Here is a 90,000-nt window from a genome sequence, read left to right on the forward strand (position 1 = left end):
GCGTAATACGAGCACCTCCGCCAGCTTCGGCTGTGACGAAGGCACTCTCTCGCTCAACAACACGCAGCCGCAGGAGGAAGATAGCAGGCTCGGTCGGCGGAAGGACAGGGGACGCCCTTTTTCGGATCTGGTCTCCAACCTGACGTTTTCTGATCGGCAAGCTGCTCCGGCCAGAGCCTCTAGCTGTCAATCCTTCCGCGTATCGCCGGTCTTGCCCTATCGCCAGCGCCATGGCGCGTCACTCTTCCACCAGGCAACGAAGATCAGCAGTGCCGTCGGGATACCGATCGCCGCTGCATAGGCGGTCGGATCGTCGTTCGCAAAGGGTGCGGCGACGGAAATGGCAGCAGCGAGCACGAGCGCGTAGATCGCAATCGCGACCCAACCCTGCCACCGGCACGGCAGACCCGCCCCGTAGCCATAGGTTTTTACGCGGAACCAGGGTACTTTCGTCCTCATTCGGCCGCATCCTTCATTCGATCTCTTGCCGATCGATCCTGTTTTCCTTTTCAGCATTGTCCGGCAGCTTTCGATCAGAGACAAGGTCACCGGCACGAAAACGAGCGTCAGCACCGTTGAGGACAGGAGACCGCCGCGATCACGCTTGCGCCATCGATGCGCGCTCCTCCGCCTTCCCCAAAGCCGAGCGCCAGCGGCATCAAGCCCATCATCATTGCCGGGTGGTCATGATGATCGGCCGAAGGCGGACAATGCCGGCCTCAATCGCGGCTTTGGCACATGTTGCACCGCCTCGCCGGCCGCTTGTTGGCTTGATGGACAGGCAGAATAACATTCTTGGTCACGAGGCCTATCAGCCTGATGAAGCCGATGACTGAGAAGATATTGATCGTCGACCCCTTCACAAGAAGACCGACCAGCACCCCACTGATCGACAGCGGCGGCTGGTAAAAACCATGCCGATCACGAGAACCCCGGCATTCACGAAAGCGATCAGCGCCGTGCACCCGACGCTGCGGGTAAGATCGTACATGATCCAGGGATAGAGGATGGCCGCAAAGGCATGGCTGAAATTCAGAGCGATATTGCTCAATTGAAGCCAGAAAGGCCATTGTGCGCTGCGTTGAAGTTGAAACACGGTTCTTTCCCGACGATCGTTTGCATCGTCAGGTTCGGCGCTCCGCCTTGCGGTAACATTACGGAAATAAAATTAATGCGGGTGGCGCGGGAGACTGCAATGGTCGCTCGCGCCACCCTCGGCGATCATGTCTCCAGGGTGTGAAGATCTATTCGCAGCGCCGCCCGGTGGCGCGATCGAAGAGATGCAGCGCGCCCGCGTCGAAGCCGAGCTTTAGGCTCTGCCCTTCCGCAATCGCTGTGCGCGGCGGCAGGCAGGCCATCAGCCGCTGAGAGCCCGCCTGGGCCGTGACGATCAGCTCGGGGCCTGTGAGTTCAGCGACTTCGCAGACGGCCTCGAGCTTGCCGTTTTCCTCGAGACGCAGGGTTTCCGGCCTTATGCCGATGACCAGCTCCTGATCCCGTTTGATCTCGGTTTTCGTCGCCGGCATCGGCAACGTAATCGAGGTGCCGTCTATACGAAGCAAATCCTGATCGGCGGTCGCATTCAGGAGGTTCATCGGCGGCGCACCGACGAAGGTCGCGACGTAAAGCGTTGCCGGATGATTGTAGATCTCGTCCGGCGTTCCGAGCTGCTCGATACGGCCGTCACGCATTACGGCAATGCGGGTCGCAAGCGTCATCGCCTCGATCTGGTCGTGCGTCACATAGACGACGGTGGTCTTCAGCATCTGGTGCAGGCGCTTCAGCTCGGTGCGCATTTCCATCCGCAGCTTGGCGTCGAGGTTGGAGAGCGGCTCGTCGAAGAGGAAGACTTCCGGCTTGCGCACCAGCGCCCGGCCGATAGCTACCCGCTGGCGCTGGCCGCCGGAAAGCTGGCTCGGCTTGCGCTCCAGCAGCGCCTCGATCTGCAAGAGCTTCGCCGCCTCGCGCACAGCCTTGTCGCGTTCCGCCGCAGGCACCTTGCGCATTTCCAGGCCGAAGCCGATGTTGCGGTGGACGGAGAGGTTCGGATAGAGCGCATAGGACTGGAACACCATGGCGATGTCGCGATCCTTCGGGTGCACGCCGAGCACCGAGCGATTGCCGATGCGGATATCGCCGCTGGTTGCCTCCGCAAGCCCGGCGATGATGTTCAAAAGCGTGGATTTGCCGCAGCCCGACGAACCGAGCAGCACCAGGAACTCGCCGCTTTCGAGCGAGATATCGATGCCCTTCAGCGTCTCCACTTCTCCATAGCTCTTGCGGATGTTCTGGATTTCGAGCGCGCTCATCTAGCGACCTCCTCGGATGCTTTGGCCGGGCCGTAGCTGCGCGGCAGAGTGGAAATGGCGCGCGAGGCGACCGCGATCCCCGCCGCAAGGCAGGCCGCCGGCGTCTCGCCGCTGGCAAGGGCGGCCAGGAAGCCGGCATTGAAGACATCGCCTGCGCCGATCGTATCGACCACTATAACTTTTGGCGCCGTAGCCGAAACGAACTTGCCGTCGGCATCGACGGCGATCGCACCATCCGGACCGCGCTTGACGACGAAGATGGCGCCTGCAGGCATCAGCGCACGAAGTGCGCGGGCGGCGTCAGCCGGATCGTTCATGCCGGCAAGCGTCGTGGTCTCGACCTCATTCATCAGCGCCACGCCGCAGCGGGAAAGCCAGCGACGCGTGGCGTCGCAATTCGTCTCCGTCCAGCCGTCGAGCGGCCAGCCTGTGTCGAGCGCGACGGTGATCCCGTGCTTGTCGGCCCAGTCGAACAGGGCGTCGTAGTCGCGGGCGAGGTCTTCCGTCAGAAAGGCGCCGCAGAGCAGCGCATAACCACCGGCAAGCTTCTCGCCATCGAGCACCGTCAGCACGTCGTCGAGATTGAAGCGGGGAAGGTGGCCGCGCGTGGTGAAGAAAGTCCGCTCGCCGTCGGGATGTGTGATGCCCACCGAGAGTGTCGTGCCCTCTGGACGTACCGGCCACTTGCTGCTGCGCTTACCGAACGCTTCGCTGAGCCAGCGTCCGAACTGGTCGCTGCCGACATTCGCCGCGATCTCGTAATCGACGCCGAGGCCCTCCCAGGCGAGCGCGCTATTGCCCGCCTGGCCGCCGACGCGCAGCTCGTCGTGATCGACGATGATCTCGGTGCCGGCTTTTGGCCACGGTGCTGCCGGCCCAAGGATCAGGTCGATATTGACATTGCCGATGACTGCAAGCGGCTTCATTCATTCGCTCCGGGTGATCTTCGTCGAGCGCACCGGCGTGCCGGCATTTTCCACCCGCTCGTCGGCAAAGGCGATCATCAGTGACTGAGCGACGGGCAGCATCTGGAAGATGGCGGCAAGTCCGCTTTCCGGCTTGAAGCGCAGCGTGACACAGCCGGGCACCGGCTCTTCCTCGGAGCCGTCGAAGACGATCACGGGCGCACCCGTTTCGGCGGCGGAAACGGCCATGGCCGTCACGAGGTTCGCCGTTGCATCATTGCCGCGGAAGAGGATGACGCCGATCGAGGGGCCGAGCATTTCCATCGGACCATGGCGCAGCTGCCCGCCTTCGAGCGAGAAGCAGGGACGACGGGAAAGTTCGGTGAGACCGAGCGCCAAAGCCTCGGCAACGCCCTGCAGACGCCGACCGGAGGTGACGATCGTCACGACATTGGCGAGAGCCGCAAGCGCCGGCTTGATGTCGAATGCTCCAGGCGCGCGAAGCACGGCAAGCGCAGGCGTCGGGTCCTGTCCAAGAGCGGCGAAAATCGCCAGATGCAATGCGAAGGTGACGGTAAGGCTGCGGGTTGCCGCAAAGGCGAGCTCGGTGCCGCCGGCGCCGACAAGTGAAGGCGCGGTTTTCGCAAGGAAAGAGCTGCCCTCCAGCGTCAGGCCGAAGGTCTCGGCAGTACCGCCCGTTTCCTTAAACCAGCGCACGACCTCGGCGCTTTCGCCGGATTGCGAGGTCATGAAGATCGTGCGGCCTTCCAGCGGCAGCGGCTGGCCGAGCTGTTCGGAGAGCGGCAAGGCGATCGCATCGATGCCGGCTGCGCGGTAGAGCGGTTCGACGGCGCGGTTGACGGCATGGGAGCCACCCATGCCGAGCAGCAAGAGCTTGCCGGTGCGCTTCAGCGAGGCCGCGGCCTTGGCGGCCATGTCGGCGGCAGCCTCGAAGGAGGCGAGTGCATCGGCATGCTGGCGGGCCATTTCGCGGTCGATGGCGGCAAGGCCTTCGGGGCGTGTTCTCTCTTTGGTCATGGTCATCCCTTGACGCCGCCATTGGTGAGGCCCGAGATCAGGGCACGTTGCATGACAAGGCCGATCAGCACCGGGGGCAAGGCGGCCAGCACGCCGGCAGTCGCGATCAGTCCGTAATCCGAGACACGGCCGCCCGCGAGATCCGCGATGGCGACGGTGAGGGTCTTGGCGCGCTGGTCGGAGGTAAAGAGCAGCGCATAGAAGAATTCATCCCAGGCAAGCAGGAAGGCGAAGAGCGCCGAGGTCGCCATGACCGGCATGGCAAGCGGCAGCGTGATGATCTTCAGCGTCTGGAACAGCCCGGCGCCGTCGATCATCGCCGCAGCCTCGATCTCCTTCGGGATGGAATCGAAGCCGGATTTCATCAGCCAGGTCGTGAATGGCGCGAGGATCGTCAGATAGACGAGCGCCAGGCCGAAGACGTTGTTTAGCATGCCGAGATGGGCGAGGCCCATATAGAGCGGCACGGCAAGAGCGACTGGCGGCAGCATATAGGTGGCAATGACCATGGAAAGCGACCACCCGACGGACGGCGTGCGCGACACGGCCCAGCCGGCGGGGATGGCGAGCGCGATTGCGGCAACGGTCGCCATGCCGGCCACTTCGACGCTGTTGCGCAGCGACGAGGTGAAGGCGGCACCCTCGCTGTTTTCCAACGTCGACAGCAGCAGCTTGTAGCGCGAGAAATCCGCCGTCTGCGGCCACCAGCGCAAAGGCTTGGCGGCAAGATCGGCGGCCGGCGAAATGCTCATGATGAAGAGCCAGGCGATCGGCGCCAGGATGATGACAGCGAGCAGGATGGCGCAGACATAGATGAAGCAGGTGAGGAGCGGGCTCTGGCGTTCCATTAGGCGGCACTCCCCGCTGTTTTGCGGACAAGGGCGGCATAGGCGGCGGCAAGCACCGTGACAAGGAGCGTGACGATGAGGGCGAGCGACGCACCCGATCCCGCCCGCTGAAAGGAAAAGGCTTCCTGATAGACGAGGATCGACAGCGTGCGCGTGCTGTTTGCCGGGCCGCCGCGCGTCATCACCCAGATGATGTCGAAAACCTTGAAGGCCTCGATGGTGCGCAGCACCAGCGCCACCATCAGCGGCCCCGCCAGATAGGGCAGGATGACGAAGCGGAAGCGCGTGAAAGGTCCGGCGCCGTCGACCAGCGATGCGGCGGTGATATCGCGCGGCACGGCCTGTAGGGCGGCGAGCGCAATCAGCGCCACCAGCGGGAAATTCTTCCAGCAATCGGCAACGATGAGCGCCGTCAACGCCGTGCCCGGCTCGCCGAGCCAGGAGCGATAGGCGTCAATTAGGCCGAGCTGGGTAAGGGCAGCGTTCAGCGCGCCATATTCGGGATTGTAGATCAGCCGCCAAAGCGTCGCGTTGACGACGGTCGGCAGTGCCCAGGGCAGGATCATCAGCGCGCGCAGCACGCCGCGCCCTTTGAAATTCTGGTTCAGCAGCAGGGCGGCCAGCACGCCGAGCACCATTTCGGCGGCGACGGAGACGATTGCGAACCAGGCTGTCGTGATCAGGGTGCGCTGGAAATTGGAATTTGCCAGCATCTTCGCGTAATTGTCGATGCCGACGAAATTGCCGCCGGTTCCCACAAGCTTCGCATCCGTGAAAGAGAGGCCGACCGTGTCGACGAGAGGCCAGCCGATGACGGCGATCATCACCGCAAGCAGCGGCAGCATCAAAGCCCAAGCGCGAGTTGTCATAGAGGTGCCGGACATGGCAGGCCCCTTCTTTCATTCTTCATGGAGGAGGTAAGAGGCGGGCGGCAACGAGTACCGCCCGGTAAGACTATCAGAGACCGCTATTGTCGGCAGCAGACTTCAGCGCGTCTTCCGGAGAAGACTGGCCGAGCAGCGATTCCTGGATCGCCTGCTGCAGTGCAGTCGACAGTTCCTGATATTTCGGCGTCGTCGGACGCGGATACATGGCGGCGAGGCTGACCTTTGCGGCTGCTATCAGCTCTTCCTGGCCTTTCGTCACGGCTGGATCGTCATAGGACGATGCCCAGATCGGCAGGCTGAGCTTGGCATACTGGTTCTGCGTTGCCTGAGAGGTCATGTAGCTGATGTACTTCCAGGCCTCGTCGGGATGCTTGCTGGCAGACGTGATGCCAAGACCCATCGAGCCGTTGACGGCCGAAGCCTCGCTCTTGCCGGCAACGCCCGGTGCCGGCACGACGCCGACCTTGCCCGCAACCTTGCTGTCCTTCGGGTCGTTGGCCATGTTGTACATGTAGGTCCAGTTCAGCGCGAAGGCGGCGTCACCGTTTTCGAAGACCTTGCGGACGTCCTCTTCGAGGAATTCCTTGGAGTTCGGATTGGTGAGGCCGGACTTGTAGCTGGTGACCATGTACTTCAGGGCATCAAGACCGCCGCCGGTCTGGAAGGCCGGCTTGCCGTCCTTGATGAAATCGCCCTTATAGGCGCTGACGAGTGTGGCGTAATCGCAGATCGCGGCCTCGGCCTGCGACCAGCTCCAGGCGATCGGCGTCGCCAGAAGGCCCTTGTCCTTGATGATCTTCGCCTGCTCGTTCAGTTCGTCCCAGGTCTTCGGCGGCGTCTTGATGCCGGCCTTTTCCAGGATTTCCTTGTTGTAGAACAGGTACTTGGTATCGAGGATCCAGGGCATGCCATAGTATTTGCCGTCATACTGGACCGTCGTCCACGCGCCCGGCAGCACGCTCTTCTTCGTGTCGTCCGAGATGCGCGAGGAAACGTCGACCAGAACCTTGTTGGTCGCGTATTCGGCCGGCCAGATCACATCGAAGAGCACGACGTCATAGCCGCCGCCGGACCCTTGAGCGAGCACGGTCTTGTCGTGCAGGCCTTCATAAGGAACGAATTCGAGATTGACCTTGATATCCGGATTGGCCTTGGAGAAGGCATCTGTCATGGCGCGAACATCGGCTTCGCTATAGGCGGCCTGCGCCATGAAGAGGGCATTGATCGTGGTTTCTGCAAAGGCGTGCGAGGCGAAGGATACGCCGATCAGCGCTGCGCCCAGCAATGTCTTGTTCAATGATTTCAACATTCCGTCCTCCAGTTTTTGACAGTCACGCGATTTTTCCAAAGGCGGCTAACGTCGCCAGCGGTTCTCTAGCAGGCAATTGGCCGGGCTGGCTGCCGAACATTGATCGGAGCGTCGCTCAAGTTCCCTGATGAAACTCTGTGGTTTCTTTTAAGTCAATTGTCTTGACTAATTTGTTCTTCAATATTCTATTGCTGTCAAGAGGCAAAAACAGATGAACGATATTCGCCCGATCAGGGCCACGAGCGGAACGAACCACGAGGGCACCAGCGCCCATAACCGGCGGGTGATCATCGACGCCCTCAGGCTGAACGGCGCGCTCTCCCGCGCCGATCTCGCGCGCGCCACCCGTCTGACGAAGCAGACGGTCTCCAACATCATGGAGGAGCTGGAGCACGACGGGCTGGTGACCTCAAGGGAAACGGTGCGCCGCGGCCGCGGCCAGCCCTCCACTCCCTATGGTCTCGTGCCGGAGGGCGCTTTCGCCATCGGCCTGCAGATCGACCGGCACATCACCCGCGCCATCGCCGTCGATCTCGTCGGCAACGTCCTCATCCGCAAGGAAGCGAACCTGCCGGCCGGTGGCCCGACGACGGGAACGCCCGTGGTCCTGCAGCTGATAGAAGATGTGCGTGCCGAGCTCAGCCAGCGTGTCGCGCAGGCGGAGAAGCGCCTCGTTGGCCTCGGTGCGGCCATGCCGGGTCCCTTCGGCATCGAGCAGGAGGATGCTGACAATCCGTGGATGATGGGCGCATGGCAGCGCTTTCCGCTGTTGGAGACGCTGTCGGCCGGCACGGGCCTCAATGTCACTCTGCAGAACGACGCGGCCGCCTGCGCGACCGCCGAGCGCATGGTTGGCGCGGCGCATGGGCTCGACCACGCCGTCTGCCTCTACGTCGGCTACGGTATCGGTGCGGGGCTTATCCTGGGCGGCGAACTTTATAGCGGGGCCTATGGCAATGCCGGCGAAATCGGCATGGCGCTGCTGACGGCGGGTGGGCGGCTGACCCAGCTCGAGCATCGCGCCTCGCTGGCTTCGCTTTACGATCACCTCGGCGTCGATCCGATGGCCCCTGATATTTATTCGCTGATAAACGACCGTGCCGCCGCCGATGACCCGGATATCCTCGCCTGGATCGAAAGGGCGGCGGTCGATCTGCGCTGGAGCGTACAGCTCATCGAAACTATCTTCGATCCGCAGACGGTAATTCTCTGCGGCGGTGCGCCCGTAGCGCTCGCAACGCGGCTGATCTCGGCGATGCAGCCGCTGCTGCCCTCCAATGCCGATCGCCCGGATCGATTATTGCCGCGCCTGCAGCTCGGCATGACCGACCCTTGGGCTGTGGCGCGCGGTGCGGCGGCGGAGCCGATCGGCCATGCCTTCGATCCGCGTTTTCAGGCAATCCTGAAATCCTAAACCGGAGGATGTCGCGGGCTGGCGCCGAGGCGCGCGAGCACCTTGTTCGGAATGCCATAGCGCTGGATGACGTCGCGGCCGTTGCGCAGGCCGCAGAGCTCGCGGTGGATGAACATGGCCCAGACGGCTTGCGCCGCGATATCCACCAGCCGCTCGTGCTCGATCCCCTCCTTGCCCTTGGCTTCGCCCTCCTGCAATGCGGCAAGCGCCGCTTCCACCTTCATACCGTGATGGCCGAGCGTGCTGGCCTGTTCCCATAGCATCTCATATTCGAGAATGCCGAGACCTGTCTCGTTCGTCTGCGAAGAATTGAAATTGCGCGGCGGGCGAACTGTCATGAAGGGCTCCGCATGCTGGATGATGTGGCTTTCCGCGATTCTACACAATTCCAGCCCATTTCCCAAGCGAGCGCATGGAGGCTGCGTCATCTCGCGGCTGAGCACAGGAATAGGAAATGCCGGGATTTTCCTGCTCGCCGTCCGTTTTCGGGTGGTTGGCGACCGTCATTTGAGGTCCAATAGGGACATAAGCGCTCCATCAGAGGCAATCTCGCCTGATGCCGCGAGCGCAATTCAAAGAAAGGATATCGGCATGACCAAAACTCCGAGAAATGCAGAAAAGCACTATGTCTATCGGACTATCGATTCGCCCGTCGGCGCATTGAAGCTCGTCGGCAGCGATGACGGCCTTGCTGCGATCCTCTGGGACAACGACCGGCCTGGCCGCGTGCCCCTGCTTATCGTAGCCGAAGACGACAGCCATCCCGTGCTGGTGGAAACCGAGCGGCAGCTCTGCGAATATTTCGCCGGCAAACGACACGTTTTCGATCTGCCCCTCGATTTTGCCGGAACGGAATTCCAGCAGAAGGTCTGGCAGGCCCTGCTCGCCATCCCCTTCGGCGAAACGCGCAGCTACCGCCAAATCGCAGCGGAGATCGGCGCGGCCAAGGCGATCCGAGCGGTCGGCGCCGCCAATGGCCGCAACCCGATCTCGATCATCGCACCCTGCCACCGCGTGGTGGGGTCGGCAGGCGATCTCCGCGGATTTGCCGGCGGTCTCGAGCGCAAGGCCTATCTGCTGCGCCTCGAAGGGGCTGATGCGAAGACATTCGATTTCGCCGGCTGATCACTGATAATCATGGACGGCGCGTATGCAAAAGGCCCATCCGGTTTCCGGATGGGCCTTTTGCGTCAATAACGCCTTTGAACGACAGGCCTATCTCAGCCCTCGAGCCACTTCACCTGTTCCGGCGTCAGCTTGATGTCGAGCGCCGAGAGGCTATCCTCCAGTTCGGCGACCGTGCGCGGGCCGATCAGCGGAATGACCGGGAACGGCTGGGCGACGACATAGGCAAGCGCGATGTGGATCGGGTTGCGGCCGAGCTTCTGCGCCAGTTCTATCGCCCTGTCGCGGCGGCCGAAATTGCGGTCGGAATACCAGACACGAACCAATTCCTCGTCGTCTCGCTTGTCGCGGCCGGCGCGGTCGGTAAAGAAGCCGCGGCCCTGGCTCGACCAGGCGAAGTTCGGGATCTGTTTGGCGTTGAGCCACGCCTTCCAGTCGTCGTCGGAAGCCGCAACGCAGCCGGCCCAGATCGGGTCGAGCATTTCCGCCAGCGAGAAGTTGTTGGAAAGGGCAGCCGGCGCCGTCTTGCCGTTCTTCTCGGCATAGGCGATCGCCTCGTCGAAGCGGGCGCGCGTCCAGTTCGAGCCGCCGAAGATGCCGCGAATGCGGCCGGCCTTCACCTCGGCATCCATCGCATCGACGAACTCGCCGACCGGAACGTCGGTATTGTCGCGGTGCATGAAGTAGATGTCGACATAGTCGGTCTTCAGGCGAATGAGGGATTGGTCGAGCTGCTTGGCGATCATGTCCGGGTAGCAAAGCGGCGAATGCGCGCCCTTGCCGATCAGCACGATCTCCTCGCGCGACACGTTGCGGCTGGTATGCCAGTCGCCGAAGATGCTCTCCGTCTTGCCGCCGCCATAGACATAGGCCGTGTCGAAGGTATTGCCGCCGGCTTCATAGAAGGCGTCGAGCGTCAGCGAGGCGGCTGCGAAATTCGGGAAGAACTCGAAGCCGAGCGTGACGAGCGATGCCGGCTTGGAAATGCCAGGAATGCTTCGCTTCGGGATGCTGTTGCCCTTGGTAACGGTCGCGGCGGCGATATTCTTCGTCCGCTTTGCCGCCTTTTCGACACCATATTCGAGGCCGATCGAAGCGCGCCATTGGTCGAGAACCCTGAGATTGCCGATCGAATCCGCCCAGCCGATGCCGGGATAGGCGAATTCCTTTTGTCCGGCGCGAATGGCGTCGCCAGCCGCATCGACCTCGAAGGAGTACAGCCAGCGCTCTTCCTTGACTTCGATCGTCTGGGTCTCTCCGCCCTTAATGACGTCGATCTTGCCGACGCCACCCTTATGCCCGGAGGCGAACCAGAAGTCCTTGACCTCGATGCGCCCGTCCGAGCCGATGATGCGTAGCGTGTTGTCCTGGTTCGCCATGATCGAGCAGGACACTTCGGCAATGACCTTATTCGGGAATTTCAGGACGGCGGAAGCCCATTCGTCGACTCCGGTCTGGCCAAGATGGCCGACACCGGAGACCTTGTCGGGATCGAGGAACGGCTTGCCATCGACCGCGCCGGCGATCAGGCGGGCCATGGAGACCGGATAGCCGCCGACATCGAGAATGCCGCCGCCCGCCATGTCATTGGCAAACAGCCGGTGTTCCGGATTGACCTTGCCCATGTTGAAGCCGAAGGAGGAGCGGATGATGCGCAGATCGCCGATTACGCCGCTCTTGACGAGCTCGATCAGCTTCGCCGTCTGCGGATGGACGCGATACATGAAGGCCTCGCCGGCAAAGACGCCCGCCTTCCTGGCTTCGTAGTAGATGGCTTCCGCATCGAAGGCGGAAAGCGCGATCGGCTTTTCGACGAGTACATGCTTACCGGCCCGGATCGCCTTGATCGCCCATTCGGCATGGCCGGTGTGGGGCGTGGCGATATAGACGGCGTCGATTTCCTTGTCCGCGAGCAGGGCTTCATAGCCATTGACGATGCGCGCGCCGGGGAAGCCGTCGCCGAGGCCCGGCTTGTCCGGGTTGCGGCTGGCGATGGCCACCAGTTTGCCGCTGCGGGAATGGGCGATACCTTCGGCAAAAGTCTGTGCGATCCTGCCGGGGCCGATGATGCCCCAGCGGATTGATGTCTCAGTGGTCATGGAACGATCCTTTCCTAAATCTGCATGCTGTCTTGGGAGAACGGGCGGCGCTATCGCAATCGGTTGCCGGCGCTGTCGAACAGGAATGTCTTGGCCGCCGATAGCGCCACGCTGAGCTTGTCGCGATTGCCCGTATTGCGGGACTCCTCGCGCTCGATGACGATCTGCTCGCCGCCTTCGATATTGGCGTAGATGTAGCTGGTGTTGCCGAGATGCTCGGCGACATCGACGTCGACGGTCATATCCACATCGCCGCGTCCGGCCTCGAGGAAATGTTCCGGCCGGACGCCGAGCGTCACCGGCTGGCCGGCCTCCACCTTGGCGGAAGTGAGTGGCAGGGTCAGACGGATATTGCGGCGGCCCTTGAGCACGACGGCGATGCGGCCCGGTTGGTTGTCCGTCACCTCGGCCTGCAGGAAATTCATTTTCGGGGAGCCGACGAACCCGGCTACAAACTGGTTGGCCGGATCGTCATAGAGGTCGAGCGGCGCTCCCACCTGTTCGATATTGCCGCCGCGCAGCACGACGATCTTGTCGGCGAGCGTCATGGCTTCCGTCTGGTCGTGGGTGACGTAGATCATCGTCGTGCCAAGCTTCTTGTGGAGGCGCGAGATTTCCACGCGCATCTGCACGCGCAGTTCGGCGTCGAGGTTGGAAAGCGGCTCGTCGAACAGGAAGATCTGCGGTTCGCGCACGATGGCGCGGCCGATGGCGACGCGCTGGCGCTGGCCACCGGAAAGCTGCTTCGGCCGGCGCTGCATCAATTCGGTAATCTGCAGGATCTCGGCCGCCTGCTTGACGCGGCGGTCGGTGTCGGCCTTCGGATTGCCGTTCATGCGCAGCCCGAAATTGAGGTTCTGCTCGACCGTCAGATGCGGATAGAGGGCATAGGACTGGAAGACCATCGCGATGCCGCGATCGGCCGGTTCCACGTCGTTGACGACCCGGCCGCCGATCCTGAGTTCGCCGCCGGAAATATCCTCCAGGCCGGCGATCATGCGCAGGAGCGTGGACTTGCCGCATCCTGACGGCCCGACGAAGACGACGAACTCGCCGTCCTTCACCTCGAGATTGGCGCCGTGGATGATTTCCAGCGAACCGTAGCGTTTAACGATATTGGTAAGAGACAGTTCAGCCATACGGATCTCCCGGAATTATTTGATTGCGCCGGCGGCGATACCGGCGATGAAGTGGCGTTGCAGGAGAACGAAGACGACGAGGATCGGCGCCGTCAGCATCACGGCGCCCGCCATGATGCCGCCCCAGGAGACCCTGGTGAGGCCGATCAGCGTTCCGAGCGCGACGGGCGCGGTCATCATTCCCGGCCGGGAATTGATGAGCAGCGGCCAGAGATAGTTGTTCCAGGAAGCCAGGAACAGGATGATGGCGAGCGCCGCCATGGTCGGCCTTGCCAGCGGCAGGGCGATGCGCAGGAAGATCTGCCATTCCTTGACCCCTTCGACACGGGCGGCGTCAAAGAGCTCGCCCGGCATCATCGAGAAGGCCTGACGCATGAAGAGCACGCCGAGCGAGTTGAAGAGCGGCGGAACGATCAGCGCAACCCAGGAGTTGGCCAGCCCGAAATCGCGCGCCACCATGATGAATTGCGGGATGACGACGACGGAGTAGGGCAGCGTGATCGTGCCGAGGATGATGCCGATGACGCCCGAACGCCCGGCGAACTGGTAGCGCGCGAGCGCCCATCCCGCCATCGAGGTCAGCAGCACCGACAGGAAGGTATAGGTGACGGCAACGACAATGGAGATCGTCATGGCGCCTATGAAGTTGGTGTCGGCCTGGAGGTTTCGGACGTTGTCCATGAAACCCGTCGACGGTGTCAGGATGATGCCGGGGCTGAAGATGCCGTAATCGGGCATGGTCGAGAAGACGAACATCATCCAGAGCGGAAACAGCCAGATGATGGCGAGCGGCGCCAGCAGGCCGTGCAAGACGATGGAGCGGATCAGAGTGGATTTGGACTTCGATTTCATTTCGGTTCGCGCCCCACCCAGAGATTGAGAAGAGAGATGGCTACCGCAAGCGCCGCCATCGTATAGGCGATCGCGGAGGCATAGCCGAAGTTGGTCGACTGGAAAGCCTGACGATAGAGCAGCAGGCCGAGCGTTTCCGTCCCGCCGCCGGGGCCTCCCCTATTGGTGATCAGATATGGTTCGGTGAAGAGCTGCATGGTGCCGATGACGGACAGAACCACGCAGAACAGAATGATCGGCTTCAGGAGCGGCAGGGTGATGTGGATGAACTGCTTGAAGCGGCTGACGCGGTCGAGGGTCGCCGCCTCATAAACATCCTCGGGAATCGATTGCAGCCCGGACAGGATGATGATGGCGTTATAACCCGCCCAGCGCCAGGTGACGGCAATGATGATGAGCACCATGGCAGCGTGCGCATCGGCGAACCACGACACCGGTGCGATGCCCACGCCGCCGAGCAGCTTGTTGACGATGCCGAAATCGACGTTGAACATCAGGCGGAAGACGGCGGCATAGGCCACCTCCCCGACAACGACGGGCGCAAAGAAAGCGAAGCGAAAAATGCCGCGTGCCTTCAGCAATGGTGAATTCAGCAGCACCGCCATGACCGTGGCGAGCGTGATCATGACGGGTACCTGGACGATCAGGATGATCAGCGTATTTTCAAGCGCGTTGTAGAAAGCCGGATCCCCGAACAGCCGCCCCCAATTGAGCGACAGATTGAAGGTCCACGGATTGACCCGGGTATTCTGGAACGAGATCAGAAACGAGTCGATGATCGGCCAGACCCAGAAAGCGGCGAATACCAGAAGATAGGGTGCAAGGAACGCATAGGCGCTCCGGTTTCGCAACCGCATGAAAGCCTTCTCCTTTATACGCAGGAAAATGATGCGTAACATCGCATCCCCGCCGCCCTAGAGCGTGACGCCGAAAAGCGCAGGCGGTTTTCGGACGGCGTCACGCTCTACTTCTTTGATTCCAGAGCGGATTCAGATTTCAGGCCGAACAGACCTAAAATCATCCCACTCCAGGGCGGCGGGGATGCCGGGCGCGGCTTGGGAGACACGCCCCGCGGTGTCACTCATTTCGCGATCGGCAGACCCGTCGCCGAGGCGATCTGCTGGGCTGCATCGTCGAGCGCAGCCTTGCCGTTTGGATAACCGCCGGCGAGATATTTCGTCTGGACAGCCTTTATGACCTCGTCGGCGTCGCTGAAATACTGGGTGCCTGGGCTCGGGCGGATCTTCGGCAGCGTGGCGAGGATATCGGCCCAGACCTTCTGCCCGCCCCAATAGGGCTGCGGCTGGTTGACGAAGGGATCCTGGACCGCCGTCAGCAGCGACGGTACGAGACCGAAGGATTTCAGCATGGTCACCTGACCCTCATTGGTGCCAAGCGTATATTCGAGGAATTTCCAGGCGGCTTCCTTGTGCTTGGAACCGCTGGCGATTGCGAGCGACGAGCCGCCGAGATTGGCCGCATGCGGGCCGTCGGCCGTCATGCTCGGCATCGGATAAACGCCCCATTTACCGGCGAGATCCGGCGAGGTGGAGCGGATGGTGCCTTCATACCAGCCGCCATAGAGCTGCGATGCCACCTTGCTCGCAGTGTTCGCCTGAATTTTCTCGTTCCAGTTCGCCGCGCTCATCAGGCCGGCGTCCTTGATCTCCTTCACCTTGTCCAGAGCCTTCACGCAGGCCGGTTGGTTGACGGTGATGCTCTGGCTGTCATACGAGAAATAGCCGCAGCCCTGTTCGTTGGCGAGCATGCGGAACCATTCGGTGTCGCCGTTAAGGTCGGCCTGCGTCATGACAACACCGGGATTGGCGGCGGAGATTTTCTTGCCGGCGGCGATGAAGTCGTCCCAGGTCTTGATCGTTGCCGGATCGACGCCTGCCTTTTCATACATGTCGCGGCGATAGAACATGGTGACCGGACCGGAATCCCACGGCATTGCGTAGGCGGCATCGCCGACCTCAAGCTCGGCGCGTTTGAAATCCGGGAACTGCTTCTTCAGTTGGTCGTTGTAGCCGAGCTTCGTCAGGTCGGTCAGGCAGTCCGGAAAGCGGTTCCAGAAGATCGAAGCCTTGTGGTTCTCGATCGACATGACGTCAGGCAGGCCATCGCCGCCGGCAGCGCAAGCAGCCAGCATCTTGTCGAAGACCTGCGGGTTGCCGATGTCCTGAACCTCGACCTTGATGTCGGGGTATTTCTTGTTGAATCCCTCGACCGTGGACTTCAGCGCCGACGCAGCGATGTTCCAGCTCCAGACAGTGATGGTGGTCTGTTCCGCAAAGGCGGAACCGGAGGCGAGTAGAGCCGCAAGGGCCGTCGCTCCAGCAAGTTTTAAACGCATTGAAAATCCTCCCTTTTCAATTGCCGTCCTCAATAGAACACGCTTAAACTAGCTGCCGGTACGCTTCTGTCTCCTAAAAAAGGAACATCGACTTGGCGAAAAGTAAGGTGGGTCAACGGGCGGTTTATCAACCAGGCGCCAGCAGCGTCGAAGGGCTCCCGAATGTCCTGCAGATGTTTCATAACCACCCGTTGCCGATGGCAAAGCCGCATTGGCACGCACAGGTGGAAGTCAATTACATCGTCCGCGGGACCGTGCACTACCGCATAGGCGATCACGAGCTTACTTTGCGAGCCGGTGAGATCTGTCTCTTCTGGGGCGGCCAGCCGCATCAGCTGGACGAGCTGTCCGACGACTCGATCTATGCAGGCGCGCATCTGCCGCTCGTGCATTTTTTCCGCCTGCGGCTGCCGCTCGATATTTCCGGCCGCCTCATTCGCGGGCAGACCCTGATAAGCTCGGCGACCGATGCCGCCGACGACGAGAACTTCGCGCGATGGCACCGCTATGTCATGTCCGGCGATGGCGCCAAGGCGGAACATGCCGTCGCGGAACTCCTCCTGCGTCTGGAGCGCATCGCTTTCGAGCCCTATCGTATGGTTCCGGAAAAGGCGGGAAATCCGGCAAATGGCAAGGCTCATCCGCAATCTTCGCGCAGCCTGGCGCGCATGTGCGATTTCATCGCCGATAATTTTCTGCATGACATCGATACGGTCGATATTGCCAAGGCAGCGAACCTCCATCCGAAATACGCCATGAACCTCTTCAAGAAATCGACAGGCATGACGTTGGCGAAATATGTGAGCCTGCTGCGCCTTTCGCGGGCCCAGGCGATGCTGATGCGCGACGGCGCCAACGTTCTGCAGGTCGCCATGGACAGCGGCTTCGGCTCGATCAGCGCTTTCAACAAATCTTTCCGCCATATTGCCGGAATGACGCCCTCCGATTTCCGGCGCGACATGCGCGTACTCTCTGCGGTGAAAGTAGAGGCGATCAAACCCTCGATGCCGCGGCTGCCGCAGCAATATCATCGCTAGAGAGGCTTGCGGTTGCGCATGATCTCGCGCATTGCTCCTGACCAATCGAGGGAGGATCTGATGCGGCAGTTTTCGGCTTGTATCGAGTGGTTGTTTGCGCGCGATGGCGATGTCTTTGCCGATCGTATCGGGCGGGCGCATGCGGCGGGGCTCGATGCTGTCGAGTTCTGGCACTGGACGAACAAGGATCTGAACGCAATTGCAGCTGCCGTCGCCGAGACCGGCATTGCCGTGTCCGGAATGGTGGCAGAGCCGATGATCGCGCTGACGAATCTGGCAAATAAAGAGGCGTGGCTCAAAGGGTTGCGGGAGTCCGTGGCGGTCGCCCAGCGTCTCGGCGCGCCGGTTCTGATTGCACAGGCCGGCGATGATCTGCCGGAGTTTTCCCGTGCCGAGCAGCGCGCGGCCATCGTCGCCGCCTTGAGCGCCGGTGCCGATATTCTCGAAGGGTCCGGCGTCCGGCTCGGCCTCGAGCCGTTGAATACGAGGATCGATCACGTCGGCTACTATCTTTCCTCGACCGCGGAAGGCCTTGATATCGTCGATGAGGTCGGCCGTCCGGAAGTGGGCATCGTCTACGATCTCTATCATTCGGCTGTCATGGGCGAGAACACGCAGCAGGTGATCGGCGATCGTATCGATCGGATCGTGCATCTTCATGTCGCCGACCATCCCGGCCGCAACGATCCCGGCACCGGCCATATCGATCTGGCGGAGCGGCTTGATTGGCTTTTTGCCGGGGGTTATCGCGGCAGGATCGGTTTGGAATACAAACCGGCGGCAAGCGACGCGGCAGCCGTTCGTGCGGTCATAACATCGCTCGGCGCTAGGGGTTAGCGCAGGCATCTACACCGGCTCCAGCATGCCGAAGACGGCGACCAGCGCGATGACGACAATGGCGATGACGATCTCTGCAACGCTTCCAAGCCGAAGGGCCAGCAGCGCGCGGTCATGATTGCGGCCGATCCAGGGAACGAAGACGTAGCGATTGATGATTGCCAGCACCGCCATGACGGCAACCAGCGCGATCTTGACGGCAAGCAGCATCTGATAGGGAGAAGACCAGTCCGTCGGCAGACGTTTCAGGATCAGCAGCGTATTGACGATGCCGGAGACGATGACGAGCGCGACAGCAACGTGCCCGGCATTGGAGAAGCGGCGCAGCGCCAGTTGCGCTTCCGCCCTGCATTCCGGGCGGCCGAGAAGCCTGAGGGTGGAGAGCAGCGGCACCAGCGCGCCCAGCCAGCCCCCGCCGGCAAGCACGTGCAGGATATCGTTGGCGCGATGCACCTGCTTGAGCCAGCCTTCCAGCATCGAGGCGTGCCCGGTCAATGAAAGCGAGGCGAGCCCGAGGCCTGCGCCCAGGGTCAGTCCGTAGCGACACCGTTTCTCCGGAAGCAACAAGGCGCCAGCCATCACGATGGCTGCCAGCGCCTGCGCCTGCCAGGCGGCTCCGACCGTGGTTTTGAAAATTACGTCGTGGATCATGCCGGCATCGAGCGCATCGCTCCAGCCGTTGCCGATATTCGCTGTCGTCACCGGCAGCACGGCCAACACCGTTAAAACGGCAATCGCAGCAATCAGCAGAAACGGTTTCGCCACCATGCGCCAGACGGTGTCGGCAAGTGCTCTCGGGACAAGGAGCGAGAGATAGGCGCAGGCGCCCCATAGAAGCATCAGAGATGCGTCATGCAGGAAGCGGCAGAGCTGGAGCGCCGTCGTCGTATCCATCAGGGCTTCACGATAAGTTTACAGTCGCTGTGAATGGGACGCTCCAGTGTGAGGCGCTGTCGTTTGCGCCGGCAATCCGGCAACTACCGTGCCGAAGCTGACAGATGCGGCATTTTTCCAGTTGTATGGCGGGCAGTTCTCGCGCCGACGCGATGAGCGCGATAGGATTGCGGATACGCACTGTCAACTTTCTCCATGCATAAAGGCGCGGTTCGGGACGCTTTGCCGCAAGGCGGGCTGGTGCCGTAGGCTGGGGCCTGCCGTCGGAACCATCATCAGCGATGATTTCTGTCTTTCTGGCAAAGAATCGTCGTTTTTGAGTCCTTTTTGCAGACACAGTTAAGGCGTTCCGGGGTGTGCGTTCGAAAGGCAGTTTCATGGCGGCGTCCAGGATACGCGAAAAAATGGCCAATGGCTTCGGCCATCCTCGGCGTCGAGAGTGGCTCGAACATCTCGACGTGCCCACCTACGTCATCGGCGATGTTCACGGCCGTTACGATCTGCTCAGTGCGTTGGAGCGCAAGATCTTTGCCGACGCGGCGGGGCTTCCCGGCCGAAAGCTCATCATCATGCTGGGAGATTTCATCGATCGCGGCCCGGCCTCGGCACAGGTCGTCAGCCGCTTGATGGCGGCGCCGCCGAACGGTTTCGACCGCATCTGCCTCACCGGCAATCACGAGATGGCAATGCTGTCCTATCTCGATGGCGAGATATCGCTGGAGGATTGGGTGGCGCTCGGCGGCGATGCGACGCTCGCCTCCTATGGCGTGGATATCCCTCGCCTTCAGCAATTATATCCCAAGCAGAAGAAGCTCGATACGTTCATCCGAACCTGGCTGCCCGACGATCACGTCAATTTCCTGCGCGGCCTGCCGATCATGCTGGATACGCCGAAGGCGCTCTTCGTCCATGCCGGCATCGATCCGGATCGGCCCATTTCGGAGCAGCAGGACGATGATCTCGTCTTCATCCGCTCGCGCTTCTACGACAGCGCGCAGCCGCTGCCGAAGCTGATCGTACATGGCCATACACCAATCCAGCAGGCGGAAGTCAACGGTCTCCGGCTCAATCTCGATACGGGCGCTTTCTACACCGGCCGATTGAGCGCGGCCCGGCTGTGGCAGGGCCGCATTCATATCACCTCGACTTGATAGCCAGCTATAGATTGCCGATGCAGAGATATTTCATTTCCAGATAGTCGTCGGCGCCATGGCGCGAGCCTTCCCGCCCGAGGCCGGATTGCTTGATGCCGCCAAAGGGTGCGGTTTCCGACGACATCAGGCCGGTATTGATGCCGACCATGCCATATTCCAGAGCTTCCGCCACGCGCCAGACCTTCTTCAGGTCGCCGGCGAAGAAATAGGCGGCAAGGCCGAATTCGGTATCGTTTGCCTGGGTGATGACATCCTCGACGGTGTCGAAGCGGAAGAGCGGCGCCACCGGGCCGAAGGTTTCCTCGCGGGCAACCTTCATGCTCCGGTCGACGCCCGTCAGGATCGTCGGCGCGAAGAACGTGCCGCCACCCTCGATGCGCCGGCCGCCCGTCACGATGCGGGCTCCCTTTGAAACGGCATCGCGAACATGGTCTTCTGCCTTGGCGACACCCTGTTCGTCGATCAGCGGTCCAACGGTCACGCCTGGCTTGAAGCCGTCGCCAACGGAGAGTTCGCCGACTTTGACGGCAAGCTTGGCGGCAAAGGCGTCATAGACGTTGGATTGTACGTAGATGCGGTTGGCGCAGACGCAGGTCTGGCCGGCATTGCGGTATTTCGACGCCATCGCTCCTTCGACGGCGGCGTCGAGATCGGCATCGTCGAAAACGATGAAGGGCGCATTGCCGCCGAGCTCAAGGCTGACCTTCTTGATCTGGTCGGCGCACTGCCGCATCAGGATGCGGCCGACTTCGGTCGAGCCGGTGAAGCTGATCTTGCGCACCTTCGGATTGCCGCAAAGCTCGCGGCCGATGGCTGGGCCGTCGACGCCGACAATGATGTTGAGCACGCCGGCCGGAACGCCCGCCTCTTCGGCAAGCACGGCAAGCGCGATCGCCGTCAGCGGCGTCTGCTCGGCGGGCTTCGAGACCACGGTGCAGCCGACGGCAAGCGCCGGTGCGATCTTGCGGGCGATCATGGCAGCCGGGAAGTTCCAGGGCGTGATCGTGCCGACGACGCCGACCGGCTGCTTGATGACGACCATGCGCTTGTCGTTGGAGGGCGCGGGGATGGTTTCGCCGTAGATGCGTTTGGCCTCTTCCGCATACCATTCGACATAGGAGGCGGCGTAGAGGATCTCGCCTCTGGCTTCCGGCAGCGGCTTGCCCATCTCGGCAGTCAGTATCGCCGCTAGCTCGTCGGCATTGGCGATCATGAGATCGAACCATTTGCGCAGGATCGCTGCCCGTTCCTTGGCCGGGCGGGCGGCCCAGGCGACCTGAGCGATGTAGGCGGCATCGATGGCCGCCGTCGTCTCGGCGGCGCCCATGTCCGGCAGCGAAGCCAGCACTTCGCCGGTGGCGGGGTTGATGACATCGAATGTTTTAATCGCCCCGCCGCCCGTCCAGGCGCCGTTGATGTAGCCGGCGGCGCGCAGGAGGCGTGAAGAGACGGGAACATGCTTGGTCATTGCCGTTGTAAAGGACATGGTCTGAACTCCGATATTGGTTTGCCCGACAAGGCCGTGCGCAGATAGCTAGGCATCAGGATATGGCGTCAGCGCAGAAGGTTGGATGTGAAGCTCGTTGGTGCCGAGAGTTCCTTCTCCCGGAGGGGAAAAGGGGACGCGGCAGCGACCTCATTTCATATGCGATCGCCCTTGCTGTTAACGGGAGGCGCTTGCCTCGATCAGCGATGCCTCGAGAATGTCGAGGGCCTCGCTGAACACGCCGTCCTGAATGGTGAGCGGTGATAGGAAGCGGATGACATTGCCGTAGACACCGCAGGTGAGCAGGATCAGGCCCTTGTCAAGCGCGATCAGCCGCACCTTGTTGGCGAAATCCGCGCTCGGCAGCTTCGTCGTCGCGTCGTTGAATTCGACCGCATTCATGAAGCCTGGGCCGCGGATATCGGCGATTTCAGGCACCTTGTCACGCAGCGATTCCAGCCGCTGCTTCAGACGGGAACCAAGCTGGTTCGCGCGGTCGCAAAGGCCCTCGTCGGCGATGACGTCGAGTACGGCATGGGCTGCGGCGATGCCGAGCGGATTGCCGCCATAGGTGCCGCCGAGGCCGCCTGGAGCGGGTGCATCCATGATCTCGGCGCGGCCAGTAACGGCGGCAAGCGGAAAGCCGCCCGCAAGGCTCTTCGCCATGGTGACGAGATCGGCCGCCACTTCATGGTGATCCATCGCGAACATCTTGCCGGTGCGCGCAAAGCCGGTCTGCACCTCGTCGGCGATCAGAAGAATGCCCTGCTGGTCGCAGATCTCGCGCAGCGCCTTCATGAAGGCGGCAGGCGCGGGATAGAAGCCGCCTTCGCCCTGGACAGGCTCGAGAATGATCGCAGCCACACGCTGCGGATCGACATCGGCGGCAAAGAGCTTCTTCAGCGTCGCCAGCGACTGCTCGACGCTGATGCCGTGCAGCGGCACGGGGAAGGGCGCATGGAAGACGTCGCCCGGCATCGGGCCGAAGCCGATCTTGTAGGGCGCGACCTTGCCGGTCAGCGCCATGCCCATGAAGGTACGGCCATGGAAGCCGCCGCCGAAGGCGATGATGGCGGAGCGGCCGGTGGCGGCGCGGGCGATCTTGACGGCGTTTTCGACCGCTTCGGCACCGGTGGTCACGAAGATGGTCTTCTTGGCAAAGTTGCCGGGGAGGAGCGCATTCAGCCGCTCGGCGAGGCGTACATAGCTCTCGTAGGGCACGACCTGATGGCAGGTATGCGTGAAGCGGTCGAGCTGTTCCTTGACGGCGGCGATGACGCGGGGATGGCGATGGCCAGTGTTCACTACGGCGATGCCGGAGGCGAAATCGATGTAGCGATGCCCTTCCTTGTCCCAGATCTCGGCGTTTTCGGCGCGATCGGCATAGATCTGCGTCGTCACGCCGAGGCCGCGGGAAATGGCGGCGTTCTTCCGCTCGGTCAAAGTCATTGCAGTGCTCCCACAAAGTGTTTTCGAATTATCTTGCAGAAGTTCTGCAAGTTATTTATAAAACTCCTACATTTTTCCTGTAGGATTTCAAGCGGGATTTTGCGCGGGGGACAAGAATGCGCCGAAGGCCGGCAGGAGGTTGCCGCTTTCCTTTAAGACGCGCTAAGTCGCTTCATCCGTGCTAAACGGATCGAAAGACAAAAATCAGGGATATTGGCGAATGAGCAGCATCGAGCCCGAGCGCTATCCGGTGCGCTACAAGGTGGCAGAGGCGGCGCGTCTTGCCGGCGTATCGGCCTCCACGTTGCGCTTATGGGAAAGCCAGGGGCTTGTCGTCCCCTCCCGCTCCGAGACCGGGCACCGTCAGTACAGCGCCGAGGATGTGGCGCGATTGAAGCGCATCGCATGGTTTCGGGCGGAGCGCGGTCTCAATCCGGCGGCGATTCGCGAAGCACTGGAAACGGAAGAGGGTGGCGCAGCCAATCTGGAGAATGGCGAGCAACCGGCCTCCTCGGATATTGGTCGCAGGCTCCGGTCGCTGCGCCATGCGGCCGCCAAGACGCTGGAGCAGGTCGCCGCCGACATGGGAATGACCTCCTCAACGCTGTCGACCCTGGAGCGCACCTCGCAAGGCGTCAGCTTCAAGACCCTGCATGACCTGGCGGATTATTACGGCACGACGGTATCGCGCCTGTCCGGCGAGGAGCGCGAGGATGTTTCCGTGCTCGTCCGATCCGGCGAATGGCGTGCCTGGCCGGCAACGACACCGGGCGTCACCGTCCAGCTGCTCGCCGAGGGCAGGACGATGATGGATTGCCATCGCTTCGTGCTCGCGCCGGGTGCGACAAGCGAGGGCGCATATCGCCACGAAGGCGAGGAGTTCATCCATGTCCTTGCCGGGCGGCTGGAGCTGGTCCTCGACAGCGATCAGTTCTTCGATCTCCTGCCCGGGGATTCACTTTATTTCGAAAGCCGCCGCTACCATTCCTGGCGCAACCGGCATGATGGTGAGACCATATTGCTCTGGATCAACACGCCGCCGACGTTTTGAACGGCGCCGGTATGGTTCTCATCCTCTCCGTTCTATAGAACGGACGAAACGCGAATTCAGAACGACAGAGCCGGGAGAATCTCATGGCTGCCACCATCCGTTATCACGAAGGCGATATTTCCGCCGCAGATGCCGCACGCTACACCGGCGCCATTGCCATCGATACCGAGACCCTCGGCCTCGTTCCACACCGCGACCGGCTTTGCCTCGTGCAGCTGTCGCCGGGTGACGGCACGGCCGATATCATTCGCATCGCCGCCGGCCAGAAGCAGGCGCCCAATCTCGTCACCATGCTCGCCGACCCGGCGCGGCAGAAGATCTTTCATTACGGCCGCTTCGATATCGCCGTCCTGTTCCATACCTTCGGCGTCACCACCACGCCGGTCTTTTGCACGAAGATCGCCTCGCGCCTCTGCCGCACCTATACCGACCGTCACGGCCTGAAGGACAATCTCAAGGAGATGCTCGACGTCGATATTTCAAAGGCACAGCAATCGTCGGACTGGGCCGCGGAGACGCTGTCCCCGGCGCAGCTCGAATATGCCGCCTCCGACGTGCTCTATCTCCACGCGCTTCGCGAGAAGCTGACCCAACGCCTGCTGCGCGATGGCCGCATGGACTATGCGGATGATTGCTTTGCCTTCCTGCCGACGCGCGCCAAGCTCGACCTTCTCGGCTGGGAAGAGGCGGATATCTTTGCGCATAGCTGATTGCTTCGCTAAGAGCGCGAAACCCAGGAGCCGGTGCCGCAAAAGCGGCACCGGCTCCTTTGTTTAGGAATCTATTAAGGACTAAACTGCTATTTTGCGGATGATTTCCAATTCTGCGCCTTCGCGCCTCGTCAGTTCGCTCATGTGGCGATAGGAAATGTACCGGCCGCATGAGCGGACCTGGATTGAACCTGCCCCCTCCCGCTTCCATCGTCGCCTTGCCAGACAAAGGAGCATGTCATGTTGCTTCCCGTTGGTGCCGTGTCCGCTGTGGGTGTGTCCATTGAGAAGCCGATTGCCGCAACGGCTGAAACCTCCGGGCTTCAGACCGCAGCGACACCGCTTGCCGTTCTGTCAAGTGCCGTCAATGCCAGCGTCGAGGGCAAGCTGAACATGCTGCTGGTCGCCGCTCGCGAACGTATGCTCGACAGCCTGCTCTCTGCAATCGATGTCGCCAGCAAGGTCGTGAATGTTCCCCGAGAGCCGGGAGAGAGCAATACCGCCTATGCGCAACGCGTTGCCGCCGCAATCCGCGGCCTGCCGCCGCAACAGCTCGCCGCCGCGCAGCAGCACATCGACGCGCAGATGAGGACGCCGGTATCCTTGCCGCTTCTGGCAGCGGCATTGGAGGATCCGGAAAGCCCGCAGACGGTGCAGCTGGCTCTCAGCCTTGAACAGGCATCGGCGGCCGAGCCGGACGCCGTGCTCAAGGCGGTCGTCAACTCCTATGGACAGAATGCCGGCGAAGTGGAAAGACCGGTGGCGCAGGCACTCGTATCCGCTCCGCTGCAAAAGGTGGCTGACCTGACCGCCCTGGCAACGGGGCTTGCCGCTGCTGCGGAAGAACCGGCTTCCGCCATGCCGACACCTGCGCCTGCGACGACCGCACCAGCGACGGCTCAGCCTGCTGCACAGCCGGCACCTGCGGCGCAGCCAACGCCGCAATCGGGCATTCCCGTTCAATCCCAATCCGCGCCGGCTGCTGCCCAAGCGATCCAAGCCTCGCCGGCTCAAGCGCAGACGGTTGCGCAAAACGGTACCGTCGCCCCCCAAGCCGCGCCTGCCGGCAACGGTGCCGCTGGCACTGCGGCCGCCACTGTCCAGTCTTCCACGCTTGCTTCTCTTGTCGATGATCTGACCGCGAGCGTGCTGCTGACGGCGATTGCTGCCGAGGCGGAACTCCCGACCGAAGTCGCATTGATCCGGTCGCCGCGGACGCCGCCTCCCATGCCGCGCGATATCCAGCAGATAGAGGCCGATATCAAACAGGGCCTGCAGGTCGTCATTGGCGCGCCTGCGATGGCGACCGATCCCGACCTCCTGCAGATCATCAACAATCCCTCTTCTTCCGCTGAGAAGATCATCGCCCAGGCGCTGACCGTCAATGCTGCCGCGCAAGCCGCATCCGGGCAGCCGGCCGTCGATGAACACACCCGAAGCCCAGCTTCCGTAGCGGCCGCGCCGGTGTCATTGACGGAACAGCCTGAAGCGCCTGCTGCCGTACTCTCTTCCGGCAAACCATCACTGCAGGCGCCGCCCGCAACCGCGGCGGCGGTGTATGAGGCCACGGAGCAGACAGCAATGCCGGCGCCCCAGCCGTTGGGTGTTCCCTTCGTCGTGGCGAATTATTTGCCCGTTGATGCGCCCGGTAGGAGCAGCGAGATGATGAAATTGTCCAACCGAGTCGATCCCGTCGGCGATGAGGAGGGTAGGCAAGCTCAGGACGAAGAGACCGCCTCGGATCAGGATGAAAACGAAGCTCATCCGGAGGAACCGTCGGCACGGGCGGCAGAGGAGACATCCGACGAGGCGGAGGCGGGATCGGCTCCGGAGCAGGGCGCTGCCATCGCGCCGGAGCACGTTGCCCTGCCGCAGCCCCTGCGTGACCCTCTGCAAGACCACGCCTTCGATTTCTATCGTCGCATGGTCGCCTGGGAATAGGCCGCCTCGCAACGGACAGGTGGCACAGGCACTTACATAGTGGGCATAAGAAAAACCCGCCGGATCGCTCCGGCGGGTCTTTTGTTCCAGGCTTCTACCGAAGATTATTCGGCGTTGCGGTTCTTCAAAGCCGCACCCAGGATGTCGCCGAGCGAAGCGCCCGAGTCGGACGAACCGAACTGAGCAACGGCTTCCTTCTCTTCTGCGATTTCCAGAGCCTTGATGGACAGCATGATCTTGCGGTCCTTCTTGGAGAAGTTGGTGACGCGGGCGTCAACAACCTGACCGACCGAGAAACGCTCAGGGCGCTGCTCGTCACGGTCACGCGACAGATCGGCGCGGCGGATGAACGAGGTGATGTCTTCGTGGTTGACGAGCTTCACTTCGATGCCGCCATCGTTGACTGCGATGACTTCGCAGGAAACGACTGCATTCTTGCGCAGGTCGCCGGAAGCGGCTGCTTCGCCGACTGCGTCCTTGCCGAGCTGCTTGATGCCGAGCGAGATGCGTTCCTTCTCGACGTCGACGTCGAGAACGACGGCCTTGACGACGTCACCCTTGTTGTACTCTTCGATGACCTGCTCGCCCGGACGGTTCCAGTCGAGGTCGGAGAGGTGAACCATGCCGTCCACATCGCCGTCGAGGCCGATGAACAGGCCGAATTCGGTCTTGTTCTTGACTTCGCCTTCGACTTCGGTGCCAGCCGGATGGTTGCGAGCGAATGCTGCCCACGGATTTTCCAGCGTCTGCTTCAGGCCGAGCGAGATACGACGCTTGGTCGGATCGACTTCGAGAACGACGACTTCGACTTCCTGGCTCGTGGACAGGATCTTGCCGGGGTGAACGTTCTTCTTGGTCCAGGACATTTCCGAGATATGGATCAGGCCTTCGATGCCCGGCTCCAGCTCGACGAACGCACCGTAGTCGGTGATGTTCGTGACGGTACCGGAAATCTTCTTGCCTTCCGGATACTTGGCCTGGATGCCATCCCACGGATCGCTCTCGAGCTGCTTCATGCCGAGCGAGATACGGTGGGTTTCCTGGTTGATGCGGATGATCTGTACCTTGACCTGCTGGCCGATGGACAGGATTTCCGACGGATGGTTCACACGGCGCCATGCCATGTCGGTGACGTGCAGCAGGCCGTCGATGCCGCCGAGGTCGACGAACGCACCGTAATCGGTGATGTTCTTGACGACGCCGTCAACAACCTGGCCTTCTTCGAGGTTCTGAACGATTTCAGAACGCTGCTCGGCACGAGACTCTTCCAGAACCGTACGACGCGAAACGACGATGTTGCCGCGGCGCTTGTCCATCTTGAGGATTTCGAAGGGCTGCGGGTTGTGCATCAGCGGGGTAACGTCGCGGATCGGACGGATGTCGACCTGCGAACGCGGCAGGAAGGCGATAGCGCCGTCGAGATCGACGGTGAAGCCGCCCTTGACCTGGTTGAAGATGACGCCTTCGACGCGCTCGCCAGCTTCGAACTTGGCTTCGAGCTTGATCCAGCTTTCTTCGCGGCGAGCCTTTTCGCGCGACAGGACAGCTTCGCCAAGCGCGTTTTCGATACGCTCGACATAGACTTCGACTTCATCGCCAACCTTGAGCGTGCCGTCCTTGGCGCGTGCACCGAATTCCTTCAGCGCGATGCGGCCTTCGACCTTGAGGCCGACGTCCACAACGGCGACATCCTTTTCGATGGCGGTGATGATGCCCTTGGTAACATAGCCTTCAGCCAGATCGTTCTTGGCAAAGGATTCTTCGAGAAGGGCCGCGAAATCTTCGCGAGAGGGGGAAGTTACAGACATAAAATCTCCTGGCGTGTCCCGATCATGCGATCTGAACACTGATGCGCCGGTGGTTTGCGTTGAACAGGCCTGACCCCAGTCCGCCTCCTTTCGGGAAGCTATCCGGCGCTTGGACGGAATGTCAGGCTATCTTGAAATCGGCGGTTTCCGGCGCGAGGCGCGCGAAGGCCGCTCAAATTTTCAGGCATTTCGGCTCAGAGCGGCGTCGATGATCGATTTTGCCGTCTGAAACGCCGCTTCTATACTCATTTCTGAGGTATCTAGCAAGTACGCGTCTTCAGCTGGTTTCAAAGGGCTGTCGGTGCGGCCCATGTCGCGCTCGTCGCGTCGTTTCACATCCTCGAAGATCGCGCCGTAATCGGCTCTGCCGCCGGCTTCCACGATTTCTTCATAGCGCCGCTTCGCCCGCACTTCGGCCGAAGCCGTCACATAGAGTTTCACCGGCGCATCGGGGCAGACCACGGTGCCGATATCGCGGCCGTCGAGCACGGCGCCTGGCTTCTTTTGCGCAAAACGACGCTGCGCATCGACCAGAGCCCGGCGCACGGCCGGCATGACGGCGATCTTCGAGGCGGCCTCGCCGATCTCGTGGAGGGACAGAACGGTCCGGTCGAGCCCGGCGAGATCGACCTTGCGTGCCATTCCTCCGGCAATCGTTTCGTCGTCGAGCGGCAGTCCGGCATCGAGCAGGGCCTTGGCGGTGGCGCGGTAGGTGAGGCCGGTATCGAGATGATGATAGCCATAGGCCTCGGCGATCCGGCGTGCCAGAGTTCCCTTGCCGGCGGCCGCTGGTCCATCGATGGCGATGATCATGTCTTCTTCCGTCCTAATCGGTCTCTCGTTATTTGCTGCAGCGGCGCACCAGATCGGGCATCTCCACCGCCCACGTGCGATCGATTGCCGAAAGGCCTTAAGCGACGCCCTGTCGGTCAGCCAACGGCCGGTTCTGGCTCACCTTCCACTTGCCGTCAATCGTCTCGATGGCGATTTCGATGCGGACGATGCCCCTCTTCTGCGCTGCGACGATTCCCGGTAGTGCATCCTCCACGGCCCAGAGCTCAGCGCGGCTGCTCCCGTTCTTGCCGGTCATCGCTCCGATCTGCCTGAGCAGCCAGGCGGGCTCCTCGATGGTCCGCGCGGCTCCGCTCCACCTGCACGATTCCATAGTTCTATCTAGGCACCATCTCGCCGGTCTGCCGCTTCGCAAGGCTCTTTGGCAAAGACCTGCCGTCTACTATACTAAACCCCATGCAAAGCCGCATGAACTTTAGCTTTGACAGAAACGGCGGCAACGATTAAGGGGACCGGCTGATATTTCCCTTAAAACGCCGGCTTCCCCGGCATTGCCGAATTTTCATTCGGCCATTCATGAGGCTTTGACAGTGGCGAAAGCGGAACTTGGAACAAAACGTACCGACCCCGATACCGGCAAGAAGTTCTATGACCTGAACCGGGATCCGGTGGTCTCGCCCTATACCGGCAAGTCCTGGCCCTTGTCCTTCTTCGAAGAGACCTCCGCTTCCAAGGAAGTTCCGGAAGAGGACGAAGTGGCGGAAGTCGATACCGAAAACACGGAAGTCGAACTGGTCTCGCTCGAGGATGCCGACGATGCAGCAAGCGGCGACGACATTCCGGATATCGGCGATGACGATGTCGAAATCGGTGACGATGACGACGATACCTTCCTCGAAGCCGACGAAGATGAAGATGACGACGACATGAGCGACATCATCGGCGTCACGGGCGACGAAGACGACGTCTGATCCAAAGACAATCGGCCCGGCGAAAGAAAAAATTTCCCGGGCCGAATTTTTCGGCTTGCTATCTGTGAAAACCACAAGTAAGAAGCCGCCACCCCGACGGGCGAAGCGCTCGGAAGGGACCCAGGGCCGGTCAAACGGCACCATCTTGATGGGGCTATAGCTCAGCTGGGAGAGCGCTTGCATGGCATGCAAGAGGTCAGCGGTTCGATCCCGCTTAGCTCCACCACGCTTCGCCCTTACGGGCTTCGCGTGGCGCAGCCGCGGGAAACCGTTAGGCCGAAGCAGTGCCCGGCAAAGCTCGCAGGGCGACGACGGGCTGAAGTCTCCAAAAAATATTTCCAGATACAAAAAGAAGCTCGGTTGCATATAGATTTGTGTTCGAATCACCGAACGCCAATCGATCGAGATGCGGATGTGGTACGTTTACATCCTCCAAAGCGCGGATTTTCCTGACCAGCAATATACCGGATCGACCTCGGACCTTAAGCGGCGGCTTGCCGATCACGATGCCGGTAAGTCGACCCACACCGCAAAATTTACGCCGTGGGTTCTCCTCTGGTATTCTGCCTTTCCTGACAAATACCGTGCTCTCGAATTTGAGACCTATCTGAAGTCTCATTCCGGCAGAGCATTTGCAAAGAAAAGGCTCCTCTGAAAAGTAGGCATGCTGACGGCTTATCGATATTTGCTGACACTCCCTATCCCCTCAACTCCATGCTACCCTCCAATCCTCCGCAACCTACCCCGAATCGGCCACGACAGGACAGTGCCGCCGTTGTCTCATGAAGATCCGCCGTACGGGACCGGGCTCGTGGCCTCGATTGCTCTTCTCGCCGGCATCACCGATGCCGCCGGCCCAATGCTCACCGGCAATTCGTATCCTTCATGACCGGGAACGCGACGCGGGCGGCGCGGCGGGCGAAATAGCCACATTGCGGTGCACAAAAATCTGCTAGGGACTGAAGCGAATCGTTTTGCCGACAAGCGTAAGGATATGCCGTGTTCGTTTTTTCGAAACTTGTCTGGATCTTCGGTCAGCCGCTGTCGCTGGCCTTTCTGTTCGTCCTGCTGGCTTTCATCGCCGCTCTGCTGCGCTGGCGCGCTACCGTCACCACCTCGACGTTCTTGTCGGCGCTGATCCTGTTCGTGTCGCTTTATACGACGGTCGGCGCCTATGTCGTTCAAACGCTCGAAGAGCGCTTTCCGCATCCCGCTGCCGATCCGGCCGATCTCAAATGCATGATCGTTCTCGGCGGCGCGACGCAGAACGAGGTGACGACGGCGCGGGGCGGCTACGAACTCGATTCGGCCGGGGATCGCCTGATCGAAGCGCTGCGTCTCGCGCAGAAATATCCTGAGGCACGCATCGTGATCTCCGGCGGGGATGGTTCGATCGGCGGCACCTATGAGGGCGATGCGGTCATTTCCGAGCGCTTCTTCACGGCACTCGGCATTCCGACAAGCCGCCTGGTCGAGGACAGGACTTCGCGCACGACCTTCGAAAATGCCGTCAACACGAAGGAACTGCTGGCGCAGAACGGTCTTTCGGATTGCCTGCTTATCACGTCGGGCTTCCATATGCCGCGCTCGATAGGCATTTTCCGCAAGCAGGGCATCGATGTCGTGCCCTGGCCCGTCGATTATCGCAGTACCGGCAAGGAAACGCTCGGCTTCGATTTCACCCAGCCCTCGCGCAACGCGCAGCTGCTGGCAACCGGCCTGCGCGAATGGGTCGGTCTTGTGGGCTACTACGCCGTCGGCCGCACCTCGGCACTGTATCCAGGACCGTGACCACGTGTCCGGTCCGGAATGACGCGACTGTGCTGTAAAACTATTTCTGGGATATGGTGACGAATTTGACGCCGCGCACCCTTACGGTAATCTCGCAGACGGCTTCGCCGTCCTTGCGGTCGCAGAAGCGCGGATGCATCTTCATGACGAGCACCATGTTGCCGAAGCGCTGGATGAAATCGTAGCCGTAGATCTTCGCCGTGGCGATCATCAGGTAGCCGCCTTCGGCCACCTGGACATAGAAGTTGTAGGGGCAGCCTTCGTCCGTGCAGTAGGGGCCTTTTTCGCCCTTGCAGGTGATCTCGCCTTCATTGATGACGATATCCATCAGCTTGTCGTTGTTGATATCCTGCTGGGTGGCGAATTTGTCGCCGAAGCTTACCTGGCCGTCGCAGCTCTTGGTGAAATGATCCTTCTCGAAGGCCACTGGGTCCTGCAGGATCGATTGCTGTGCCTCGGCCATGGCGGGTATGGTCACGAGAGCGAAGAGGTTCAGGATTACGATCAGCAGGGATTTCACGGGGGTTTCCTTTTCGAAGCGCCGTTACGGCCACGATATCAGCCGCAGCCGCTGCGACATCTTTACATGCGCCTGCTTGCGCGGCCCTTGCCGTCGTGATTCATTTCGGAAAATCGCGGGCGTTCCGCCGGAGTTTCCGATGTCGCTTCTCTCATTTCTTGATTATGCCGGCGTCGCCCTTTTTGCCGCAACCGGCGCGCTCGCGGCCTCGCGCAAGCAGCTCGATCTGATCGGCTTCCTGTTTCTGGCGGCCGTCACCGGCATCGGCGGCGGCACGCTGCGCGATATCGTCCTCGGCCGCGTGCCGGTCTTCTGGGTGCAGAATCCAACCTATATCATCATCTGCGCCTTGGCCGGCGTCCTGGTCTTCTTCACCGCGCATCTTTTCGAATCGCGTTATCGGCTGCTCATCTGGCTCGATGCGGTGGGGCTGTCGGCCTATTGCGTGATGGGGGCGGCCAAGGGAATGGCGGCGACGGGCTCGCCCACCGTCGCCATCGTCACTGGCGCTCTGACTGCGACCTTCGGCGGCATCCTGCGCGATCTCCTGGCAAACGAGCCTTCGGTGCTGCTGCGGCCGGAGATCTATGTGACCGCTTCGCTCGTCGGCGCAGGCGTCTTCACCGCCGCTAACGCGACGATGCTGCCGCTTTATGCTTCTGCGGGATTGGGCGTAATCGCCGCCTTTGCGGTGCGAGGCGGCGCGCTCTGGTTCGGCTGGACCTTCCCGACCTATCACCATAAGCCAGGCCGGCATCCGGACGACGTGATGTAATCTGGAGGCAATAGGCAATAGCGGATGGCTGGAGGACAATTCTATTGCCTATTGCCTATTGCCTCTGCTTGCGGCGCAGGCGGATCACCACGTCGACATGAGCGATTTCCATGCCCTTCGGCGGCTCGGGCAGATTGTCGATCGTGAGATTGCTGATCGGGATATCCAGCACCTCGTTGTGGCCTTCCACGAAAAAGTGATGGTGATCGGAGACGTTGGTGTCGAAATAGGTCTTGGTGCTTTCGACGGCGAGCACGCGGATCAGACCGGCTTCGGTGAATTGATGCAGCGTATTGTAGACGGTGGCGAGCGAAACCGGAACGCCGGCGGCAACGGCTTCCTCGTGAAGCTCTTCCACCGTCAGATGGCGGTCGCCCTTGGCAAAAAGGAGATCTCCCAGTGCGATCCGTTGCCTGGTCGGCCTCAGGCCCACATTGCGCAGCCTGGTTTCGATCGCGATTTCGGCATGTTCTGCCATTCAGGGACTCCGGATTCCTGATCTCTATAATTCTTTACTAAGCCATATAACTTTTGCCTTGATTGCTTTCAATAGTTTCAATGAGGTGGGAAGGTGCTCAAAAGCCGCAAAAAACGGGCTTTTGCCGCATTTGGCTCTGGTAGCGGCTCTGGCGTTCCTGTATGCGACCACCACATAATGGCTAGTGCCGTCGATCGAATAGATGAATGAGAGTCCAATGCTTGTGCTTCATTTTCTGTCCATCTTGCACTAAAGCTTCACATCCATCGGCATTCATGCGGGGGAAACGGAATTTTTATGACGACGAGACAATCCAGCTTCAATTACGAGGAAATCCTGGCCTGCGGCCGCGGCGAGCTGTTCGGCCCGGGCAATGCACAGCTTCCCTTGCCGCCGATGCTGATGGTCCATCGCATTACAGATATTTCCGAAACGGGCGGAGCCTTCGACAAGGGCTATATTCGCGCCGAATACGACGTGCGCCCCGATGATTGGTACTTCCCTTGCCATTTTGCCGGTAACCCGATCATGCCGGGCTGCCTCGGCCTCGACGGCATGTGGCAGCTGACCGGCTTCTTCCTCGGCTGGCTTGGCGAGCCCGGCCGCGGCATGGCGCTTTCCACGGGCGAAGTGAAGTTCAAGGGCATGGTCCGCCCGGACACGAAGCTTCTCGAATACGGTATCGACTTCAAGCGCGTCATGCGCGGCCGTCTCGTCCTCGGCACGGCCGACGGCTGGCTGAAGGCCGATGGCGAGACCATATATCAGGCGACGGACCTGCGCGTGGGCCTTTCCAAGGACAAGGTCGCCTGAACTGCGGCACCGCCGCCTCCACAAAGACAGATGTTTTAGAAAAGGTCATCGACATGAGACGGGTAGTTGTTACGGGTCTGGGTATTGTCTCTTCGATTGGAAACAATGCTCAAGAAGTGACCGCCTCGCTGCGCGACGCCAAATCCGGCATTTCCTTCTCTCCCGATTTTGCCGAGCATGGCTTTAAGTGCCAGGTCTGGGGCGCGCCGAAGATCGATACGACAGACCTGGTTGACCGCCGCGCCATGCGCTTCCTGTCGCAGGGCGGTGCCTGGAACCACGTGGCCATGAAGCAGGCGATCGCCGACAGCGGCCTTGAGGAAAGCGATATCACCAACGAGCGCACCGGCATCATAATGGGCTCCGGCGGCCCGTCGACCCGCACGCTGATCGAGGCGGCCGACATTACCCGCAAGAACAACAGCCCGAAGCGTATCGGCCCCTTCGCGGTGCCGAAGTCGATGTCGTCGACGGCCTCGGCCACGCTTGCCACCTGGTTCAAGATCCATGGCGTCAACTACTCCATCTCGTCGGCCTGCTCGACCTCGGCGCACTGCATCGGCAATGCCGCTGAAATGATCCAGTGGGGCAAGCAGGACGTCATGTTCGCCGGCGGCCACGAAGATCTCGACTGGACCATGTCGAACCTCTTCGATGCCATGGGCGCCATGTCCTCCGATTTCAACGAAAATCACCCGGAAACCGCCTCGCGCGCCTATGACGCCAAACGTGACGGTTTCGTCATCGCCGGCGGCGCCGGCGTGCTGGTCTTGGAAGAACTTGAGCATGCCAAGGCTCGCGGCGCCAAGATCTATGCCGAAATCATCGGCTACGGCGCTACCTCGGACGGCTACGACATGGTCGCGCCCTCGGGCGAGGGGGCCGTGCGCTGCATGCGCCAGGCGCTCGCCACCGTGACGGGCGATATCGATTACATCAACACCCACGGCACCTCGACGCCGGTGGGCGACAGCAAGGAAATCGGCGCGATCCGCGAAGTCTTCGGCGACAAGATCCCGCCGATCCAGTCGACCAAGTCGCTGACGGGCCATTCGCTCGGCGCAGCAGGCGTTCAGGAATCGATCTACTCGATCCTGATGATGCAGGAGCGCTTCATCGGGGAAAGCGCTCATATTACTGAACTCGATCCGGAATTCGAAGGCGTGCCGATCGTGCGCAAGCGTATCGACAATGCAAAATTCGATATCGCTCTTTCGAACTCCTTCGGTTTCGGCGGCACCAACGCCACGCTCGTATTCCAGCGCTACAACGGATAAGGCAATGACGGGAATTATGCAGGGTAAGCGCGGCCTCATCATGGGCGTCGCAAACAACCATTCGATTGCCTGGGGTATTTCAAAGGCGTTGGCAGCCGAAGGCGCGGAACTGGCTTTCACCTTTCAGGGGGAGGCGCTTGGCAAGCGGGTGAAGCCGCTGGCAGCCGAAGTCGGCTCGGATTTCCTGCTGCCTTGCGATGTCGAGGATCTCGCTTCGGTCGATGCCGTCTTCGACGCGATCAAGGAGCGCTGGGGCAAGCTGGACTTCGTCGTCCACGCCATCGGCTTTTCCGACAAGAACGAGCTGAAGGGGCTCTATGCCAACACCACGCGGGAGAATTTCACCCGCACCATGGTGATTTCCTGCTTCTCCTTCACAGAAGTCGCCAAGCGGGCCGCCGAGCTGATGACGGAAGGCGGCAGCATGCTGACGCTGACCTATAACGGTTCGACGCGCGTGATCCCGAACTACAACGTCATGGGCGTCGCCAAGGCAGCCCTCGAGGCATCCGTCCGCTACCTCGCGGCGGATTACGGCCCACGCGGCATTCGCGTCAACGCCGTCTCCGCCGGTCCGATCCGGACGCTCGCCGGTGCCGGCATTTCCGATGCCCGCGCCATCCTGTCGTGGAACCAGCGCAACGCGCCGTTGCGCAAGTCCGTCACGATCGATCAGGTTGGCTCGTCGTCGCTCTATCTCCTGTCGGATTTGGCAGCAGGTGTCACCGGCGAAATCCACTTCGTCGATGCCGGCTACAACATCACGTCGATGCCGACGCTGGAAACGCTGTCGAGCGCAGACGCGGAGTAAGCTTCCCATCTCAGCCGTCCTCCCGGCCAAAACCGGGAGGATCGAATTTCCGGATATCCTTCCAGAGGATTCCCGATGACGTCGAACGACGCAGAACCTTTGGCATTGACCGGCCGTCTTATCCTTCGCCGCTTTGTGCCGGAGGATTTTGCCGCCTATAGCGCCTATCGCTCCCTGCCGGAGATCTATCGTTTCCTTTACCGCGATCCTCTCTCGTCCGAAGCGATGAGGGAGCGTTTCGATATCAGCCTGAATTCCCCTTTCTCCGAAGATGGAGATACGCTGCTATGTGCCATCATTCGGCGCGAGGATGGCGCTTTGGTGGGTGATGTCGGCCTGACATTCGCAAACAAGGCCGCACTTCAAGCCGAGCTCGGCTATACCTGCAACCCAGCCTATGCCAGGAAGGGATATGTTACCGAGGCGGCGCGAGCCATGATTACCCTGGGCTTCGAAAAATTTGGTTTTCACCGGATCTTTGCGCGGCTGGATGCAAAAAATGCCGGCTCAATCGGCGTCGTCGAACGGCTTGGCCTGCGTCGCGAGGCGCTTCTGATCGAAAACGACCGCTTCAACGGCAAATGGGGCGACGAATGCGTCTACGCCGTGTTGAGCCGGGAATGGGCGGCAAGCGCGTCGGAACGAAGCTCGTGAGCCCCGCAAAAAATGGCGGCCATCCGACCGCCATCATTGATTACTTCTTTGCCCAGAGCACCTTGTAGCGAGCGTTGCGGCAAGTCTCGCCGAACTCCTTGAAATTCTCCCCTAGCACGGGTTCGTAGGGCAGGCCGCGATTGGCAACCAGCATCAGCCGTCCGCCGCCGCGCAGTGCCGAAGAGGCCGTCTTGATCATCGCCTGGCCGAGCGATGGCTCGGCGGCGTGGCCCTCATGGAAGGGCGGATTCATGATGATCAGGTCATACTTGTCCTTGACCGGCTCGCTTGCCAGATCGTGCCAGAAGAAGCGCTGGGCGACCTTCGGGCAATGCGACAGCAGATTGGCGCGTGCGGCCTCCAGAGAGCCGTAGTGGGCTTCGTAGAGGTCGATGCGCTCGATCCTTGGCGATTTCATTGCCAGCTCGACGGAGAGATAGCCCCAGCCGGCGCCGAAATCGGCGGCATCGCCGGCAAAGTCGGTCGGCAGGCGCGAGGCGAGAAGTTCGGAGCCGGCATCGATACGGTCATGGGAGAACATGCCGGGCGCCGTGGTGAAACTGTCGTCGACGCGCGTTGCCGGCTTTGCGAGCTGCGCCGTCAAAAGCTTGATATCGGCGGGACGCGCGAACCAGAAGGCGACGCCGTGATATTTAGGCATATGCTCGATTGCAAGGCCGAAGGCCTCGATGCGCTTGCGCAGCGGCTGGATGCCGTCTTCCTTGCCGCCGGCAACGAGGATGAGGCCGCCTTCCTTTACACGCGACAGCGCTTCGGCGATGCGATCTTCATTCTCGCCCTTGTGCTTGCCGCAGAGCACCAGCGCGCCGTCATAGCCTTCGCCTTCGATTTCCGGCGTCACAACAATGCGCTGCGCCTGTAGCTGCCGATAGAAGGGGCGGAAACCCTGGACGGCCGAAAGCTCGGCGGCAAAGCCCTCCGGCAGCGCAAAGCCCGCTTCGGCGCCGAGAAACAGGATGCGCTGACCCTCGCCGGGCGCGTCGATGGTGCCGGAGGCAAAGGGATGGAACAGGGTCTTCAGGGCATCGCGGCTCATGGGCGTGATCTCGTTATTGTTTCATCGATTGGGCCTGCGGGCAGGTGTCTGTCCTAGTGCTTGCCCCTCACCCTAGCCCTCTCCCCGCAATGCGGGGAGAGGGCTAGGGTGAGGGGCTGGGCACAGAATTTCGGAAAGCCGAAATCGCCAGCCTCTTCAATATAAAAAGGGCGCGGAAAAGATCCCGCGCCCCGGAACTTGGATGAAGGCGCAGCTTATTCGGCCGCGTCGTCCTTCTTCTTTTCGGTAGCGATTTCCTGGCCGGTGGCTTGGTCGACGACCTTCATGGAAAGGCGAACCTTGCCGCGCTCGTCGAAGCCGAGCAGCTTGACCCAGACCTTGTCGCCTTCCTTGACGACGTCCTGCGTCTTGGCAACGCGCTCGGAAGCGAGCTGCGAGATGTGGACGAGGCCGTCACGGGCGCCGAAGAAGTTGACGAAAGCGCCGAAATCGGCGGTCTTGACAACGGTGCCTTCGTAGATCTGGCCGACTTCCGGCTCGGCGACAATCGAGTGGATCCACTTGCGGGCCGCTTCGATTTCCTTGCCGGAGGAGGAGGCGATCTTGACGGTGCCGTCGTCCTCGATGTTGATCTTGGCGCCGGTCTTCTCGACGATTTCGCGGATGATCTTGCCGCCGGAGCCGATGACTTCGCGGATCTTGTCGACCGGAATGTTCATGACTTCGATGCGCGGGGCGAATTCGCCGAGCTGGCCGCGGCTTTCGGAGATGGCCTTGGCCATTTCGCCGAGGATATGCAGGCGGCCACCCTTTGCCTGGTTCAGAGCGACTTTCATGATCTCTTCGGTGATGCCGTCGATCTTGATGTCCATCTGCAGCGAGGTGATGCCTGCTTCCGTGCCGGCAACCTTGAAGTCCATGTCGCCGAGGTGGTCTTCGTCACCCAGGATGTCGGAGAGAACGGCGAAACGCTCTTCTTCCTTGATCAGGCCCATGGCGATACCGGCAACCGGCTTTGCCAGCGGCACGCCGGCATCCATCAGCGCCAGCGAGGTGCCGCAGACGGTCGCCATCGAGGAAGAGCCGTTGGACTCGGTGATCTCAGAGACGACGCGCAGCGTGTAGGGGAACTGTTCAGCCGACGGCAGCATCGGGTGGATGGCGCGCCATGCGAGCTTGCCATGCCCGATTTCGCGGCGGCCCGGGGAGCCCATGCGGCCAGTTTCGCCGACCGAGTAGGGCGGGAAGTTGTAGTGCAGCATGAAGTTTTCTTTGTACATGCCGGTCAGGCTGTCGACATACTGCTCGTCTTCGCCGGTGCCGAGCGTGGCAACGACGATTGCCTGCGTCTCACCGCGGGTGAAGAGCGCGGAACCGTGCGTGCGCGGCAGCAGGCCGACTTCGGCAACGATCGGGCGAACCGTCTGCAGGTCGCGGCCGTCGATGCGGCTGGACGTGTCGAGAATGTTCCACCGAACGATCTTCGCCTGCAGGTGCTTGAAGATGGCGCCGACTTCTTCGGCCGTGTACTTGGCTTCGCCTTCCTCCGGCAGGAAGTGCGCCTTCACCTTGGCCTTGACGGCGTCGACGGCGGCATAGCGATCGGCCTTCTGGGTGATCTTGTAGGCGTCGCGCAGTTCTGCTTCGGCGAGGCCGAGCATTTCCTTCTCGAGCTCGGAATAGTCTTCCGGCTGGAAGTCGCGGGGCTCCTTGGCAGCCACTTCGGCGAGCTTGATGATCGCGTCGATGACGGGCTGGAAGCCGCGGTGACCGAACATGACGGCGCCGAGCATGATGTCCTCAGGCAGTTCCTTGGCTTCGGATTCGACCATCAGAACGGCTTCCTGCGTGCCGGCGACGACGAGGTCGAGGCTCGATTCGTCCATCTCGTCGAGATGTGGGTTCAGCACGTATTCGCCGTTGATGTAGCCGACGCGGGCACCGCCGATCGGGCCCATGAAGGGAATGCCGGAAAGCGTCAGAGCTGCCGAGGTCGCGACCATGGCCAGGATGTCCGGATCGTTTTCGAGGTCATGCTGGATGACCGTGACGACGACCTGCGTGTCGTTCTTGTAGCCTTCCGGGAAGAGCGGGCGGATCGGGCGGTCGATCAGGCGGGAAACGAGCGTTTCGTTTTCGCTCGGGCGTCCTTCGCGCTTGAAGTAGCCGCCAGGGATCTTGCCGGCTGCGTAGGTCTTTTCCTGGTAGTTGACGGTGAGCGGGAAGAAGTCCTGGCCCGGCTTCGGCGCCTTGGCGGAAACCACGGTCGCAAGCACCACGGTCTCGCCATAGGTGGCAACGACGGCGCCATCGGCTTGGCGGGCGATCTTGCCGGTTTCGAGCTTCAGCGGGCGGCCTGCCCACTCGATTTCGACGGTATGGATATCGAACATATCTTGTCCTTGCATGATGCGGGAAAAGGCGCCGTCGCCGACGAATTCGGCAGGGCACATCTTCGACCGCACGAAATGTGACGCATCACGGGCAAGACAACGAGAGGCTTTCGAAGATCGGCCGAAGCATGAAGCTTCGGCTGAAAGCATCCGGCAATCCTGCCCCATGACAGGTCAACGGTTGTTGTTGGCAGCACCGGCCCATCCGGCCTGCCGTCGGTCTCGCATCGCACCGGCATAAGGCGCGAGGGAAACTGGTCTCAAGGGTTCATACCCTTCATAAGCATCCGGCGGGCGTTCAGGTGAACGCCCGCCGGAAATTCCGTTAGCGGCGGATACCGAGGCTGGTGATCAGCTTGGTATAACGGCCTTCGTCTTTGTTCTTGAGGTAGTCAAGAAGCGAGCGCCGGCTGGAAACCATCGTCAGGAGGCCACGACGGGAGTGGTTGTCCTTCTTGTGGTCCTTGAAGTGTTCCGTGAGGTTGTTGATGCGCTCGGTCAGGATCGCAACCTGGACTTCCGGAGAACCGGTGTCGCCTTCGGCGGTAGCGTATTCCTTGATCAGCGCAGCCTTGCGCTCAGCAGTGATCGACATCGGATGGTCCTTTCTATGAGAGGAGATTGAAGTCGCCAAACGCCGGGATGTCGTCCAGCATTGGCCGCGAATGCAATCAGGCATGCCCGATGCTGGCGCTGCCTATAGACCATTTGGAGCGCAAAGGGAAGAGCATCGTGTCTTTGCCTCCTCTCCGTCGGAGAGAAGGCCTTTTTAGGTAAACACCCGCTTCGGACGAAATTCGCCCTGGCCGATCTCGCCGATGGCGATCAGCTTGCCGCGTGCCGTGGCATAGGCCTCGGTCTCGGCAACCGGCGCATCCCGGCCACGCACCAGGATCGGGTTGCCCATCTTCAGGCGATGCGCCTGGTCGTCGTTGATGACGAGATGCGGCAGCGAAGAAAGAGCTTCCGCCGTATCGATCAGGAGCGCATCGAGCGCTGCGAGCCGTTCGTCCGCATCCTCGATCTCTTCCAGAGCCACGAGGTCGGCAAGCGGCACCATCGTCTCCTCGGCAAAGGGCGCGACGAAGCTGCGGCGCAGGCCGGAAATATGGCCGTAGCAGCCAAGATCGCGGCCGAAATCGCGGGCGAGCGCGCGGACATAGGTGCCCTTGCCGCATTCCACTTCGAAATGCGCCGTATTGGCGTCCGGGCAGGCAAGCAGCGTCAGGCGGAAAATCTCGACTTCGCGCGAAGGGATCTCGACCGTTTCGCCTTCGCGGGCCAGGTCATAGGCTCGTTCGCCCGATATCTTGATGGCGGAGAACTGCGGCGGGATCTGGTTGATGACACCCGTATAATTCGGCAGCAACGCGCGGATAGCCTCTTCGCTCGGACGTTTGTCGGAGGTGGCGGTCACGGCGCCTTCGAGGTCGTCGGAGGCGCGTTCCTCGCCCCAAGTCACGGTGAATTCATAGATCTTGCGGCCATCCATGACATAGGGGACCGTCTTGGTGGCGTCGCCGAGCGCGATCGGCAGCATGCCGGAGGCGAGCGGATCGAGCGTACCGGCATGGCCGGCCTTCTGGGCCTTGAACAGCCATTTGATTTTGGAAACGGCTTCGGTCGAGCCGAAATCCACCGGCTTGTCGAGGATGAGCCAGCCCGAAATCGGACGGCCCTTGGACTTGCGTGGCTTGGACATTCTCTGTCTCTGTTATTGATCTTGGTCGTTGTCGTCGTCGAGATCGCGGCTGACCTCGGGCGAGCGCAGAAGCGCGTCGATCTTCTTGTAATTGTCGAAGCTCGTATCGTCGCGGAAGCGGACTTCCGGCATATACTTCATCTGGCGAAGCTGCGGACCGAGGCGGCCGCGGATATATTTCGCATGGCGGTTCAGCGCCTCGATGACGGCGCCGTGGTCGGCGACGCCAAGCGGGGTTACGAAGGCGGTCGCGATCTTCAGATCGGGCGACATGCGCACTTCGGAAATGGAGATTACGGTGCGCTCGATCAGCTCGTCGCGCACTTCGCCGCGCTGCAGAACCTGCGTAATCGCTGAGCGCACCTGCTCGCCGACGCGAAGCATGCGCTGCGAAGGCGCGGAAGAAGTTGGTCTGGTCATGGTTGTTCCGTTAGCAGCGTCCTTTGGACGCGATAAAGCGGGTCAAATGACTCCATCCGGGGCAAAGGTCAAGGCTGGACAGGTTTTGCTGCCCGCCAGAAGCCGCGAATCCTTGTGAAAGCGGCATCTTGAGCGCCCCGAAGGCTTCGAACCGGCTCTCCTTGCGCGTGACGCGTAAGAAAAAACCGCCGGTTTCGGCCGGCGGTTTTGATATCTAGCAAATCGAAAAGTTGCTTAGAGCGTGCGGGTGATATGCTCAACGCGGAAGCATTCGATCGTATCGCCGACGCGGATGTCTTCGTAGTTCTCGAAGGCCATGCCGCATTCCTGGCCCATATTGACCTCGGAGACTTCGTCCTTGAAGCGCTTGAGCGTCTTGAGCTTGCCTTCGTGGATGACGACGTTGTCGCGAACGAGGCGGACGCCGACCCCACGCTCCACCTTGCCTTCGGTAACGCGGCAACCCGCGACCTTGCCGACCTTCGTGATGTTGAACACCTCGAGGATTTCGGCATTGCCGAGGAAGGTTTCGCGGCGCTCCGGAGAGAGCAGGCCCGACATCGCCGCCTTCACGTCATCCACCAGGTCGTAGATGATGTTGTAGTAGCGGATCTCGATGCCTTCGCGCTCCGCCAGCGTGCGGGCCTGGGCATTCGCACGGACGTTGAAGCCGATGATCGCCGCGTCGGATGCGCCGGCGAGCGAGATATCGGATTCGGTTACGCCGCCGACGCCCGAATGGACGATGCGGGCGCGCACTTCGTCGGTGCCGAGCTTTTCCAGCGCGCCGGCAATGGCTTCGATCGAGCCCTGCACGTCGCCCTTGATGACCAGCGGGAATTCCTTGATGCCCGAAGTCTGCAGCTGCGACATCATCTGCTCCAGCGAGCCGCGCTGGCCGGACTGGCGAGCAGCTGCCTTGTCGCGGGTGAGGCGCTGACGGTATTCCGAGATTTCGCGGGCACGGCTTTCGTTTTCGACGACGGCGAACTTGTCGCCGGCCTGCGGTGCGCCGGAAAGGCCGAGCAGTTCGACCGGCATGGCCGGGCCCGCTTCCTTCACATGCTCACCCTTGTCGTTGACGAGCGCACGAACGCGGCCCCACTGATCGCCGGCGACGACGATCTGGCCAGGACGCAGCGTGCCCTTCTGCACGAGCACGGTGGCGACCGAGCCGCGGCCGCGGTCGAGCTGGGCTTCGATGACGGTGCCTTCCGCCGTGCGGTTCGGATTGGCCTTGAGGTCAAGGATTTCCGCCTGCAGCAGGATGGCTTCGAGCAGCTTGTCGAGATTGGTGCGGTTCTTCGCGGAGACTTCCACATCGAGCACTTCACCGCCCATCGATTCGACGAAGACTTCGTGCTGCAGCAGTTCCGTGCGGACCTTCTGCGGGTTGGCCTCATGCTTATCGATCTTGTTGATCGCCACGATGATCGGGACACCCGCCGCCTTGGCGTGATTGATCGATTCGATCGTCTGCGGCATCACGCTATCGTCGGCCGCAACCACGAGGATCGCGATGTCGGTCGCCTGGGCGCCGCGGGCACGCATCGCCGTGAAGGCGGCGTGACCGGGGGTGTCGATGAAGGTGATCTTCTGACCGTTGTGCTCGACCTGGTAGGCGCCGATATGCTGGGTGATGCCACCGGCTTCGCCGGCGACAACGTTTGCATGGCGGATGGCGTCGAGCAGCGAGGTTTTGCCGTGGTCGACGTGGCCCATGATGGTGACGACAGGCGGACGCGAAACGAGTTCGCCTTCCTCGTCGGCAACGTTGAAGATGCCCTGTTCGACGTCGGATTCCGAAACGCGCTTGACCGTATGGCCGAATTCGCCGGCGATGAGCTCTGCCAGATCGGCGTCGATCACGTCGCCGGGCTTCATCATCTGGCCTTCCTTCATCAGGTACTTGATGACGTCGACGGCGCGTTCGGACATGCGCTGCGACAGTTCCTGAATGGTGATGGTCTCGGGCAGCACGACTTCACGCGAGATCTTTTCGCGCGTTTCCTGCATCTGGCTGCGTCGGAACTTCTCCTGGCGGCGGCGCATAGCCGAAAGCGAACGGCCGCGTGCGTTGCCGTCTTCGTCGACATCGGCAGTGGTAACCGTCAGCTTGCCGCGGCGGCGCTCGTCCTCGGTTTTCGGACGCGTGGTAACGGGCTTTGCCGGCTCAGGCCGCGTGATCTTGCCACGGATCGGAGCACCGCGGGACGGGCCACGGCCTTCCTCTTCCTCATTGCCTGGGCGGCGGCGATTGGCGGGTATTTCCGCCGCTGGTGCGCTCGGGCGGACAGACTGCGGAGCAGCATCCGGACGCCGTGCGACGGTCGGCTGCGGCGCCGGCTTCGGAGCTTCGACAGGCGCGGGGGCCGCTGCTGTTTCCGTCTTCGCTTCGGCGGCGCGGGCAGCCTCTTCGGCGGCGCGACGGGCGGCTTCTGCCTGCTCGGCGATGCGGCGTGCTTCCTCTTCCTGGCGGCGCCGCGCTTCTTCCTCGGCGCGACGAACGGCGTCGGCGGCGTCGCGGGCCTGGGCTTCGGCGAGCGCGCGGCGGCGGGCATCCATCTCGTCGGCCGACAGGTGATTCAGAACCACCGGACGCGACGAGCGCTCCTGCTGCGGGCGCTGCTGATAGCCCTGGTTGGATTGCGCCGGCCGCTGCTGCTGGCCGCCCGGCTGATGAATGCGCGGAGCCGGCGGGCGCGGGGGCTGCGGCGTCGGCTCGGCGACGCGCGTCACCGACGGCGCTGATGTCGTTACCGGCGTGATTGGCTTTTCGTCTTCAGGACGTAGCGGGCGGCGCTTACGGGTCTCAACCACGACCGCCTTGGTGCGACCGCGGCCCATGTCCTGGCGCACGGTGCCCTGGTTTACGCCTGAAGGCTTCAAGGTGAGGGTCTTCTTACCCGAAACACTCAGCGTCTTGTCGTCTTGATTGTCGGTCATTCCGTTCCTGTTCCTTCGGACAGGGCACGGAAACGTCCGTCAGACCCTGTCGTTCAATGCATGTACCTTAATGAGGCGTCCGGCAAAGGCCGGTGACCGCGTCATTGTTTTCGCCGGCCAGCGCCGCCCGTTGCCCGGGACTGACCGCCGTTGCGGTACCGTTCGAGCAGGTTTGCGCGCTTCACTACACCCTCACCCGCCTGCCCTGCAAGCGCTGCGGCATGGATAAAAGCATTCTGGCCCATCAGTTCGTCCATTTCCGCCTCCGTAAAGACACGGAAGGACGGTATTTCCGCTTCAGTCTCCATGCCCAGATGCCAGGCCTTCCTTGCCTGATCGATCTTGCGTACGCCATCGGCGGCAGCGTTCATCGCATGGAACACGGCAAGTGCCGAGCCATTGCGAACGGCGCCGTCCACCTTCGACGAGCCGGATACGAACTGGCCCGCCTTGCGCGCCATGTTCATCATCCCGGCCAGTTGCGCCGCAAGAAGGCGGTCGACGGTGGCGCCGAGATCGCTCGGCGCGGTCACCTCCGCCTTCAGGGCGCGGGAGAACAACTTCTTTGCCACTGCCTTGTCCACGAGTGCTCGGTCGATCTTGACCCAGCATCCGCGTCCCGGCAGCTGCCGCTTCAGATCCGGAACGACTGTTCCGTCCGGAGCGGCGACGAAGCGGATCAGCTCATCCGGCGATCCGCTTTCGCGTGTTACGATGCACATACGGCCATTTGCGCCGTCCCCCGAAAGATCGTCGTCCTCGGGCGCGGCCTTCGGCCCCTCTGCGCTCATCATGTTTCCTGCTCGGCCTCGCCTTCACCTTCCGATGTCGCTTCGGCTTCGGCGGCGAGATCGGCTTCGGTGATCCAGCCGGCGAGCAGGCGGGCCTGCACGACCATCTGTTCGGCTTCGACGCGCGAGACTTCGAGCTTGGAGAACAGGCCCTCGAACTTCTTCGTTTCGCCGTTCTTGCGTTCGCTCCAGCCGACGAGGTCGTCGGCAGCGCAGCCGGCAAAGTCCTCGATCGTCTTGATGCCGTCCTCGCCGAGGGCGACCATCATCTGCGCGGTCATGCCGTTGATCTGACGCAGCTCGTCGGAGACGCCGAGCGCCTTGCGCTTCTCGTCCATCTCGGCCTCGAGCTTCTCAAGATATTCGCGGGCGCGGGTCTGGATTTCCTGTGCCGTGTCTTCGTCGAAACCGTCGATCGAGGAGATTTCGTCGAGATCGACGTAGGCCAGTTCCTCGACGGCGGCAAAGCCTTCCGAGGCCAGAACCTGACCGACCATTTCATCGACGTCGAGCGCGTCCATGAACAGGTTCGTACGCTCGTTGAATTCCTTCTGACGCCGTTCCGATTCTTCGGCTTCCGTCATGATGTCGATATCCCAGCCGGTCAGCTGCGAAGCAAGACGGACGTTCTGGCCGCGGCGGCCGATGGCGAGCGAAAGCTGCTCGTCCGGCACCACGACTTCGATGCGCTCTGCATCTTCGTCGAGAACGACCTTGGCGACTTCGGCCGGCTGCAGCGCGTTGACGACGAAGTTCGCCGGCTCGCTGGACCAGGGAATGATGTCGATCTTTTCGCCCTGCAGTTCGCCGACGACGGCCTGGACGCGCGAACCGCGCATACCGACGCAAGCGCCGACCGGATCGATCGACGAGTCGTTCGAGATAACGGCGATCTTGGCGCGCGAACCCGGATCGCGGGCAACCGACTTGACCTGGATGATGCCGTCATAGATTTCGGGCACTTCCATGGTGAAGAGCTTGACCATGAACTGCGGATGCGTGCGCGACAGGAAGATCTGCGGACCGCGCTGCTCGCGGCGGACGTCGTAGACATAGGCGCGGACGCGATCGCCGTAGCGGAAGTTTTCGCGCGGGATCATTTCGTCGCGGCGGATGATGCCTTCGCCACGGCCGAGATCGACGATGACGTTGCCGTATTCGACGCGCTTGACGGTGCCATTGACGATTTCGCCGACACGATCCTTGAATTCATCGAACTGACGGTCACGCTCGGCTTCGCGCACCTTCTGCACGATAACCTGCTTGGCCGACTGGGCGGCGATGCGGCCGAAATCCATCGGCGGCAGCGGATCGGCGATGAAATCGCCAAGGGCTGCGTCCGGATTGCGGTCGCGAGCCAGTTCCAGCGGGATCTGCGTGGAATAGTCTTCGGCCTTCTCGACCACTTCGAGCAGACGCTGCAGACGAATCTCGCCCGTCTTCGGGTTGATGTCGGCACGGATGTTCGATTCCGTGCCATAACGCGAGCGCGCGGCCTTCTGGATCGCATCCGCCATTGCGGCAAGCACGATTTCGCGGTCGATGACCTTTTCGCGCGCCACTGCATCTGCGATCTGCAGAAGTTCTAGCCGGTTCGCACTGACTGCCATTGTTCTTAGTCTCCGTCTTCCTGCCTTCAGGTTTCCCGTTCCGTCAGGCGGTTCGTTGATCGGTTATTCTTCTTCGTCGTCCGCTTCGTTCTGGTTCGCTGCCTGGGCTTTCGCCAGCTTGTCGGCGCGCAGCGCGTCGCGGATGAGATCGTCCGTCAGGATCAGCTTGGCCTCGGCCAGCGTGCTGAACGGAATGGTTACCTTCTGCTCCTCGCCGCGGGTCGCTTCATCGCGCTCGATCGTGAAGCCCTCGGCCTCGACGGCGACGATCTTGCCGCGGAAACGCTTGCGGTTCTCGACGAGAATCGACGTTTCGCACTTGACGAGGTGGCCGATCCAGCGCTGGAAATCCGACTTTCGCACCATCGGGCGGTCGATACCCGGCGAAGACACTTCGAGATGATACGCCTTATCGATCGGATCTTCCACATCAAGGACCGGAGAAATGGCCATGGAGACCGCTTCGCAGTCCTCGACGGTCATGGTGCCGTCGTTGCGCTCGGTCATGATCTGCAGCGTCAGGCCGTTCAGATTGAGGAGGCGCACGCGCACCAGACGGAAGCCCATGCCCACAAGGACGGGCTCGATGATGGCGGCGACACGCTGATCAAGGCCGGTTTCGACGATCAGCCTGGGTTCGTTGGTATTGTCTGCGTTTGTCACGTCCGACAAGCATTCACTCCGCATTGTTCATGCATTGGGAGATCGCGCTAATAAAAAAGAGCGGGTCCTTGCGGCCCACTCTTCATCACACGATCAAGAATTTGAAGCGGATATAAGCCTCTTTCCGGCAAATTGCAAGGCATTCGCGCCGAAAGCCTTTCCGCAGCTATTTTAGCACGCCGAGCATGGAGCTATCGGGATAGCAGGTAGGCTTCATGCCGCTCTTTTCCTGCCACTGGCCGATCGAACGCCGCGTCTTATAGCCGGGCAGGCCGTCCGTGCCGCCGACATCGTAGCCCTTGCGCTCCAGAGCCTTCTGCATATTGGCGACGTCGGAACGCAGCATCTTGCCGACATCGCCCCATTTTTCCTGGAAGGCGCCGCCGCCATTGGCAATGCGGTCGGCAAGATTGCCGATATAGAGGCCGTAGAGGTCGGAATTGTTATATTCCTTGATGACGTAGAAATTCGGCGTCACGATGAATTCCGGCCCGTCGCGGCCGGCCGGCACCAGCATCATGCCGCTCGCCCGCAACTCGTCGGATGGAAATGCCTTGCCGGAAACTCTCACGATCCCGAGCGAGGCCCATTGCGAAATCGGCTTGGCGAGATCGGGTCCTTCCTGCGCGCAGGAGACGTTTTGCGGGATCGCGACCTCATAGCCCCAGCCACGGCCGCGCTGCCAGCCCTTCTGAACCATATAGTTGGCGATGGATGCCAATGTGTCCGGCACCGAGGTCCAGATGTTGCGGTGGCCGTCGCCATCGAAATCGACGGCATATTTCAGATAATTGGTCGGCATGAATTGCGGCTGGCCAAGGGCGCCGGCCCAGGAGCCCTTGAACTGATCCGGCGTGACGTCGCCATGTTCGAGGATGCGAAGGCCGGCAATCAGCTCGTTGCGGAACATGTCCTTGCGCGTCGACATGAAGGCCTTGGTCGCCAGCACCTGAATGGCGGAATTCGGGAGCTTGGCGATGCCGAAGCCGGTCTCCCGGCCCCAGATCGCCAGCAGGATCGGCCCCGGTACGCCATAGGTCTTCTCGATCCGCCGCAGCACCGGCCCATATTGCGAGGCGAGGCTCCGTCCGGTTACCGCGAGTTTCTGCAGCCGCCCCTCGTTGAAATAAGGAGCAGGGGAGGAGAATTCGGCCTGGGTTTGCGCCTGCTGCTTCGGCTTCGGGAAGCCCGGCGGCTCAAGGTCGGGCAGATCCCAGTTCAGCGTCACGCCGGCGAAGGCGGCCTTGAACGTAGCATCGGAAATGCCGGCGTTCCGTGCCTCGGGCCGAAGATCCTTCTGGATCCAGGTTTGAAACTGCGCTTCGACATCGGCTTTGGAGGCGGCGAGCGCGGGGAGGGGAAGGAGGGCGAGGAGGAGGATGTAGAGAAGAGAAAGCAGCCTTTGCGCATGCCGAGCCGCTGATACCCCCCTCTGTCGCTTTCGCGACATCTCCCTCACTATGGGGGAGATTGTTGGGAGTTCGCCGCCGCCCCTATCCGTAAAATTTCCCTCGGCATCTGCAGGCAGGATATTGGTTTGAGGCAGATCGCCGCTGCGGGCCGCCAATCTCCCCCCTTGTGGAGGAGATGTCAGCGAAAGCTGACAGAGGGGGGTAAAAACTCTCCTCATACTCTTTCCTTTGTTGCGGCTCTCAAATCGCCGTCCGCGCCCTCAACGCCGCCGCAAGCGTGCCCTCGTCGAGATAATCGAGCTCGCCGCCGACAGGCACGCCATGGGCAAGGCGGGTGATCTTGACCTCGAGGCCATCAAGCTGGTCGGTTATATAGTGTGCTGTGGTTTGTCCCTCGACCGTTGCATTGACGGCAATGATGATCTCGCGGACATCGCCTTCACTCACGCGGGCGATCAGCCCGCGAATGTTGAGATCGTCAGGCCCGACACCGTCGAGCGGCGACAGGACGCCGCCGAGGACATGGTAGGCGGCATTCATCGCGCCTGACCGTTCCAGGGCCCAGAGATCGGAGACATCCTCGACGACGATGATGACGGATTGGTCGCGGCGGTCGTCGGTGCAGACGGTGCAGGGATCGACGGTATCGACATTGCCGCAGCGCGAGCAGATCTTCACCTTATCATAGGCATCGCCCATGGCATGGGATAGCGGCCCGAGCAGCTGGTCCTTTTTCTTGATGAGATGCAGTGCCGCGCGGCGCGCCGAGCGCGGCCCGAGGCCCGGCACTTTCGCCAGGAGCTGGATGAGTTTTTCGATTTCGGGACCGGTGACTCGCTTTGCCATGGGAGGCTTTTAGCTCATAAGCTTCAAGAACGGAATCACGGAAGGAACGGTTGATCGATGAAAATTCTCGCCGTGTGCCGCGGTGTTCCTGAAACGCTGCCGGGCAAGAAAGCGAAGACCGGTATCAACAAGCGCGCGGTCAACGGTGCCGTCATGATCGACGAACTGGGGCTGCTCGGGGATGCCATCTGCAATCGAAAGCATCATGGCGGCCCTGATCAGGCCGTCTATGTCGAGGGTTCGCTGACGCTGGACTGGTGGGCAAGCGAGCTCGGACGCCAGCTGGAGCCGGGCGCCTTCGGCGAAAATCTCATCATCGACGGCCTGGACAACTCCCAGGCCGCCGTCGGCGACCAATTCATAGCCGGCGATCTTGTTTTGGAAGTGACCTCGGCGCGTATTCCCTGCGCCACCTTCGCAGCGAAGATGGGCGATCCGCAATTCGTCAAGCGCTACGTCCGGGCCGGGCGCCCCGGCATCTATTGCCGCGTTCTTGCAGGCGGCACGGTGAGCGGTGACATGCCGGTCACCTACCGGCCTTATGCCGGCGAGAGGGTGACGATGCCGGAAGTGATGGCGACATTCGGCAGGCGATTGTCACCGCGGGACCGGGCGCGTTATCTGGCGGCGCCCATTCATCATAAGCTGCGCGCGCTCATCGAAGGCGACGCACTCTGAAATCACCGCATGGCAATCGCGACAGCCGCGCCCGCCATGGTGCCGGCGCTGGCGCGGTTGGCGATGCGCACGGCGCGGCGGCTCTTCAGGAAGGTCCTGGCTTTGGCCGCCAGCATCGCCCAGGAGAGATCGATGACGACGAGCACCGCAAACATCGTCGCGACCAGCTCGGCCCAGCCCGAAACCGTCACGCCATGCAGATCGATGATCGAGGGCAGCAGCGCCACGTAGAATACCATGATCTTGGGATTGCCCATGGTGACCGTGAAGCCGGCAAGGAAGAGCCGTGTGGCCGATTGCTCGTCCGGCAACTCTTCTCCGGTCGTATCGGAGGAGGCAAACCACATCTTCCAGGCAAGATAGAGCAGATAGGCAACGCCGAGCCATTTGATTGCCACGAAGGCGAGGTGGAAGGTTTCGGCGATGGTCGCAAGACCGGCAACGGCGCAGGTCAACCAGATCGCCTCGCCAAGCCACATGCCGGAGAGGAAGGGCAGCACGTTGCTCGCCCCCTTTGTGAGTACGCGCGCCACGAGTGCCGCGATGTTCGGTCCTGGCGATCCCGCCGCAATGAACAGGGCGCCGGCAAAAACAAGCAACGTCGATAGGCTCATCCCATTCCCTCCGGTTAGGCAGGTCAGACGATATCTGGAAGAAGGGCCAGAAATAGCACTCCGGCGCGGCTTTTCCAAATGGCGGATTTGTGTTCAGACAAGCTGGGCACGAAAACGCCCGAAGATTCCCTTGCCTTCCGGCCAGTCGCCCAGCCCGGATGCCGCATTGATATGGCCGCGCGGCCCGATATCGACGAAGGCACTGCCCCAGCTTTCGGCGCTGCGACGCGCGTGATCGAAGGACCCGAACGGATCGTCGGTGCTGGCGACGAGCAGGGATGGAAAGGGCAGCCGCTGTCGTGGCGGATCGGCAAAACTGCCGGCCTCGGCAAGGTAGATCTCACCCGTAGGGTCGGGGGCCGCAACCATAAATACGCCAAGAATCGCCGTCTTCTTCACAGGAGCCCAATGGGCGATCAACTGACACGCAAGGCTGTGGGCGATCAGGATCGGCGGCGTTTTGGAGCGGGAGATTTCGCGCTCAAGCGCGGCAATCCAATCCGAAAGGATTGGTCTGTCCCAGCTTGAGGGCTGGAAACGTCGTATGGTCGGATCGTCCCGTTCCCAGAATGTCTGCCAGTGACCTTCGCCCGAACCGCCTAACCCCGGTAGCGTGATGATATCGCTCATCTCAATCCTTTCTCCATGGTCTCTCACGGAGAAAAGCTGGCATGCCGGGATGCCGATTGACATTGCAATCCATCGGATAAAACTTATATCAACCGATGAATTGAAGGCGACCAATGGATACTATCGAAAGAGGACTGGATCCGACGGATCTATCGATCGTCGAAACCCTGCAGCAGGACGGGCGAATCTCCGTATCCGAGCTCGGCCGCCGTGTCGGCCTCTCGCAGCCGGCGGCATCGGAACGGCTGAAGCGGCTGGAGGAGCGCGGCGTCATCGCCGGCTACCGCGCCGTCATCGATCCTGCTGTCGTCGGGCTCGGCATGATGGCCGTCATCCGGCTGCGCACCACCCACGAGCATATCCGGCCTTGTCTGAAGCAATTTTCCGAAATGCCCGAGATTATCGAGGTGCTGAGGCTGACGGGCGAGGATTGCTTCCTGCTCAAGGTTCTCGTGCCGACGCCATCGGACCTTGAAACCATCGTCGATGCCATTGCCCGTCATGGCGCGGTGACGACGTCGCTCGTGCTGCGAAACGAACCCATGAAGGCGATCGGCCGCGATCTCATTCGCAAGGCGGCCGCACGCTGAAAGAAATAGTCCAGCCTCAGAAAGGCAGCTTGAAGCCGGGCGGGATCGGCAGGCCTGCGGTCAGTTCGCGGGTCTTTTCCGCGGCGATCGCCTCGGCCTTTTCCTGTGCATCCTTATTGGCGGCAACGATCAGGTCTTCGAGGATTTCGACATCGTCTTCCTTGAAGAGCGATGGGTCGATCTTGAGGCCCACCATAAGTCCCTTGCCGTTGACGGTGACGTTGACGAGGCCGCCGCCGGCCTTGCCTTCGACGCGAATGTCGGCGATCTCCGACTGCATCTTCTCCATCTTCGCCTGCATTTCCTTCACTTTGCCCATCATGCCCATGATGTCGCGCATCGTCTTTGTCCTTCTTCTGCAAGTCTCTGTTTGAGCGGCAGGATATGTCGTCATGGTCGTCAACCGCTTCAAGCCAAGCGGTTCCGTCCGCATTCATCCTAGCCTTAGAATTCGATGTCGTCGCCGGGTAGAATATCGCCATCGATAGATTCGGCGATTGCCGGCGGAGCCGCGGCTTCGTCCTCTTCGTCCGTCTCGGGAGCCCGCACCCGCACGTCTATGATCTTTGCGCCCGGAAATTGCGCCAGGATCGCCGCGACATCGGGGTCCTGCCGGGCATCGGCGACCCGCTGCTTCTGGGCGTTCGCCTCGGCCTCGACAAGCGTCGGCTGGCCTTCCTCGCGGCTGAGGCTGACGATCCAGTGGATGCCTGTCCATTCCTTCAGCTTGACGGCAAGCTCGTTCAAGAGCGTGCCGGGAGCACCTGATGTCAGGCTGACATCGAGCCTTCCCGGCTCAAGCTTGACCGGGCGCACGAAAGTGCGCACCAGCGCCTTCAGCTTCGGATCGCGCTTCTGGCTGGCGAGCTCGGCGATATCGGCCATCGAATTAACGGGCACGAGCGGCTTCGGCGCCTCAACGGGTTTCGGTTCGATGCGTCCGACAGGTTGCGAATCCGGCTGTGTATTCGGTACGGCACGCAGCATGGCGACCGGTGCGGAAGGCGTGGGGCGGGATGCCGTTGTTTCGACCGCACGCGCCACGGTATTGCCCTGATATGACACTGCTCCGCCACCATTGCCGCCGCTCGAAGAGGGCAAGGGACGAGCGCCGCCATTCCCATCGGACAATTCGGCGAGCCTGCGTGCCGCATCCTCCGGTGCCGGAAGATGAGCCGCATGCGCGAGCCGGATCAGCACCATTTCCGCAGCGCCGGCGGTACGCGAGGCATTTTCCGTCTCTGTAATGCCCTTGAGAAGCATCTGCCAGATGCGGGAAAGTGCTGTCACCGCGACCCCTTGCGCGAATTCCGCCGCTTTCGTGCGCTCGACTTCGCTGAGCGACGGATCATCGGCGGCATCGGGCACATATTTGAGGCGGGTCACGAGATGGGTGAAATCGGCAAGATCGGTGAGCACGACGACAGGATTGGCGCCGGCTTCGTACTGGCTGTTGAATTCGGCAAGCGCCGCCGAGACATCGCCTTTGACGACATGGCCGAAGAGATCGACGATGCGGGCGCGGTCGGCAAGTCCGAGCATGGCGCGCACGGCATCGGCGGCAACGAAACCGCTGCCATGGGCGATTGCCTGATCGAGCAGCGACAGGCCGTCGCGGGCCGAGCCTTCGGCGGCGCGGGCGATCATGGCGAGCGCTTCCGGCTCGGCCTCGATGCCCTCCTTGCCGGCTATGGTGGCGAAGAGCCCGACGAGATCGGAGGCGCTGATGCGGCGCAGATCGAAGCGCTGGCAACGCGACAGCACCGTGATGGGAACTTTACGGATTTCAGTGGTCGCAAAGATGAACTTCACATGCTCCGGCGGCTCTTCGAGCGTCTTCAGCAGGCCGTTGAAGGCGGCCGTCGACAGCATATGCACTTCATCGATGATATAGACCTTGTAGCGCGCCGAGACGGGCCGGTAGCGCACCTGCTCGATGATCTCCCGGATATCGTCGATACCGGTATGCGAGGCGGCGTCCATCTCGATGACGTCGACGTGCCGGCCTTCCATGATCGCCTGGCAATGGTCGCCGGGTTCGCGCAGGTCGATCGTAGGCCGATCGATGTCAGCGGTCTTGTAGTTGAGGGCACGGGCGAGGATGCGGGCGGTCGTGGTCTTGCCGACGCCGCGCACGCCGGTCAGCATATAGGCCTGGGCGATGCGGCCGGTTTCGAACGCGTTGGTCAGCGTACGGACCATCGGCTCCTGGCCGACCATCAGATCCGTGAAGTCCTTGGGTCTGTATTTGCGGGCCAGCACCCGGTAACCGGTGCCGGTCGAAGCGGCATCTTTTGCTTGTCGCTCGGTGTCGCTCATCGCCCTGCTTGTCGCCCGGAAAGCCGGGTCTGCTTTCGGAGTGGTGGGAGGCTGGCACGAATGACCCGTGCCGGGCTCGTTAGGGCTGCTTCCTTCCGGACCTGACCCAGTTGGCGAGTGGCTCGTCCACCACCAACCTCCCGGATGCACATATCGGCAATATCGTCATCAAAAGCAAGCCAGGGTCAAAAAAAACTGCTAAACATTTGATAAAACAATGGAGGATGTCCCCTTGAAGGAGTTCACGCTCGACGATCGTCTTGCGAATGACAGCGTTTCAGTCACCATCACAGGCCTTTGCGACGTCCGGCTGATGAGGGATCGCCGCTGGCCGTGGCTCGTGCTGATCCCGCGTCGGCCCGACAAATCGGAAGTTTTCGAGTTGACGCCGCTCGATCGGATCCTGCTGACCTTCGAAACGGATAAGGTTGCAAGCGCCCTGAAGACGGTGACGGGTGCCGCAAAAATCAATGTCGGGGCACTTGGAAATATCGTCCGTCAGCTGCATGTTCATGTCATCGCGCGGTTCGAAGGTGACGCCAACTGGCCAGGCCCGGTCTGGGGGTACGGCAGGGCGGAACCTTATTCGGACGAAGACATGAACAGCCTCATAGCCAAGTTGCGGGAAACGCTTTCACAATGAGCCATTCCATCTTTTCCTCGGATGCCCCGCATCCGGAAGCCAGCAGTCTCACCGCTTTTGCGGAAAACCAGCTCAACCGGGATGCCGAGCATCGCGACGAGGAATCGATCAAGCAGGCGCTCGCCAAGGAAGGCACACACATCCTGGCCTTTGCTCAGGACCGGCTTGTCTTGAAGCATGATGGCCAGGTGCTCGACCCTCTGTTTGCCCGCTACGAGTTGAAGGATCTCGATCCGAATTGGGACGAGGCCGTTCTCCTCGGCTACCGCAAGACCGGCGAACCCCGGCTTGCCGTGCCCGTGCGCGTCAATCCTGACGAGCTTGCCAGCCAGTATAAGCCGGCTGACATGCGCGCTCTATGGCGCGATCTTCTGCTGGAAGGCGAAATCCTTGGCGAAGCCGCACAAGGCATGAGCCTCATCCGCTGGAATGGCGACAACCGCTTCTGCGGCCGCTGCGGCTCGGTGATGGAAAGCCGGATCGGCGGGTACAAGCGGGTCTGCACGGCCTGCGAACACATGATCTTCCCGCGCACCGATCCGGTCGTCATCATGCTCGGCATCGATGAGGAAAGGAATCGCTGCCTCCTCGGCCGCAGCCATCATTTCGCGCCGGGCATGTATTCCTGTCTCGCGGGTTTCGTCGAGCCGGGCGAAACCATCGAAAATGCGGTGCGCCGCGAAACACTCGAGGAATCCGGTATTCATATCGGCCGCGTGCGCTATCACGCCTCGCAGCCCTGGCCCATGCCGCATTCCCTCATGATCGGCTGCTATGCCGAAGCCAAGTCGATGGTAATCCATATGGATGAGGCGGAACTTGAGGATTGCCGCTGGTTCACCCCGGAAGAGACGCTTGCGATGCTCGACCGCGTCTCGGCATCGGGCAATACCTCTCCACCCAAGGGCGCCATCGCCCATCGCCTGATGCGCGACTGGGTGGAATGGAAGCGCTAGGACTATCCTGCCATGGCCCGCTCCGAACGATTGCTGACGCTGTTGCAGACGCTGCGGCGCTATCGTCGTCCGGTGAGCGGCGCCGTTCTGGCGGAGGAAACCGGCGTCAGTCTGCGCACGCTCTATCGTGATATTGCCAGCCTGCAGTCCCAGGGCGCCATGATCGAGGGGGAACCGGGCATCGGCTATATTCTGAAGCCCGGCTTCATGCTGCCGCCGATGATGTTCTCGCAGGATGAGATCGAAGCGCTGGTGCTGGGGTCGAGATGGGTGGCGCGTGCGACCGACGCGCGTCTGGCGGCCGCCGGAACCGATGCGCTTGCCAAGATCGCTGCCGTCCTGCCCGCCGAGATGCGCGAGGCCATCGATCAGGCCGCCGTGGTCGTCGGCACGCGCCGCATCACGGAAGACAAGGCCGATCTCTCGCTGATGCGCAAGGCGATCCGCACCGAACGCATGGTGCAACTGACCTATGGCGACGTGAACGGCGCCATCTCGACCCGGCGCATCTGGCCCTTCGCGCTCGGCTATTTCGACAATTCCCGCATCATCATGGCCTGGTGCGAGCTGCGTCAGGATTTTCGCCATTTCCGCGCCGACCGCATTGTCGATTTCGCGGTGCTCGAGGCGCGCTATCCGCGCCGCCGCGTCGCCCTTGCCAGAGAATGGCAAGCTAAAGAGGGCATTGCCCACACTTGATTGTCCGACGCAATGCTACTGCCAGAAACTGTCAGTAGGCTTGGCTATAATCGGCACCATCCAAGCAGGAAGGAGGACCGATCATGGCAGGCACTGTTTTCTTCACAACGAAAGAACTGCATCGCGGGCGCGTTGAGGGACGCAGAGGCAAGCCTCGGTCATGGCCGGCCCGCCTTTCCGAGGTCGCGCTCGGCTATTTCAGCCGCCGCTGGAATCGTCTCGATATCGAGGAGGTGCCTGATTCCGTGAAGCGGGATCTGGGCTTTCTCGATGGTTGTGCGCCGTATCGAGAGGAAGATCGGATGCGGCACTGACGCTGTCGGCGCGATCTCGTCGCAGCCTTCGCGATAACGCCTGCGCATAATCAAAGATCAGAGCGCAAGACGCCGATCCAAAGGGTGCAATACGCTTTGGAACCGCATCTCCGCACGCATTCAACCAGGCAATGACACAGTCACTCCCGGCGAACTTTGCTCCGTTCGCCGGTTTCTATCCGCATGCCCTTAAATTCACCCAAACGAGAGGACCATCGAAATGACCAGCCCGAATCTCATCATCTTCTATGTCAAGGATCCCAGCGAAAGCACGCCGTTCTACCGCGATCTCTTCGGCCGTGAGCCGGCATTCGCGTCGCCGAACTTCGTCGCCTTCGCGCTCGACAACGGCTTAAGTCTGGGCCTCTGGCGCCGCAGCAGCGTCGAGCCCCAGCCCTCCGCCATCGGCAATCGCGGCGAATTGGGCTTCATGGTCGAAGGCGCCGGCGCCGTCGAGCAGCATTACAGGGACTGGAAGGCGCGCGGCCTGCCGATCGCGCAGGAGCTGACGACCATGGATTTCGGCCCGACCTTCGTTGTGCTCGATCCCGATGGCCATCGACTGCGTGTTTGTGAGCCGGATAAGTAAGTCTCGCGCGAATGGCTTGCCCCTCACCTCACCTTCTCCCTGCAGGCGGGGAGAGGGTGGCCGCCCTTCGGCAGGCTCAGGAGGTCGGATGAGGGGCTAGCGGCGACAGCTAGAGTTCGTTTCATCAAAGTGGCTTGCGATGCAGTCACACCAATCGTCGGAGTTGACTCCCAACATTTGCAAAAAGAAACTGATCGACGCACCCAAAGGCGCGGGAGGGCAAATTGCTCCATCATATTTCGTTTGGTGTATCCGATATCGAAAGAGCCGCCGCCTTCTACGACGCAGCATTCGCGCCGCTCGGCTATGTCAGGGTCTGGGAAGATTTGAATCCTGGCGATCCCGAGCAAGCGATCGGATATGGACCGCCGGGTGGCGGCGATAAGTTCGCCATCAAATTGCGGGGTGAAGAGGCTCATGCGCCAGGCGCGGGCTTCCATCTCGCCTTTGCTGCGCCGAATCGAGATGCGTCGTTCATTTCCATGCAGTTGCACTGGCTCATGATGGCGCGGACAACGGGCCGCCCGGTCTCCGGCCGCATTATGGTCCGACTTATTTTGCCGCCTTCGTCATCGATCCGGATGGGCATCGCATCGAGGTTGTGACCAAGGCCGAAGGATAGCCAGTAGGCGGAAATTGCACCGTCACCCACCCTCGTGATTCGAGGCTTCGCTCTTCGAGCTCCGCATCTTACCATTAGGTGGCCCGGGTTCGTGCCGAGTATTAAAGTTCGCCCCGCGTCGGGTGGCCCTTGTAGACGCCGAGAATACGGACTTTTTCGGAGAAGAAGCGCAGTTCCTCCAGCGCGCGGCGCACATGCGCATCGGCAGGATGGCCCTCTATATCGGCATAGAACTGCGTTGCGACAAAACGGCCGCCGAGCTGATAGCTTTCGAGCTTCGTCATGTTGATGCCGTTGGTGGCAAAGCCGCCGAGCGCCTTGTAGAGGGCGGCGGGAATGTTGCGGACGTTGAAGACGAAAGTGGTGACGATCTTTTCGTCCGGCGAGCTGCGTTCCGTCCAGTCCTCGTCGCGCGACAGAATGACGAAGCGCGTCATGTTGTTTTCGGTGTCTTCGACATTCTCGGCGATGATTTCCAGCCCGTAGAGATCGGCCGCGAGCCGGGGCGCCAGCGCCGCCATGCTGCGGTCGCCGGTTTCCTTGACCAGCTTGGCAGCCCCCGCCGTATCGCCGGCGATGACCGGCTTCCATCCGTTGGCGCGCACGATGTTGCGGCATTGTCCGAGCGCATGGATATGGCTGTGGACCGTGCGGATCTCTTCTTTCTTCACGCCGGGCAGCACCATCAGTTGGAAGCGGATCGGCATGAAATATTCGCCGACGATATGCAGGCGCGATTCCGGCAGCAGATGATGGATATCGGCGACACGGCCGGCAATCGTGTTTTCGATCGGGATCATGCCGAGATCGGCGTCGCCGTTCTCGATGGCGGTGAGGGCATCCTCGAAGGTCTGGCAGGGCAGCGGCTCCATGGTCGGGAACATGTCACGGCTGGCCATATCGGAATTGGCGCCGTACTCGCCCTGGAAGGAGATCTTGTTGGTCTTGGTAATCATGGGACTGCCCTTGGGGGAATGCCGTCAGAGAGCGGCGGCGGAGAGGATGCTTCTGGCCTTTTCGAGGTCGGCGGGAGTATCGACACCGAGCGGGACCGTGTCAACGATCTCGACATCGATGCGCATGCCCGCTTCCAGCGCCCGCAACTGCTCCAGTGATTCGCGCAGCTCGAGCGGCGAGGGCCCGGCCTTGACGAATTTTTCGAGAGCGGCGCGGCGATAGGTGTAGAGACCGATATGGTGATAGAGCGGCCCCTTGCCGTAGGGCGCTGTTGCGCGGGTGAAGTAGAGCGCGCGCAGGCGATTTTCGGAAATCGGCGAGCCGATGACCTTGACGACGCTCGGTAGCGTCTTTTCTTCCTCGTCCTTGATCTCGACGGTCAGCGTCGCAATGTCGACGGCCGGATCTTTGAGCGGGCGCAGCGAGGCGCGAATGGTCTCGGGATCGATGGTGGGGAGATCCCCCTGCACATTGACGACGATTTCGGCGCGGCCCTGCGGATCAACGGCCTGCAGCGCCTCGTAGATGCGGTCCGAGCCCGATTGATGATCCTTCCCGGTCATCACAACGTCAAAGCCGGCATTGGCGACTGCGGCATAGGTATCCTCATGGTCGACGGCGACGACGATGCGACCGATCGCCGCCTCGCGCGCCCGCTTGGCAACCTGTACGATCATGGGCAGACCGCAAATATCCGCGAGCGGCTTGCCCGGCAGGCGCGTGGAGGCCATGCGGGCGGGAATGAGGACCAGCGTCTTGTCTAAATTCAGATCTGTCATTGTTGGGCCTTCTATTCCCGAGGGAAAAGTGTCAAAACGTCTCATGGTGGAGACCGTTTACAGAGTTGCAAGAAACAGCCAAAAGACATAGGTTTCGCGCGAATTCAAGATGGGCCAGCCGAGGATGCTGGCGGCGAGGGGAGCATAGCAGATGAATTCATCCTACGTGAACATGGGAGTCGGGGCACTTCTGGCCACGCTGTTCGTGTTGAAGTCCGTGTCGCTCGCGTCAGGATTTATTTTCCATTCAGAGACGCCGGAAAAACCCGGTTTCGCTATCGTCGCGACCGAGGAACCGGCTGCGGGCGGTGATAAGGGTGCGGCTGCCAAGGCGGAAACGCCGATCGCTCAGCTCCTGCAGAAGGCTGACGTCAAGGCCGGCGAAGCGATCTTCAAGAAGTGTCAGGCCTGTCATTCCGGAGAAAAGGGCGGTCCGAACAAGGTCGGCCCCGATCTCTGGGGTATTGTCGACCGTCCGGTTGCCCAGCACGAGGGCTTTGCCTATTCGTCCGGCATGAAGGATTTTTCCAAGGGCGGTTCGGAAAAGTGGACCTATGATCACCTCTATCACTTCCTGGCCGCGCCGAAGAAATTCGTAGCCGGAACGGCGATGGGCTTTGCCGGCCTGCCGAAGGAAGAGGATCGCGCCAACGTGATCGCCTATCTGCGCACGCTCGCCGATACCCAGGTGCCGCTGCCGGACCCGAACGCTCCCGCCGCGACGAACTGAGGCAATTACCGGATCGATTGAAAACGCGGCCATCACGGCCGCGTTTTGTGTTGCATCGTTCAGATCGCGTGCCGGCGCGTGCGCGTCCGCTGATCGAGGTCGAACACCTTCAACCCGTCTTCGGCGCTCGGCGGCATACGCCGGCTATCCGAGCAGATAGGCCCAGAGCGATACCGAGAATGCGCCGAGCGCTGTCGTCAAGGTAATCGCCGAAGCAGCGAGACCGTGGCCTACGCCGAAGCGATTGGCAATCAGCCAGGCGTTCACACCCGTCGGAACGGCTGCCGTGAGGACGAGTGCGGCCCGCCATTCCGGGCTCAGGCCAAGAAGAAGTCCGGCCGCCAGCACGCAGGCCGGCAGCAGAAAAAGCTTGAAGGCGGCAATGACGCTGGTGACGCCGAGATTGCCTGACAGCCCATATTGGTGCAGCGCCATTCCGAGCGAAATCAGCGCCGCCGGGCCGGCGATGTTGGCGATGCTGTCGACGACCGTCCCGAGTGTTGCGGGGATAGGAAGGCTGGTCAGATGGACGATGAGACCGCAGAAAAGCCCGATAACGAGCGGATTGCGGAGGAGGTTGCTGCCGACCTGACGCAGCAATTCGCCGGTGCTGCGGCCGGCGCCGGCATTCTCCTTGCGCTCGGCCTGCTCCATCAGCAGCGTGCCTGCGATCATCATCGTTGGGAGATGCACGGCAATCAGGATCGACATCGCCATGACGCCGTCAGGCCCAACCGTGCGCCCGACCAGCGGCAGGCCGATGAAGATCGTATTGGCAAAAGCCGAGGAAACGCCGGCGAGCACGCCGATGCGCGCATCTCGCCCGAAGAGCCGCGTCGCGACGATGTGGCCGGCAGCCCAGGTGACGGCGACGCCGGAAAAATAGGCCATCCACAATCGAAACGGCGAAGCGCCGCGAAAATCCGCTTCGGCGATGGTCCGGAACAGCAGGAGCGGAACCGCGACCTTGAAGACGAACTCGCTCATCGCCTCACCGACATCGGCTTTCAGCAGCCCCGTGCGAACGATGACCCAGCCGACGAGAATCAGCAGGAAGATTGGAAGAACGTCGGTGAGGATTTCGGACATGCCGGATGCGGGGTATGAAAATCATGGCTTCGAGGAGTTGGACCCGAAACTTGTAGCAGCTTGCCCGCGGCTGGAAAGCCGCAAAAACGAAAAAGCCGACTTGCCCCGCTTTGTCGATCTCGCCCAAGGGGAGATCCTCCCGGTGCACATGCCGCCAGTTCATCCGTGGTCGGCCGCGTACCGGTGAGGCGGAAGGCATCATTCCTTCCCGAACTGGCTCGGAAGTCTTTCGAGCTTCCCATCCCAGTCGCTGATAAGCATTTAAAGATGGAAAATGACAGGTGAATGACTGATTGAAATCAGGTTGAGCGCCCTGGCGCTGATTTTTCTTTAAAATTTCAGAAAAACCGATAATACCGGATACCGGCTATCACCAGGATCCGGGACCTCCTATAGATGACTCGCTTCGATGTACTGACCGTTGGCAATGCTATCGTCGACATTATCGCCCGTTGCAACGATCAGTTCCTGATCGACAACAAGATCACCAAAGCCGCGATGAACCTCATAGACGCTGAGCGCGCCGAGCTTCTCTATTCGCGCATGGGACCGGCTCTGGAAGCTTCCGGCGGAAGTGCCGGCAACACGGCGGCAGGTATCGCGAATTTCGGCGGCAGGGCTGCTTATTTCGGCAAGGTTGCCGAAGACCAGCTCGGCGAAATCTTTGCCCACGATATCCGCGCTCAGGGCGTTCATTACGAAACCAAGGCGAAGGGCACCTTCCCGCCGACTGCCCGATCGATGATCTTCGTCACCGAGGATGGCGAGCGCTCCATGAACACCTATCTTGGCGCCTGCGTCGAACTTGGCCCCGAGGATGTCGAGGAAGATGTCGTCGCCGATGCCAAGGTGACTTATTTCGAAGGCTATCTCTGGGACCCGCCACGCGCCAAGGAAGCGATCCGCGAATGCGCCCGCATCGCCCACGCCCATGGCCGGGAAATGTCGATGACGCTCTCCGACAGCTTCTGCGTCGGCCGCTACCGCCACGAGTTCCTCGATCTCATGCGGTCCGGCACCGTCGATATCGTCTTCGCCAATCGTGACGAAGCCCTCTCGCTCTACGAGACCGACGATTTCGAAAAGGCGCTGGCTCTGATCGCGGCCGATTGCAAGATCGCCGCCGTGACGACGGGCAAGGATGGGGCCGTCATCGTGCGCGGCAACGAGCGCTATGTCGTCGATGCTCATCCGATCGAGGAGCGTGTCGATACGACCGGCGCCGGCGATCTTTTCGCTGCCGGCTTTCTCTTCGGCTACACGAAAGGCCGCAGCCTGGAAGATTGCGCCAAGCTCGGCAATCTTGCCGCCGCCATCGTTATCGAGCAGATCGGTCCGCGGCCGATACGATCGCTGTCTGAGGCCGCCAAGGAGTTCGGGCTTCTCTGAACGCATCCGTCATTGGAGTCCCCATCGGCAGATTACGGAAAGCCGCCTTCGGCAGATCGCAGGAGGCGGCTTTGGCTATCAAGCGCTGAAAAGGCCCGTCACCGAAAGAGCGCCACGGTTCCCGCCTCATAAAGGATGAGAATGCCGAGCGCGATCAGGATGAAGGGCACGATCCTATGTCCATGTCGCCTTATCGGTGCGCCGAGCTTCGGATGATTGACGAGAGAATGCGCGGCACCCAGCCAGACTGCCGTCAGCACCGTGAAGGTGCAGCCGATGGCTAAAACCTCGTAGGCGGAGCGCGTCGCAAACAGCGGCGTATAGACGCTGATATTGTCGCCGCCATTGGCGATCGTTATCAATGTGATCGCGGCGATGTTTCCATGTCCTGCCGAGGCCTTGGCATGATCTTCCGGATCGTCGTCGGCCTCCATGCCGTTCCAGAGCTCCCACAACCTTCTCAGGCCGAAGTAGATCGGCGCAAGGCCGAGCAGGCCGATATAGGCTGCGGGAATGACGAGCGCGAGCAATGAGGCAATGGCGCTGACGCCGTAAAGAACGCCGATACCGAGATATTGGCCTATGATGATCTGCCGCAATCGGAACTTCGGATCGGCAAAGAAGCCGAGAAGCACGAAAATATCGTCTATGTTCGTCGATGTGAACGTAGCGATTGCAACGCCGAGAACGCCGAGCACATACGCCAACATAGCCGGTCTCCGTTTCTCATACCGGATACATCATTGTGCCGGAAAAGCCGCGACGTCGCTTCTACGTGAAAACGCCGAGGATACGTTACTTGAAGGCTTCGCCGGGGTAGGCGCCCCAGATCTCGGATTGCGCCACCCAGCCCTCTGTGCCGTCGGCGGTGACAAGGCACCAGTCGCCCGTGCATTCCTTGATGCTCATCATCACGCCGGGCTGAAGCTTGGCGATGACGGCGGCGGATGGCTGGGATTCGCGGCGCATGTTGACGAAGACGGCCTTGCCCTTGCCCTTCATCCAGGGAGCGGCAATGGCCGAGCGCTGGCCGGATAGCAGCGACTGGTTGACCCAGCCCTCGGTGCCGTCGGCATCGCGCACGCGCCTCCAGTTATCGTATTCCTGGATGATTTCGACCGGCAGGCCCTGCTTGAGATAGAGCCAGGATACGGCATAATCCGCGCTCGGGCCGATGCGCAGATTGACCCGCTTGGATTTCAGCGTGACGAAGCGCGGCAGCGGCAAGCCGCTCGGCCCCTTGGCAGCCTGGGCTGCCGCAAGATCGGCCGACACGGCGGCCATCATTAGGCCGATTGCGAATATGGCGCAGGATTTCAAGACTCTGCCACGCATGGGGAGTTCCGTTCGTTCGTCATGACAAAGGCGCCATTCCGGCGACCTTTCGCTCCGGTGAGCGGCAAATCCCCGGATCGCGTCAGCGAGTTTTGTTTGTCTTCGCCTGCGGGTCTGGTAGAAATGCCCGGAACGGGAAAATTATCCTGCTTCTTGGTTAAGAACATCTGAACAAGGCATCGCCGCTCGCCATGACGACGAAGAAAAAACCGAAGGTCTACGTCACGCGCAAACTGCCTGACGCGGTGGAGACGCGCATGCGCGAACTCTTCGATGCCGAACTCAACATCGACGATCGTCCGCGCACCAAGGACGAATTGATCGAGGCCGTCCGCTCCGTCGACGTGCTGGTTCCGACGGTCACCGACCGCGTCGATGCCGAGATCATCGAAGAAGCCGGCCCGCAGATGAAGCTGATTGCCAGCTTCTCCAACGGCACGGATCATATCGACATCGAGGCCGCCGCCCGCCGCGGCATCACTGTGACCAACACGCCGAATGTGCTGACCGAAGATACAGCCGACATGACCATGGCGCTCATCCTCGCCGTGCCCCGGCGGCTGGCGGAAGGTGCGCGGGTGCTGACCGACAGCCCCGGCGAATGGGCCGGATGGTCGCCCACCTGGATGCTCGGCCGCCGCATCCACGGCAAGCGCATCGGCATTGTCGGCATGGGGCGGATCGGCACGGCCGTTGCGCGCCGCGCCAAGGCATTCGGCCTTTCGATCCATTATCACAATCGTAAGCGGGTCAACCCGGCGACCGAGGACGAGCTGGAGGCGACCTATTGGGACAGCCTCGACCAGATGCTCGCCCGCGTCGATATCGTCTCGGTCAACTGCCCGTCGACGCCGGCCACCTATCATCTGATCTCCGCCCGCCGCCTGGCGCTGCTGCAGCCAACGAGCTACATCGTCAATACGGCGCGCGGCGATGTCATCGATGAAGCGGCGCTGATCAAGATCCTGCGCGAGGGCAAGATCGCCGGCGCCGGCCTCGACGTGTTCGAGAACGAACCGGCCGTCAATCCGAAGCTGGTGAAACTCGCCAATGAGGGCAAGGTGGTCATCCTGCCGCATATGAGTTCGGCGACGCTCGAGGGCCGCATCGACATGGGCGACAAGGTGATCATCAACATCCGCACCTTCATCGACGGCCATCGCCCGCCCAACCGCGTGCTGCCGTTTCGATAAGCGAATCATCCTGATTCGCCAGCAGAAACACGGCTGAACACCCGGCTGAACACCCGGCTGCAAATTTGATCTCATTTCTCTCTGACCGGTCATGGGCATGTCACAAAGCCGGCCCAGAGGTGACCGCAAACACAAATCAGGAAGGGCGGAAATCATGGCGCGGGCGCTGCCGCATGAGCGGATTCAATATGTGGTCGAGGGCGGCTTCAAGCTGTCGGGAGAGATCGAACCGAGCGGCAACAAGAATGCCGCATTGCCGATCATCGCCGCATCGCTTCTGACTGATCAGCGCGTCGAACTCAGCAACGTCCCGCGCATCCGCGATGTCGAGGCATTGGTGGAACTGATCCAGTCCGTCGGCGCCAAGGTGCGTTGGCTCGGCCGCAATGAGCTCGAAATCGAAGCGCGAGAACTTAGACCGGCCAATCTCGATCCCGATCTCTGCGCCCGCATCCGCGCCTCCATCCTGCTTGCCGGCCCGATGCTGGCACGCTGTGGCGAGATTACCTTGCCGCCGCCCGGCGGCGACGTCATCGGCCGTCGGCGTGTCGATACGCATTTCCTGGCGCTGGAACAGCTCGGCGCCAAGATCGAGGTCAACAGCGTCTACAGCTTCCGCACCGAAGGGCTGCGCGGCGCGGACGTCTTCCTTGATGAACCCTCCGTCACGGCGACGGAAAATGCGCTCTGCGCTGCCGTGTTCGCCGAGGGGACGACGATCCTGCGCAATTGCGCTTCCGAGCCGCATGTTCAGGATCTCGCCCGCTTCCTGATTGCCATGGGCGCCCGAATCGAAGGCGTCGGCACCAATATGATGACCATTCACGGGGGCCAGCGGCTGAGCGGTGCGTCGCATCGTATCGGCCCCGATCATAACGAAGTCGGCTCGCTGATCGGCCTTGCCGCCGTCACCGGCTCTGAAATCACCATCCGCCGTGCCGGCGTCGAGCATCTGCGCTCCACCCTGATGACCTTCGAGCGCCTGGGCATCCGCTGCCAGATCGACGGCGACGATCTCATCATCCGCTCCGGTCAGGAGATGAAGATCCAGCCTGATTTCGGGGGCCATATTCCGAAGATCGAAGATCAGCCCTGGCCGGCCTTTCCGGCCGACACCATGTCGATCGCTATCGTCACCGCCACGCAGTGCGACGGCGTCGTGCTGATGTTCGAGAAAATGTTCGAAAGCCGCATGTTCTTTGTCGACAAGCTGATCGCCATGGGCGCTCGCATCGTGTTGTGCGACCCACATCGCGCCATCGTCGCTGGTCCTTCGAAGCTGCGGGCCGCCCAGCTTGAAAGCCCTGACATTCGCGCCGGTATGGCGATGCTGATCGCGGCGATGTGCGCCGAGGGCACGAGCGTCATCAACAATGCCCAGCAGATCGAGCGCGGGTATGAGCGCATCGAGGAGCGGCTGAATGCCATGGGTGCCCGCATTACCCGCATTCCGCCGCGCACCCCTTCTCCCTTCGGGGAGAAGGTGCCGGCAGGCGGATGAGGGGGCCTGCCAAGAGCACGAAAATCCATGAATTCAAATCGAAAACCCCTCATCCGACCCTTCGGGCCACCTTCTCCCCGCTGGAGAGAAGGAGCTTCCGGTGCTCATCCGACCCATATGCGACTGTCCCACTATTTCGGCGTGAGAAAGGCTATTAGGCAATCGCCTTGCGCATCTCGATCGATGTCGTCCGATCGAAACCAGCGTGGCGATTTTCGGCCGCCTTGCGAAAGCCCCATGCGGCAAAGGTAGCATGGTTGTCGACCAGCTCAATCCGCGTTTCCAGCCGCAACGCCTTGAGGCCAAGCTCTCGCGCCGTTGTCTCGGCCAGGCCCAGCAGTCGCTTGCCGATACCTTTACCCTGTGCCGCCGGCAGCACGGCGAGCTTGCCGACATATAAGCTCTCTGCCTCCGGCCGGCAGAAAATGCAGCCGACTAACTGTTCGCCATAGAGTGCCACATAAGCGATCTCGCTAAACGCCTTCGTTTTAAGCGTCTCCGCCGTCAGCGCCAGCGCTGAGGAGGGCGGATCGATGCGTCCGTTCATATAGGCAAAGGATGTTAGGATGAGATCCAGCAACACATCCCAGCGATCGAAGCCGTCATCGAGGCGACGAAGCGTAATATCCTTCATTCGGCGGCGACCCGGGGACGTTTACGGCGATAGCGCACCGTTTCGAAGCGCGAGGACAACCCGTCATAGAGCAGCAGGCGGCCGATCAGCGGCTCGCCGATGCCTGTGATAAGCTTGATCGCCTCCATCGCCATTAGCGTGCCGATGACCCCTGTCAATGCGCCGATGATTCCCGCTTCCGCGCAACTGGGAATGAGGCCTTCCGGCGGTGGGGCGGGAAAGAGATCGCGATAGCGCGGATTGAGGTTGCCATCCGCATCGCTTTCATACGGCTTCAATGTCGTCACGGACCCATCGAATCTGCCGACTGCGCCGGTCACCAGCGGCAGATGCGCTGCCTCTGTCGCGTCGGCTGCGGCGTAGCGCGTGTCGAAATTGTCGGAGCCGTCGAGGACGAGATCGAAATCGGCAAGGTGCCGTGCAGCGGTGTCGAGGCTGAACCGCTCCTCGAAGCGGATGATGCGCACATGCGGGTTCAGCCGGGCGATAGCATCTGCCGCACTCTGCGCCTTCATCTCGCCGATCGTGCCCGTATCGTGAATGACCTGCCGCTGCAGGTTGGACAGCGAAACGCGATCGTCGTCGGCAATGCCGAGCGTGCCGACGCCGGCGGCGGCGAGATATTGCAGCACCGGCGCACCAAGGCCGCCGGCTCCGATGACAAGCACGCGGGCCGCCTTCAATTTTTGCTGGCCGGCGCCGCCGACCTCCGGCAGAAGGATATGGCGGTGATAACGGGCGATTTCGTCTGAGGTCAAAGCATCCATGCGCTGGAGTCTAGCACAATCGCGGCGAAGGAGGCGCTAGGATTTCGTAATGCCGCCATGCGCCACGGTAAAGAATTGCGCCCGCTCGCCAAGGGCCGAGAACATGGATTTATCCGTGCCGGTCATGAAGGCCTGCCCACCGAGTCCGTCAATGAGATCGAAGAGGGCTGCACGCCGTCCCTCGTCGAGATGCGCGGCGATTTCGTCAAGCAGGAGGATCGGCGCATAGCCCGTCAGGTTGCCGACAAGGCGTGCATGGGCAAGGATGAGCCCGACGAGCAAAGCTTTCTGCTCGCCGGTGGAGCAGCGCTCCGCCTCCATGTCCTTCTCGCGATGCCGCACCAGAAGATCGGCTCGGTGCGGTCCGTCCAGCGTCCGACCGGCAGCCGCGTCACGGTAACGCCCCTCGCGCAACATATCGGCATAGGCATCTTCCAGATCGACGGCCGGGCGATCGAACTGCCCCTCAAGGAAGCCGGAAAGCTCGAGCGCCGCCGAGGGGAAGGGCGTCCCCTCGCGCGTTTCGGCGATCAGCCGCGAGAGAAGGCCGAGCATTTCCTGCCGCGCGATCGCCATGGCGATGCCGAGGCTCGCCATCTGCTCTTCGATGCCGCCGAGCCAGGATGGATCGAACCGGCTTTCGGACAAAAGCTTGTTGCGGCTGCGCATGGCGCGCTCGAAATCGCTGGCGCGGCGGCCATGAGCGGGATCGAGCGATAGGACCAGCCGATCCAGGAAGCGGCGACGCTCGGAGGAGCCGCCGGTGAAGAGACCGTCCATCGCCGGCGTCAGCCAGAGGACGCGCAGATGATCGGTCAGTTCGTCGACCGTCTTGGCTGGCGTACCGTTGATTCGCAGCCTGCGAGCGGTCGATTCGTCCACCGTGTCGATGCCGGTGCCGATTTCGACGCCGCCGTCCATGCCTTCGAGCTCGGCGAAGATCGAAAATCCTCCGGGCGCATTGACCCGAGTGACATCGGCATAGGCAGCGCGGCGCAGGCCGCGGCCGGGCGAAAGCAGCGAAACCGCCTCCATGAGGTTGGTCTTGCCCGCGCCGTTGTCGCCGGTCAGCACCACGTGCCGCTCGTCAAGCGCCAGCGCCGCCGCCGCATAGTTGCGGAAGTCGGTGAGCTTGAGGCGCGAGATGGAAACCTTGTTCGGCATGGGTCCTTGGGAATCTCAGTCAGTGGCCGAGGGGTATGCCGAACACCGCGCAAGTGCAAGGTTTTTGCCGCTTTTCTCCGTTTTCGACGAAAGCGTGATGGCTGCAATCGGGCTCTGGCACTCACGGACCACGCTCCCTATATCGCCATGCTCCGGGAAGTTTAGGATTAAAGGGCATCAATTGAAATTTGCAAAGACGATCCTCCCGCATACGCACGGCAATTGGACACGCGTGAAGGCCGGCGAATCGGGTGATCTTGTCTATCGACGTGAGGACGGTCTCGCCTATGCGAAAATTGCATCGTCAGTCCGGTCGGCCGATCTTGCCGGCGAGCGCGATCGGTTGCTTTGGCTGCACGGCAAGGGTATCGGCGTGCCTGAAGTCATTGACTGGCGCGAGGCGGAGGAAGGCGCATGCCTGATCATGACTGCAATTCCCGGCGTACCGGCGGTCGATCTGGATGGAGATACGCTGCTGAAGGCCTGGCCATCGATGACGCGGCAATTGAAATCTCTTCACGAGCTACCGATCGATCGATGCCCCTTCGATCGCGGCCTGTCGCTGATGTTCGCAAAGGCAGCGGATGTGGTCTCGCGCGATGCTGTGAACCAGGATTTCCTGCCGCCGGAAGATCACAAAAGGCCAGCCCGCGAACTGCTTGATCGCGTCGAGCGCGATCTGCCGCTTCGGTTCGATCAGGAGGTCACCGATAGGGTTCTCTGTCATGGCGATGCCTGCATGCCGAACTTCATGGTCGATCCGCATAGCCTGCAATGCACTGGCTTGATCGATCTCGGTCGGGCAGGGAAGGCGGATCGCTATGTCGATCTCTCGCTGATGATTGCCAACTCCGAGGAGAGCTGGGCGACGCCCGAACAAGGCGAACGAGCCTTTTCGATCCTCTTCGAAACCCTGGAAATCGCCGAACCGGATCGCGAACGTCTCGCCTTCTATCTCCGGCTCGATCCCCTGACCTGGGGCTGATTCGCGGGTGACCGGTGATTCGCCTGCGAAAACAAAAAATCCGACCGAATCATCGGCCGGATTCATGTGAAACATCGTTGGCTTCGCCAATCAGTCGCTGAACGTATCGAAGAAATCCTTCATGCGGGCAAAGAAGCCGGTCGATTCCGGATTATTGTCCTTCGAAGAGATCTGCTCGAATTCCTGCAGCAGTTCGCGCTGACGCTTGGTCAGCTTCTGCGGCGTCTCGATCTGGATCTGGATATAGAGATCGCCGACCTGGCTGGAGCGCAGCACCGGCATGCCCTTGCCCTTCAGGCGGAACTGTTTGCCGACTTGGGTTCCCTCGGGAACGCTGACGCGCGATTTGGTGCCGTCGAGCGTCGCCACATCGAATGTGCCGCCGAGCGCTGCCGTCGTCATCGAGATTGGCACCGCACAATAGAGGTCGGCGCCGTCCCGCTGGAAGAACTCATGCGGTTTGACGGAGAGGAAGATATAGAGATCGCCCGAGGGGCCGCCGCGAAGGCCTGCTTCGCCTTCGCCCTGCAGACGAATGCGCGTGCCGTCTTCGATGCCGGACGGAATGTTGACGGAGAGCGAACGCTCTTCCGTCACCCGGCCCTGGCCATGACACTTGGTGCACGGGTCGGGAATGATCTGGCCGCGGCCATGGCAGGTCGGGCAGGTGCGCTCGACGGAGAAGAAGCCCTGCGCGGCGCGGACGCGGCCTGAACCCTGGCAGGTGCCGCAGGTCTTCGGCTGTGTACCGGGCTTGGCGCCCGAGCCGGAACAGACGTCGCAGGTGATCGAGGTCGGAACGCGAATCTGCGCGGTCTTGCCGCTGAAGGCTTCCTCCAGCGAGATTTCCATATTGTAGCGAAGATCGGCGCCCCGTTCGCGGCCGCCGGACGAGCGACCGCGCGAGCGTCCGCCACCCATCATCTCGCCGAAAATATCCTCGAAAATATCGGAGAAGCCGCCGCCGCCAAACCCGGCGCCGAAGCCGCCACCGCCGCCCATGCCGCCATGCTCGAAAGCGGCATGGCCGTAGCGGTCATAGGCTGCGCGCTTTTGCGGGTCCTTGAGCGTTTCGTAGGCCTCATTGATTTCCTTGAACTTCCGCTCGGCATTGCTGTCGTCCGGATTCTTGTCCGGATGATATTGCATTGCCAGCTTGCGAAAGGCGCTTTTCAGCTCTTTCTCGTCCGCCGTCCTGGAGACGCCCAACGTCTCGTAAAAATCCGCTTTTGCCATATTAAGGATTAGAACCCCGGAAATGGATTTCCGGCTGCCTGAAGGCAGCCGGATCTAAGTTTCCTCGAGAACCTTTCGGTTCGCGCTTATGCAGACCGCTTGTGGTCGCCTTCGTCCTTGATTTCCTCGTAGTCGGCATCGACGACATCATCCTTGCCGCCTGCTGCCGAGGCATCGCCCGAAGCCGCTTCCGCCTGTTGCGATTCATAGATCGCCTGGCCGAGCTTCATGGAAACTTCCATGAGCGTCTGGGTCTTGGCCTTGATGTCTTCGGCATCCGGCTCGGAAGCTTCGGTTGCCGCCTTCAGCGCTGCGATCGCGTCGGAAATCGCGGTGCGATCGGCTTCGCTGACCTTGTCGCCGTAATCCTTCAGCGACTTCTCGCTCGAGTGGATCAGGCTTTCGGCCTGGTTCTTGGCTTCGACACCTTCGCGGCGCTTCTTGTCTTCAGCAGCGTGGGCTTCGGCATCCTTGACCATCTTTTCGATGTCGGCATCGGAAAGACCGCCGGAAGCCTGGATGCGGATCTGCTGTTCCTTGCCCGTGCCCTTGTCCTTGGCCGAAACCTGGACGATGCCGTTGGCGTCGATATCGAAGGTGACTTCGATCTGCGGAACACCGCGCGGAGCCGGCGGCAGGCCGACGAGGTCGAACTGGCCGAGCAGCTTGTTGTCGGCAGCCATTTCACGCTCGCCCTGCGAAACGCGGATGGTCACGGCCGACTGGTTGTCTTCGGCGGTAGAGAATGTCTGCGACTTCTTCGTCGGGATCGTCGTGTTGCGCTCGATCAGACGGGTGAAGACGCCGCCGAGCGTTTCGATGCCGAGAGACAGCGGGGTCACATCGAGCAGCAGGACGTCCTTGACGTCGCCCTGCAGAACGCCGGCCTGGATGGCGGCGCCGAGAGCGACGACTTCATCCGGGTTGACGCCCTTGTGCGGCTCCTTGCCGAACAGCTGCTTGACGACTTCCTGTACCTTCGGCATGCGGCTCATGCCGCCGACGAGAACGACTTCGTCGATTTCAGCGGCGGTGACGCCGGCATCCTTGAGCGCCGCCTTGCACGGAGCGATGGTGCGCTGGACGAGATCGTCGACCAGGCTTTCCAGCTTGGCGCGGGTCAGCTTCAGCATCAGGTGCTTCGGACCGGTAGCGTCTGCCGTGATGAAGGGCAGGTTGATTTCGGTCTGCTGCGAGGAGGACAGTTCGATCTTGGCCTTTTCGGCAGCTTCCTTGAGGCGCTGCAGAGCGAGCTTGTCGCCCTTGAGGTCGATGCCGTTATCCTTCTTGAACTCGGCAACGAGGTATTCGACAAGACGCATGTCGAAGTCTTCACCGCCGAGGAAGGTGTCGCCGTTGGTCGACTTCACTTCGAAGACGCCGTCGCCGATTTCGAGGATGGAGATATCGAAGGTACCGCCGCCAAGGTCGTAAACGGCGATGGTCTTGCCGTCCTTCTTGTCGAGGCCGTAAGCAAGGGCCGCAGCCGTCGGCTCGTTGATGATACGCAGAACTTCAAGACCGGCGATCTTGCCGGCATCCTTGGTTGCCTGGCGCTGCGCGTCGTTGAAGTATGCGGGAACGGTGATAACAGCCTTGTCGACCTTTTCGCCGAGATAGGATTCGGCGGTTTCCTTCATCTTCTGAAGGATCATTGCGGAAATCTGGGCGGGCGAATAGCCCTTGCCGTTGGCTTCGACCCAGGCGTCGCCATTGTCGCCCCGAACGATGTTGAAGGGAACAAGGTGCTTGTCCTTCTCGACGGTCGGATCTTCGTAGCGGCGGCCGATCAGGCGCTTGACAGCGAAGAGGGTATTTGTGGGGTTGGTGACAGCCTGGCGCTTGGCCGGCTGGCCGACGAGACGTTCACCATCGTCGGTGAAGGCAACCATGGAGGGGGTGGTCCGGGCGCCTTCGGCATTTTCGATCACTTTCGCGTCCTTACCGTCCATGACGGCGACGCAGGAATTTGTCGTTCCAAGGTCGATACCAATTACTTTTGCCATGTCATTCTCTCCTTGAAGCAAGCTATCGGAACCCCTGTCAGGCATTCCATTGACAGCCCCTTACGGGATGGTCTTGAGGATTGCGCAGCCATGACTGCGGTGATGCCGCGTATATAAGTAGCGGTTTTACTGACTGCAAGGCAGGAAATGGCCTGAAATCCAGCAAAACAAATGGTTTGTCGCCCAAATTCCGCACGGCCCCTTATGCGCCAGGGGCCGGCGGATTTGACGCGACCGCGTATCAGAGCAGCCTTGCCGCGGCCATGCAAGCGTCTCCTGCATAATTCCTTAAATCGGGGACCGATTCAGGGATAAAATCATGCAGCAGATCTGAACGTCCTAACCCGCCTTATATGGCGCGCAGCGTTGTGGGCCAAAATCGCGATTTCATCGGCCCGCAATATTTATCGGCCCAGGATGACGTCGAGCAGCGACGAGCGGTGCGGGCGTGCGGTGGCGACCGGCGCGCCGCCATCTCCGACATCGGCGGGCGGTATATCGCTGTCATACCGGTCGGAACTGTAGGGATTGGGGTCGTCGGCCAGATTCGCCGGCGGCAGGTCCTGCGGGTCGTCGTTTGCGGAGACCTGGTTGACGATCTGCGGCTGGATCGGCTGTTGCGATGGCCTTTGCTGCAAGGTCGGCTGCTGAATCGGCTGCCCGCCATCGGCCACACCGGAGATAATATTGCCGATGGTGGTCGGCTGGTCGCTGCTCGGCCCCGTCTGCGCCATCGGCAGGCCGTTGTCGATGATCTGGCCGCCGCCGAAGATCGGTGTCGGCGTTATGCCCTTGTGGGCGGCAACCATGAATTCCTTCCATGCCTTGGCCGGCAGGCCGCCGCCGGTCACCTTGCGCATCGACTTGCCGTCGTCATTGCCGAACCAGACGCCTGTTGTCAGATGGCTGGTGAAGCCGACGAATAGCGCATCGCGGAAGGATTGCGTCGTGCCCGACTTGCCGGCGGCCTGCCAGCCGGGAATGCGCGCCGCCTTGCCGGTGCCGTTGGCGATGACGCCGGCCATCATGGCGTTCATATTCGCGACGATGTCCGGGTTGAGCACGCGCTCAGGATTGTCGGTATTGGCCTGGTAGAGCACCTTGCCGGATGCGGTCGTTACCTTGGTGATGACATGCGGCGCCACCTTGAAGCCGCCGTTCATGAAGGTGGCATAGGCGGAGGTGAGCTCCAGCAGCGACACCTCGGAGGTGCCTAACGCGATCGAGGCATTGGCCTGCAGGTCCGATTCGATGCCGAGTCTGCGGGCGACCTTGATGACCTGATCCGGTCCGACTTCGGCGACGAGCTCGGCGGCAACCGTGTTCAGCGATTTCGCGACGGCGGTGGCAAGCGTCACGGGGCCGCTGTAGCGCTGCTCGTAGTTCTCAGGGGCCCAATTGCCGATCTTGACCGGCATGTCGTTGCGGATCGAGTTGGGCGTCAGGCCCATTTCGAGTGCCGCGGTGTAGACGAATGGCTTGAAGGCGGATCCGGGCTGACGCTTGGCGGTGACTGCGCGGTTGAACTGGCTCTGTGCATAGTCGCGGCCGCCGACCAGCGCGCGGATGGCGCCCGTTGCATCGACGGAAACGAGCGAGGCCTGCGATGCGTTGAGCTTTTTGCCTTCCTTTTCGAGCACGTCGCTCAGCGCTTTCTCCGCCTTCTCCTCCAGCGACATGTCGAGCGTGGTGTCGACGATCAGGTCTTCCTTGACATCGCCGCCGATCAGCTTCGGTAGCTGATCCATGACCATGTCGGCGACATAGTTCTCTGCGCCGCTCCAATAGCTCTTCGACCGGGTCGGCGGCTGCGCCATCGCCGTCTTGATGTCGGATTCGCTGATGAAGCCCTGTTCGTGCATCGCCTGCAGCACCAGCTGGGCACGCGCCTCGGCGGCGGCAGGATCGCGGGCTGGCGACAGCCTTGAGGGCGCCTTGACGAGGCCGGCGAGCATCGCCGCCTCGCCGAGATTGACGTCCTTGGCCGACTTGTTGAAATAACGCCGCGAGGCGGCCTCGACGCCATAGGCGTTGGAGCCGAAATAGACGCGGTTCAGGTACATCGTCAGGATCTGGTCCTTGGTGTACTTGTGCTCCAGCCACAGCGCCAGCAGCACTTCCTGCACCTTGCGCTCCAGCGTGCGGTCCGGCGACAGGAAAAGGTTCTTGGCAAGCTGCTGCGTCAGCGTCGAGCCGCCCTGGACGGCGTGTCCGGTCACCACGTTCGTTACGACGGCGCGGGCAAGGCCGATCGGATCGAAGCCGAAATGCGAGTAGAAGCGCCGATCTTCGATCGCGACGATGGCCTCGGGAATATAGGGTGACATCTCGCTCAGCGATACGGCTTCGCCGCCCGTGGTGCCGCGATTGGCGATCAGGGTTCCATCGAGACCGTTGATCTTGACGTTCGGGGGCCGGTCGGGAATGGACCATGTGCTCGCACTCGGCATGCGCGAGCCGTAATAGGCGACAAGTCCGGCAAGACCGATACCGGCCCAGAGGCAGAGCACGAGGCTCCAATAGATCGTTGAACGGATGAAACCGAAGAAGCCGCGTCGCGGCCGCGCGCGCCGGGCCGGCTTGCGGCGGCTCCGGGTGCGGCGAGGCTTTTCGACCACGGGTTCTTCCTCGTCGTCCTCGTCCTCTTCGTCGTCGGGTTCCGGCTCCCGATAGTATTTCTTCGCAGACCGCCCGCTGCCGACGATGCGTTCGCCCGCGTTGAATCCGTCATCGGTACGTTCCCGGCCGTTGGAAAAGGATGGTTCTATCCTCTGGCGTGATTTTCTCTTATCTGCCATTGCCGGCCGGTTGTACCTCGGTGCCCAGTGTTTCCAAGTCTTCTATCAGGCCGATCGCAGCGGCGGTAGCGATCTTTCCAGTGAGCGATCGAGATAAGGCAATCCGCCTTGGTTCGTGCGCCTCCCGCGAAGACATCAGTCCCGCCTGAACTGTAAATGCGGCGATTTAAGGAGGGATTAAGAACATTCCGATCCGCAATGGCGGCGAACTCGCCTGCGCCCGCCGAGGAGGCATAAGGAACTTTTCACTACCCTGAGCATTATCCCCTCATAAAAACAAAGAGGGTGAGCCCATGACTTCATTGCTGAAGATAGAGAAAGGTGAAGAGAGCAAGTTACGCGAGGTCTGGAGCGTTGAGGATTTTGTCCGGCGCCACCGGATATGCAAGGAGGAGGAGGCCCGGCTGAAAAAGCTGTTTGGCGATTTTGCAACGAAGCAGGAACTGCTCTCCAACGCGCAACGGCCGCCCCAATTTCGTTGAAATGAAGTGGTTGGCCAGGCGCGATGTTCATCGTGAGCTGCTGCGGCCGAACGGGGCGCAGTAGAGGAGGCTAGGCCAATGTGGAAACGTTTCGAACTGTGGCTCGTGGACCAGATCGACCGGATATTCGGCCTTGAGCGGCTTGCCCGCCGTGCCGGCTTCTCTCCGGACGAGGCAAGACGGATCGCACGTGAAAAGTAGATCCCCAGCGGCTTGAGGTACGGTACGCGCTGGGTGCCCTCTTTCTAAAGGACGACCGTATTTACCTTCGGGCCCCCCGAAGAGACCGCGTCGATACTCGGCGCAATAAGCGATCTTCCATATTTTCGAATGGTCTGATCAAGGTTATAGTACCGTCATGTGGCCGCCCTGGCGGGCGGTTCCAAGCAATTGGTAACGCGTGAGGAGGAGTGTTCATGCGACACATCAAATGGAGCAATCCCATCGAGATCGGATTTGCTCAGGATACGTTCCAGGTCGTGACAGGTCCTTCCGAGGCCCTCAACTGCATGGCCAATCTATGGCCCGACCGCCGCGGCCCCCTCTATGTAGCGGCAAGAAGTCTATGCCGCGCGGCCATCGATGGTCGCAAGTCGGCCGAAGAAGCACGCGAGATGTTCATTTCTGCGACACGGGAAGCGCGTCTGAAGATGCATTGAAGCATCCGGTGCAATTGCGGCTTAGACGTTCAATTGCGAACCGGCGAGCGCGGTCGTCACCGAGATTTTTGGGCGTGCGCTCTTCCATGAAAGCATCTCCTCAATGCGGCTCCAGAATGGTGGGCGCATTCTTCCCGGAGGCGACGCGCGTCACAAAAGGCCGGCAACTTTCAAAGCCGCCGGCCTTTTTTACTTTTGAGACGGCCGCAGGCCTGCGGTCAGCGGTTCGAACCCCTCACGGACATCCGGCAATTTGGCTCCGACGCCGGGCATGGATCCCGGTGATCGGGGCTGTAGGGGCCTGGCTGGGCTGCGTTCGGCCGCGGATTGCTCTGTTGCGGCTGCGGTTGAGCCTGCTGAGGCTGAGCTTGGGGCGGTTGGTGCTGCGGTTCCGGGCGTGGACGGTTGTCCGGGCGGTTGTTATCGCGCGGGCGGTCCGGCCGGCTACCCCAGTCCTGATTGTTGTCCGGGCGCTGTCTGCCCCAATCGCCATTGCCATCCCGCTGGCCGTCCCAATCGCGGTTGCGGCCGGGGCGGCGATCCCAATTGCGGTCCTGTCCGTCATTCCAGTCCCGATTGCGATCACGACGACGATCCCAGTTGCCATCCTGATCGTCATTCCAGTTGGAGCCGCGATCCCAGCCTGGGGAGCCACGGTCCCAGCCGCTGTCGGGGCGCCGATCGACCCACCCCGGGCCGCGGCGCCAGCGGTCGCGATCGCGGTAGAAATCGCGGCCGCGGTAATAGCGGCCCCAATAGTCGTCGAGATTGAAGACCACCGTCGGAATACCGAGGGGCCGGTAATATTGCCGGTCGACATAGATGCGGCGTGACTGATAAGTCGCCTGGATATAACGGCCTGCCACCCATCCGCGGCCGCCATAGAAGGAGACATCGCACCACGGTGTATCGTTGAGGCAACCGTTGATCTGAAGGGGCGCGCCGACGGGGATCATCGTGACAGCGGGATAGGCCGTACTTGGGCCAGACCGCATGTTGACGTTTGCCGTAGCAAAGCCTTCCGCCGCTTCCGCAATGGCGGGCAGCGCCACAAGCGCTGTCAGAAGACTCGCCGCAAGGATCTTGAATTTCATAAGCTACTCTCCCTTTCGCGCACTTCGCCGCCCCGACGCGTGTCCACTGTAACGCGCCTACCCCGGCGCTCCTTCGTAGATTTGCCAATTCCGGCAAGATAAAAGCTTCCCTGCACGGGATCTGATAGGAATCTCCAGTGCCGCTTCAATCTCTGCATGTGTTGTAGACCCATCTGCATGAATACAGCTTGAACGCGTCAGTTTGAACCGAAAAGGCGTATGGCTTCCGATAAAGGCGGCAGGGCTGCTTCGAAAGCTTTTTCGGCAGAAGCGGGAAAGCGGCCTTGAAATTGCCACCTTGCCCTCTCATATAGTCTTCAGTCATGCAGCCGATGGGCGCTGGCGCGCTGGAAAGCGAGCCGTTTCGTCTGTTAATATCATGAAAGTGGCGTTAACTCTTCGTTGACCTTTCATGATCAATCTGGTTGCAGTTCCGCCCTTGCCTTTGACCACGGATGTACTGGCACTGATGAGAAGGCGGATGGCGAAAGGCCGGGTCATTCCGGCCTTTTTTGTTTTCTGGCGATGGCGTGTTCCTGCGGAAGCGGTGCGCGCCATTTTCATTTTCGCCATTTTCTTGAGCACAAAAGAAAACCGCCGCAAATTCTGCGGCGGTTTTCAAGTTCAAGCGGCAAGGCCGGGCATAACGCCGGGGCAATATGCTTAGTTCGCCTTCTTGGCTGCAACCTTGATGATCTCGGCTTTCCCCCTGGTCGGTCCAGCGGCCACGATCGCCTTATCGGCTGGGACATAGCCTGCGCCGATGTTGACGTTCAGCGAGATGTAGTCGATAGCGCTCTGCTGAATGGCTTGTGCCAGGCTTTGCTGGGCAGCGGTCACGTTGCGCTGTGCGTCGAGAACGTCGAGCAGCGAGGATGCACCGTCCTTGTAGCTTGCCGTCGAGAGCTGCAGGGCTTCCTGGTAGGATTTGACCTGAGCCTGCAACGCAGCCACCGTCTGTGCGTCACGGGCGACTGCCGAGAGAGCGTTTTCGACGTCTTCGATCGCCGAGCGAACCTTCTGCTGCCAGACGATATATTGTTCGCGGCTTGCCGATTCAGCGTTCTTGACGCCGGCGCGCAGGGCACCGCCATCGAAGATCGGCAGGTTCAGCGAAGGGCCGAAGGACCAGGTGGTGAGGCCGCCGCTTGCAGCGGAGGTATGGATATAGGTCGGCGAAATCGAGCCGCTCAGCGTGATCGACGGAAGGAGCTTGGCTTCTGCTACGCCGATCTCGGCTGTGGCGGCTGCAAGCTGGCGCTCTGCGACGCGAATATCGGGACGGTTGCGGATGAGGTCGGCCGGAACGCCGGTGCGGACGCTGCCGCGGAAGATCGGCTGTCTGCCGTTGCCCTGCATCTGCGCGATGATCGTCGAAGAAGGAACGTTGAGCAGCGTCGCGATGTGGTGAACCTGCTGGCGATATTGAATCTCGTAGCCAGGTACCAGCGCCAGCGTCTGGTTGACGAGGCCTTCGGCCTGCACCACGTCGAGGCGGGAAGCCGCGCCGGCTTCGAGCTGGAACTTGGTCAGCGAAAGAGTATCGCGCCGCGACTTCAGGTTTTCCTGCGCGATCGAGATGAGCCGCTGGTAATAGCGGGCATTGACATAGCTGTTGGCGAGATCCTGCAAATATGTCAGGCGTGCAACGTCGACACTGGAATAGGCGGCGTCGAGCGAAGCATTGGCGCTTTCCGTGGCGCGGCGATACTGGCCCCAGAGGTCGAGCAGCCAGGAGGCCGAAGCAGTGCCCGTCGTTGTATTCCGTCGGCCACTGGAATTGGATACTCTCGAGCCGCCCTTCTGGCCGCTGGTCGTATTGTCACCCAACACGGTGAGGCTCGGGAGACCGCCTGCACCTGCCGTGACGACGGCAGCTTCCGCCTGGTTGATGCGTTCCAGCGACTGCTGAATGTTCAAGTTCTGGGCCAGTCCTTGTGCGGCGAAGGCATTCAGCTTGGCGTCGCCGAAAGCGGTCCACCATTGCGAGCCGGCGATATCGCCGTTCGCCTTCGTACCACCCTCCGAGAATTTGGCCGGGAGAGGCATTTCCGGTGGCTTATGGTCTGGGCCGCTGACGCAACCTGCCAAAACAAGCAGCAGGGCGGGGGCGGCAGTACGAATGGAAACCATCACATTGTCCCACAATTCAATTTACTGATCAGTGTTTTTCGGGATCGGCTTGATCCCATATGCCGGCGCTCCAGTCTTACGCAACACAAACAACGACCCGAAGCAGTCGGCGTCAATCTAGCAATGAGTTTTGCAATAGCACAGTGGCTTTTACGAATTCTCGGCTGCGAACATATGTGGGATCGGCCGAAATATCAGCTTGCCGGTAAAAAAAATCTGAAGTGTTGCAAAAAACATACCCTCACATCCGCAATCAAGGGATGTGAATAGCGCAAAACTCCATCTCCACCGCAACTTACGGGAAGTTGCAGCGTGCCGATTTAGCAAAACGACCGTTCAGACGGTCTCCGAAGGGAAATAGCGGGCGAGGCTTGCGCGAACCCGGTCACGCGGTGTTGCGCCGCGATCGTCAGGCAGGAAAGACGTACCTGTGATCGCCTCGAAGGCGCGGACATAGACCTTGGACGTCTGTTCGACAAGCTCGCTTGGGATATCCGGAATCTCATCCTTGTAGGGATCGCAGCGCTCCGTAACCCAGGCGCGCACGAAGTCCTTGTCAAAGCTTTCCGGGCGCATGCCCTTTTCGAAGCGCTCCTGATAGCTGTCGGCCAGCCAATAGCGGCTGCTGTCGGGCGTGTGGATCTCGTCGGCGAGAATGATGGTGCCGTTGTCGTCGGTCCCGAATTCATATTTGGTATCGACGAGGATCAGCCCCCGCTTGCGGGCGATTTCCTGCCCCCGTGCGAACAGGGCAAGGGCGTAGTCCGATAGCGTCTGCCATTGGTCTTGCGTCAGAAGCCCACCCTCCACGATCTGCTTCGGCGTCAGCGGCTCGTCGTGACCGCCGTCGAATTCCTTGCTCGTCGGCGTGATGATCGGCTTCGGCAGGATCTGGTTGTCGCGCATGCCGTCGGGCAGCGCGATCCCGTACATCTCGCGCTGACCCTTCTTGTAGAGCGTCAGGATCGAGGTGCCTGTGGTGCCGGCAAGATAGCCGCGAACGACGACCTCGACGGGCAGGATATTCAGCCGCTTGCCGACGACCACGTTCGGGTCGGGGTAGTTGATCACGTGGTTGGGGCAGATGTCGCGCGTCTGCTCGAACCAGTAGCGGGCGGTCTGCGTCAGCACCTGACCCTTGTAGGGAATGCAGGTGAGGATGCGGTCGAAGGCGCTCAAACGGTCGGTGCTGATGATGATGCGGCTGCCGTCGGGCAGATCGTAATTCTCGCGCACCTTACCGCGATAGTAGTTGGGCAATTCCGGAAAATGGGCTTCGGAGAGAATTCGCAACGTGTCCACCAACAGGCTCGCGCATCCGCCCGACGGATGCTTCTTGAGCGGACCCTTAGCCTATTGCGGCCAGAAGCGGAACGGTTTTCACATATATAATATGCAATTTGCTTTCCACCGCATGGCTGTAACGGCAAAATGCGGTCAGCTCGGTCGGGAACGCCAGCCGCTTCCGCTCCATTCGAGAATAGGCGTCGAAAACACGCCGATGATTTTTTCGCTCCATCGCTTGTCGCCCAGATCGACACGATCCCGCCACCGATCTGATTGCAGCATCGCCGCACCGATCACGACAGGCTCGATGCCGCAAGACATCAAAAGAGAAAGTCCTGCAACGATCGAGGCGCCGCTGGAGATCACGTCATCGATCAGCGCGACGCGCTTTCCTTCCAGCAGCGGCAGCATGCGCGGGTCTATGTAAAGACGCTTCTCCTGGTCCGGCGTGGTGATGGAGGAGAGTGGGATCGACAGCTCCTCGCGATACCAGAACTTACGCGATGTTCCGAGCGGCACGTAGCGAGCATGGCCGAGTGCGCGGGCCACTCCCGCCGCCAGAGTGAGACCGAGAGTCGGCAATCCGGCCACGACATCGATATCATGTGCTGCCATTCGTTTCGCAAGCGTCTCCGCGAGAGCGTCCAGTACGGTGAAGCTCGCCTGATTGACGATCAGCGATGCGAGCGCGTGTCCGCCATCTGGGAGCACGCGGATCGGCAGTTGCAATTGCCGCCCGTCCGGCAGGTCGGCTACATGGAAATCCGTACGCTCCGCCACTGGGTCGAAGGTGCCGGGTGCATGCAGTTCCTGCCAAAAGTCGTGAGGTTGCATCGCACTCAGCCCTCTATCGATTGACTTTCGTTCCGGCGCGCCGGTGCAAGCTCAGAATTTCGGCCTCGGTCAAGGCACGCACGCCGCCCTTCGGCAGATCGCCCAGTGCGATATCGCCAAAGGCAACGCGCACGAGCCGCAGGCATTCGATGCCAAGCGCCTCCAGCATGCGCCGGATCTGGCGATTGCGCCCCTCCTTCAGTTCCACCTCGATCCAGCTGTTGCGGTCGCCGCTGCGCAGCAGCCGGGCGGAGCTTGCGGTCAAGAGTTCACCGTCGTCGACGATGCCACGCTCCATGCGCGCCAGCTGTTCCGGGTCCATGATGCGGTCGACCTGCACATGATAGGCCTTGCCAACATGGCTGACGGGATCGAGCAGGGCCTGCGCCAGTACCGTGTCATTGGTGAAGAGCAGCAATCCCTCGCTCGCCTTGTCCAGGCGGCCGACGGGCGCGAGATGGCGGGCATCGATCTCCCGCAGGCAATCATAAACAGTCGGCCGTCCTTCGGGATCGTCGCGCGTCGTCACCAACCCGCGCGGTTTGTTCAGCATGAAATAGAGCTTCTTCTCGGCTGATATTTCCATGCCGTCGACCGCGAATTTCGAATGTTCCAAATCGACCCAGGTCGCGGGATCGGAAACTCTGCGGCCGTCGACGGTCACGCGGCCGGCCGCGATCAGCGCCTCCGCCTGGGTGCGGGAGCAATAGCCAAGCTTGGAAAGCGCCCGCGGCAACGTCACGCGTTTGCCTTCCGGTTCCTGGGTGTGCCTTGCCGCCTTGCCGGATCTCTGCGGTGATTGCCTTTGGCTCAACCGTCCTGCCTCATGCGCGTGTTTTCCTGACCCGACATTCCCGTCGGTGAAGCTCAATCCTTTCGCACAGCGGCGAATAGGACGCAAACCCGCATTGTCGAAAAGAGGCTGAAGGATGGGCTGTTTGAAAAAAAGCAGACAGGGCTCGCATTTCACGGGATGCGAGCCCTGTCGCGGACCGGAGCGGGCGATGGGGTCGGGTCGACGGCAAGGAAGCTGCCGACATCCGCTCCGGAGGGATCCGGTTGAGAAGAAACTGCATTGCGTCTTTTGCTGGGATTTTTCAAGAAACGGGAAATTTGTTACAGTTTGTAACGCCGGTCGTTTCCCTGTTGCCAACACCGCCTCTCGCCCCGCATGGAAGAGCCATGGTTTCCGCATCGCTGCTTCTGGTCGAAGACGACCGCGAGATTAGGGCGCTCCTGGAGGAGTTCCTGAGCCGCGAAGGTTTTTCAGTTCAGGCCGCCGACAGTGCGGCGGCGATGGACCGCATTCTGTCCAAGGGCTTTCCGGATCTGATCATTCTCGATCTGATGCTGCCGGGGGAGGACGGCCTCTCGGCATGCCGCCGCATCCGCACCCGCAGCAAGGTGCCTATCCTGATGCTGACGGCCAAGACCGAAGATATCGATCGCATTCTCGGCCTAGAAATGGGCGCCGACGATTATCTCGGCAAGCCTTTCAATCCGCGCGAACTCCTGGCGCGCATCCGCGCCATTCTCCGTCGCTCCGGGCCGGAGCGGCCGGAAGATGCCGGCATCCCGTCGCGGCGCAAGAGCTTCGCAGGGCTGACCGTCGATCTCGACGGTCGCTTGATCGAGATGGATGGCGAGCGCGTCGTACATCTGACGACGGCCGAGTTCGATCTGCTGGTCTGTTTCCTCGAAAGACCGCGCCGCGTGCTGTCGCGCGAGCAATTGCTCGACTGGACGCGCGGCCGTGGCGCCGATCCCTTCGATCGCACCATTGACGTCACGGTCTCCCGCCTGCGCACCAAGCTCGGCCATTGCCTGCCCGATGGTGCTCAGGTCATCACCACCGTGCGTAATGCCGGCTATCTCCTCACAATGGACGTGAAGGATGTTTGAACCATGCTGAAACTCGGTCTGGTGGCCCGCATCATCATGATCGTCGCCGTGGCGCTGTTCATCATTCAGCTTGCCGCCTTTGCGGCCGCGCAGCTGAAGCCGGATACGCCGTTCAATCCGGAATTGTCGCCCGCCAAACAGGTGAAGACCGCGATCCGTCTTCTCGATGCCATTCCGCCCGAGGCGCAGCAGGCGGCCGTGCGGGCGCTGAATGCCAATGGCCTGGCGATCCGTCTGGCTGATCCGCCGGCGCCGGGCCGGAAGGAGGAGGCGGCTAATCTGACGCTTACCGACAAGCTCGCCCGCGAGTTTGCGGCAATCGCGCTCGGCAACCGCTATTTCAGCATGCGCTCGCTTTCCGAAAAGCCGCAGGGCTGGTTCTCCGTCGGTGCACCGGACAGGATCGTGGAAGTGTCGATCGGAATTGCCGGCGGCAAGATCGCTGTCTTCAACCTGCCCGACACGCCGACGGTGCGATTGAACGGCATTCCCATCGGCCTCATTGCCGGCATTCTCGGCATGTTGGTCGCCGTCATCGCCATCGCCGCCGTCGCGCGGGAAACCCGGCCCCTGACGCGCCTGTCGCGCACCGTCAACGCCATCGGCAATGGCCTGCAGCCGGTTCATATTCCGGAAAGGGGCGCCTGCGAACTGCGCATGCTGATCAAGGCGATCAACGCCATGCAATTGCGCATTGCCGCGCTCGTCGGCAACCGCACCCTCATCCTCGGAGCGATCTCACACGATCTGAGGACCTACCTCACTCGTTTCCGTCTGCGCATGGAAATGATGCCGGAAACGCCCCACCGCGAGCGGGCGATCGCCGACGTCGAGGCCATGCAGCGGCTGGTGGAGGATGCGCTTGGCTTTGCCCGCAGCACCGTCGTCTCGGACGGCAAGACGATTGTCGATCTCGACGCGGCAATTCGGGGTCACCTCGCCGAGCGGCAGGACGGGCAGGGCCTGGTGGGTTTCATGCCAATCGGGCAGCCGATTGCCGTCGCGATGACGGAGACCGCTCTCGTACGAGTGCTTGACAATCTCATGGACAATGCGCTGCGCTATGGGGGCCGGGCCGATATTGCCGTCGAGCGCCGTGGCGATCACGGCGCCATCGTCGTTGGAGATCGCGGACCGGGCATTCCCGCGGAGCGGCGCAAGGAAGTCCTCGAACCCTTCGTGCGGCTGGAGGAATCACGCAACCGCGATCTCGGAGGCAGCGGGCTTGGCTTGGCGATCGTCCGCCAGATTCTCGATGCGCATGGCGGCACGCTCTGTCTGGAAGATCGCGAAGGAGGCGGATTGAACGCCGTTGTCCTCTTGCCGCCGACGGTGATGGAAAGAAAAGCAGCTTGAAATCGGTGCGCCCATCAGCCAATCGCACGGGTGCGCGATCGCCTCTTTGCCTGGAGCGACCTGTTCAATGGCATGTATGGACGGCCTCCGCGTGGCAAGGGGCAAGTTGGTGTTTCTGACGGATTGGTCGGGTGCAGGCATGTATTCGGCCTTTGAATGCGACGTGTTCATGCCGCTGGCCCTGATGTAGTCCGCGGATCGGATCCCAGACAGGTCAACGCGCTTTCAAGCGGCACCCACTGATCGGGTTTGTCCGACCCCGGCTCGACCGTTCGCCATCACGCCATCAGCACCTCACCAGTTTCTGCATCCTCTGTGAGCATTCAAACGGCGGCGGTCGCCTCAAAGCGCCTGCCCGTCGTCATTAACGCCCAGACGATCCGCGCTATCTTGTTTGCCAAAGCAACAGCGACGACGTTGTACGGCTTCTTCGCCAGAAGCTCGGCAGCCCAACGCGTCGGCGCCGTTTTGCCGTTCCGGCTGAAGCGGAGGACCGCGTGCGCCCCGACGACGAGAAGCCGGCGGAGATAAGGGTCGCCTTGTTTGCTGATCCTTCCGAGGCGGTCCTTGCCACCCGATGAGTTTTGCCGCGGCACCAGGCCTATCCATGCCGCCAGTTGTCGGCCGGATTTGAAGAGCGACGCGTCGGTCACCGTTGCGGCAATTGCGCTGGCAGTGATCGGGCCAATTCCAGGGATCGCCTCAAGGCGGCGGCTCAGTTCGTTCGAGCGATGCCAAGCATGAATTTGGCGATCCAACTCGCTGACTTTCTCGTGCACCTCCCGCAACTGCCCGATCAGTGGAAGAAGCGCGGACCGCGCAAGCGGCGGGATCAGATCGTGATCATCGTCGTCGACCAACGCCATCAGCATTCCGACGCCGGCAAGGCCCTGTCGCGTTACGATGCCGAACTCCGCCAAGTGGCCGCGCAAGGCGTTCACCAGCATTGTCCGCTGCCGGATCAAAAGCTCGCGGACCCGGTGCAGCATCAGCACGCCCTGTTGCTCCTCGCTCTTCACTGGAACAAAGCGCATCGTCGGCCGCGTCACCGCCTCGCAAATCGCCTCAGCATCCGTGGCGTCATTCTTCTGCCGCTTCACGTATGGCTTGACGTAAGATGCCGGCATCAGCCGAACCTCGTGACCCAGCGCCATAAGAACCCGAGCCCAGTGGTGTCCAGTCGCGCATGCCTCGATTCCGATCAGGCATGGCGGCAATGCTTTGAAGAATCCAACGACATCGTCGCGGCGCAGCTTGCGGCGGCACACGATCGCGCCAGCACCATTGATCCCGTGAACCTGAAATACGTGCTTGGCGATATCCAGACCAACTGTGGTAATCTTCTCCATGGACGGCTCTCCCTTATGTGACTTTCGACAGCCACACTTTGGCACATTGCGATGCCGGGAGCGGAGGCCGTCCACCACATCAGGTCAGGAATCTTTGCAGCTCTTGCCGGTTCAGGACGATACCGGCGGCTGCTTTCTGCGGATCGGGATGCGTATAGGTAAAGCTCGGCAGGTCGGGCAGATCCAACGCCTGGCGCATGCTCATGATACCGAGCGCGCGGCGGCCACTGGCGCTGTCGAAGCTGACTTCGATGATGCTTTCCGGTCTTGTTGTATGCATTGTTTCCTCCCTTCTCTTATATCTGGCCTGAACCATAGCAGAAACATCATGGAAAATCTCGGTTTTTCTAAGGCTT

Annotated in this window: 92 protein-coding genes, 1 tRNA gene, 1 other RNA gene and 1 pseudogene (1 of these 95 only partly in view); 38 read left to right on the forward strand and 57 right to left on the reverse strand. The window is 61.3% G+C overall.

All coding sequences use genetic code 11. From position 1 onward, the window contains the following. Positions 1-216 precede the first annotated feature (216 nt). From C7U61_RS00010 to C7U61_RS00045, 9 genes are all read right to left on the reverse strand, one after another. On the reverse strand, positions 217-459 hold the full coding sequence (locus C7U61_RS00010; RefSeq protein WP_106996873.1) for a hypothetical protein: 243 nt from the start codon (positions 457-459) through the stop codon (positions 217-219). 260 nt (positions 460-719) lie between these two features. After that, a complete protein-coding gene (locus tag C7U61_RS19580) occupies positions 720-965 on the reverse strand; it encodes an efflux RND transporter permease subunit (protein WP_245410728.1) in 246 nt (81 codons plus the stop codon). Further along, positions 860-1,096, reverse strand: coding sequence for a hypothetical protein (locus C7U61_RS19585; RefSeq protein ID WP_245410738.1), 237 nt, complete (start codon positions 1,094-1,096; stop codon positions 860-862). Before C7U61_RS19585 ends, C7U61_RS19580 begins: the two co-directional genes overlap by 106 nt. A 148-nt stretch (positions 1,097-1,244) precedes the next feature. Continuing rightward, positions 1,245-2,309 carry an ABC transporter ATP-binding protein gene (locus C7U61_RS00020; RefSeq protein ID WP_106996124.1) on the reverse strand — a complete coding sequence of 355 codons (1,065 nt, stop codon included), beginning with the start codon at positions 2,307-2,309 and terminating at the stop codon, positions 1,245-1,247. Then, positions 2,306-3,235: a PfkB family carbohydrate kinase gene (locus C7U61_RS00025; RefSeq protein WP_106996125.1), complete on the reverse strand. Its 930-nt coding sequence runs from the start codon at positions 3,233-3,235 to the stop codon at positions 2,306-2,308. The genes C7U61_RS00020 and C7U61_RS00025 overlap by 4 nt, the downstream gene beginning before the upstream one ends. Beyond that, positions 3,236-4,258, reverse strand: coding sequence for an SIS domain-containing protein (locus C7U61_RS00030; protein ID WP_106996126.1), 1,023 nt, complete (start codon positions 4,256-4,258; stop codon positions 3,236-3,238). It abuts the gene before it with no gap. Next, positions 4,255-5,100, reverse strand: coding sequence for a carbohydrate ABC transporter permease (locus C7U61_RS00035; protein WP_106996127.1), 846 nt, complete (start codon positions 5,098-5,100; stop codon positions 4,255-4,257). Before C7U61_RS00035 ends, C7U61_RS00030 begins: the two co-directional genes overlap by 4 nt. Beyond that, positions 5,100-5,984, reverse strand: a complete 885-nt coding sequence (locus C7U61_RS00040; protein ID WP_106996128.1) for a sugar ABC transporter permease — start codon at positions 5,982-5,984, stop codon at positions 5,100-5,102. The genes C7U61_RS00035 and C7U61_RS00040 overlap by 1 nt, the downstream gene beginning before the upstream one ends. A gap of 73 nt (positions 5,985-6,057) precedes the next feature. Beyond that, positions 6,058-7,296, reverse strand: coding sequence for an extracellular solute-binding protein (locus C7U61_RS00045; RefSeq protein WP_106996129.1), 1,239 nt, complete (start codon positions 7,294-7,296; stop codon positions 6,058-6,060). 211 nt (positions 7,297-7,507) lie between these two features. Between C7U61_RS00045 and C7U61_RS00050 the strand changes: the two genes are divergently transcribed. Continuing rightward, a complete protein-coding gene (locus C7U61_RS00050) occupies positions 7,508-8,710 on the forward strand; it encodes an ROK family transcriptional regulator (protein WP_106996130.1) in 1,203 nt (400 codons plus the stop codon). Here C7U61_RS00050 and C7U61_RS00055 read toward each other — a convergent pair. Further along, positions 8,707-9,048 (reverse strand): DUF6665 family protein, encoded by a 342-nt coding sequence (locus C7U61_RS00055; protein ID WP_106996874.1) that lies wholly within the window; start codon positions 9,046-9,048, stop codon positions 8,707-8,709. The two genes, C7U61_RS00050 and C7U61_RS00055, sit on opposite strands and share 4 nt — an antisense overlap. A gap of 253 nt (positions 9,049-9,301) precedes the next feature. Here C7U61_RS00055 and C7U61_RS00060 point away from each other — a divergent pair, with 253 nt between their 5' ends. Further along, positions 9,302-9,835, forward strand: a complete 534-nt coding sequence (locus C7U61_RS00060; RefSeq protein ID WP_106996131.1) for a methylated-DNA--[protein]-cysteine S-methyltransferase — start codon at positions 9,302-9,304, stop codon at positions 9,833-9,835. 95 nt (positions 9,836-9,930) lie between these two features. Here C7U61_RS00060 and C7U61_RS00065 read toward each other — a convergent pair whose 3' ends face one another. The 5 genes from C7U61_RS00065 to C7U61_RS00085 all read right to left on the reverse strand — a co-directional run bounded on the left by C7U61_RS00065 (position 9,931) and on the right by C7U61_RS00085 (position 16,281). Continuing rightward, positions 9,931-11,934, reverse strand: a complete 2,004-nt coding sequence (locus C7U61_RS00065; protein ID WP_106996132.1) for an aldo/keto reductase — start codon at positions 11,932-11,934, stop codon at positions 9,931-9,933. Positions 11,935-11,984: 50 nt separating this feature from the next. Then, positions 11,985-13,073 (reverse strand): sn-glycerol-3-phosphate ABC transporter ATP-binding protein UgpC, encoded by a 1,089-nt coding sequence (ugpC, locus tag C7U61_RS00070; RefSeq protein WP_106996133.1) that lies wholly within the window; start codon positions 13,071-13,073, stop codon positions 11,985-11,987. Positions 13,074-13,088: 15 nt separating this feature from the next. Next, the gene (locus C7U61_RS00075) at positions 13,089-13,925 is read right to left on the reverse strand and encodes a carbohydrate ABC transporter permease (RefSeq protein ID WP_106996134.1); all 837 of its coding nucleotides are present in this window, start codon (positions 13,923-13,925) and stop codon (positions 13,089-13,091) included. Then, a complete protein-coding gene (locus C7U61_RS00080; protein ID WP_106996135.1) occupies positions 13,922-14,782 on the reverse strand; it encodes a sugar ABC transporter permease in 861 nt (286 codons plus the stop codon). Before C7U61_RS00080 ends, C7U61_RS00075 begins: the two co-directional genes overlap by 4 nt. Positions 14,783-15,006: 224 nt before the next feature. Then, entirely contained in the window at positions 15,007-16,281 is a 1,275-nt protein-coding gene (locus C7U61_RS00085; protein ID WP_106996136.1) for a sugar ABC transporter substrate-binding protein, read from the reverse strand. An 86-nt stretch (positions 16,282-16,367) separates the two neighbouring features. Between C7U61_RS00085 and C7U61_RS00090 the strand changes: the two genes are divergently transcribed. Continuing rightward, positions 16,368-17,318, forward strand: a complete 951-nt coding sequence (locus C7U61_RS00090) for a helix-turn-helix domain-containing protein (RefSeq protein WP_245410729.1) — start codon at positions 16,368-16,370, stop codon at positions 17,316-17,318. Between the two features lie 60 nt (positions 17,319-17,378). Then, positions 17,379-18,155, forward strand: coding sequence for a TIM barrel protein (locus C7U61_RS00095; protein ID WP_106996138.1), 777 nt, complete (start codon positions 17,379-17,381; stop codon positions 18,153-18,155). Positions 18,156-18,164: 9 nt separating this feature from the next. Here the strand turns inward: C7U61_RS00095 and copD are convergent, their stop codons facing one another. After that, positions 18,165-19,049 (reverse strand): copper homeostasis membrane protein CopD, encoded by an 885-nt coding sequence (gene copD / locus C7U61_RS00100; RefSeq protein WP_106996139.1) that lies wholly within the window; start codon positions 19,047-19,049, stop codon positions 18,165-18,167. A gap of 404 nt (positions 19,050-19,453) precedes the next feature. Between copD and C7U61_RS00105 the strand changes: the two genes are divergently transcribed. Beyond that, complete coding sequence (locus C7U61_RS00105) at positions 19,454-20,200, forward strand: metallophosphoesterase family protein (RefSeq protein ID WP_181315759.1); 747 nt, start codon at positions 19,454-19,456, stop codon at positions 20,198-20,200. Positions 20,201-20,207: 7 nt separating this feature from the next. Here the strand turns inward: C7U61_RS00105 and C7U61_RS00110 are convergent, their stop codons facing one another. Both C7U61_RS00110 and C7U61_RS00115 read right to left on the reverse strand, forming a co-directional pair. Beyond that, positions 20,208-21,689: an NAD-dependent succinate-semialdehyde dehydrogenase gene (locus C7U61_RS00110; RefSeq protein WP_106996141.1), complete on the reverse strand. Its 1,482-nt coding sequence runs from the start codon at positions 21,687-21,689 to the stop codon at positions 20,208-20,210. A gap of 177 nt (positions 21,690-21,866) precedes the next feature. Next, positions 21,867-23,138, reverse strand: a complete 1,272-nt coding sequence (locus tag C7U61_RS00115; protein ID WP_106996142.1) for a 4-aminobutyrate--2-oxoglutarate transaminase — start codon at positions 23,136-23,138, stop codon at positions 21,867-21,869. Positions 23,139-23,358: 220 nt separating this feature from the next. On the opposite strand from C7U61_RS00115, the gene C7U61_RS00120 reads away from it, so the two are divergent. The 3 genes from C7U61_RS00120 (at position 23,359) to C7U61_RS00130 (ending at position 26,840) form a co-directional block, all read left to right on the forward strand. Beyond that, the gene (locus tag C7U61_RS00120; RefSeq protein WP_106996143.1) at positions 23,359-24,189 is read left to right on the forward strand and encodes a MerR family transcriptional regulator; all 831 of its coding nucleotides are present in this window, start codon (positions 23,359-23,361) and stop codon (positions 24,187-24,189) included. Positions 24,190-24,272: 83 nt separating this feature from the next. Continuing rightward, entirely contained in the window at positions 24,273-24,899 is a 627-nt protein-coding gene (locus C7U61_RS00125; RefSeq protein ID WP_106996144.1) for a ribonuclease D, read from the forward strand. 240 nt (positions 24,900-25,139) lie between these two features. Then, on the forward strand, positions 25,140-26,840 hold the full coding sequence (locus C7U61_RS00130) for a hypothetical protein (RefSeq protein ID WP_106996145.1): 1,701 nt from the start codon (positions 25,140-25,142) through the stop codon (positions 26,838-26,840). A gap of 104 nt (positions 26,841-26,944) precedes the next feature. Here the strand turns inward: C7U61_RS00130 and rpsA are convergent, their stop codons facing one another. From rpsA to C7U61_RS00145, 3 genes are all read right to left on the reverse strand, one after another. Next, positions 26,945-28,648 carry a 30S ribosomal protein S1 gene (gene rpsA / locus C7U61_RS00135; protein ID WP_092720370.1) on the reverse strand — a complete coding sequence of 568 codons (1,704 nt, stop codon included), beginning with the start codon at positions 28,646-28,648 and terminating at the stop codon, positions 26,945-26,947. Positions 28,649-28,828: 180 nt separating this feature from the next. Further along, positions 28,829-29,461: a (d)CMP kinase gene (gene cmk, locus C7U61_RS00140; protein WP_106996146.1), complete on the reverse strand. Its 633-nt coding sequence runs from the start codon at positions 29,459-29,461 to the stop codon at positions 28,829-28,831. Positions 29,462-29,558: 97 nt separating this feature from the next. Further along, positions 29,559-29,813: an FMN-binding negative transcriptional regulator gene (locus C7U61_RS00145; protein WP_106996147.1), complete on the reverse strand. Its 255-nt coding sequence runs from the start codon at positions 29,811-29,813 to the stop codon at positions 29,559-29,561. A gap of 217 nt (positions 29,814-30,030) precedes the next feature. On the opposite strand from C7U61_RS00145, the gene C7U61_RS00150 reads away from it, so the two are divergent. The 4 genes from C7U61_RS00150 (at position 30,031) to C7U61_RS00165 (ending at position 32,202) form a co-directional block, all read left to right on the forward strand. Continuing rightward, entirely contained in the window at positions 30,031-30,411 is a 381-nt protein-coding gene (locus C7U61_RS00150; protein ID WP_106996875.1) for a TIGR02300 family protein, read from the forward strand. Between the two features lie 150 nt (positions 30,412-30,561). Beyond that, positions 30,562-30,637: transfer RNA gene (locus tag C7U61_RS00155), tRNA-Ala, on the forward strand. 186 nt (positions 30,638-30,823) lie between these two features. Next, a complete protein-coding gene (locus tag C7U61_RS00160; RefSeq protein WP_106996148.1) occupies positions 30,824-31,066 on the forward strand; it encodes a GIY-YIG nuclease family protein in 243 nt (80 codons plus the stop codon). A gap of 344 nt (positions 31,067-31,410) precedes the next feature. Next, positions 31,411-32,202 carry a YdcF family protein gene (locus tag C7U61_RS00165; RefSeq protein WP_106996149.1) on the forward strand — a complete coding sequence of 264 codons (792 nt, stop codon included), beginning with the start codon at positions 31,411-31,413 and terminating at the stop codon, positions 32,200-32,202. 40 nt (positions 32,203-32,242) lie between these two features. Here the strand turns inward: C7U61_RS00165 and C7U61_RS00170 are convergent, their stop codons facing one another. Further along, complete coding sequence (locus tag C7U61_RS00170; RefSeq protein WP_106996150.1) at positions 32,243-32,722, reverse strand: hypothetical protein; 480 nt, start codon at positions 32,720-32,722, stop codon at positions 32,243-32,245. Between the two features lie 139 nt (positions 32,723-32,861). On the opposite strand from C7U61_RS00170, the gene C7U61_RS00175 reads away from it, so the two are divergent. Continuing rightward, complete coding sequence (locus C7U61_RS00175) at positions 32,862-33,497, forward strand: trimeric intracellular cation channel family protein (RefSeq protein WP_106996151.1); 636 nt, start codon at positions 32,862-32,864, stop codon at positions 33,495-33,497. 55 nt (positions 33,498-33,552) lie between these two features. Here C7U61_RS00175 and irrA read toward each other — a convergent pair whose 3' ends face one another. Next, positions 33,553-33,975, reverse strand: coding sequence for an iron response transcriptional regulator IrrA (gene irrA / locus C7U61_RS00180; protein ID WP_106996152.1), 423 nt, complete (start codon positions 33,973-33,975; stop codon positions 33,553-33,555). A 297-nt stretch (positions 33,976-34,272) separates the two neighbouring features. Between irrA and fabA the strand changes: the two genes are divergently transcribed. The 4 genes from fabA to C7U61_RS00200 all read left to right on the forward strand — a co-directional run bounded on the left by fabA (position 34,273) and on the right by C7U61_RS00200 (position 37,530). Then, the gene (fabA, locus tag C7U61_RS00185) at positions 34,273-34,788 is read left to right on the forward strand and encodes a 3-hydroxyacyl-[acyl-carrier-protein] dehydratase FabA (protein WP_106996153.1); all 516 of its coding nucleotides are present in this window, start codon (positions 34,273-34,275) and stop codon (positions 34,786-34,788) included. A gap of 53 nt (positions 34,789-34,841) precedes the next feature. Continuing rightward, positions 34,842-36,065: a beta-ketoacyl-ACP synthase I gene (fabB, locus tag C7U61_RS00190; protein WP_106996154.1), complete on the forward strand. Its 1,224-nt coding sequence runs from the start codon at positions 34,842-34,844 to the stop codon at positions 36,063-36,065. Positions 36,066-36,069: 4 nt separating this feature from the next. Further along, positions 36,070-36,876: an enoyl-ACP reductase FabI gene (gene fabI / locus C7U61_RS00195; RefSeq protein ID WP_106996155.1), complete on the forward strand. Its 807-nt coding sequence runs from the start codon at positions 36,070-36,072 to the stop codon at positions 36,874-36,876. A 75-nt stretch (positions 36,877-36,951) separates the two neighbouring features. Next, a complete protein-coding gene (locus C7U61_RS00200) occupies positions 36,952-37,530 on the forward strand; it encodes a GNAT family N-acetyltransferase (protein WP_106996156.1) in 579 nt (192 codons plus the stop codon). Between the two features lie 40 nt (positions 37,531-37,570). Here C7U61_RS00200 and C7U61_RS00205 read toward each other — a convergent pair whose 3' ends face one another. The 11 genes from C7U61_RS00205 to recR all read right to left on the reverse strand — a co-directional run bounded on the left by C7U61_RS00205 (position 37,571) and on the right by recR (position 51,331). Further along, positions 37,571-38,587: a class I SAM-dependent methyltransferase gene (locus C7U61_RS00205; RefSeq protein ID WP_106996157.1), complete on the reverse strand. Its 1,017-nt coding sequence runs from the start codon at positions 38,585-38,587 to the stop codon at positions 37,571-37,573. Positions 38,588-38,802: 215 nt separating this feature from the next. Continuing rightward, positions 38,803-40,941, reverse strand: a complete 2,139-nt coding sequence (pnp, locus tag C7U61_RS00210; RefSeq protein WP_106996876.1) for a polyribonucleotide nucleotidyltransferase — start codon at positions 40,939-40,941, stop codon at positions 38,803-38,805. A gap of 325 nt (positions 40,942-41,266) precedes the next feature. Next, complete coding sequence (gene rpsO / locus C7U61_RS00215) at positions 41,267-41,536, reverse strand: 30S ribosomal protein S15 (protein ID WP_106996158.1); 270 nt, start codon at positions 41,534-41,536, stop codon at positions 41,267-41,269. Positions 41,537-41,710: 174 nt separating this feature from the next. After that, positions 41,711-42,643 carry a tRNA pseudouridine(55) synthase TruB gene (gene truB, locus C7U61_RS00220; protein ID WP_106996159.1) on the reverse strand — a complete coding sequence of 311 codons (933 nt, stop codon included), beginning with the start codon at positions 42,641-42,643 and terminating at the stop codon, positions 41,711-41,713. Positions 42,644-42,655: 12 nt separating this feature from the next. Beyond that, positions 42,656-43,063, reverse strand: coding sequence for a 30S ribosome-binding factor RbfA (rbfA, locus tag C7U61_RS00225; RefSeq protein WP_106996160.1), 408 nt, complete (start codon positions 43,061-43,063; stop codon positions 42,656-42,658). A gap of 234 nt (positions 43,064-43,297) precedes the next feature. Next, complete coding sequence (infB, locus tag C7U61_RS00230) at positions 43,298-46,009, reverse strand: translation initiation factor IF-2 (protein ID WP_106996161.1); 2,712 nt, start codon at positions 46,007-46,009, stop codon at positions 43,298-43,300. Between the two features lie 101 nt (positions 46,010-46,110). Next, positions 46,111-46,803, reverse strand: coding sequence for an RNA-binding protein (locus tag C7U61_RS00235; RefSeq protein ID WP_069613594.1), 693 nt, complete (start codon positions 46,801-46,803; stop codon positions 46,111-46,113). After that, complete coding sequence (gene nusA, locus C7U61_RS00240) at positions 46,800-48,410, reverse strand: transcription termination factor NusA (RefSeq protein ID WP_106996162.1); 1,611 nt, start codon at positions 48,408-48,410, stop codon at positions 46,800-46,802. Before nusA ends, C7U61_RS00235 begins: the two co-directional genes overlap by 4 nt. A gap of 63 nt (positions 48,411-48,473) precedes the next feature. After that, entirely contained in the window at positions 48,474-49,082 is a 609-nt protein-coding gene (gene rimP / locus C7U61_RS00245) for a ribosome maturation factor RimP (protein WP_106996163.1), read from the reverse strand. A 157-nt stretch (positions 49,083-49,239) separates the two neighbouring features. Next, complete coding sequence (locus tag C7U61_RS00250; RefSeq protein ID WP_106996164.1) at positions 49,240-50,523, reverse strand: lytic murein transglycosylase; 1,284 nt, start codon at positions 50,521-50,523, stop codon at positions 49,240-49,242. A gap of 202 nt (positions 50,524-50,725) precedes the next feature. Further along, the gene (recR, locus tag C7U61_RS00255) at positions 50,726-51,331 is read right to left on the reverse strand and encodes a recombination mediator RecR (RefSeq protein WP_106996165.1); all 606 of its coding nucleotides are present in this window, start codon (positions 51,329-51,331) and stop codon (positions 50,726-50,728) included. Positions 51,332-51,388: 57 nt separating this feature from the next. On the opposite strand from recR, the gene C7U61_RS00260 reads away from it, so the two are divergent. Further along, a complete protein-coding gene (locus C7U61_RS00260; RefSeq protein ID WP_106996166.1) occupies positions 51,389-52,009 on the forward strand; it encodes an MOSC domain-containing protein in 621 nt (206 codons plus the stop codon). Between the two features lie 2 nt (positions 52,010-52,011). Here C7U61_RS00260 and C7U61_RS00265 read toward each other — a convergent pair whose 3' ends face one another. After that, on the reverse strand, positions 52,012-52,623 hold the full coding sequence (locus C7U61_RS00265; protein ID WP_106996167.1) for a LysE family translocator: 612 nt from the start codon (positions 52,621-52,623) through the stop codon (positions 52,012-52,014). Between the two features lie 93 nt (positions 52,624-52,716). Beyond that, positions 52,717-53,253 (reverse strand): alpha/beta hydrolase, encoded by a 537-nt coding sequence (locus tag C7U61_RS00270; protein WP_106996168.1) that lies wholly within the window; start codon positions 53,251-53,253, stop codon positions 52,717-52,719. Positions 53,254-53,366: 113 nt separating this feature from the next. On the opposite strand from C7U61_RS00270, the gene C7U61_RS00275 reads away from it, so the two are divergent. Continuing rightward, entirely contained in the window at positions 53,367-53,843 is a 477-nt protein-coding gene (locus tag C7U61_RS00275; protein ID WP_106996169.1) for an Lrp/AsnC family transcriptional regulator, read from the forward strand. Positions 53,844-53,859: 16 nt separating this feature from the next. On the opposite strand, the gene C7U61_RS00280 is transcribed toward C7U61_RS00275, so the two are convergent. From C7U61_RS00280 to ffs, 3 genes are all read right to left on the reverse strand, one after another. After that, a complete protein-coding gene (locus tag C7U61_RS00280) occupies positions 53,860-54,183 on the reverse strand; it encodes a YbaB/EbfC family nucleoid-associated protein (RefSeq protein ID WP_106996170.1) in 324 nt (107 codons plus the stop codon). Between the two features lie 104 nt (positions 54,184-54,287). Continuing rightward, complete coding sequence (locus C7U61_RS00285; RefSeq protein ID WP_106996171.1) at positions 54,288-56,162, reverse strand: DNA polymerase III subunit gamma/tau; 1,875 nt, start codon at positions 56,160-56,162, stop codon at positions 54,288-54,290. Between the two features lie 43 nt (positions 56,163-56,205). Next, positions 56,206-56,303: signal recognition particle sRNA small type (ffs, locus tag C7U61_RS00290), an RNA gene on the reverse strand. A gap of 91 nt (positions 56,304-56,394) precedes the next feature. Between ffs and C7U61_RS00295 the strand changes: the two genes are divergently transcribed. From C7U61_RS00295 to C7U61_RS00320, 6 genes and pseudogenes are all read left to right on the forward strand, one after another. Then, entirely contained in the window at positions 56,395-56,805 is a 411-nt protein-coding gene (locus C7U61_RS00295) for an HIT family protein (protein WP_106996877.1), read from the forward strand. After that, entirely contained in the window at positions 56,802-57,761 is a 960-nt protein-coding gene (nudC, locus tag C7U61_RS00300; RefSeq protein WP_106996172.1) for an NAD(+) diphosphatase, read from the forward strand. Before C7U61_RS00295 ends, nudC begins: the two co-directional genes overlap by 4 nt. A gap of 12 nt (positions 57,762-57,773) precedes the next feature. Beyond that, entirely contained in the window at positions 57,774-58,460 is a 687-nt protein-coding gene (locus tag C7U61_RS00305; protein WP_106996173.1) for a YafY family protein, read from the forward strand. A gap of 83 nt (positions 58,461-58,543) precedes the next feature. Then, positions 58,544-58,774 carry a hypothetical protein gene (locus C7U61_RS00310; protein ID WP_245410712.1) on the forward strand — a complete coding sequence of 77 codons (231 nt, stop codon included), beginning with the start codon at positions 58,544-58,546 and terminating at the stop codon, positions 58,772-58,774. A 220-nt stretch (positions 58,775-58,994) separates the two neighbouring features. Continuing rightward, positions 58,995-59,363, forward strand: coding sequence for a VOC family protein (locus tag C7U61_RS00315; RefSeq protein WP_069613607.1), 369 nt, complete (start codon positions 58,995-58,997; stop codon positions 59,361-59,363). Between the two features lie 224 nt (positions 59,364-59,587). Further along, positions 59,588-59,985, forward strand: a pseudogene (locus tag C7U61_RS00320) (VOC family protein). Between the two features lie 101 nt (positions 59,986-60,086). Here the strand turns inward: C7U61_RS00320 and C7U61_RS00325 are convergent. Together C7U61_RS00325 and C7U61_RS00330 are read right to left on the reverse strand one after the other, a co-directional pair. Beyond that, positions 60,087-60,941 (reverse strand): prephenate dehydratase, encoded by an 855-nt coding sequence (locus C7U61_RS00325; protein ID WP_106996174.1) that lies wholly within the window; start codon positions 60,939-60,941, stop codon positions 60,087-60,089. Between the two features lie 24 nt (positions 60,942-60,965). Continuing rightward, positions 60,966-61,721 (reverse strand): 3-deoxy-manno-octulosonate cytidylyltransferase, encoded by a 756-nt coding sequence (locus C7U61_RS00330; protein WP_106996175.1) that lies wholly within the window; start codon positions 61,719-61,721, stop codon positions 60,966-60,968. A 151-nt stretch (positions 61,722-61,872) separates the two neighbouring features. Here C7U61_RS00330 and C7U61_RS00335 point away from each other — a divergent pair, with 151 nt between their 5' ends. Further along, positions 61,873-62,451 carry a cytochrome c family protein gene (locus C7U61_RS00335; protein ID WP_106996176.1) on the forward strand — a complete coding sequence of 193 codons (579 nt, stop codon included), beginning with the start codon at positions 61,873-61,875 and terminating at the stop codon, positions 62,449-62,451. A 144-nt stretch (positions 62,452-62,595) separates the two neighbouring features. On the opposite strand, the gene C7U61_RS00340 is transcribed toward C7U61_RS00335, so the two are convergent. Next, a complete protein-coding gene (locus C7U61_RS00340) occupies positions 62,596-63,540 on the reverse strand; it encodes an AEC family transporter (RefSeq protein ID WP_106996177.1) in 945 nt (314 codons plus the stop codon). On the opposite strand from C7U61_RS00340, the gene C7U61_RS00345 reads away from it, so the two are divergent. Beyond that, positions 63,539-63,727 carry a hypothetical protein gene (locus C7U61_RS00345; protein WP_106996178.1) on the forward strand — a complete coding sequence of 63 codons (189 nt, stop codon included), beginning with the start codon at positions 63,539-63,541 and terminating at the stop codon, positions 63,725-63,727. The two genes, C7U61_RS00340 and C7U61_RS00345, sit on opposite strands and share 2 nt — an antisense overlap. Positions 63,728-63,936: 209 nt before the next feature. After that, a complete protein-coding gene (locus C7U61_RS00350; protein WP_106996179.1) occupies positions 63,937-64,929 on the forward strand; it encodes an adenosine kinase in 993 nt (330 codons plus the stop codon). A 98-nt stretch (positions 64,930-65,027) separates the two neighbouring features. On the opposite strand, the gene C7U61_RS00355 is transcribed toward C7U61_RS00350, so the two are convergent. Continuing rightward, a complete protein-coding gene (locus tag C7U61_RS00355) occupies positions 65,028-65,639 on the reverse strand; it encodes a cadmium resistance transporter (protein WP_106996180.1) in 612 nt (203 codons plus the stop codon). 85 nt (positions 65,640-65,724) lie between these two features. Further along, positions 65,725-66,264 carry an SH3 domain-containing protein gene (locus C7U61_RS00360; RefSeq protein ID WP_106996181.1) on the reverse strand — a complete coding sequence of 180 codons (540 nt, stop codon included), beginning with the start codon at positions 66,262-66,264 and terminating at the stop codon, positions 65,725-65,727. A 191-nt stretch (positions 66,265-66,455) separates the two neighbouring features. Between C7U61_RS00360 and C7U61_RS00365 the strand changes: the two genes are divergently transcribed. After that, positions 66,456-67,457, forward strand: coding sequence for a D-glycerate dehydrogenase (locus C7U61_RS00365; RefSeq protein ID WP_106996182.1), 1,002 nt, complete (start codon positions 66,456-66,458; stop codon positions 67,455-67,457). Between the two features lie 154 nt (positions 67,458-67,611). Next, positions 67,612-68,958 (forward strand): UDP-N-acetylglucosamine 1-carboxyvinyltransferase, encoded by a 1,347-nt coding sequence (gene murA / locus C7U61_RS00370; RefSeq protein ID WP_106996183.1) that lies wholly within the window; start codon positions 67,612-67,614, stop codon positions 68,956-68,958. 154 nt (positions 68,959-69,112) lie between these two features. On the opposite strand, the gene C7U61_RS00375 is transcribed toward murA, so the two are convergent. From C7U61_RS00375 to recF, 3 genes are read right to left on the reverse strand one after another with little or no spacing between them, the layout of a single operon-like run. Further along, the gene (locus C7U61_RS00375; RefSeq protein ID WP_181315778.1) at positions 69,113-69,583 is read right to left on the reverse strand and encodes a GNAT family N-acetyltransferase; all 471 of its coding nucleotides are present in this window, start codon (positions 69,581-69,583) and stop codon (positions 69,113-69,115) included. Positions 69,584-69,588: 5 nt separating this feature from the next. Next, positions 69,589-70,359, reverse strand: coding sequence for a molybdopterin-synthase adenylyltransferase MoeB (locus C7U61_RS00380; protein WP_106996185.1), 771 nt, complete (start codon positions 70,357-70,359; stop codon positions 69,589-69,591). Positions 70,360-70,395: 36 nt separating this feature from the next. Then, positions 70,396-71,523: a DNA replication/repair protein RecF gene (gene recF / locus C7U61_RS00385; RefSeq protein WP_106996186.1), complete on the reverse strand. Its 1,128-nt coding sequence runs from the start codon at positions 71,521-71,523 to the stop codon at positions 70,396-70,398. Between the two features lie 181 nt (positions 71,524-71,704). Between recF and C7U61_RS00390 the strand changes: the two genes are divergently transcribed. Then, positions 71,705-72,508, forward strand: coding sequence for an APH(3'') family aminoglycoside O-phosphotransferase (locus C7U61_RS00390; RefSeq protein WP_245410713.1), 804 nt, complete (start codon positions 71,705-71,707; stop codon positions 72,506-72,508). A gap of 90 nt (positions 72,509-72,598) precedes the next feature. Here C7U61_RS00390 and dnaJ read toward each other — a convergent pair whose 3' ends face one another. The 3 genes from dnaJ to C7U61_RS00405 all read right to left on the reverse strand — a co-directional run bounded on the left by dnaJ (position 72,599) and on the right by C7U61_RS00405 (position 78,548). After that, positions 72,599-73,744: a molecular chaperone DnaJ gene (gene dnaJ / locus C7U61_RS00395; protein ID WP_106996187.1), complete on the reverse strand. Its 1,146-nt coding sequence runs from the start codon at positions 73,742-73,744 to the stop codon at positions 72,599-72,601. A gap of 86 nt (positions 73,745-73,830) precedes the next feature. After that, a complete protein-coding gene (gene dnaK, locus C7U61_RS00400; RefSeq protein ID WP_106996188.1) occupies positions 73,831-75,750 on the reverse strand; it encodes a molecular chaperone DnaK in 1,920 nt (639 codons plus the stop codon). Between the two features lie 404 nt (positions 75,751-76,154). Continuing rightward, positions 76,155-78,548, reverse strand: coding sequence for a transglycosylase domain-containing protein (locus C7U61_RS00405; RefSeq protein ID WP_106996189.1), 2,394 nt, complete (start codon positions 78,546-78,548; stop codon positions 76,155-76,157). Positions 78,549-78,841: 293 nt separating this feature from the next. On the opposite strand from C7U61_RS00405, the gene C7U61_RS00410 reads away from it, so the two are divergent. The 3 genes from C7U61_RS00410 (at position 78,842) to C7U61_RS00415 (ending at position 79,689) form a co-directional block, all read left to right on the forward strand. Then, the gene (locus C7U61_RS00410) at positions 78,842-79,030 is read left to right on the forward strand and encodes a hypothetical protein (protein WP_106996190.1); all 189 of its coding nucleotides are present in this window, start codon (positions 78,842-78,844) and stop codon (positions 79,028-79,030) included. 78 nt (positions 79,031-79,108) lie between these two features. Continuing rightward, complete coding sequence (locus C7U61_RS19705; RefSeq protein WP_257714005.1) at positions 79,109-79,231, forward strand: hypothetical protein; 123 nt, start codon at positions 79,109-79,111, stop codon at positions 79,229-79,231. Positions 79,232-79,446: 215 nt separating this feature from the next. After that, positions 79,447-79,689 carry a DUF982 domain-containing protein gene (locus C7U61_RS00415; RefSeq protein WP_106996191.1) on the forward strand — a complete coding sequence of 81 codons (243 nt, stop codon included), beginning with the start codon at positions 79,447-79,449 and terminating at the stop codon, positions 79,687-79,689. A 218-nt stretch (positions 79,690-79,907) separates the two neighbouring features. Here C7U61_RS00415 and C7U61_RS00420 read toward each other — a convergent pair whose 3' ends face one another. Beyond that, positions 79,908-80,783 (reverse strand): SH3 domain-containing protein, encoded by an 876-nt coding sequence (locus C7U61_RS00420; RefSeq protein ID WP_106996192.1) that lies wholly within the window; start codon positions 80,781-80,783, stop codon positions 79,908-79,910. A 412-nt stretch (positions 80,784-81,195) separates the two neighbouring features. Here C7U61_RS00420 and C7U61_RS00425 point away from each other — a divergent pair, with 412 nt between their 5' ends. Continuing rightward, complete coding sequence (locus tag C7U61_RS00425; protein WP_146143937.1) at positions 81,196-81,450, forward strand: hypothetical protein; 255 nt, start codon at positions 81,196-81,198, stop codon at positions 81,448-81,450. Here C7U61_RS00425 and C7U61_RS00430 read toward each other — a convergent pair. The 4 genes from C7U61_RS00430 to C7U61_RS00445 form a co-directional block, all read right to left on the reverse strand. Then, complete coding sequence (locus C7U61_RS00430; protein ID WP_106996194.1) at positions 81,447-82,916, reverse strand: efflux transporter outer membrane subunit; 1,470 nt, start codon at positions 82,914-82,916, stop codon at positions 81,447-81,449. The two genes, C7U61_RS00425 and C7U61_RS00430, sit on opposite strands and share 4 nt — an antisense overlap. A 336-nt stretch (positions 82,917-83,252) precedes the next feature. Beyond that, positions 83,253-84,209, reverse strand: coding sequence for a phosphoribosylaminoimidazolesuccinocarboxamide synthase (locus tag C7U61_RS00435; protein WP_106996880.1), 957 nt, complete (start codon positions 84,207-84,209; stop codon positions 83,253-83,255). A gap of 144 nt (positions 84,210-84,353) precedes the next feature. Beyond that, entirely contained in the window at positions 84,354-85,037 is a 684-nt protein-coding gene (locus C7U61_RS00440) for a phosphoribosyltransferase (RefSeq protein WP_106996195.1), read from the reverse strand. A 13-nt stretch (positions 85,038-85,050) separates the two neighbouring features. After that, on the reverse strand, positions 85,051-85,851 hold the full coding sequence (locus tag C7U61_RS00445) for a pseudouridine synthase (RefSeq protein WP_106996196.1): 801 nt from the start codon (positions 85,849-85,851) through the stop codon (positions 85,051-85,053). 368 nt (positions 85,852-86,219) lie between these two features. Here C7U61_RS00445 and C7U61_RS00450 point away from each other — a divergent pair, with 368 nt between their 5' ends. Continuing rightward, positions 86,220-86,939, forward strand: a complete 720-nt coding sequence (locus tag C7U61_RS00450) for a response regulator (protein ID WP_106996197.1) — start codon at positions 86,220-86,222, stop codon at positions 86,937-86,939. A 3-nt stretch (positions 86,940-86,942) separates the two neighbouring features. Further along, on the forward strand, positions 86,943-88,295 hold the full coding sequence (locus C7U61_RS00455) for an ATP-binding protein (protein ID WP_106996198.1): 1,353 nt from the start codon (positions 86,943-86,945) through the stop codon (positions 88,293-88,295). A 323-nt stretch (positions 88,296-88,618) separates the two neighbouring features. Here the strand turns inward: C7U61_RS00455 and C7U61_RS00460 are convergent, their stop codons facing one another. Next, positions 88,619-89,644, reverse strand: a complete 1,026-nt coding sequence (locus C7U61_RS00460; protein ID WP_106996199.1) for an IS110 family transposase — start codon at positions 89,642-89,644, stop codon at positions 88,619-88,621. A gap of 79 nt (positions 89,645-89,723) precedes the next feature. Continuing rightward, entirely contained in the window at positions 89,724-89,924 is a 201-nt protein-coding gene (locus tag C7U61_RS00465) for a hypothetical protein (RefSeq protein ID WP_106996200.1), read from the reverse strand. 48 nt (positions 89,925-89,972) lie between these two features. On the opposite strand from C7U61_RS00465, the gene C7U61_RS19330 reads away from it, so the two are divergent. Then, positions 89,973-90,000, forward strand: the 5' end (the start) of a protein-coding gene (locus C7U61_RS19330; protein WP_146143938.1) for a hypothetical protein. Its footprint extends 287 nt past the window's final position; 28 of the gene's 315 nt are visible here — the first part of the coding sequence; it begins with the start codon at positions 89,973-89,975; its stop codon lies off the right edge, out of view.

It is taken from the genome of Rhizobium sp. JAB6, assembly GCF_003024605.1.
In the GTDB taxonomy this organism is placed as follows: Bacteria; Pseudomonadota; Alphaproteobacteria; order Rhizobiales; family Rhizobiaceae; genus Rhizobium.

Coding starts and splice junctions, on each gene's coding strand:
- C7U61_RS00010 (WP_106996873.1), bottom strand. CDS start 459: ATGAGGACGAAAGTACCCTGGTTCCGCGTAAAAACCTATGGCTACGGG.
- C7U61_RS00020 (WP_106996124.1), bottom strand. CDS start 2,309: ATGAGCGCGCTCGAAATCCAGAACATCCGCAAGAGCTATGGAGAAGTG.
- C7U61_RS00025 (WP_106996125.1), bottom strand. CDS start 3,235: ATGAAGCCGCTTGCAGTCATCGGCAATGTCAATATCGACCTGATCCTT.
- C7U61_RS00030 (WP_106996126.1), bottom strand. CDS start 4,258: ATGACCATGACCAAAGAGAGAACACGCCCCGAAGGCCTTGCCGCCATC.
- C7U61_RS00035 (WP_106996127.1), bottom strand. CDS start 5,100: ATGGAACGCCAGAGCCCGCTCCTCACCTGCTTCATCTATGTCTGCGCC.
- C7U61_RS00040 (WP_106996128.1), bottom strand. CDS start 5,984: ATGTCCGGCACCTCTATGACAACTCGCGCTTGGGCTTTGATGCTGCCG.
- C7U61_RS00045 (WP_106996129.1), bottom strand. CDS start 7,296: ATGTTGAAATCATTGAACAAGACATTGCTGGGCGCAGCGCTGATCGGC.
- C7U61_RS00050 (WP_106996130.1), top strand. CDS start 7,508: ATGAACGATATTCGCCCGATCAGGGCCACGAGCGGAACGAACCACGAG.
- C7U61_RS00055 (WP_106996874.1), bottom strand. CDS start 9,048: ATGACAGTTCGCCCGCCGCGCAATTTCAATTCTTCGCAGACGAACGAG.
- C7U61_RS00060 (WP_106996131.1), top strand. CDS start 9,302: ATGACCAAAACTCCGAGAAATGCAGAAAAGCACTATGTCTATCGGACT.
- C7U61_RS00065 (WP_106996132.1), bottom strand. CDS start 11,934: ATGACCACTGAGACATCAATCCGCTGGGGCATCATCGGCCCCGGCAGG.
- ugpC (WP_106996133.1), bottom strand. CDS start 13,073: ATGGCTGAACTGTCTCTTACCAATATCGTTAAACGCTACGGTTCGCTG.
- C7U61_RS00075 (WP_106996134.1), bottom strand. CDS start 13,925: ATGAAATCGAAGTCCAAATCCACTCTGATCCGCTCCATCGTCTTGCAC.
- C7U61_RS00080 (WP_106996135.1), bottom strand. CDS start 14,782: ATGCGGTTGCGAAACCGGAGCGCCTATGCGTTCCTTGCACCCTATCTT.
- C7U61_RS00085 (WP_106996136.1), bottom strand. CDS start 16,281: ATGCGTTTAAAACTTGCTGGAGCGACGGCCCTTGCGGCTCTACTCGCC.
- C7U61_RS00095 (WP_106996138.1), top strand. CDS start 17,379: ATGCGGCAGTTTTCGGCTTGTATCGAGTGGTTGTTTGCGCGCGATGGC.
- copD (WP_106996139.1), bottom strand. CDS start 19,049: ATGGATACGACGACGGCGCTCCAGCTCTGCCGCTTCCTGCATGACGCA.
- C7U61_RS00105 (WP_181315759.1), top strand. CDS start 19,454: ATGGCCAATGGCTTCGGCCATCCTCGGCGTCGAGAGTGGCTCGAACAT.
- C7U61_RS00110 (WP_106996141.1), bottom strand. CDS start 21,689: ATGTCCTTTACAACGGCAATGACCAAGCATGTTCCCGTCTCTTCACGC.
- C7U61_RS00115 (WP_106996142.1), bottom strand. CDS start 23,138: ATGACTTTGACCGAGCGGAAGAACGCCGCCATTTCCCGCGGCCTCGGC.
- C7U61_RS00120 (WP_106996143.1), top strand. CDS start 23,359: ATGAGCAGCATCGAGCCCGAGCGCTATCCGGTGCGCTACAAGGTGGCA.
- C7U61_RS00125 (WP_106996144.1), top strand. CDS start 24,273: ATGGCTGCCACCATCCGTTATCACGAAGGCGATATTTCCGCCGCAGAT.
- C7U61_RS00130 (WP_106996145.1), top strand. CDS start 25,140: ATGTTGCTTCCCGTTGGTGCCGTGTCCGCTGTGGGTGTGTCCATTGAG.
- rpsA (WP_092720370.1), bottom strand. CDS start 28,648: ATGTCTGTAACTTCCCCCTCTCGCGAAGATTTCGCGGCCCTTCTCGAA.
- cmk (WP_106996146.1), bottom strand. CDS start 29,461: ATGATCATCGCCATCGATGGACCAGCGGCCGCCGGCAAGGGAACTCTG.
- C7U61_RS00145 (WP_106996147.1), bottom strand. CDS start 29,813: ATGGAATCGTGCAGGTGGAGCGGAGCCGCGCGGACCATCGAGGAGCCC.
- C7U61_RS00160 (WP_106996148.1), top strand. CDS start 30,824: ATGTGGTACGTTTACATCCTCCAAAGCGCGGATTTTCCTGACCAGCAA.
- C7U61_RS00175 (WP_106996151.1), top strand. CDS start 32,862: ATGTCGCTTCTCTCATTTCTTGATTATGCCGGCGTCGCCCTTTTTGCC.
- irrA (WP_106996152.1), bottom strand. CDS start 33,975: ATGGCAGAACATGCCGAAATCGCGATCGAAACCAGGCTGCGCAATGTG.
- fabA (WP_106996153.1), top strand. CDS start 34,273: ATGACGACGAGACAATCCAGCTTCAATTACGAGGAAATCCTGGCCTGC.
- fabB (WP_106996154.1), top strand. CDS start 34,842: ATGAGACGGGTAGTTGTTACGGGTCTGGGTATTGTCTCTTCGATTGGA.
- fabI (WP_106996155.1), top strand. CDS start 36,070: ATGACGGGAATTATGCAGGGTAAGCGCGGCCTCATCATGGGCGTCGCA.
- C7U61_RS00200 (WP_106996156.1), top strand. CDS start 36,952: ATGACGTCGAACGACGCAGAACCTTTGGCATTGACCGGCCGTCTTATC.
- C7U61_RS00205 (WP_106996157.1), bottom strand. CDS start 38,587: ATGAGCCGCGATGCCCTGAAGACCCTGTTCCATCCCTTTGCCTCCGGC.
- pnp (WP_106996876.1), bottom strand. CDS start 40,941: ATGTTCGATATCCATACCGTCGAAATCGAGTGGGCAGGCCGCCCGCTG.
- rpsO (WP_106996158.1), bottom strand. CDS start 41,536: ATGTCGATCACTGCTGAGCGCAAGGCTGCGCTGATCAAGGAATACGCT.
- truB (WP_106996159.1), bottom strand. CDS start 42,643: ATGTCCAAGCCACGCAAGTCCAAGGGCCGTCCGATTTCGGGCTGGCTC.
- rbfA (WP_106996160.1), bottom strand. CDS start 43,063: ATGACCAGACCAACTTCTTCCGCGCCTTCGCAGCGCATGCTTCGCGTC.
- infB (WP_106996161.1), bottom strand. CDS start 46,009: ATGACCGACAATCAAGACGACAAGACGCTGAGTGTTTCGGGTAAGAAG.
- C7U61_RS00235 (WP_069613594.1), bottom strand. CDS start 46,803: ATGATGAGCGCAGAGGGGCCGAAGGCCGCGCCCGAGGACGACGATCTT.
- nusA (WP_106996162.1), bottom strand. CDS start 48,410: ATGGCAGTCAGTGCGAACCGGCTAGAACTTCTGCAGATCGCAGATGCA.
- C7U61_RS00250 (WP_106996164.1), bottom strand. CDS start 50,523: ATGTCGCGAAAGCGACAGAGGGGGGTATCAGCGGCTCGGCATGCGCAA.
- recR (WP_106996165.1), bottom strand. CDS start 51,331: ATGGCAAAGCGAGTCACCGGTCCCGAAATCGAAAAACTCATCCAGCTC.
- C7U61_RS00260 (WP_106996166.1), top strand. CDS start 51,389: ATGAAAATTCTCGCCGTGTGCCGCGGTGTTCCTGAAACGCTGCCGGGC.
- C7U61_RS00265 (WP_106996167.1), bottom strand. CDS start 52,623: ATGAGCCTATCGACGTTGCTTGTTTTTGCCGGCGCCCTGTTCATTGCG.
- C7U61_RS00270 (WP_106996168.1), bottom strand. CDS start 53,253: ATGAGCGATATCATCACGCTACCGGGGTTAGGCGGTTCGGGCGAAGGT.
- C7U61_RS00275 (WP_106996169.1), top strand. CDS start 53,367: ATGGATACTATCGAAAGAGGACTGGATCCGACGGATCTATCGATCGTC.
- C7U61_RS00280 (WP_106996170.1), bottom strand. CDS start 54,183: ATGCGCGACATCATGGGCATGATGGGCAAAGTGAAGGAAATGCAGGCG.
- C7U61_RS00285 (WP_106996171.1), bottom strand. CDS start 56,162: ATGAGCGACACCGAGCGACAAGCAAAAGATGCCGCTTCGACCGGCACC.
- nudC (WP_106996172.1), top strand. CDS start 56,802: ATGAGCCATTCCATCTTTTCCTCGGATGCCCCGCATCCGGAAGCCAGC.
- C7U61_RS00305 (WP_106996173.1), top strand. CDS start 57,774: ATGGCCCGCTCCGAACGATTGCTGACGCTGTTGCAGACGCTGCGGCGC.
- C7U61_RS00310 (WP_245410712.1), top strand. CDS start 58,544: ATGGCAGGCACTGTTTTCTTCACAACGAAAGAACTGCATCGCGGGCGC.
- C7U61_RS00315 (WP_069613607.1), top strand. CDS start 58,995: ATGACCAGCCCGAATCTCATCATCTTCTATGTCAAGGATCCCAGCGAA.
- C7U61_RS00325 (WP_106996174.1), bottom strand. CDS start 60,941: ATGATTACCAAGACCAACAAGATCTCCTTCCAGGGCGAGTACGGCGCC.
- C7U61_RS00330 (WP_106996175.1), bottom strand. CDS start 61,721: ATGACAGATCTGAATTTAGACAAGACGCTGGTCCTCATTCCCGCCCGC.
- C7U61_RS00335 (WP_106996176.1), top strand. CDS start 61,873: ATGAATTCATCCTACGTGAACATGGGAGTCGGGGCACTTCTGGCCACG.
- C7U61_RS00345 (WP_106996178.1), top strand. CDS start 63,539: ATGCCGGATGCGGGGTATGAAAATCATGGCTTCGAGGAGTTGGACCCG.
- C7U61_RS00340 (WP_106996177.1), bottom strand. CDS start 63,540: ATGTCCGAAATCCTCACCGACGTTCTTCCAATCTTCCTGCTGATTCTC.
- C7U61_RS00350 (WP_106996179.1), top strand. CDS start 63,937: ATGACTCGCTTCGATGTACTGACCGTTGGCAATGCTATCGTCGACATT.
- C7U61_RS00355 (WP_106996180.1), bottom strand. CDS start 65,639: ATGTTGGCGTATGTGCTCGGCGTTCTCGGCGTTGCAATCGCTACGTTC.
- C7U61_RS00360 (WP_106996181.1), bottom strand. CDS start 66,264: ATGCGTGGCAGAGTCTTGAAATCCTGCGCCATATTCGCAATCGGCCTA.
- C7U61_RS00365 (WP_106996182.1), top strand. CDS start 66,456: ATGACGACGAAGAAAAAACCGAAGGTCTACGTCACGCGCAAACTGCCT.
- murA (WP_106996183.1), top strand. CDS start 67,612: ATGGCGCGGGCGCTGCCGCATGAGCGGATTCAATATGTGGTCGAGGGC.
- C7U61_RS00380 (WP_106996185.1), bottom strand. CDS start 70,359: ATGGATGCTTTGACCTCAGACGAAATCGCCCGTTATCACCGCCATATC.
- recF (WP_106996186.1), bottom strand. CDS start 71,523: ATGCCGAACAAGGTTTCCATCTCGCGCCTCAAGCTCACCGACTTCCGC.
- dnaJ (WP_106996187.1), bottom strand. CDS start 73,744: ATGGCAAAAGCGGATTTTTACGAGACGTTGGGCGTCTCCAGGACGGCG.
- dnaK (WP_106996188.1), bottom strand. CDS start 75,750: ATGGCAAAAGTAATTGGTATCGACCTTGGAACGACAAATTCCTGCGTC.
- C7U61_RS00405 (WP_106996189.1), bottom strand. CDS start 78,548: ATGGCAGATAAGAGAAAATCACGCCAGAGGATAGAACCATCCTTTTCC.
- C7U61_RS00410 (WP_106996190.1), top strand. CDS start 78,842: ATGACTTCATTGCTGAAGATAGAGAAAGGTGAAGAGAGCAAGTTACGC.
- C7U61_RS19705 (WP_257714005.1), top strand. CDS start 79,109: ATGTGGAAACGTTTCGAACTGTGGCTCGTGGACCAGATCGACCGGATA.
- C7U61_RS00415 (WP_106996191.1), top strand. CDS start 79,447: ATGCGACACATCAAATGGAGCAATCCCATCGAGATCGGATTTGCTCAG.
- C7U61_RS00420 (WP_106996192.1), bottom strand. CDS start 80,783: ATGAAATTCAAGATCCTTGCGGCGAGTCTTCTGACAGCGCTTGTGGCG.
- C7U61_RS00425 (WP_146143937.1), top strand. CDS start 81,196: ATGATCAATCTGGTTGCAGTTCCGCCCTTGCCTTTGACCACGGATGTA.
- C7U61_RS00430 (WP_106996194.1), bottom strand. CDS start 82,916: ATGGTTTCCATTCGTACTGCCGCCCCCGCCCTGCTGCTTGTTTTGGCA.
- C7U61_RS00440 (WP_106996195.1), bottom strand. CDS start 85,037: ATGCAACCTCACGACTTTTGGCAGGAACTGCATGCACCCGGCACCTTC.
- C7U61_RS00450 (WP_106996197.1), top strand. CDS start 86,220: ATGGTTTCCGCATCGCTGCTTCTGGTCGAAGACGACCGCGAGATTAGG.
- C7U61_RS00455 (WP_106996198.1), top strand. CDS start 86,943: ATGCTGAAACTCGGTCTGGTGGCCCGCATCATCATGATCGTCGCCGTG.
- C7U61_RS00460 (WP_106996199.1), bottom strand. CDS start 89,644: ATGGAGAAGATTACCACAGTTGGTCTGGATATCGCCAAGCACGTATTT.
- C7U61_RS00465 (WP_106996200.1), bottom strand. CDS start 89,924: ATGCATACAACAAGACCGGAAAGCATCATCGAAGTCAGCTTCGACAGC.